General features: G+C 37.7%; 105 protein-coding genes, 1 pseudogene, 1 riboswitch and 1 other annotated feature (2 of these 108 cut by a window edge). Of the genes and pseudogenes, 82 read left to right on the forward strand and 24 right to left on the reverse strand.

What is annotated here, in order from left to right; genetic code table 11:
* A protein-coding gene (rpsD, locus tag C7Y47_RS10635) for a 30S ribosomal protein S4 (RefSeq protein ID WP_142508770.1) crosses the window boundary here: on the reverse strand, positions 1-377 show its 5' portion. It extends 226 nt beyond the left edge of the window; only the first 377 of its 603 coding nucleotides appear in the window; it begins with the start codon at positions 375-377; its stop codon lies off the left edge, out of view.
* Positions 378-839: 462 nt separating this feature from the next.
* On the opposite strand from rpsD, the gene C7Y47_RS10640 reads away from it, so the two are divergent.
* Positions 840-2,720 carry a sensor domain-containing diguanylate cyclase gene (locus C7Y47_RS10640; RefSeq protein WP_142508771.1) on the forward strand — a complete coding sequence of 627 codons (1,881 nt, stop codon included), beginning with the start codon at positions 840-842 and terminating at the stop codon, positions 2,718-2,720.
* Positions 2,721-2,786: 66 nt separating this feature from the next.
* Here C7Y47_RS10640 and C7Y47_RS10645 read toward each other — a convergent pair whose 3' ends face one another.
* Both C7Y47_RS10645 and hisJ read right to left on the reverse strand, forming a co-directional pair.
* Positions 2,787-3,266, reverse strand: coding sequence for a GAF domain-containing protein (locus C7Y47_RS10645; protein WP_142508772.1), 480 nt, complete (start codon positions 3,264-3,266; stop codon positions 2,787-2,789).
* A 20-nt stretch (positions 3,267-3,286) separates the two neighbouring features.
* Positions 3,287-4,084 (reverse strand): histidinol-phosphatase HisJ, encoded by a 798-nt coding sequence (gene hisJ, locus C7Y47_RS10650; RefSeq protein ID WP_142508773.1) that lies wholly within the window; start codon positions 4,082-4,084, stop codon positions 3,287-3,289.
* Positions 4,085-4,274: 190 nt separating this feature from the next.
* On the opposite strand from hisJ, the gene ezrA reads away from it, so the two are divergent.
* The 5 genes from ezrA to C7Y47_RS10675 all read left to right on the forward strand — a co-directional run bounded on the left by ezrA (position 4,275) and on the right by C7Y47_RS10675 (position 9,862).
* A complete protein-coding gene (ezrA, locus tag C7Y47_RS10655; RefSeq protein ID WP_142508774.1) occupies positions 4,275-5,975 on the forward strand; it encodes a septation ring formation regulator EzrA in 1,701 nt (566 codons plus the stop codon).
* Positions 5,976-6,191: 216 nt separating this feature from the next.
* On the forward strand, positions 6,192-6,656 hold the full coding sequence (locus tag C7Y47_RS10660) for a GNAT family N-acetyltransferase (protein ID WP_142508775.1): 465 nt from the start codon (positions 6,192-6,194) through the stop codon (positions 6,654-6,656).
* A gap of 472 nt (positions 6,657-7,128) precedes the next feature.
* Positions 7,129-8,283, forward strand: coding sequence for a cysteine desulfurase family protein (locus tag C7Y47_RS10665; protein ID WP_142508776.1), 1,155 nt, complete (start codon positions 7,129-7,131; stop codon positions 8,281-8,283).
* Between the two features lie 2 nt (positions 8,284-8,285).
* Positions 8,286-9,494, forward strand: coding sequence for a tRNA uracil 4-sulfurtransferase ThiI (thiI, locus tag C7Y47_RS10670; protein WP_142508777.1), 1,209 nt, complete (start codon positions 8,286-8,288; stop codon positions 9,492-9,494).
* 152 nt (positions 9,495-9,646) lie between these two features.
* Entirely contained in the window at positions 9,647-9,862 is a 216-nt protein-coding gene (locus tag C7Y47_RS10675; RefSeq protein ID WP_142508778.1) for an alpha/beta-type small acid-soluble spore protein, read from the forward strand.
* 211 nt (positions 9,863-10,073) lie between these two features.
* Here the strand turns inward: C7Y47_RS10675 and thiE are convergent, their stop codons facing one another.
* The 3 genes from thiE to thiM are packed head-to-tail and all read right to left on the reverse strand — an operon-like array spanning position 10,074 to position 12,275.
* Positions 10,074-10,706, reverse strand: coding sequence for a thiamine phosphate synthase (gene thiE / locus C7Y47_RS10680; protein ID WP_142508779.1), 633 nt, complete (start codon positions 10,704-10,706; stop codon positions 10,074-10,076).
* On the reverse strand, positions 10,696-11,520 hold the full coding sequence (thiD, locus tag C7Y47_RS10685; protein WP_142508906.1) for a bifunctional hydroxymethylpyrimidine kinase/phosphomethylpyrimidine kinase: 825 nt from the start codon (positions 11,518-11,520) through the stop codon (positions 10,696-10,698). Before thiD ends, thiE begins: the two co-directional genes overlap by 11 nt.
* On the reverse strand, positions 11,520-12,275 hold the full coding sequence (gene thiM, locus C7Y47_RS10690; RefSeq protein ID WP_142508780.1) for a hydroxyethylthiazole kinase: 756 nt from the start codon (positions 12,273-12,275) through the stop codon (positions 11,520-11,522). Before thiM ends, thiD begins: the two co-directional genes overlap by 1 nt.
* A gap of 89 nt (positions 12,276-12,364) precedes the next feature.
* Positions 12,365-12,463: riboswitch (TPP riboswitch) on the reverse strand.
* Between the two features lie 226 nt (positions 12,464-12,689).
* On the opposite strand from thiM, the gene mbcS reads away from it, so the two are divergent.
* From mbcS to C7Y47_RS10715, 5 genes are all read left to right on the forward strand, one after another.
* Entirely contained in the window at positions 12,690-14,279 is a 1,590-nt protein-coding gene (mbcS, locus tag C7Y47_RS10695; protein ID WP_142508781.1) for an acyl-CoA synthetase MbcS, read from the forward strand.
* Between the two features lie 290 nt (positions 14,280-14,569).
* Complete coding sequence (gene sppA, locus C7Y47_RS10700; protein WP_132357210.1) at positions 14,570-15,583, forward strand: signal peptide peptidase SppA; 1,014 nt, start codon at positions 14,570-14,572, stop codon at positions 15,581-15,583.
* A 12-nt stretch (positions 15,584-15,595) separates the two neighbouring features.
* Positions 15,596-16,213: an RDD family protein gene (locus C7Y47_RS10705; protein WP_142508782.1), complete on the forward strand. Its 618-nt coding sequence runs from the start codon at positions 15,596-15,598 to the stop codon at positions 16,211-16,213.
* A gap of 497 nt (positions 16,214-16,710) precedes the next feature.
* Positions 16,711-17,214, forward strand: coding sequence for a thiol peroxidase (gene tpx / locus C7Y47_RS10710; protein ID WP_142508783.1), 504 nt, complete (start codon positions 16,711-16,713; stop codon positions 17,212-17,214).
* 89 nt (positions 17,215-17,303) lie between these two features.
* Complete coding sequence (locus C7Y47_RS10715) at positions 17,304-18,233, forward strand: class I SAM-dependent methyltransferase (protein WP_142508784.1); 930 nt, start codon at positions 17,304-17,306, stop codon at positions 18,231-18,233.
* Positions 18,234-18,680: 447 nt separating this feature from the next.
* Here C7Y47_RS10715 and C7Y47_RS10720 read toward each other — a convergent pair whose 3' ends face one another.
* Positions 18,681-19,130, reverse strand: a complete 450-nt coding sequence (locus C7Y47_RS10720; RefSeq protein ID WP_049667487.1) for a universal stress protein — start codon at positions 19,128-19,130, stop codon at positions 18,681-18,683.
* 379 nt (positions 19,131-19,509) lie between these two features.
* Here C7Y47_RS10720 and ald point away from each other — a divergent pair, with 379 nt between their 5' ends.
* Positions 19,510-20,625 (forward strand): alanine dehydrogenase, encoded by a 1,116-nt coding sequence (gene ald, locus C7Y47_RS10725; RefSeq protein ID WP_142508785.1) that lies wholly within the window; start codon positions 19,510-19,512, stop codon positions 20,623-20,625.
* Between the two features lie 87 nt (positions 20,626-20,712).
* Here ald and C7Y47_RS10730 read toward each other — a convergent pair whose 3' ends face one another.
* Positions 20,713-21,801, reverse strand: a complete 1,089-nt coding sequence (locus C7Y47_RS10730) for a M24 family metallopeptidase (protein ID WP_142508786.1) — start codon at positions 21,799-21,801, stop codon at positions 20,713-20,715.
* Positions 21,802-22,029: 228 nt separating this feature from the next.
* Here C7Y47_RS10730 and C7Y47_RS10735 point away from each other — a divergent pair, with 228 nt between their 5' ends.
* Positions 22,030-22,713: a metal-dependent hydrolase gene (locus tag C7Y47_RS10735; protein ID WP_142508787.1), complete on the forward strand. Its 684-nt coding sequence runs from the start codon at positions 22,030-22,032 to the stop codon at positions 22,711-22,713.
* Between the two features lie 152 nt (positions 22,714-22,865).
* Positions 22,866-24,173 (forward strand): DRTGG domain-containing protein, encoded by a 1,308-nt coding sequence (locus C7Y47_RS10740; protein ID WP_142508788.1) that lies wholly within the window; start codon positions 22,866-22,868, stop codon positions 24,171-24,173.
* A 400-nt stretch (positions 24,174-24,573) separates the two neighbouring features.
* On the opposite strand, the gene C7Y47_RS10745 is transcribed toward C7Y47_RS10740, so the two are convergent.
* On the reverse strand, positions 24,574-24,879 hold the full coding sequence (locus C7Y47_RS10745; protein ID WP_142508789.1) for a YtpI family protein: 306 nt from the start codon (positions 24,877-24,879) through the stop codon (positions 24,574-24,576).
* Between the two features lie 90 nt (positions 24,880-24,969).
* Here C7Y47_RS10745 and C7Y47_RS10750 point away from each other — a divergent pair, with 90 nt between their 5' ends.
* From C7Y47_RS10750 to C7Y47_RS10785, 8 genes are all read left to right on the forward strand, one after another.
* On the forward strand, positions 24,970-25,914 hold the full coding sequence (locus tag C7Y47_RS10750) for a DHH family phosphoesterase (RefSeq protein ID WP_142508790.1): 945 nt from the start codon (positions 24,970-24,972) through the stop codon (positions 25,912-25,914).
* Between the two features lie 44 nt (positions 25,915-25,958).
* On the forward strand, positions 25,959-29,042 hold the full coding sequence (dnaE, locus tag C7Y47_RS10755) for a DNA polymerase III subunit alpha (RefSeq protein WP_142508791.1): 3,084 nt from the start codon (positions 25,959-25,961) through the stop codon (positions 29,040-29,042).
* Positions 29,043-29,334: 292 nt separating this feature from the next.
* The gene (locus C7Y47_RS10760; protein ID WP_142508792.1) at positions 29,335-29,976 is read left to right on the forward strand and encodes a FadR/GntR family transcriptional regulator; all 642 of its coding nucleotides are present in this window, start codon (positions 29,335-29,337) and stop codon (positions 29,974-29,976) included.
* Between the two features lie 21 nt (positions 29,977-29,997).
* On the forward strand, positions 29,998-30,846 hold the full coding sequence (accD, locus tag C7Y47_RS10765) for an acetyl-CoA carboxylase, carboxyltransferase subunit beta (protein ID WP_142508793.1): 849 nt from the start codon (positions 29,998-30,000) through the stop codon (positions 30,844-30,846).
* Positions 30,839-31,795, forward strand: coding sequence for an acetyl-CoA carboxylase carboxyltransferase subunit alpha (locus tag C7Y47_RS10770; protein ID WP_142508794.1), 957 nt, complete (start codon positions 30,839-30,841; stop codon positions 31,793-31,795). Before accD ends, C7Y47_RS10770 begins: the two co-directional genes overlap by 8 nt.
* Positions 31,796-32,073: 278 nt before the next feature.
* Positions 32,074-33,033, forward strand: a complete 960-nt coding sequence (gene pfkA, locus C7Y47_RS10775; protein ID WP_142508795.1) for a 6-phosphofructokinase — start codon at positions 32,074-32,076, stop codon at positions 33,031-33,033.
* 28 nt (positions 33,034-33,061) lie between these two features.
* Positions 33,062-34,822 (forward strand): pyruvate kinase, encoded by a 1,761-nt coding sequence (gene pyk / locus C7Y47_RS10780; protein ID WP_142508796.1) that lies wholly within the window; start codon positions 33,062-33,064, stop codon positions 34,820-34,822.
* A 490-nt stretch (positions 34,823-35,312) separates the two neighbouring features.
* Positions 35,313-35,702, forward strand: a complete 390-nt coding sequence (locus C7Y47_RS10785) for an FxsA family protein (protein ID WP_142508797.1) — start codon at positions 35,313-35,315, stop codon at positions 35,700-35,702.
* Here the strand turns inward: C7Y47_RS10785 and C7Y47_RS10790 are convergent.
* Complete coding sequence (locus tag C7Y47_RS10790; protein ID WP_142508798.1) at positions 35,686-36,651, reverse strand: AI-2E family transporter; 966 nt, start codon at positions 36,649-36,651, stop codon at positions 35,686-35,688. The genes C7Y47_RS10785 and C7Y47_RS10790 overlap by 17 nt on opposite strands.
* Before the next feature lie 252 nt (positions 36,652-36,903).
* On the opposite strand from C7Y47_RS10790, the gene citZ reads away from it, so the two are divergent.
* The 23 genes from citZ to C7Y47_RS10905 all read left to right on the forward strand — a co-directional run bounded on the left by citZ (position 36,904) and on the right by C7Y47_RS10905 (position 62,797).
* Positions 36,904-38,019 (forward strand): citrate synthase, encoded by a 1,116-nt coding sequence (gene citZ / locus C7Y47_RS10795; protein WP_142508799.1) that lies wholly within the window; start codon positions 36,904-36,906, stop codon positions 38,017-38,019.
* An 80-nt stretch (positions 38,020-38,099) separates the two neighbouring features.
* A complete protein-coding gene (gene icd / locus C7Y47_RS10800) occupies positions 38,100-39,362 on the forward strand; it encodes an NADP-dependent isocitrate dehydrogenase (protein WP_142508800.1) in 1,263 nt (420 codons plus the stop codon).
* 373 nt (positions 39,363-39,735) lie between these two features.
* Positions 39,736-40,674 (forward strand): malate dehydrogenase, encoded by a 939-nt coding sequence (gene mdh / locus C7Y47_RS10805; RefSeq protein WP_142508801.1) that lies wholly within the window; start codon positions 39,736-39,738, stop codon positions 40,672-40,674.
* 1,012 nt (positions 40,675-41,686) lie between these two features.
* Complete coding sequence (locus tag C7Y47_RS10810; RefSeq protein ID WP_142508802.1) at positions 41,687-42,127, forward strand: MaoC/PaaZ C-terminal domain-containing protein; 441 nt, start codon at positions 41,687-41,689, stop codon at positions 42,125-42,127.
* A gap of 52 nt (positions 42,128-42,179) precedes the next feature.
* Positions 42,180-42,896, forward strand: a complete 717-nt coding sequence (locus tag C7Y47_RS10815) for a response regulator transcription factor (RefSeq protein WP_142508803.1) — start codon at positions 42,180-42,182, stop codon at positions 42,894-42,896.
* Positions 42,893-44,428, forward strand: a complete 1,536-nt coding sequence (pnpS, locus tag C7Y47_RS10820) for a two-component system histidine kinase PnpS (protein ID WP_142508804.1) — start codon at positions 42,893-42,895, stop codon at positions 44,426-44,428. Before C7Y47_RS10815 ends, pnpS begins: the two co-directional genes overlap by 4 nt.
* Before the next feature lie 347 nt (positions 44,429-44,775).
* Complete coding sequence (locus tag C7Y47_RS10825) at positions 44,776-45,144, forward strand: CidA/LrgA family holin-like protein (RefSeq protein ID WP_079561583.1); 369 nt, start codon at positions 44,776-44,778, stop codon at positions 45,142-45,144.
* Complete coding sequence (locus C7Y47_RS10830) at positions 45,141-45,854, forward strand: LrgB family protein (protein WP_142508805.1); 714 nt, start codon at positions 45,141-45,143, stop codon at positions 45,852-45,854. Before C7Y47_RS10825 ends, C7Y47_RS10830 begins: the two co-directional genes overlap by 4 nt.
* A gap of 157 nt (positions 45,855-46,011) precedes the next feature.
* Positions 46,012-47,001, forward strand: a complete 990-nt coding sequence (gene hflK / locus C7Y47_RS10835) for an FtsH protease activity modulator HflK (protein ID WP_142508806.1) — start codon at positions 46,012-46,014, stop codon at positions 46,999-47,001.
* Positions 47,001-48,011 (forward strand): protease modulator HflC, encoded by a 1,011-nt coding sequence (hflC, locus tag C7Y47_RS10840; protein ID WP_142508807.1) that lies wholly within the window; start codon positions 47,001-47,003, stop codon positions 48,009-48,011. The genes hflK and hflC overlap by 1 nt, the downstream gene beginning before the upstream one ends.
* A 658-nt stretch (positions 48,012-48,669) precedes the next feature.
* Positions 48,670-49,101: a DNA polymerase I gene (locus tag C7Y47_RS10845; protein ID WP_142508808.1), complete on the forward strand. Its 432-nt coding sequence runs from the start codon at positions 48,670-48,672 to the stop codon at positions 49,099-49,101.
* Positions 49,102-49,301: 200 nt separating this feature from the next.
* Complete coding sequence (polA, locus tag C7Y47_RS10850) at positions 49,302-51,929, forward strand: DNA polymerase I (protein ID WP_142508809.1); 2,628 nt, start codon at positions 49,302-49,304, stop codon at positions 51,927-51,929.
* Between the two features lie 12 nt (positions 51,930-51,941).
* Positions 51,942-52,814, forward strand: coding sequence for a bifunctional DNA-formamidopyrimidine glycosylase/DNA-(apurinic or apyrimidinic site) lyase (gene mutM, locus C7Y47_RS10855; protein ID WP_142508810.1), 873 nt, complete (start codon positions 51,942-51,944; stop codon positions 52,812-52,814).
* A 13-nt stretch (positions 52,815-52,827) separates the two neighbouring features.
* Positions 52,828-53,436, forward strand: a complete 609-nt coding sequence (gene coaE / locus C7Y47_RS10860; protein ID WP_142508811.1) for a dephospho-CoA kinase — start codon at positions 52,828-52,830, stop codon at positions 53,434-53,436.
* A gap of 515 nt (positions 53,437-53,951) precedes the next feature.
* Entirely contained in the window at positions 53,952-54,974 is a 1,023-nt protein-coding gene (locus C7Y47_RS10865; protein ID WP_142508812.1) for a glyceraldehyde-3-phosphate dehydrogenase, read from the forward strand.
* 223 nt (positions 54,975-55,197) lie between these two features.
* Complete coding sequence (nrdR, locus tag C7Y47_RS10870) at positions 55,198-55,668, forward strand: transcriptional regulator NrdR (RefSeq protein WP_049667519.1); 471 nt, start codon at positions 55,198-55,200, stop codon at positions 55,666-55,668.
* A 24-nt stretch (positions 55,669-55,692) separates the two neighbouring features.
* On the forward strand, positions 55,693-57,072 hold the full coding sequence (locus C7Y47_RS10875; RefSeq protein ID WP_142508813.1) for a replication initiation and membrane attachment family protein: 1,380 nt from the start codon (positions 55,693-55,695) through the stop codon (positions 57,070-57,072).
* Positions 57,073-57,074: 2 nt separating this feature from the next.
* Positions 57,075-58,013 (forward strand): primosomal protein DnaI, encoded by a 939-nt coding sequence (gene dnaI, locus C7Y47_RS10880; protein ID WP_255505136.1) that lies wholly within the window; start codon positions 57,075-57,077, stop codon positions 58,011-58,013.
* Between the two features lie 634 nt (positions 58,014-58,647).
* Positions 58,648-60,579 (forward strand): threonine--tRNA ligase, encoded by a 1,932-nt coding sequence (thrS, locus tag C7Y47_RS10885; RefSeq protein WP_142508815.1) that lies wholly within the window; start codon positions 58,648-58,650, stop codon positions 60,577-60,579.
* A gap of 659 nt (positions 60,580-61,238) precedes the next feature.
* Positions 61,239-61,742 carry a translation initiation factor IF-3 gene (infC, locus tag C7Y47_RS10890; protein WP_012295602.1) on the forward strand — a complete coding sequence of 168 codons (504 nt, stop codon included), beginning with the start codon at positions 61,239-61,241 and terminating at the stop codon, positions 61,740-61,742.
* 31 nt (positions 61,743-61,773) lie between these two features.
* Entirely contained in the window at positions 61,774-61,974 is a 201-nt protein-coding gene (gene rpmI / locus C7Y47_RS10895) for a 50S ribosomal protein L35 (RefSeq protein ID WP_004226312.1), read from the forward strand.
* Positions 61,975-62,035: 61 nt separating this feature from the next.
* On the forward strand, positions 62,036-62,395 hold the full coding sequence (rplT, locus tag C7Y47_RS10900) for a 50S ribosomal protein L20 (protein ID WP_053592414.1): 360 nt from the start codon (positions 62,036-62,038) through the stop codon (positions 62,393-62,395).
* 138 nt (positions 62,396-62,533) lie between these two features.
* Positions 62,534-62,797 carry a DUF1294 domain-containing protein gene (locus C7Y47_RS10905; protein ID WP_142508816.1) on the forward strand — a complete coding sequence of 88 codons (264 nt, stop codon included), beginning with the start codon at positions 62,534-62,536 and terminating at the stop codon, positions 62,795-62,797.
* Between the two features lie 43 nt (positions 62,798-62,840).
* Here C7Y47_RS10905 and C7Y47_RS10910 read toward each other — a convergent pair whose 3' ends face one another.
* Positions 62,841-63,233, reverse strand: coding sequence for a sigma-w pathway protein ysdB (locus C7Y47_RS10910; protein WP_142508817.1), 393 nt, complete (start codon positions 63,231-63,233; stop codon positions 62,841-62,843).
* Positions 63,234-63,336: 103 nt separating this feature from the next.
* Here C7Y47_RS10910 and C7Y47_RS10915 point away from each other — a divergent pair, with 103 nt between their 5' ends.
* The gene (locus C7Y47_RS10915) at positions 63,337-63,822 is read left to right on the forward strand and encodes a dUTP diphosphatase (protein ID WP_142508818.1); all 486 of its coding nucleotides are present in this window, start codon (positions 63,337-63,339) and stop codon (positions 63,820-63,822) included.
* A gap of 96 nt (positions 63,823-63,918) precedes the next feature.
* Positions 63,919-65,007 carry a M42 family metallopeptidase gene (locus tag C7Y47_RS10920; RefSeq protein ID WP_142508819.1) on the forward strand — a complete coding sequence of 363 codons (1,089 nt, stop codon included), beginning with the start codon at positions 63,919-63,921 and terminating at the stop codon, positions 65,005-65,007.
* 575 nt (positions 65,008-65,582) lie between these two features.
* On the opposite strand, the gene C7Y47_RS10925 is transcribed toward C7Y47_RS10920, so the two are convergent.
* Positions 65,583-65,957, reverse strand: coding sequence for a peptidylprolyl isomerase (locus tag C7Y47_RS10925; protein ID WP_142508820.1), 375 nt, complete (start codon positions 65,955-65,957; stop codon positions 65,583-65,585).
* Positions 65,958-66,154: 197 nt separating this feature from the next.
* On the opposite strand from C7Y47_RS10925, the gene C7Y47_RS26255 reads away from it, so the two are divergent.
* Positions 66,155-66,238: a hypothetical protein gene (locus C7Y47_RS26255; protein ID WP_436970107.1), complete on the forward strand. Its 84-nt coding sequence runs from the start codon at positions 66,155-66,157 to the stop codon at positions 66,236-66,238.
* Between the two features lie 96 nt (positions 66,239-66,334).
* Here C7Y47_RS26255 and C7Y47_RS10935 read toward each other — a convergent pair whose 3' ends face one another.
* The 3 genes from C7Y47_RS10935 to C7Y47_RS10945 form a co-directional block, all read right to left on the reverse strand.
* Complete coding sequence (locus C7Y47_RS10935; RefSeq protein ID WP_436970108.1) at positions 66,335-67,039, reverse strand: 4'-phosphopantetheinyl transferase family protein; 705 nt, start codon at positions 67,037-67,039, stop codon at positions 66,335-66,337.
* A gap of 192 nt (positions 67,040-67,231) precedes the next feature.
* Positions 67,232-68,224 carry a serine hydrolase domain-containing protein gene (locus tag C7Y47_RS10940; RefSeq protein ID WP_142508822.1) on the reverse strand — a complete coding sequence of 331 codons (993 nt, stop codon included), beginning with the start codon at positions 68,222-68,224 and terminating at the stop codon, positions 67,232-67,234.
* Between the two features lie 13 nt (positions 68,225-68,237).
* Positions 68,238-68,696: a MarR family winged helix-turn-helix transcriptional regulator gene (locus C7Y47_RS10945; RefSeq protein ID WP_142508823.1), complete on the reverse strand. Its 459-nt coding sequence runs from the start codon at positions 68,694-68,696 to the stop codon at positions 68,238-68,240.
* A 237-nt stretch (positions 68,697-68,933) separates the two neighbouring features.
* On the opposite strand from C7Y47_RS10945, the gene argF reads away from it, so the two are divergent.
* The 9 genes from argF to C7Y47_RS10990 all read left to right on the forward strand — a co-directional run bounded on the left by argF (position 68,934) and on the right by C7Y47_RS10990 (position 76,848).
* Positions 68,934-69,899, forward strand: a complete 966-nt coding sequence (gene argF, locus C7Y47_RS10950) for an ornithine carbamoyltransferase (protein WP_142508824.1) — start codon at positions 68,934-68,936, stop codon at positions 69,897-69,899.
* Between the two features lie 354 nt (positions 69,900-70,253).
* Positions 70,254-71,153, forward strand: a complete 900-nt coding sequence (locus C7Y47_RS10955) for a LysR family transcriptional regulator (RefSeq protein ID WP_142508825.1) — start codon at positions 70,254-70,256, stop codon at positions 71,151-71,153.
* Between the two features lie 186 nt (positions 71,154-71,339).
* Complete coding sequence (locus C7Y47_RS10960) at positions 71,340-72,668, forward strand: LLM class flavin-dependent oxidoreductase (protein ID WP_142508826.1); 1,329 nt, start codon at positions 71,340-71,342, stop codon at positions 72,666-72,668.
* Between the two features lie 46 nt (positions 72,669-72,714).
* Complete coding sequence (locus C7Y47_RS10965; protein WP_142508827.1) at positions 72,715-73,725, forward strand: LLM class flavin-dependent oxidoreductase; 1,011 nt, start codon at positions 72,715-72,717, stop codon at positions 73,723-73,725.
* Positions 73,726-73,738: 13 nt separating this feature from the next.
* On the forward strand, positions 73,739-74,011 hold the full coding sequence (locus C7Y47_RS10970) for a glutaredoxin family protein (RefSeq protein ID WP_142508828.1): 273 nt from the start codon (positions 73,739-73,741) through the stop codon (positions 74,009-74,011).
* 15 nt (positions 74,012-74,026) lie between these two features.
* Entirely contained in the window at positions 74,027-74,851 is an 825-nt protein-coding gene (locus tag C7Y47_RS10975; RefSeq protein WP_142508829.1) for a transporter substrate-binding domain-containing protein, read from the forward strand.
* A gap of 26 nt (positions 74,852-74,877) precedes the next feature.
* Positions 74,878-75,582 (forward strand): amino acid ABC transporter permease, encoded by a 705-nt coding sequence (locus tag C7Y47_RS10980; protein ID WP_142508830.1) that lies wholly within the window; start codon positions 74,878-74,880, stop codon positions 75,580-75,582.
* A gap of 11 nt (positions 75,583-75,593) precedes the next feature.
* The gene (locus C7Y47_RS10985) at positions 75,594-76,301 is read left to right on the forward strand and encodes an amino acid ABC transporter permease (protein ID WP_142508831.1); all 708 of its coding nucleotides are present in this window, start codon (positions 75,594-75,596) and stop codon (positions 76,299-76,301) included.
* A gap of 34 nt (positions 76,302-76,335) precedes the next feature.
* Positions 76,336-76,848 carry a GNAT family N-acetyltransferase gene (locus C7Y47_RS10990; RefSeq protein ID WP_142508832.1) on the forward strand — a complete coding sequence of 171 codons (513 nt, stop codon included), beginning with the start codon at positions 76,336-76,338 and terminating at the stop codon, positions 76,846-76,848.
* 83 nt (positions 76,849-76,931) lie between these two features.
* Here C7Y47_RS10990 and C7Y47_RS10995 read toward each other — a convergent pair whose 3' ends face one another.
* Both C7Y47_RS10995 and C7Y47_RS11000 read right to left on the reverse strand, forming a co-directional pair.
* Entirely contained in the window at positions 76,932-77,543 is a 612-nt protein-coding gene (locus tag C7Y47_RS10995; protein ID WP_142508833.1) for a hypothetical protein, read from the reverse strand.
* Positions 77,540-78,175, reverse strand: a complete 636-nt coding sequence (locus C7Y47_RS11000) for a hypothetical protein (RefSeq protein ID WP_142508834.1) — start codon at positions 78,173-78,175, stop codon at positions 77,540-77,542. Before C7Y47_RS11000 ends, C7Y47_RS10995 begins: the two co-directional genes overlap by 4 nt.
* A gap of 225 nt (positions 78,176-78,400) precedes the next feature.
* Between C7Y47_RS11000 and C7Y47_RS11005 the strand changes: the two genes are divergently transcribed.
* From C7Y47_RS11005 to C7Y47_RS11025, 5 genes are read left to right on the forward strand one after another with little or no spacing between them, the layout of a single operon-like run.
* A complete protein-coding gene (locus C7Y47_RS11005) occupies positions 78,401-79,033 on the forward strand; it encodes a hypothetical protein (protein WP_142508835.1) in 633 nt (210 codons plus the stop codon).
* Positions 79,030-79,632 carry a hypothetical protein gene (locus C7Y47_RS11010; RefSeq protein ID WP_142508836.1) on the forward strand — a complete coding sequence of 201 codons (603 nt, stop codon included), beginning with the start codon at positions 79,030-79,032 and terminating at the stop codon, positions 79,630-79,632. The genes C7Y47_RS11005 and C7Y47_RS11010 overlap by 4 nt, the downstream gene beginning before the upstream one ends.
* Complete coding sequence (locus tag C7Y47_RS11015; RefSeq protein ID WP_142508837.1) at positions 79,629-80,771, forward strand: ABC transporter substrate-binding protein; 1,143 nt, start codon at positions 79,629-79,631, stop codon at positions 80,769-80,771. Before C7Y47_RS11010 ends, C7Y47_RS11015 begins: the two co-directional genes overlap by 4 nt.
* Positions 80,772-80,785: 14 nt before the next feature.
* Positions 80,786-81,787 carry a FecCD family ABC transporter permease gene (locus tag C7Y47_RS11020; RefSeq protein WP_142508838.1) on the forward strand — a complete coding sequence of 334 codons (1,002 nt, stop codon included), beginning with the start codon at positions 80,786-80,788 and terminating at the stop codon, positions 81,785-81,787.
* Positions 81,784-82,605 (forward strand): ABC transporter ATP-binding protein, encoded by an 822-nt coding sequence (locus C7Y47_RS11025; protein WP_142508839.1) that lies wholly within the window; start codon positions 81,784-81,786, stop codon positions 82,603-82,605. Before C7Y47_RS11020 ends, C7Y47_RS11025 begins: the two co-directional genes overlap by 4 nt.
* Positions 82,606-82,660: 55 nt before the next feature.
* Here the strand turns inward: C7Y47_RS11025 and C7Y47_RS11030 are convergent, their stop codons facing one another.
* Both C7Y47_RS11030 and sspI read right to left on the reverse strand, forming a co-directional pair.
* Positions 82,661-84,040 carry an FAD-binding oxidoreductase gene (locus tag C7Y47_RS11030; protein WP_142508840.1) on the reverse strand — a complete coding sequence of 460 codons (1,380 nt, stop codon included), beginning with the start codon at positions 84,038-84,040 and terminating at the stop codon, positions 82,661-82,663.
* A gap of 78 nt (positions 84,041-84,118) precedes the next feature.
* A complete protein-coding gene (sspI, locus tag C7Y47_RS11035) occupies positions 84,119-84,328 on the reverse strand; it encodes a small acid-soluble spore protein SspI (protein WP_132357157.1) in 210 nt (69 codons plus the stop codon).
* Between the two features lie 614 nt (positions 84,329-84,942).
* Between sspI and C7Y47_RS11040 the strand changes: the two genes are divergently transcribed.
* Together C7Y47_RS11040 and C7Y47_RS11045 are read left to right on the forward strand one after the other, a co-directional pair.
* A complete protein-coding gene (locus C7Y47_RS11040) occupies positions 84,943-85,452 on the forward strand; it encodes a sigma-70 family RNA polymerase sigma factor (RefSeq protein WP_142508841.1) in 510 nt (169 codons plus the stop codon).
* Between the two features lie 194 nt (positions 85,453-85,646).
* Complete coding sequence (locus C7Y47_RS11045) at positions 85,647-87,809, forward strand: bifunctional diguanylate cyclase/phosphodiesterase (RefSeq protein WP_255505131.1); 2,163 nt, start codon at positions 85,647-85,649, stop codon at positions 87,807-87,809.
* A 546-nt stretch (positions 87,810-88,355) separates the two neighbouring features.
* Here C7Y47_RS11045 and C7Y47_RS11050 read toward each other — a convergent pair.
* The 3 genes from C7Y47_RS11050 to C7Y47_RS11060 form a co-directional block, all read right to left on the reverse strand.
* The gene (locus C7Y47_RS11050) at positions 88,356-88,547 is read right to left on the reverse strand and encodes an H-type small acid-soluble spore protein (protein WP_142508842.1); all 192 of its coding nucleotides are present in this window, start codon (positions 88,545-88,547) and stop codon (positions 88,356-88,358) included.
* Positions 88,548-88,559: 12 nt separating this feature from the next.
* Positions 88,560-88,721, reverse strand: coding sequence for a YfhD family protein (locus tag C7Y47_RS11055; protein ID WP_142508843.1), 162 nt, complete (start codon positions 88,719-88,721; stop codon positions 88,560-88,562).
* A gap of 267 nt (positions 88,722-88,988) precedes the next feature.
* Positions 88,989-90,404, reverse strand: a complete 1,416-nt coding sequence (locus tag C7Y47_RS11060; RefSeq protein WP_142508844.1) for a LysM peptidoglycan-binding domain-containing protein — start codon at positions 90,402-90,404, stop codon at positions 88,989-88,991.
* 168 nt (positions 90,405-90,572) lie between these two features.
* Between C7Y47_RS11060 and C7Y47_RS11065 the strand changes: the two are divergent.
* Positions 90,573-91,923, forward strand: a pseudogene (locus C7Y47_RS11065) (FAD-binding oxidoreductase).
* A gap of 98 nt (positions 91,924-92,021) precedes the next feature.
* On the opposite strand, the gene C7Y47_RS11070 reads toward C7Y47_RS11065, so the two are convergent.
* Positions 92,022-92,417: a (deoxy)nucleoside triphosphate pyrophosphohydrolase gene (locus C7Y47_RS11070; protein ID WP_142508845.1), complete on the reverse strand. Its 396-nt coding sequence runs from the start codon at positions 92,415-92,417 to the stop codon at positions 92,022-92,024.
* Positions 92,418-92,690: 273 nt separating this feature from the next.
* Between C7Y47_RS11070 and C7Y47_RS11075 the strand changes: the two genes are divergently transcribed.
* The 4 genes from C7Y47_RS11075 (at position 92,691) to C7Y47_RS11090 (ending at position 99,930) form a co-directional block, all read left to right on the forward strand.
* Positions 92,691-93,455: a TrmH family RNA methyltransferase gene (locus C7Y47_RS11075; RefSeq protein ID WP_142508846.1), complete on the forward strand. Its 765-nt coding sequence runs from the start codon at positions 92,691-92,693 to the stop codon at positions 93,453-93,455.
* A 712-nt stretch (positions 93,456-94,167) separates the two neighbouring features.
* A complete protein-coding gene (gene pheS, locus C7Y47_RS11080; protein ID WP_142508847.1) occupies positions 94,168-95,205 on the forward strand; it encodes a phenylalanine--tRNA ligase subunit alpha in 1,038 nt (345 codons plus the stop codon).
* Positions 95,206-95,217: 12 nt separating this feature from the next.
* Positions 95,218-97,635, forward strand: a complete 2,418-nt coding sequence (gene pheT, locus C7Y47_RS11085) for a phenylalanine--tRNA ligase subunit beta (protein ID WP_142508848.1) — start codon at positions 95,218-95,220, stop codon at positions 97,633-97,635.
* Positions 97,636-97,962: 327 nt separating this feature from the next.
* Entirely contained in the window at positions 97,963-99,930 is a 1,968-nt protein-coding gene (locus C7Y47_RS11090; protein ID WP_142508849.1) for a methyl-accepting chemotaxis protein, read from the forward strand.
* Between the two features lie 127 nt (positions 99,931-100,057).
* Here C7Y47_RS11090 and rnhC read toward each other — a convergent pair whose 3' ends face one another.
* Positions 100,058-100,984 carry a ribonuclease HIII gene (rnhC, locus tag C7Y47_RS11095; protein WP_142508850.1) on the reverse strand — a complete coding sequence of 309 codons (927 nt, stop codon included), beginning with the start codon at positions 100,982-100,984 and terminating at the stop codon, positions 100,058-100,060.
* A 134-nt stretch (positions 100,985-101,118) separates the two neighbouring features.
* Between rnhC and zapA the strand changes: the two genes are divergently transcribed.
* The 13 genes from zapA to uvrC all read left to right on the forward strand — a co-directional run.
* Positions 101,119-101,379, forward strand: coding sequence for a cell division protein ZapA (gene zapA, locus C7Y47_RS11100; RefSeq protein ID WP_132357145.1), 261 nt, complete (start codon positions 101,119-101,121; stop codon positions 101,377-101,379).
* Between the two features lie 5 nt (positions 101,380-101,384).
* Positions 101,385-101,924 carry a CvpA family protein gene (locus C7Y47_RS11105; protein WP_142508851.1) on the forward strand — a complete coding sequence of 180 codons (540 nt, stop codon included), beginning with the start codon at positions 101,385-101,387 and terminating at the stop codon, positions 101,922-101,924.
* Positions 101,925-101,983: 59 nt separating this feature from the next.
* Positions 101,984-103,693, forward strand: coding sequence for a DNA polymerase/3'-5' exonuclease PolX (polX, locus tag C7Y47_RS11110; RefSeq protein ID WP_142508852.1), 1,710 nt, complete (start codon positions 101,984-101,986; stop codon positions 103,691-103,693).
* 18 nt (positions 103,694-103,711) lie between these two features.
* Positions 103,712-106,078: an endonuclease MutS2 gene (locus C7Y47_RS11115; RefSeq protein ID WP_142508853.1), complete on the forward strand. Its 2,367-nt coding sequence runs from the start codon at positions 103,712-103,714 to the stop codon at positions 106,076-106,078.
* 22 nt (positions 106,079-106,100) lie between these two features.
* Entirely contained in the window at positions 106,101-106,514 is a 414-nt protein-coding gene (locus C7Y47_RS11120) for a DUF350 domain-containing protein (RefSeq protein WP_132357141.1), read from the forward strand.
* A 557-nt stretch (positions 106,515-107,071) separates the two neighbouring features.
* Positions 107,072-108,763, forward strand: coding sequence for an AMP-binding protein (locus C7Y47_RS11125; protein ID WP_142508854.1), 1,692 nt, complete (start codon positions 107,072-107,074; stop codon positions 108,761-108,763).
* A gap of 207 nt (positions 108,764-108,970) precedes the next feature.
* A complete protein-coding gene (locus C7Y47_RS11130) occupies positions 108,971-109,552 on the forward strand; it encodes a TetR/AcrR family transcriptional regulator (RefSeq protein WP_142508855.1) in 582 nt (193 codons plus the stop codon).
* A gap of 14 nt (positions 109,553-109,566) precedes the next feature.
* Positions 109,567-110,340, forward strand: coding sequence for an enoyl-CoA hydratase (locus C7Y47_RS11135; protein WP_142508856.1), 774 nt, complete (start codon positions 109,567-109,569; stop codon positions 110,338-110,340).
* A 117-nt stretch (positions 110,341-110,457) separates the two neighbouring features.
* A complete protein-coding gene (locus C7Y47_RS11140; protein ID WP_142508857.1) occupies positions 110,458-111,231 on the forward strand; it encodes an electron transfer flavoprotein subunit beta/FixA family protein in 774 nt (257 codons plus the stop codon).
* 51 nt (positions 111,232-111,282) lie between these two features.
* The gene (locus tag C7Y47_RS11145; RefSeq protein WP_142508858.1) at positions 111,283-112,260 is read left to right on the forward strand and encodes an electron transfer flavoprotein subunit alpha/FixB family protein; all 978 of its coding nucleotides are present in this window, start codon (positions 111,283-111,285) and stop codon (positions 112,258-112,260) included.
* Positions 112,261-112,482: 222 nt separating this feature from the next.
* Positions 112,483-112,716, forward strand: a binding site (T-box leader).
* A gap of 58 nt (positions 112,717-112,774) precedes the next feature.
* Positions 112,775-114,124, forward strand: a complete 1,350-nt coding sequence (locus C7Y47_RS11150) for an amino acid permease (RefSeq protein ID WP_142508859.1) — start codon at positions 112,775-112,777, stop codon at positions 114,122-114,124.
* 133 nt (positions 114,125-114,257) lie between these two features.
* A complete protein-coding gene (gene trxA / locus C7Y47_RS11155; RefSeq protein ID WP_142508860.1) occupies positions 114,258-114,569 on the forward strand; it encodes a thioredoxin in 312 nt (103 codons plus the stop codon).
* 282 nt (positions 114,570-114,851) lie between these two features.
* On the forward strand, positions 114,852-115,343 hold the beginning of the coding sequence (gene uvrC, locus C7Y47_RS11160; protein WP_142508861.1) for an excinuclease ABC subunit UvrC. Its footprint extends 1,299 nt past the window's final position; 492 of the gene's 1,791 nt are visible here — the first part of the coding sequence; the start codon lies at positions 114,852-114,854; the stop codon falls past the right edge of the window.

The raw sequence follows: 115,343 nt of genomic DNA on the forward strand, positions 1-115,343 counted from the left end.
ACGCGTTTGCCATCTACTAAGATGTGGCCGTGGTTTACTAATTGACGAGATCCACGACGAGTACGAGATAAACCTAAACGGTAAACTAGGTTGTCAAGGCGAGTTTCAAGAAGGATCATGAAGTTTTCACCGTGTACACCTTTCATTTTACCAGCGCGGTCAAATAGAGTACGGAATTGACGTTCGTTCATGCCGTACATGTGACGAAGTTTTTGTTTTTCTTGAAGTTGTAAACCGTATTCTGATAATTTTTTACGTTGGTTTGGACCGTGTTGACCTGGTGCGTAAGGGCGTTTTTCGATTTCTTTACCTGTACCGCTTAGTGAGATACCAAGACGACGTGATAATTTCCAAGATGGACCTGTATAACGAGACATAATGTTGTCTCCTCCTTTAAATTTGGTTTTTTTGTTGTAAAACAAAAACCAGTAGTACCCATTCTTATACGCATTTTATTTTCATGTATTTTCGCCTATGCAGCCGTTAGGTTACGCAATACACCATCTATTTGTTTAGAATCTGTTTAGTTATACTAAATAGAATAGAGGAATAAAATACAGTAATAAGCTCATACCACTGCTGCGTTTATTTTACACAAACTCCATTGTAACGGCTTAATACATAGACGTCAATTATTAGACTAACTATTTTCGAAAAAGGGTAATAGTATAAATTTCCTCTTTGTACATATTTCGATACACAAGAGTAGTTAATGGTACAGTGTAAAATGTAAAATGTAAAAGTAAAATAGAATAACATAGTCAAAATGACACAAATTATGTATACTATACTATAAGTTAATAGTATTGATTTGGACGTTATATAGAAAAGGTGATTTCATGACAGACCATTTACAAACGCTAAAATATATAAAATCAGATGTTTTGAGCATTTGGGTGAGTTCTAAGGAACAAGCCGGTTTTAATGAGTATTTTTGCTCATTGGAACAGTGTCTAAAGAAGCGCTTTGGAATTGTAAAAACGGCATTTCTTGGTTTCGAAGGTAATTCTTTAATACCTGTTGAAGAAATGGCTACTTTAACAATTGAAACAAAACTAAATGCTGTGTCATGGTTAATGATTGAAGCTAGCTTTTATCAACAGAAGTTGGTAAAAGTCCCTTATATATTAAAAGAAAAAGAAGCATATATGATGATGACCGATATGGTACTTTTCCAAACAGATGGCAAAACTCCAATTGGTGTGCTACTCGTTGAGGCAACCGATGCCTGGACAGACTTTATGGCTTCGGATTATGGGGAAGAGTTTGTTGCAACGCTCACGAAGTTCTTTCAGATAATTAGAGAAAATCTTCAAGTAAAAGTGAATGAAGATCAATATAGAAAATTGTACAATATGACAGATTTATTTCATTCCACTATGGATATTGATTTAATTTTAGAAAATGTCTTGAAAAATATTAAGGATAATTTTCCAGAGTTTAATGTAGAGCTTATACTATCGAATGATCAAGACCGCCATACGACGATCGATATTAAGCTATTTGATTACTTATCTGAAAGACCTGCGACAATTGAGGCTTTTGTCTCAGGAGAGCTGACGACGGAGCTAGCAAGCGATTTGAATTGTCGATTATTAAACGCCCCTATAAAAGGAAGACAAGCTATTTATGGTATTTTACAAGTAAGTGCACCTACAACATATCTTTTTTCAACGACTGAAAAAGATTTTGTACGAATGCTAGCACAAACATCTGGAAATGCGTTAGAAAATGCGAAATTATATCATCAATCACATCGCCTTGTAAGTGATTTACAACTCATCAATGAAACATCGCATCGTTTAAATATGAGGATTGACATAAATGAAATGTTACTTTTCCTTCAAAAACAGTTAATGAAATCTTTTCAACCAATGGAAGTTTGTTTCGCTTTTAAACATAATGATACCTTTAAAGTGACGGATGCTAGTACAGCCTTATTCAATGCAGAGAAGGGTCAAACATATATAAAACATGTTGAACATCATTTTGAACATACCAACGATCCACTATTTATTGCCGATTTCAGTCGATTAACCCCTAATCAAATTGAATATCATTCAATTATGGCAATCCCGATTTTAATGGAAGAAAAAATTAATGGCTTTAGTATTGTGTTGCACAAGGAGCCATATTTCTTTTCATTTGATAGCTTTAAATTAATGCAATCATTAATCCATCACTCTTCTTTAGCAATTGCAAACTCTATACTACGTAATCAACTTCAAGAAATGGTAGATTTGGACCATTTAACAAAACTATATGCAAGAAGTTATTTAGATCAGTATGTAGAAAAATCTCTTAAAAATGATCAATCAGGGATGTTTTTACTTATTGATATTGATAATTTCAAACGTATTAATGATACGTATGGTCACCAAATTGGTGATAAGATTCTTATGCAAATTGCGGTACAGTTAAAAGAAACGATTGGAGCTCGTGGCATCTGTGCACGCTGGGGTGGAGAAGAAATGTCTGTGTATATCCCAAATATTAATGAGAAAGAAGCAATCGAATTAGCAGCTACAATCGTTGCAAAAATTCCAAATACAACAGATCCTCAGGTGACTATTTCAGCAGGTCTCATAACATGGGACGAACAGTACCATCCAGCGTTTCAGTCTGTTTTCCTCCATGCAGATACGGCGCTATATGAAGCGAAAAACAGTGGCAAAAATCGATTTTGTGTTCATGATCGATCTTATCAAAACAATTTATGAAAATAAAACGTCAGCCTTATGCGCTGAAATGCCCCGAAATGACAATACATCATTTCAGGGTATTTTTTATAAATGGAGAAGTAAGGTATTAACGAATATCTCTAACCCCTCTTGATCTTCTTTTGAAAAGCGGTTTACGATTGGACTGTCGATATCAAGAACACCGATGACCTGTCCTTCATTTATTAAGGGAATAACAATTTCGGATTGGGATGCGGCATCACAGGCAATATGTCCAGGGAAGTCATGTACGTCTTTTACTACTATTGTTTCTGCTTTGCCTACAGCTGTTCCACAAACTCCGCGTCCAATTGGTATTCTGACGCAGGCAGGTAAGCCTTGGAATGGCCCTAATACAAGTTCATCCCCCTGTAATACATAAAAACCAACCCAGTTAATGTTTGGTAGGAATTGATTTAGTAAAGCAGAGGCGTTGCTTAAATTAGCAATGCGATCGCTTTCTCCCGTAAGTAAGGCATCTAACTGTTTTGCTAATGTATTATATTGCTCGGCAATGGGCCCTTCATAATTAATTTGTGTAAACATAATAGCACCTCGTTTGAAAGTTATTTATTTTGGAAATATACATTATAATGTTGATGTAAATCAGCAACACTATGAGCATCTGAACCAAAAACCATTGGTAGCCCAATCGATTTACTATAATCGATAAAGGTAAAAGGTGGATAAGGTTCCTGACAATATGGTTTACTTAAACCAGCACTATTTAAATCTAGCTCATAGCCTTCTTCCTTCATTAAATCTAAAACTTCTCGAATCCGCGTAGAATCATCAATTTTCATCTTATGTGCTAATTGAAATTTGTGAATAAGTGAAGGATGTCCAATGCGCTTAGGCTTGTATTGCCCTAAATCTGCTTTAATGGATTGTAGGACGGTATCATAATATAAATTATACACTTGTTCAATAGAGCCCACTTTTTTTGAAAAAGCCATAAAGCTTTCTGGAGAAAAGTCTATGCATTCAAAGATATTTTGCCATTGTAAAAAATGGACTGATAAAATAGAGTCATCTAAAAAGTGTCCATATGTATCAAGAAATTGACGAGTTTCTTGTTCAAAGCCTTGAATATAGTCAACCTCAAGACCGATATGAATGCGAATGTCTTGTGCGTACTCCTCTTGAAGGCGTTGTAAATCTTCAAAATAAGGCATTAAAAATTCTGGATTCATACCACTATCTTGCTGAGGTGTAGGGTCAGTAAAATTCAATGGTAATGGTGCATGTTCTGTAAAAGTGATATCAGTAAAGTTGTGAGAAATTGCTTTTTCAATGTATTGCTTAAATGAATCAGAAGTACCATGTGGACAATAAGGACTATGAACATGGCCGTCACATTTCATAAAATTACCACTCCTTTAGCTTTTGGATCAAACACTTTTATTTGCGCAAATTGTTCGAAATTTAAGTAGGTGTTATTCTTGAAAGGCGTAAATACATAAAAAACACTCAAATTTTAGTACAAAAGGCGATAACATAGTATATAATAAATACAACTAGCCAATTCGTTTATTGTAGAATAGGAGGCTTACGATGGAGTATATCATCATTCCGGTTATCCTACTATTAATTTTAGCAATAGTAGGATTTATGATGCGACGAAAACATACAACAATCATTACTAAACTTGAAAATGAAAAATCACAAATACAAAACAATCCCATAAATGAGGAAATTTCAAAAGTTAAATCTTTGAACATGAACGGTGAAACGGAAGAGATGTTTGAACGATGGCGTAATAGCTGGGATGAAGTCATCGATGTACATATGACAAAAATTGATTCACTTTTATTTGATGCAGAGGATCAAATCAATAGACTTCGTTTTAAGAAAGCAACGTTAATTGAACGCGAGATAGAAGATTACATTCAAAAATGTGAACAAGATAAAGATAAAATCTTAGAAGAACTAAATGAATTAATTGGCAGCGAAGAAAAAAATCGTATTGAAATTGAACAATTAAAAGAATACTATCGCTCTGCACGTAAAACATTGTTAGCTCACCAACATTCATTTGGTGTAGCATTACCGGCTCTGGAGAAAAAGCTGGAGATGTTTGTTCAAAAGTTTGAGGAATTCGATGTACTTACTAGCGAAGGGAATTATTTGCAGGCTCGAGAAATTGTTATTGGATTGAACCAAGAATCACAACAGACATTTGAATATATTAATGATGTCCCAACAATTTTGACTGAATTGCAAGTAAAGCTACCAGGAGCGGTACAAGAATTACGTAGTGGCCAGCGTGAAATGGAGGAGCAATCCTACTATTTACAGCATTTAGAGCTAACTAAGGGGCTCGATAAATTTGATGAAGAATTTGCAACATTAAAAAATGAATTAGCAGAGCTTAATTTAACCGTTGTTAAACCACGTGTAGCTGAAATAAATGAAGAGATTGATCACTTTTACGATCTACTTGAAAAAGAAGTTATTGCTAAAAATTATGTTGACCAAAATTGTGATCGTTTATTAAGCTCAATTACTAATGTTATAAGTTCAACAAGATTAGTAAGTGATGAAGCAACTTTTGTGCAGCAAAGCTATCGTTTAAATGAAAAAGATGCAGAAATTCCAAAAGCTGGATTAAAGCAATTAGAGGCTTTACAACGTCGCTATGATTTATTAGCGATGCGTGTTAGGGAGGAAAAATCTGCATACTCAAGTTTGCAGGAAGAATTGATTGAAATTAACGAGGAACTTGAACGTATTCATGAGGAGCAAGGTCACTTATCAAATACGATGAAGAAGCTCCGAATTGATGAAAACAAGGCCCGTGCACAAGTAGAAAATTTAAAGAAAACATTACAAGAAACAGATCGTCTATTGAATAAGGCGAATATTCCAGGTATCCCTGAAGAGATGGACGCTCGTCTAGATGAGGCAGCAGAGCATATTTATGTAGTTATGCAAAGCCTTCAAGAGGTACCACTCAATATGGGAACAGTTCATAACAATTTAAATGCTGCAACACTTTGTGTAGAGGATGTAAAAGCGAAGGCGCATGAATTGATTGAAAATGTAATGCTGATTGAACGTATTATTCAGTATGGTAATCGTCATCGTGCCACAAATTCAAAATTGCATACTTGTTTAAGAGAAGCAGAAAAATCCTTTAATCAATTCCGCTATTCCAAGGCATTAGAAGAGGCTGGAACGGCAGTTGAAGAAATGGAGCCAGGTGCTTTAAAGCGAATTCAAGAACTTGTAGCAGAAGAAACAGTATCAAAATAGTCAAGTTTAATAAAGAATTACATCAGCTGTCTAAAAGGTATAATTAATACTTTTTAGACAGTTTTGTTATAAAGGTGCAAAATTCAATAAACATATGATTTTACGTCTTGGGACGGTTGAGGAAGCTACGCATTCATTTTTAATGAGAAATGGAACGGGAAGCTTGACATGCTGTCTCACAACGATATTGATTAAAAACTATTAGAGGTGTGTCAAATGCAATTATATATTCGGGAAATGAATGAAATTTTTGCAACTGATATTTTAGGTTGGAAATATGAGGAACCGTATGATTTTTATAACAATGATCTATGCGATGAAGCTCTAAAAGAAATTCTTGAAAGTCCATATTATTCAATTGTCAATGATAAAGAAGAGCTAGTTGGTTTTTTCTGTACAGGAACATCAGCACAAGTACCTATAGGACGTGATTATAGTGCGTATTTAGACGAGTGCATTGATGTGGGGATAGGGATGAAGCCTGAGCTAACAGGAAAAGGTTATGGTTCAGAATTTTTTTCATTTATTTTAAATCAGCTACAACAAGAAAATCATAGTCCCCTTCGTTTAACAGTAGCTACATTTAATACAAGGGCTATTCACCTGTATGAAAAATTAGGCTTTACAAAAGTCATGGAATTTACAGCTTCAACTGAATTTATAACAATGAAGAAAGATTGAAAATAAGCGTGTTGACTAGGATTTATAGTGGTGAAATTCGCCTTCAATACGGTGTTGAAATATAGTTTAAATATGGTCGCTGAAAGTTGAGGATGGCATTTATTTAAAGCATATGTCATGTATATAAGTTGATTGGAGTGGAGGTTGGGCGACTCCTTGGGGCTAAGCGTCACAGATGAGACCCTGGAGCAAGCATTGCGTGAAGCGGCTCATCGGACGCCGCGCCCAGCCGGAACGGAAATCAAACTCATGTTATAGTAATAAGCCTAACAATGCAAAACCCAAATTTTTATATTCAGGAAACGCTCATAGTAAAGTTTAATATGCCATTCTATAATGGGTGGTTTTGCACATTAAAAGCAAACGAATGAGTGATTAAATTAGGATAATTGTTAAAGTTAGTAGTCAATCGCTGAAGATTGCGTTATGATAAATACCGTTAAATCAACGTTTTGAAAGTGTGTGAATATTAATGGAAGTTAATACAATCTATTTAGACAACAGTGCAACAACAAAACCTTTAAAAGAGGTTATGCAAGCATTTATGGCAGTGAATGAGCAGTATTATGCCAATCCTGCTTCCATTCATGCAATGGGTGTTGAATCCAACGAATTGTTAATGCGTGCACGTGAGCAAGTAGCAGATATTTTGCAGACAGAAGCAAAAAATGTGCTATTTACATCAGGTGGTACTGAATCCAATAACACGGCTATATTTGGTTTAGCACGTAGCAATACACATAAAGGAAATCATATTTTAACAACCGAAGTTGAACATCCATCTGTTCTTGAATCTGTTAAGCAACTTGAGCAAGAAGGTTTTGATGTTGAATACTTACAAGCCGATAAAAATGGCGTTATTTCTTTAGAGGAGCTTCGCACAAAAGTGCGCAAGGATACCATTTTAGTAAGTATGATGCATGTAAATAATGAAATGGGTGCTATCCAACCAATTTTTGAAGCTGCAAAAATTATTCATGAATCAAGTCGCGCAGCTTTTCACGTGGATGCTGTACAAAGCTTTGGAAAGTTACCGATATCTTTTAACGATGAAGATGGACCAGACTGTATTTCAATTTCTGGCCATAAAATTCATGGCTTTAAAGGTTCAGGTGTACTAGCGTTCCGTAAAAAAATGAAATGGCAACCATATGCACTTGGCGGAGGGCAGGAGTTTGGTTTACGTAGTGGAACAGTAGCTGTACCGCAAGCAGTAGCTTTATCCAAAGCAGCCCGAATGGCAGTCGAGACGATGAGTAATCGTGCAAAAAAATATCGACAATGGAATGATGAAATATGTACGCAATTACGTGGTTATGGAGATGTAGTGCATATTTTATCAACCCCACAAGGTGCGGCACATATTTTATCTTTTAGTATTCGCGACTTAAAAGGTGAAGTCATTATCAATGCATTGCAAAAACGCAATGTAATTGTGTCGACATCGAGTGCTTGCTCATCGAAACAGACAAAAACAAGCCATGTTGTTGAAGCTTTAAATATTGATGAGCACTTTAAAAAGGGTGTTATTCGTATAAGTTTTGGAGCGCATGTAACAAATGAAGATATAGTAAAGTTTAAACAAGTATTAGATGAAGTATTGATGGAACTTAAAGGAGAATATTAAAAATGATTTGGAAAGAAATTTTAATTCGATATGGAGAGCTTTCTACAAAAGGTCGCAACAAGATGGATTTTATTCGTCGTTTACGCGAGAACATTCGTCATGCGTTTGCGGATTTAGGACATTTACACATTCGCACAGAGCGCGACCGTATGTTTATCGCCATTCAAAATGAAACACAAATGGACGTTCTATTAAAAGGATTACCTAAAATTTTTGGTATCCAATCTTTTAGTCCAGTGGCAGCATGTGAAAAAGACATGGAGGCCATGAAAAAACTTGCCATAACAATTATGGATACATTTAAAAATGAGCAGCTTACTTTTAAAGTAGAAGTAAAGCGTACAGATAAAACATTTCCGTTAGAATCACATGCTATTCAACGTGAAATTGGTGGTTATGTATTACCACAATATCAAAATTTATCAGTAAAGGTGAAACAGCCTGATATCGAGCTTCGTGTAGAGGTGCGTCATGATGCAACATATATGATGGCACAAGTTATTCCGGGTGCAGGTGGAATGCCTGTAGGTTCGAATGGTAAATCTTTATTAATGCTTTCTGGTGGAATAGATAGTCCTGTTGCAGGTTATTTAATGATGAAACGTGGAGTGCGCTTAGAAGCGATACACTTCTTTAGTCCACCTTATACAAGCCAAAATTCATTAGAAAAAGTAAAGGTGCTGGCTAATGAATTAACGAAATTTGGCGCTAATATACGTTTACATGTTATTCCTTTCACTGAAATCCAAGTTCTTATTAAAGAAAAAGTACCTTCTAATGTATCGATGACAACAACTCGTCGTATGATGCTAAAAGTTGCTGACAAAGTACGAGAAGAAATTGGTGCATTAGCAATTGTTACAGGTGAAAGTCTTGGACAGGTAGCAAGTCAAACTCTTGAAAGTCTAACAGCTATTAATGCCGTAACTAACACACCGATTTTACGTCCATTAATCTCATCAGATAAATTAGAAATTATCGATATTGCAGAGAAAATAGGCACATACGAAACGTCTATCCAGCCATTTGAAGACTGCTGTACAATTTTTACTCCAGCAAGTCCAAAAACAAAGCCAAAGCTTGAAAAGGTTGAGCATTACGAAAGCTTCTCGGATTTTGATGAGCTAATCGAACGAGCAGTGAAAAACCGTGAAGTCTATATATTCCCGAAAAAAGAGCAAGAAGCCGATAAATTTGCAGATCTTCTATAGAAGAAACTTGCGATTTCCTAAGCTAACGAGCCGACTCAGAAGTCTTGAGTCGGCTTTTTTGTTCATTTCCTTCGCAGGCACAATTTACCTATAAAATTTTCGTATTAAAAATCTAATATCGCACATTCTATATTCACAAGGAGGTGAGAGACATGACTTCAACAAATCGCAGTTCAAACAAACTTGCTGTACCTGGTGTAGAGTACGCTCTAGATCAAATGAAATACGAAATTGCACAAGAATTTGGTGTTCAATTAGGAGCTGACGCTTCAGCTCGTGCTAACGGTTCCGTTGGCGGTGAAATCACTAAACGTCTTGTACAAATGGCAGAATCACAATTAAAAGGTATGCCAAACAACAACCTATAATTGCATAATCAGCAATTATTAACATTAAAACCAGTGACCGTAAAAGGCACTGGTTTTAGTTTGTTTAAATTTTTTATTTTTATCCCGTATTAACGGACTGTATCAAAAGAGAAGCGAGTTGTTCCTATTTCAATTCAATGAGAGCAAAGAAATAGGTGAGGCTAACTGCCCGTAAAAAAGCGATTGGTGAAAGCTAATTAAAGTTTCACCTTTATCCTACAAATGATTTAAATGTAGAGACTGTATTTGCAATATCCTCACTTTGGCAAATTGCAGAAATAACTGCTATTCCATCAGCACCTGCTTTAAATACCATAGGAGCATTTGAACAGTTTATGCCTCCAATTGCAACGATAGGGAGATCCGGATATTGCATCCGAGCTTGTTGTAAAAAATTAGTTCCCCTAGGTGGATTGGCGTCACTTTTAGAAGTGGTTGAAAAAATCGGACCAATTCCTACATAATCAGCATCATATTGTAGAGCAGTTTGTAATTCAGCTTGTGAATGAACAGAAACACCTAACATCATGTTGCCAATTTTATTACGCACCATCGGCACAGGAAAATCCTCTTGCCCAATATGAACACCGTCTGCTCTAAGCTTTATAGCCAGCTCGACATCATCGTTGACGATAAACGGAACATGATATTGTTGACAGAGCTTTTGACATTTACGAGCAAAATCTTCATAGGCTTGCCCAGTTAGTGTATTTGGTCCTTTTTCACGATATTGAAACATCGTAATTCCAGATTGCAGAGCTTTCTCTAAAACGTTTAATGGCTCGTGTTTGAAAACATTACTTGTACCCATTATAAAATATAGCTGTAGATCGTCACGTTTCATGAATGATCACCTCGCAGGAATTCTTCAAGTTTTGATAAGCAAAATGATTTGTAGGACCATGTCCATTACCGATTGATAAATCATGAGTTATAGCTAATTGAATAAATTTTTTAGCTTCTACAATCGCATCTTCTATAGATAGTCCACGACCAAGAAAAGCAGTTAATGCTGCGGAAAACGTACAGCCTGTACCATGCGTATTTTTGGTTGCAATACGAGTGGACTGCATGGAAAATGATCGATCATCTTGGAAAAATACATAATCAGTTGCATAACATTTATCCTCTAAATGACCGCCTTTAATAATGACGCATTGTACGCCAATTTGTAATAAGACCTTAGCTGCTTCTTTAATATCTGCTAAAGAATTGATTTTCCTTCCAGAAAGGGTTTCGGCTTCAGGAATGTTCGGTGTGACGATTGTTGCTAAGGGTAGCAAGTAACTGCGTAATGCCTCAATTGCTTCTTGCTGTAATAAGCTTTCGCCACCTTTTGCAATCATGACAGGATCTACTATAAGCGGACTATTTATTGCATTTAAAATCCGTGCGATTGATTGAATAATTTCCGAGGAAAACAGCATTCCGGTTTTAATAGCACTTATTGAAAAATCCTCGACAAGCGCTTGGAGTTGTTTTTCGACAAAACTAACTTCAATTGGTAAGACATCCGATACCCCGAGTGTATTCTGGGCGGTTAAAGCTGTAATAACAGACGTTCCAAACACCTTTAATTCCTGGAATGTTTTTAAATCAGCCTGTATCCCTGCGCCGCCACCACTATCAGAACCAGCAATTGTCGTGACAATATGCATCATTGTTCACCACCCTTGGAGAGGCGGTGTAGTTCGTTCAATACTGCAATTTGAAAATCGCCAATATATGGGGTAGAAGAAGCAGCTTGCTCTGCCACTTTTTTATAAAGCGATAATGTTTCTATTAATTGGTCAAATGGCTTATTTCCTACAAGGTAGGAAGCACAACAAATGGCACTCAATAAGCAACCTGTTCCAGTGGCTTCTGTCATTTGTGAATTTCCACCTGTAATCCATTGCTGATGTTCGCCATCAGTAATAAAATCCTTTTCACCGGTCACAATAACAATACAATTGTAAAGCTGAGCTACTTTTTGTGCCTCAACTTCTAAAGAAATTGAACCACTACCACTATCTACGCCTTTTTGTTGCCATTCTATATCGGCTATTGCTGCAAGCTCTCCGACATTACAACGAATAGCAGCAAAATTTATTTCCTTGAGTAATTGTTGTACCGTTTGTTTCCGGTAAGTTGTTGCACCTGCAGCAACAGGATCTAAAACAACGGGAATGCCAAGAGCATTTGCTGTTTTTCCTGCAAGTAACATTGATTCTTTCATTCGCTCATTAAGGGTACCGATATTTAGTAATAAGCCTGAGGCAATTGCGACCATTTCTTCAACTTCATGACTGTCATCTGCCATAACTGGTGAAGCGCCTATAGCTAATAAGCCATTTGCTTGGAAATTAGCTACAACATAATTAGTAATGCAATGAATGAGTGGATTTTGTTTACGGATAGTATGAAATAACATTTTTAGTCCTCCTTGTTGGATGGACGTAAGCGTGCAAAAAAGGCTCTTTTTCGTGTAGAAAAAAACACGTAAAAGAGCCTTTCATCAGTAAATAGATGTGAATTGCTCCCTACGTCAGTATTAACTAACAGGTTCAAAGGGTCAGGTTTTACCTTCTCAACTCTAAATGAGTCCCCCTGCAATCATGCTTTTAGTTGACCAAAATGTACCATATTATTCATTCGTGTTCAATAGGTTTTTTTCTTCATTGCGAAAACAGCACTAATGCTAAGTCGAAATGGATAGTACCAATACGTGACTGATGCCATATTGTAGAGCATGATAGTTGTCACGACTTTAATGAATTGGAGTGAATTCCATTGAAAATGATAAAAATTGAGTTTTATAATGAGCGTACAAAAGGGGGCATTTGCCATGAAAAGAGAAGATTTAATCGCACCAGAATGGTATAACATTTCAGATGAAATTGAAAAATATGCACAGGATTCTACTAAAAATGCATTATTAGTTTATAACGAAGATGAGGAAATTCAATACTTAACATATCGAGCTTTACTTGAAAAGGCAAACCAGGCAGCACATGTATTTACATCTCAAGGTTTAAAAAAAGGTGATGTTATGTTGGTCATGGTGCCAAGATCAGTTGAAGCGTATATCGTTTATATTGCTGCCTTAAAGGCAGGCTTAACCATTATACCTAGCTCAGAAATGCTAAGAACGAAGGATATTGAATATCGAATCAATCATGCCGATGCAAAAGGCGTTGTTGCATTTGAACCTTATATTGAACAATTCGATAATGTGGGAAATTTACAAGAAATACAGCAGTTTGTCATTGGTCATGCACATGAACCTTGGCAGCCATTGCTTGAAAAAATGCAACATCAACCGACGACTTACATAAGTTCTACACCGACTAAGAGTACAGACATTGCATTTTTAGCTTATACGAGTGGTACAACAGGCAATCCAAAGGCAGCGGTTCATACACATAGCTGGGGTTATGCGCATTTGCGAACTACTGCACCAAATTGGTTAGGTGTACAAGAAGGTGACATTGTTTGGGCTACCGCAGCACCAGGTTGGCAAAAATGGATATGGAGTCCGTTCCTTGCTACTTTAGGAAGTGGAGCGACAGCATTTGTTTACAAAGGTCACTTCGATGCGGCAACCTACCTTTCATTGCTTGAGAAATTCAATATTAATATTCTGTGTTGCACACCGACCGAATACAGATTTATGGCAGGACTTGAAAATTTGCAAGACTTCAATTTAAGTACGATACGTCAGGCTGTGTCAGCCGGTGAACCTTTAAATAGTGAAGTGATAAAAGTATTTTCCGACGTCTTTAATGTACAAGTACGTGATGGTTATGGACAAACAGAGAATACATTACTTGTTGGAACAATGGTAGGGATGGAGGCTAGAATGGGCTCAATGGGCAGACCTACCCCAGGTAATACGGTTGAAATTATTAATGATTTTGGAAATCCTACTGTAATTGGAGAAGTAGGAGATATTGCTGTGCATTGTGAATCACCCGCGTTATTTAAGAAATATTTAAACGATCCAGAACGTACAAATTTACAATTCAGGGGCGAATGGTATATTACAGGAGATCGTGCATATAAAGATGAAGATGGCTATTTTTGGTTTGAAGGACGTGGAGATGATGTCATTATTTCGTCTGGTTATACGATAGGTCCATTTGAGGTAGAAGATGCGTTATTGAAGCATCCAGCAGTAAAAGAAACAGCCGTAGTTGCGAGTCCCGATGAAATTCGTGGAAATCTCGTGAAGGCATTTGTAGTGCTGACTGATGGAGTAGTGGGTGATGAAACGCTTATAAAAAAACTACAAAGCCATGTAAAAACTTTAACAGCTCCTTATAAATATCCTCGTGCTATTGAGTTTGTTACTGAGCTACCAAAGACTACATCAGGCAAAATTCGCCGTGTCGAATTACGTGAGCAAGAAAAAATCCAATATAGTAATCATCGTTAATTTCCTAGGAAATAATGTCGAAAATCAAAGTTCCTGCTTTTTTTATGAACTTTGATTTTTTTTTAATAGAAGATAATGTAGTATAGGTTGAATAAGCTGGATTGGTTAAATTTATTGCATAGTATTGGTTGGTTACTAAAAAATGGTATTTGTAAAATGTGTAATTAGTTTATAAGTGGATTGGAATGGTTAAAAGTATACCCCATGTTATGGTGCTAAGCATATTATTGCAATAAGAATGAAACAAATTTGGATATCAATCGTATAACGTTATGAGGAGGCGGAAAGATATGAATGGTAAAAGGTGGACCGCTTTAATAATTGCAGGTGTATTATTATTGTTTTCATTAGGGATCAACACAATTTTTGCAATTTTTAAATCGAATTTCTTTAGTAATTTTGATAGCTTGGTGGCGGGAAACGATTTAACTTTGATGGAAGAAGTTAAAGAAAGCGGCGAAATGGATAAACGTATTGCATACTTAAAGGTTGACGGTACGATTCAAGATGTTGGCTCAAGTACGTTTTGGGAACCAGTTTCTTATGATCATCAATTTTTCTTAGATCAATTAGAAAATATTTTAAATGATAAGACTGTGGAAGGTATCGTCTTAAGTGTTAATACACCAGGTGGCGGAGTAAAGGAATCAGCTGAAATCTATAAAAAACTCATGGAAATTAAAGAAGAGAGACAAATTCCAATCTATGTAACTATGGATTCGATGGCAGCTTCAGGTGGTTATTATATTTCAGCGCCTGCAGATAAAATATTTGCGCAACGTGATACAATTACAGGTTCGATTGGTGTCATTATGCAATCTATTAATTATCAGGCGTTAGCAGAAAAAGTTGGGATTAAATATGAAACGTTTAAATCTGGTGAACATAAAGATATGCTTAGCCCAATGCGTGAAGTAACACCGGAAGAGCGTGCTATGATGCAAGACATGATTAATGAAACTTATCAGGAATTCGTTCATATTGTGGCAAAAGGTCGTAATATGTCTGAAGCTAATGTGAAAAAAGTTGCCGATGGTCGAATTCTTAGTGGTAAGAAGGCTCTTGAGGCGGGCTTAGTAGATGAGATTGGCGATGAGGAAGCAGCAATTACTGCAATGCGTAAAGACTTTAGTTTAGAGGACGCAGAATTATTTGAGTATTCATATGAGACGGGTGGTTGGCCATCATATGTTGGGATGAAGATTGGATCAATGTTTGGCCCTTCAGCAGAGGAAAAAATGTTGATGAAAATTATGGCAGATTATAAAGCACCAAAAATGATGTACTTATATGGCGAAAACTAAGGAGGGAGTACAATGACAAACAATGATATTGTTATGCAAGGTTCACCCTCTATGGAGAATACGTTCCTAATAGATAAGCCAATTACGAATAAAAATTATGCGTTAAAAACGGCAGGCTTTTGGATACGTTTTTGGGCATTTTTATTAGATGGATTCGTTATTACAGCTATAGGTGGGATTCTCGTTAACCCAATTTTTTATTTAATGGATTGGTCATTATCTGAGTCTGTATGGTATGCACCGATTTCGATTATATCCGCTATTCTTTATTACAGTTATTTCGTATTAATGACGAAGTTTTTTGGGCAAACCTTAGGGAAAATGATATTTGGATTACGTGTTATGTCATTAAAGCATGATAAGCTTACTTGGTCAGATGTGTTATTCCGTGATTGGATAGGACGTATCATCAACAGCATTTTCATGCCACTTTATATTCTTGTAGGCATTTTACCAAACAATCAAGGTCTACATGATTTTTTCGCGGATACAACAGTCGTTCATGAAAAAGTTTATATTGAAAAAGATATTGTACAATCCTCTTTGCCAATCAAAGAGCAGAATACTGAATCTGTACCTCTAGAGGAAAAACCAGAACCTGAAAAGCTGGAAAAACATAACGAAGAATAATGGCTTGAGCTGTCTCATTACGGTGAGACAGCTTTTTATTTTTGTGAGGATAGAGGTGATTAATGGTTAGTTCATTGGAGAAAAGTCCCGAAAGTTGGGATGACATTTTATTTAATGTATACAATGAATAAAATTGATCTTCGTTCCGGCTGGGTGACTCCTTGGGGATTAGGTAATAGCGGAACGAAGACTAAATGTATCACGGTCTGTGATAACGCCTTCGTTATCAACATCCTGCTGCTGTCGCTTCGCTTTCGCGCAAAAAACATATGCTGCTCCAAGCTGCTCATCGCACACTATAAGGAAAGTGCTTAGTCAGAACGAAGATCAACCCTATTTTATGGTGATGAGCTTGGAAAATGGTGCAATCATAAGTAAGTATGGTAGAACAGGTTCGAAAAAAATCTTTCAAAACTATTTTGATGAGCTGTCTTAGTTGCAATTAATTCCCTCCATTTAGTAATATTATGTACATATGAAGATTAGGAGGCGTTTATATGGCACAAGTAACATTTAAAAATGGCCCAGTAACACTTGTAGGTAACGAAGTAAAAGTTGGAGACAAAGCACCAGACTTTACTGTATTAGCGAATGATCTATCACCTGTTACATTAAAAGATTCAGAGGGGAAAATTCGTTTATTTAGCGTTATACCATCATTAGATACTGGTGTTTGTGATGCACAAACACGTCGTTTTAATGAAGAAGCAGCAAATTTAGGTGACAATGTAGTTATTTATACGGTATCTGTTGACCTTCCATTTGCTCAAAAACGTTGGTGTGGTGCAGCGGGCATTGATGCTGTTCAAACAGTTTCGGATCATCGTGATCTTTCATTTGGTGAAGCATACGGTGTCTACATCCAAGAATTACGCCTTCTAACGCGTGCGGTGTTTGTTGTGGATGCAAATGACAAAGTGACATATGTGGAATATGTTCCTGAAGCAACAAACCATCCAAACTATGAAGCGGCAATTGCAGCTGTCAAAGCACTAGCATAATTTATTGATATTAGGCTAAGATATTACTAGACAAAGGGGCTGTGACAAGTTTTTGTCACGGCTCTTTTCTGCTTGAAAGGAAGTTGTGTATGGAAAATATCGAAAAGTTATTTGGTATGCTAAATGAACATGCTGAAAAGATAGAAAAAGAACATAATGTTACATTGCTAGAGGGGATTTTAGATGGTTTAGAGGCATGGTTAGATGGGGAAGTTAATTTTTCACAAGACGGTGCTACAAAGGAAGATGTGCGCAAAGCAATTCAAATTGCTGTTTTAAAGGGAATGCGAAAAGGTTCTCAGCCGAATCACCAAATGACACCTGATACTCTTGGATTATTAGTTGGTTATTTTGTGGAGCAACTATTTGCAGAGCGTCTAGAAACAGAAAAAATATCTATTTTAGATCCAGCAGTAGGTACAGGGAATTTACTATTAACAGTTATGAATTTATTAGACGGAAAAACAGAAGCTACAGGTGTAGAAGTTGATGAGCTACTTATTCGTATAGCTGCTGCTACAGCTGATTTGACAGAGCAACCCGTTTCCCTATTCCGTCAAGATGCTTTACAAGATTTATTAGTAAATCCTGCAGATGCTGTTGTTTGTGATTTACCGGTCGGGTATTATCCGAATGAAGAAGTCGCATTAGATTATGAACTATGTGCTTCAGAAGGAATGAGTTATGCACATCACTTATTTATTGAGCAGTCCATTAATTACACAAAGGATGGGGGCTACTTATTTTTCTTAGCACCAACCCATCTCTTCGAGTCTGAGCAGTCGAAACAACTGCATAAATACATTCAAAAGCATGCTTGGATTCAAGCGATTATTCAATTACCAGATACAATGTTCGCCAATAAAGCACTTGAAAAGAGCATTGTCATTTTGCAAAAGCAAGGTAAGGAATTCAATGCTCCAAAAGAAGTACTATTAGCAAAAGTACCAAACATGCAAAATAAACAAGCTCTTGCTATGTTCTTCGAAAAAGTGAAGATGTGGCAAGAAGGGAAATAAGTATAAAAGGTATCCAAAATAGGATACCTTTTAGTTTGCCGCTAAAATAAAATAGCTTTTACTTCGAGTCGTCGCAAAAACGAGAGGGGTGATTTTCGTTCCTCTATCGCTGATCCCCAAGGAGTCGCCCAGTCTTTACTCCAATCAACCAATGCACTGTGTACCTTCTAGCGTGTTACTTGATGATATAACGAAGCTTCAGCGAAGTGTAGAAAAACCCCGCTTAGCACTTTGGAAGGAGCGTCATAACTTTCCCGTTTTTCTCTATGGTGAGTCTTACCTAATAAATAATCAAATCTTTTAATATTATAGCTTCCGATGTCAATTCACTGCATGGTGTAGAACAATTGCCTTATTTAATAGGACACATTAATCTTAAAGTCATAAAGGTTTTTCAACAATAAGAAAAAGGTATCCAAAATTGGATACCTTTTATGTAAGACAAAATTAATTTTCAGGTGTACGGATTACAAGTACGTCACATTTAGCTGAGCGTACAATTGCTTCAGATACTGAACCGATTAGGAAGCGTTCTACTGCGTTTAGACCAGTTGCACCACAGATGATTAAGTCTGCGTCTACAATTTTAGAAAGCTCTTTTGTAATGATATTTTTTGGAGAGCCGTATTCAATTACAAGGTTAACATTTGTTAAGCCTTCTTCTTCAGCTTGTTTTTTGTAACCATTTAATAGCTCTTCAGAGAATGCTTGAGCACGCTCAGCAATTGAACGATCATATGCTTCGATTGCAGCGAATGAACGTGTGTCAATAACATTTACTAAATTTAATACAGCACCTTCGTTACGTTTTGCTACATCAATCGATTTACGGAAAGCGTATTCAGCTTCCTTAGAACCGTCTACTGCAACTACAATGCTTTTATATTTATTAGCCATTTGAATTACCTCCCTGATTTGTATATGTTGATTATACCAAATGATTTTCTAAAGGAAATACTTTCCGGAAGAAAAAATGTGAAGAAGTGAAGGCATTTACATGCACAAAAAAATAAAAATTACTATCAAAAAGCAATTTTTTTGTTACTTACGAGGCATTCTCCAGAAAATCTCTTATCGACGAGAATAACTAATTACCAATATATTAATTGGAATGTTTACTGTTGTTAGAATATTAGGAATTTTATCTATTATTATTTTAATTAAAGCATTTTTTGTTTATGTTTGGTAATATGGAAGTGCAAGGGGTGCATCAATACATCGAAGAGTATGTAACAAAATGTGCTTATTTTTTAGGTAATGGAAGGGGACAGGGAAGATGAAGATTGGTATTCCAAAAGAGATTAAAAACAATGAAAACCGTGTAGCTATGACACCAGCAGGGGTTGTTACATTAACGAATGCAGGCCATGAAGTGTACATTGAATCTGGAGCAGGTTTAGGCTCAAGCTTTACAGATACAGACTACGTTGCTGCAGGAGCTCATATTGTTGAGACAGCAAAAGAAGCATGGGCACAAGAAATGATTATGAAAGTAAAGGAACCCGTAGCATCAGAATACGATTACTTCTATGAAGGTCAAATCTTATTTACTTATTTACATTTAGCGCCAGAGCTTGAATTAACGCAGGCACTTTTAAATAAAAAAGTTGTAGGCATTGCTTATGAAACAGTGCAATTAGCAAATGGTTCCTTACCACTTTTAACACCAATGAGTGAAGTTGCTGGTAAAATGGCAACGCAAATTGGTGCACAATTCTTAGAGAAAAATCATGAAGGTAAAGGTATTTTACTAGGCGGCGTATCGGGTGTACCACGCGGTAAAGTTACAGTAATCGGTGGCGGTATAGCTGGAACAAATGCGGCGAAAATAGCTGTAGGAATGGGTGCTGATGTAACGGTTATTGATTTAAGCCCAGAGCGTTTACGTCAATTAGAAGATTTATTTGGCCGTGATGTTCAAACATTAATGTCGAATCCTTATAATATTGCAGAATCAGTGAAAAACTCAGATTTAGTAGTTGGGGCAGTTTTAATTCCTGGAGCTAAAGCACCAAAGCTTGTTTCTGAGGAAATGATTCAGTCAATGCAACCGGGTTCAGTAGTAGTCGATATTGCTATTGACCAAGGCGGAATTTTTGAGTCATCTGATCGAGTGACGACACATGATGATCCAACGTATGTAAAACACGGAGTTGTGCATTATGCAGTAGCAAATATGCCAGGAGCTGTACCACGTACATCAACAATTGCTTTAACAAATAATACAATTCCTTATGCGCTACAAATTGCGAATAAAGGTTACAGACAAGCATGTGTTGAAAATGCTGCACTGAAACTAGGTGTTAATACTGTAGATGGACATCTTGTTTACAAGGCTGTTGCAGATTCTCAAGGTTTGCCATATGTAAATGTTGATGAATTAATTCAATAAGTAACATAACAAAAGGAAGCACCATGTTTAATTATGAGTGCTTCCTTTTGTGTTGCATGTTGGTTGCTTCCTTTTCCTTAAATAAACTTACAGTACAATCAAATCTTTCGGGAATTTTGTAAGTATTTCTACGCCATTTTTTGTTACTACCACATCATCTTCAATGCGGACACCAGTCACATCGGATTTATAGATACCTGGTTCAATTGTGAAGACCATGCCTTCTTCCATAGTCATTTCATTAGCGCCTGTAACAGAAGGGAATTCATGTACAGAAATGCCGAGTCCATGGCCAAGTCGATGTGTGAAATATTCGCCATAGCCTGCGTCAGTAATAGTATCACGAGCGATTTTATCTAAATCCATTGCGCGAACACCTGGTTTTACAGTTGCGATTGCATTTGTGTTAGCAGCTAGTACTGTGTTGTAGATTTCCTTTTGTGCCTCACTAGGTTCACCAAAGGCAACCGTACGTGTAATGTCAGAACAATAACCGTCGTAAATTACGCCAAGGTCGAATAATATCATATCGCCTTTTTCTATTTTTCGAGCACCTGGTTTACCGTGTGGAGAGGCTGTTTTTGGACCGCTCAATACCATTGTTTCAAAGGACATCTTGCAGCCTTTATCCTGAATAGCGCTTTCTATCGCAGTTAAGATTTCCATTTCTGTTTTGCCTTCAGCAATTTCTTTACAGCCGATTTCAATAGCATAGTCAGCTAGTTCTGCAGCTTTACGTAATTTTTTTAATTCAGTTTCATCTTTAATTACTCGCATAGCATTGATTTTTTCGTCGAGACGAACAAAACTAGCCTGCGGGAATGATTGTTGTAGGGCTTCTAAACGCTCTACGATGAGCTGAGCTTTTTCAATAGCAAATGTTTGTGGGTTAACATTACGAGCTTTAATAGCTTGGGCAAGAACTTCCATTGAATTTTCAGTATCTTGATGACCGATGACCTCATAAGGCCAACCTGCATCCTTCGCATCTGGGATTTCCATTTTGGGGCAAATCAAAAAAGGTTCTGCCTCTTTAAAAATCATCACGCCAAGTAATCTCTCATGCGGATTACTTTTAAAGCCTGAAACGTAAAAAACATTATCAGGTGTCGTTACGAAAGCGGCATCAATTTGGTTTTGTTGTAAATAGTTTTGAATTTCTTCAACCTTTAACATACACAGTTCCTCCTCTTATTGCATTGAAAAAAACTTCAAGTGCTTAGCTAAATTTATAGCCTCCCCGGCATGGGGCTTCAACGAAATGAATAATTGTTTCCTACAAGGTATACCTGTTAGGAAAGTATCTATTATTCTCTGTACTAGCATATCAAAAAAAGGGAAAAATCGCATGGATAGCGAATAAAAATGATGTGGCACAATATGTACTGCTGGGAGGAAACTTATATGGAAATTAGTTATCATGGACATTCAGTTGTTAAAATTCAATCAAATGGGAAAACAATATTAATAGATCCATTCATTAACGGGAATGGGCTAACAGATTTAAAGGTTGCTGATGAGGCTCCGGATATTATTTTACTTACACATGGCCATAATGATCATGTCGGTGATACAGTGGAGCTTGCGAAGAAAAAAGATGCGCTTGTCATTGCACCGAATGAGCTAGCCAATTGGATTTCTTGGCAAGGAGTTAAAACGCATCCAATGCATATAGGGGGAGCTAAGGAATTTGATTTTGGTAAAGTGAAGTTTACTCAAGCGTTCCACGGTTCGTCATTTGTAACAGAAAATAATGAAATTATATATATGGGGATGCCTGCTGGAATTTTATTATTTATCGAAGACTTAACGATTTATCATGCAGGGGATACAGCTTTGTTTAGTGATATGAAATTAATTGGAGAACGCCATCCTATTGATATTGCATTTTTACCGATTGGTGACAATTTTACAATGGGCCCAGAGGATGCGGCTTGTGCAGTTTCATTTTTGAAGCCGAAAATTGTTGTACCAATTCATTACAATACATTCCCTCCAATCGAGCAGGATCCACAAATTTTTGCAGATTTAGTGCAAAATGCAGAGGTTCAAATTTTAAAAGTAGGTGAAAAAGTTAACTGTTTCTAATTAGTGACACTGCTGTACTATATGAGTTGGCACCACGTGCATAGTTGAAACGATGGGAAAAGTAAAACAAATTATCACTTTATATTAAATATTTTAATAAAAAATATGGTACACTAAGAGCAGAATTTGATGCTTGAGAAATAGGTGATATTTTGTCTACAAAACATGAGAGAATTTTACAATACATCGAATCATTACCCGTGGGTGATAAAATTTCAGTACGTCAAATTGCAAAGGAAATGCAGGTGAGTGAAGGAACGGCATACCGCGCCATTAAAGAAGCGGAAAATCGCCGTTTAGTAAGCTCTATTGAACGTGTTGGAACAATTCGTATTGAGAAGAAAAAGAAAGAAAATATTGAGCGATTAACCTTCGCTGAAATAGTTAACATTATAGACGGCCAAGTTTTAGGTGGAAAAACAGGTCTACATAAAACGTTAACGAAATTTGTTATTGGTGCCATGCAATTAGAAGATATGATGCGTTATACAGATGCTGGAAGCTTGCTCATCGTTGGTAACCGTATAAAAGCACATGAAAATGCGCTGCGAGCTGGTGCTGCTGTTTTAATTACAGGGGGCTTTGATACAACTGAGGAAAACAAGTTACTTGCAGATTCCTTGGACTTACCGATTATTTCAACAAGCTATGATACCTTTACCGTAGCAACAATGATTAACCGCGCAATTTATGACCAGCTAATCAAAAAAGATATTTTATTTATTGAAGATATTTTTGTGCCGATGACAGATACTTCTGTTCTTCGAAATGATGAAACAATTCATCATTTCCAAAAGCTAAATGAACGAACAACTCATGGTGCATTTCCCGTTGTTACAGCAAACAATAAGCTTGTTGGGATGATTACCGTAAAAGACGTTATTGGTCGAGAAGAAAACGAGCTAATTGATAAGGTTATGACAAAAAATCCGATTGCTGGATCGATGAAAATGAGCGTTGCCTCTGCAGGACATCGTATGATTTGGGAAGGGATTGACCTATTACCAATTGTTGATGATGACAATATTTTGCAAGGTGTGATTAGTCGACAAGATGTACTAAAAGCGCTTCAGCTTGCTCAAAGACAACCGCAGCATGGTGAAACGATTGATGATTTAGTGAAAAACGAGATGAAAGTACTTGGCGATGAAGAATTAATCGTAGATTTTAAAGTAACACCACAAATGACAAACCAATACGGTGCAATTTCTTATGGAGCATTCACAACTTTGTTAGCGGAAGTTGGCTCATTCGCATTAAAGCGCCGTAAACGTGGGGATGCAGTTGCCGAAAACATGACGATTTATTTCATCAAGCCTGTGCAAATGGAAAGTACACTTACTGTAAAGCCTCGAATATTAGATATGAGTCGTAAGTTTGTGAAAATGGACTTCGAAGTGTTTAATCAACAAATGCTTGTTGGGAAGGCTATGATGATGTTCCAACTACTGGAACGTTAAGTAAACACAAAAAGGGATGGTCTAGGGTAAATGCTAGACCATCCCTTTCACTTCTTTCAGCGGGTGTCACGGAATCGGAGGGGAGTTATTAGCCTATAACAGCTAACTGACCTGCATCGGTGCCGCTGCCTGCTGCGTTAGCACTACGCTTCGCACAAAAAACATCTGTAGCTGCCGCTACGCTTTCGCACAAAAAACATCTGTAGCTGCCGCTACGCTTTCGCACAAAAAACATCTGTAGCTGCCGCTACGCTTTCGCACAAAAAACATCTGTTGCTGCCGCTACGCTTTCGCACAAAAAACATCTGTTGCTGCCGCTACGCTTTCGCACAAAAAAATATATGCTGGCCTAAGCACAAAGCCGATTTCATACGCAATTATGCCGGTGCATAATGATTATTTATTGGTTAATTCGGTACTCCTCGTCAACAAATTGACCGTAATGACGAACCCTTTTAATATTTTCTATAACAACAAAGATGCCTAAAACGATAAGAATTGCTACAATAATAAATGTATATAACCCAGGGAATAAATAGGCTTGGTTTAAACCAAATAAAAGGATAAATGTACCGAAACTTACATTAGCTTTACTTTTGTACCAATTTTTAGCGATTGGTAATGAAGAACGAAACTGTTTTGTTTTAAAATAAAAATAAAAAACAAATGATATGATTATTGCAAATACAAATATTAAATTGAGCATAGTAAACCTCCTAGCATAACTAGTCATTATTGTAACGATAATTAGAGAAAAATGCTAACGGTTATTACTATCATTTTGGGGGAAATTAATTTGAAAAGACAAATCATCGACACAATTGCTTCATATGAAACAATCATTATTCATCGCCATGTGCGTCCAGATCCAGACGCATATGGATCTCAGCAAGGGTTAAAAGAGCTTATTTTAGCAAATTATCCGGAAAAGAAGGTTTTTGCTGTAGGTGAGCATGATGAATCTTTATCATTTTTAGCATATCCAGATTACATTTCGGATGATATATACGACGCTGCTTTAGTTATAGTGACAGATACGGCTAATACTGAACGTGTTGACGATCAACGCTATACAAAAGGAAAAATGATCATAAAAATAGATCACCATCCAAATGATGATCCGTATGGTGATTTACTTTGGGTGGATACGAATGCGAGCTCTTGTAGTGAAATGATTTATGAGCTTTTTGAGGAAGGGAAACAACAAGCAAACTGGATTTTACCTGATGCCTCCGCTAGATTATTATTTGCCGGTATTGTAGGTGATACAGGACGTTTCCAATTCCCTAGCACGACCGTAAAAACGTTTAAAATTGCAGGAGAGCTTATTACATATAATTTTGATCGAAATCAAATTTTCGATGGAATGTATGAAATGGATCAAAAGCTATTAAATTTACAGGGCTATATTTATCAAAATTTCAAAATGGATGAGTATGGAGCAGCGCATATCAAGCTGACAAAAGAATTGCTGGCAGAATTCAATGTTGTACCGTCAGAGGCGTCACTGTTAGTTGGCTGTCTTGGAAGTGTGAAAAGTATTTGTGCATGGGTGGTCTTCATTGAAGAGACCGATCAAATTCGAGTGCGTTTACGTTCAAAAGGCCCTATCATTAACACTTTGGCGAAGGAATTTAACGGTGGAGGGCATCCTCTTGCATCTGGGGCTACAGCTTACTCATGGGAAGAAGCAGAGCGTGTAATAGCACGATTACAGGAAATTTGTAAGGCGTATCAATAAACCGGTTGCTTTATTGATGTAAACTTAGAAAGGAAGGGATTCATTTGACACATGTATACACGAAAATGCATACGAGTGCGGATTTATTGAAAAGTACGATTCGGCTTGAACAATTGATCCCTTTTTTACAAGAGCAAAATACTCAGGCCTGTGCAATCGTCAATTCAAAATTGTACGGGCTTTTGCCTTTTTGTAAAGCATTGCAGCAAGCGAATATTCATGCTGTAATAGGGCTCACGATAAATGTACAGTGGCAAGAAAGAAAGATTCCACTTGTGCTCTATGCTCAGACGCAAGAAGGCTACCAGCATCTTTTAAAGATTAGTAGTGCAGTTTCAATTCGAGAGGATGATGCACTTCCTTGGAAATGGCTTGAAGGATATGCAGCGGGCTGTGTGGCATTACTTTCTTCGGATAACTTAATAGAAATTGAGGATTGGACTGAAGTAGCAAGTGCTCTAAATAAGGTATTTGGTAACCGTTTATTTATGGGTATAGCAAGACCTGCAGGGAAGATAGCAGAAAAAGAAGAAGCGTATGTAGCATGGTGTGAAACTTTGAACATAACACTAGTTGCCTCTCAGAGCTGCTATTTTTTACGTCCAGAAGATCATTTTGCCTTTGAGGTTGCAAGAGCGATAGATTCAGGTGACAAGATTACCGGTACAATGTTATCAGCTTATTTACAAGATTATTTCGCTCCAACGAAAGAGGAATGGCAAAGTTGGTTTGCTGATCATCCAGAATGGCTTGAGTCTAGTGCAATGATGCTCGCTAGCTGTACGGCGGAAATTCCTGAAATGCACGTACAAATGCCTAAATTTCCTGTCCCAACAGGAGAAACAGCCGAAAGCCTACTTGTCAAAGAGGTTTTTGCAGGATTGGCAGAACGTTTAAAGCAAACTGAAATTCCTCAAATTTATCGGGAGCGACTTCAATATGAGCTTGAAATTATTTGTGCAATGGGCTTTGCAGATTATTTTTTAATTGTTGCAGATTTCATGCATTTTGCTAAAGAAAATCGTATTTTAACAGGTCCTGGTCGTGGTTCATCGGCGAGTTCACTCGTGGCTTATAGCTTATCTATTACGCAAGTAGATCCGTTAGTTTACGGCTTATTATTTGAACGATTTTTAAACCCTGAACGTGTTACACTGCCCGATATAGATATCGATTTTGTCGACAGTAAAAGACAAAAAGTTATTCATTATGTCACTCAGAAATATGGGAAGGCAAATGTAGCGCAAATTATTACGTTTGGTACTTTATCCGCTAAGGCAGTTGCTAGAGATGTTGCCCGTGTTTTTGGTTTTGACGCTGAAACATTGGAGAAAATTTCAAAAATGATTCCGAATAAACCTGGGATAACATTGCAAAAAGCACTGGCCGAATCACAAGGTTTACAAGGCTGGCTAGCTGAGGATGAAAAACATCGGCGCTGGTTTGAAGTGGCGTTAAAACTAGAAGGGTTGCCAAGAAATTCTTCTACTCATGCGGCAGGGATTGTGCTGTCGCCTTCACCATTAGTCAATACGATACCGATTGAAGAAGGACATGATGGCGTTTATTGTACGCAATGGCCGATGGGAGATGTAGAAGCTAGTGGGCTTGTCAAAATGGATTTTCTAGGATTGCGCAACCTGACAATTTTAGAGCAGATACGTTGGTCGATTTATAAAGCTGGCGGTCCTTGGATCGAGTTTGAGCTTATTCCCATGCAAGATGAAAAGACATTTCAACTTCTTCAAATGGGCGATACATTAGGAATTTTTCAATTAGAATCGGAAGGTATGAAGCAAGCTTTACGTGATATTCATCCAAATCATTTTTTAGATATAGTGGCAGTCAACGCGTTATATCGCCCTGGTCCAATGGATTTTATTCCTGTATATGCAAAGCGAAAAGCAGGAAGGGAATCGGTTACTATGCTACATCCAGCTTTAGAACCCATATTACGCGATACGTTTGGTGTCATAATTTATCAAGAACAAATTATGCAAATTGCTTCGGTGATGGCTGGTTTTACGATGGGACAAGCGGACTTACTGCGTCGGGCGGTAAGTAAGAAAAATCGTCAAGTATTAGAGGAGCAACGTGCCGCATTTGTAAAGGGAGCAATGAAGCAAGGCTTTGACGTTCATGTGGCAGAAGAAGTGTATGCATTAATTGTGCGCTTTGCAGACTATGGTTTCCCTAAAAGCCATGCTGTCGCATACAGCGTAATTTCTTACCAAATGGCTTATTTAAAAGCACATTTCCCACAAAGCTTTTATACAGCACTTTTATCAAATGCAACAGGAAATGTGGAGAAAATTCTACAGGTTGTGAGTGAGGCGAAAGAGAAGGGGATTCCATTTTATCCACCGTCATTAAAACAGAGCACAAAATTTTTTACTGTTGAAAAGGATGGAATTCGCTATAGTTTATCAGGAATAAAGGGAGTGCCTCATACATTTATAGAGAAGGTGAATGCCTTACGCCAAACGAATGCAGAAGCATTTGATAATTTATTTGACTTGGCAGTTGCTTTAAGTGCACAGCATTTTAAACCAAAAGTAATGGAATCTTTAATTTTTGCTGGAGCTCTTGATTATATAGGTAAAGATCGTGCTGTACTAATAGCTACTTTGGAGGCAACCTTAAAGCATGCTGAACTGCTGAGACCAACTGAAGATATTGATATAGAATCTGCCACTGCCTTTAGTTTTGGTAAGCCGAAGTATATGGAAGCGGAAGCGATGCCACAAAAGGAAAAATTACTTCATGAAAAGGAAAGTCTTGGTTTTTATATTTCTGCACATCCGGTCTCAGAGGAAAGAGCTTTTTGGAATGAAGTAAATAGTACGTGCCGAGAGTTGAAGCATGCTCGTGAGGGAACGTATGTAAAAATGATTGGCATAATAGAAGAAGTAAAAAAAATACGCACAAAAAAAGGTGAGCAAATGGCTTTTGTTCAGCTTCAGGATGAGTTTGGAACGGTATCTGTAACATTATTCCCGCAAGTTTTCCATCTTGTTCAAGAGCTGTTACTAGTAGACGAAATGCTTTACATTGAGGGAACTCTTGAAAGGCGCTTTGGTAAACCTCAAGTGAAAGTAAAACATGCGCAAACGACGAAAAGAATATGAAATTAAAGAAAAATTTAGAAACTGCATAATCTTTTATGCAGTTTTTTCTTTACTTTTTAATAATTATTTTGTAAGCTAGAGTCAATGTTGAAAAGTGGTCAGACCACTTTTTTCTTCGTTCAGTAGGAGATTCCATCTTTTGAAGGTGGTGGATTTCGTTTCCTTAACAATAGGTATCCAAACACTTGCTGAATGAAGATAAAGCCTTTGGATGTATTGTTTATCTGTGCGAAAGCGAAGCGACAGCTACAAATAATCTAAGGTAAAATTGATAGAACGGGGAGTTGATCGTATGGATAAAAAAACCGAACAAAAGAAAGTTTTTTTAGATATCGTCCAACAATTACGACAACTTATTAAATTAGAAAAAATACAGGCTGGTGAAAAGCTACCTTCCGAACGAGTCCTTTCAGAACGTCTAGGTGTCGGGCGATCCTCCGTGAGAGAGGCATTGCGAAGCTTAGAGTTGTTGGGTCTTATTGAAACGAAACATGGGGGAGGTACTTTCCTAGCTTCCACACATAAACATCAGCTAGTGGAAATACTGTCGATGTTTATATTAGAAGATGAAAAATCCAAAAAGGATGTCGAATTAACGCGAGAAATTCATGAAAAGGAAGCCGTTCGCGTAATAAGTTGTACAGAGACTCTACGAACACTACCTGTGTGGGACAGTTTTTTTGTAAAGCTAGAGATAGAAAGCGCGATTAATTGTCGGGACGTTTTACGGGAAATAATAATAACGTCAGGAAATCGTCTTTCACTAAAAGTATGGTTTCAGTTAGCAGTTTATGATGGTGACCGATTAAATCGAAACTCAACAGAAGAAGAAAAAATAATCATTCAAACAATGTTGAAATCGATGCAGCTAGGATATGAAAAAGAAGCATTAAAAGCTTACGAGCAATGGATGAAGACTGTACGAAGTAATTAGACAACAAAGGGGGAGTCAAACATGGCAATTCGCAGCTTATTTACTAAAAAGAAAGAGGATGGACAAGAAAAGGGATTTCCAGAAGGACTTATGACAAAATGTCCAGAATGCCGTCACATTCAATTAACGAAGGAATTAGAAAAAAATGATAAAGTATGTTCGAAATGTGACCATCATTTCAAAATGACAGCACAGGAGCGCGTTGCATGTTTTTTAGATGAAGGATCATTTGTTTCAATGGACGATCATTTACAAACAAGTAATCCGCTTAATTTCCCTGCTTATGTTGAAAAAATTTCAGCGGATCAACAAAAAACGGGATTAAATGAAGCTGTACTGACAGGAAGAGGCGCCCTTGATGGAGAAGAAATTGTAGTTGCAATTATGGATTCTCATTTCCGTATGGGTTCAATGGGCTCAGTTGTTGGAGAAAAAATTACACGTGCCATTGAAAAAGCTACTGAATTACGTGTACCGTTTATTATCTTTACTGCAAGTGGCGGAGCGCGCATGCAAGAAGGCGTACTATCATTAATGCAAATGGCAAAAACGAGTGTTGCATTAAAACGTCATAGTGATGAGGGTCTGTTGTTTATTTCAATACTCACGCATCCTACAACAGGTGGCGTTTCTGCGAGTTTTGCCTCTGTTGGAGATATTAATATTGCGGAGCCACAAGCATTAATTGGCTTTGCTGGTCGTCGTGTAATTGAAGAAACAGTAAGAGAAAAACTACCAAGTGATTTCCAAACGGCAGAATTTTTACTAGCGCATGGTCAGCTTGATGCCATTTTCCATCGAAAAGATTTACGAAACCAAGTAGCGGTGCTTGTAAAAATGCATACGAAAGGCGGCGTGCAACATGTCTAAAAATTTAGCTTTTGAAGAACCAGTAGTACAATTACGTGAAAAAATTGATGAATTAAAAACGATTGCTACCGAAGCAGATGTAGATATGACAGGCGAAATCGAAAAGCTTGAAACACGTCTAATACAGCTTGAACAATCTATTTATGCCAATATGAAGCCATGGGATCGCGTACAGGTTGCTAGACATCCAGAACGACCAACAACTTTACAATATATAGAGGCTATTTGTGAAAACTTTATTGAGTTACATGGTGATCGTACATTTGGTGATGATGCAGCTATTCTTGGAGGAATTGCTTTTTTTGAGGGACAGCCGATAACAATTATTGGACACCAACGCGGAAAATCTACAAAGGAAAACATCCGTCGAAATTTCGGTATGCCACACCCTGAAGGATATCGTAAGGCATTACGCTTAATGAAACAGGCTGAGAAGTTTAAGCGTCCAATTATTTGTTTTATTGATACGAAAGGTGCCTATCCGGGTAAAGCAGCTGAAGAACGCGGTCAAAGTGAAGCGATTGCTAGAAATCTCGTCGAAATGGCGGGCTTAACAGTGCCGGTTATTTCTATCGTTATTGGGGAAGGCGGAAGCGGCGGTGCACTTGCATTAGGTGTAGCAAATCGTGTCTTTATGTTAGAGAACTCAACTTATTCGGTTATCTCGCCAGAAGGGGCTGCGTCGATTTTATGGCGTGATGGTAGCCTAGCGAAGCAAGCAGCAGAAGCAATGCGTATAACAGCACCTGACTTAAAAGAGCTTGGTGTTATTGATGGAATTATCCCTGAAATTACAGGCGGAGCACATCGCAATGTAGCGAAACAAGCACTTAATATAAAAGAATGTATAAGTGATACACTTAAAGCATTGAATTCTTTAAATGGCCAACAATTAATTGAAGACCGTTATGAGAAATTTAAAAAGATTGGACAATATACAGAAGCTTAAATTACAATTTTAAGTTTTTGGATATGTAAATTTGCTCGAAAATAGTTAGAAATTATGATTCGTATTAATAAAAAAATTAGAGTGAATAGCATGAAAAAATAAGGGAAATATATTGAATGAATGTTAAATTTCGGATATTTTTGAATAGAAAGAGTGTGTGAAAGCGCATTCTTTTTATTTTTTATGTAAAAGTTATGTTTTTCTAGCCTCAGAACCCTTACATAGTTTGTTTTTTCATGTTAATGTGAATAATAATAGTATCTGCAGGAGGTTCGACAATGAAAAAAATTGCCGTATTAACAAGTGGTGGAGATGCGCCAGGAATGAATGCAGCCATTCGTGCAGTCGTTCGTAAAGCAGCATATCATGGAATTGATGTTGTCGGAATTAAGCATGGCTATGATGGCTTAATAAATGGTAATATGGAAAATCTCGATTTAGGTTCAGTAGGTGGCATCATTCAACGTGGTGGTACACATTTAAATTCAGCAAGATGCCCTGAATTTAAAGAAGACGCTGTTCAGCAGCGGGGCATTGATAATATGCGTGAAGCTGGCATTGAAGGACTAGTCGTTATTGGTGGTGATGGTTCTTACCGTGGAGCTATGGATTTAGTGAAAAAAGGCTTTCCTGTTGTAGGCGTACCAGGAACAATTGATAACGACGTACCTGGAACCGAGTATACTATAGGATTCGATACTGCACTAAATACAGTCGTGGAATCGATTGATAAAATCCGCGATACAGCAACTTCCCATGAAAATTCCTTTATAGTTGAGGTAATGGGGCGAGATGCAGGGGACATTGCTTTATGGGCAGGTCTTGCAGCTGGTGCTGAAACAGTTTTAATTCCAGAAGAAGATTATAATTTGGATGACATTGTGGCACGCTTAGACCGTGGTGCAGCTCGCGGGAAAAAGCATAGCATTATTATCGTCGCTGAAGGTGTCATGTCTGGTAGCGAATTGGCGAAGCTTTTATATGAAAAAACAGGAAAAGAAACGCGTGTTTCTGTTCTTGGACATATCCAACGTGGCGGTTCACCTACTGCGCGTGATCGTGTTTTAGCGAGTCAATTTGGTGCTCATGCAGTTGAATTGCTGATGGAAGGAAAATCTGGCAGGGCGGTAGGTATCCGCAATCATCAAGTTATTGACTACGATATGCCTGAGGCTTTCGAAAAAAATCATGAGGCAGAAGTAAGTTTATATACTTTAATGAAAGAACTATCAATATAATTTGTCATAAAAACGGAGTGGGCAGAAAATGAGAAAAACAAAAATCGTATGTACAATTGGTCCAGCAAGTGAGTCACCAGAAGTTTTAGAGAAACTAATTGAAGCAGGTATGAATGTAGCCCGCTTAAACTTTTCGCATGGTTCTCATGAGGAGCACGAAGTACGTATTAATTTAATTCGCGAAGTAGCACAAAAACTTGGGAAACCAGTTGGAATTTTACTCGACACAAAAGGTCCAGAAATTCGTACGCATAATATGAAAAACGGAGAATTGCATTTAGCAGCAGGGCAAGTAATTGATATTTCAATGACTGAAGTTGAAGGAACTGAGTCAAGCTTCTCTGTAACGTATGATCGTTTAATCGAGGACGTTGAGCAAAACTCTATTATTTTATTAGATGATGGACTTATTCAATTACGTGTATTAGCAAAAGATATGGAAAAAGGACTTATTCATACGATTGTTGAAAATGCAGGTATCTTAAAAAATAAAAAGGGTGTTAACGTGCCGGGCGTTTCTGTACAGCTTCCTGGAATTACAGAAAAAGATGCACAGGACATTCTATTCGGTATTAAACAAGGTGTTGATTTTATTGCAGCCTCGTTCGTTCGTCGAGCAAAGGATGTACTCGAAATTCGAGAATTACTTGAACAAAATGGTGGTAACCACATTCAAATTATCCCGAAAATCGAAAACCAAGAGGGTGTCGATAATATCGATGAAATCATCTTAGTTTCAGATGGATTAATGGTAGCGCGTGGTGACCTAGGTGTAGAAATTCCGGCAGAAGAAGTACCACTTGTACAAAAGAAATTAATTTTAAAATGTAATCAAGTAGGTAAACCAGTTATTACAGCTACACAAATGTTAGATTCGATGCAGCGTAATCCACGTCCAACTCGAGCAGAGGCTAGTGACGTAGCAAACGCAATTATCGATGGTACAGATGCAATTATGCTGTCTGGTGAAACGGCAGCAGGGCTTTATCCAGTAGAGTCCGTACAAACAATGAATAAAATCGCACAGCGTACAGAAAATTCATTAGACTATAAGGCAATCGTCTCTACTCGTAGTCGTGAAAAAGAGGCGAACATGACTGAGGCGATTTCTCAGGCAGTAGCATACACTTCGATTAACTTAGGTGTGAAGGCAGTATTAGCACCAACAGAAAGTGGTAACACAGCTAGAATGATTGCAAAATATCGTCCTGGTGTACCGATTGTCGCTGTAACAGGTTCTTCTAATACAGCTCACGCATTAACATTAGTTTGGGGTGTGAACCCAGTTGTATGTCAACGAGTTACGACAACTGATGAAATTTTAGAACTAGCTGTTGATGAAAGCTTGAAGCATGGTTTCGTAACGCACGGTGATGCAGTTGTCATTACGGCAGGTGTACCAGTTGGTGAAGCAGGTACTACTAACTTAATGAAGGTACACATCATCGGAGATTTATTAGCTCGTGGTCAAGGAATTGGTAAAACTTCGGTAGTAGGTAAAACAGTTGTTGCAAAAAATGCTGCAGAGGCACTAGCATATGATACAGACGGATGCATTTTAGTAACGGTTGGCTCAGATCGTGATATGATGCCAGCACTTGAAAATTGTATTGGTTTGATTACAGAGGAGGGCGGGCTAACAAGTCATGCAGCGGTTGTAGGACTAAGCCTTGGTATCCCTGTTATCGTCGGAGTAAAAGAAGCGACTACATTGATTCGCCATGGTCAAGAAATTACAATGGATGCTGAAACAGGCGTTATTTACAAAGGGCATGCAAGTGTTCTTTAACTTCTTTAGCAAATGTTATTATCTATAACAAAAAGCTCTAGTACAAATAATTGTACTAGAGCTTTTCTTATAAAGATGAAGTAAATAGCATTTTGCGGTTTATCACTGAAATCAAGAGATGACAATTTGTTAAAAAGTATGTCGTGTGTATAAGTTGATTGGAGTGGAGGCTGGGTGACTCCTTAGGGATTAGCGATATAGAGGAACGAAGGCTAAAAGCATCACGTCCTGTGATAACGCCTTCGTGACCAACATCCTGTTGGCCCGAGACCCTGGAGTGAGCAACGCGAGTGAAGCGGCTCATCGGACGCCCCCAGGAAAGCACCCAGCCGGAACGGAAATCAACCACGTGTTATGGTGATGAGAATTTACTATAAAAAGAATAACGTCGTTTTCTCTTTAATAGGGCCCATAATTTTTTTAAATGAAACTTAATGGGCTATAATAACGTATAAAAGGTATAGCATTTTCAACTAGAAAGGAGAAAAATATGAGAAAAGTACTTCTTGGTTTCATTGTCTATGCATTAGCCGAGTTGGCGTTATTAATAGTAATTGGTCAAAATATTGGTGTTCTAAATACATTATTGCTTATAGTCGCAACGAGTATTATAGGTATTTATATAGTGAAAAATAAAGGTATGAATTCTGTACAAAAGGTAAAAAATACGATAGCACGCGGAGAAGCTCCGGGGCCAGCATTAGTTAATACAGTATTAAATTTCAGTGGTGGTGTACTTCTAGCATTACCAGGATTTATAACAGATCTTGTTGGTTTATTGTTACTCATGCCTTTTTCTCGTAAAATGTTCCAGCCAATCTTTTATTATTGGATGCGGAAAAAAATGAAAAAAGGTCAATTTATTATCGTTCAAAAATAGCATTATCCTTTAGTTTAACCGCCAAAAATAAAAATATAGGGCTCAGTAAAATGCCGTAAAAACCAAATAATAAAATAGAGGCAGCACTGATGAAAAAAGTATGGAATGTACGTAATTGTAATGTGTTTGACCAAAGCATGGATTCAGCTAGCTGCCTTGTTAATTGAACGAAGAGATACAAAAGTAAAATAGCTCCACATAAAAAGGTATTGCCTTTTAAGTAAAAATAAACGCTCATGGGTACAAGGAATACGCCAATCCCAAAGAACGGAAGTACATCTGCAAATGCAACTATAAAAGCTTTAATGATGGCTTGTTCAAATTGGAGAATCATAAATCCAGCACAAAGAATGAGCAGTGTAATCGTGAATAGCTGAAACTCCACGTACAAAAAGTAATGAAATAGCTGCATTATTTTAGAAAAATGCTTCTGCCATTCATTGCGGAATTTTTTTGGCACATATTGAAAAAACCAATATCGGGATTTGCGCGTTTCCAATAGGGCGAAATAGTAAGCAACAAGGAATATAAATACTTCAATTACATGCTTCATGAATAGCTGGAAAATATTAGCTATGTATAAAAAGATTGAATCGAAAATAGAAAGCGATTTTTCCTTTAAAACTTGGATGAACATTGATTCATATTCAGTAAAAAGCGGGAAATTTTGTAATGTATTTCTGATTTCAGGGAAGACAAGAATAATACTGTTTATCGATATGATAACGAGAAGAAAAACGCAAGCTAGTATAAGTGCTTCCACAATAATTGCTGCAAGCCAATAGGTAATTCTACAATAAGAATGAAGAAATTTTATAATAGGATAAGTGGAAAAAGACAAAAAAATCGCAAGGGATACAGGTAATACGAACCACAATATTACCAAATAGAATATAAAAAACAAAATACTTGTAGTCTTTTCGTATGAAAAATATTTAATATTCCTCATTTTTACAAATTCACCCCGTTTCAAATGATAATTTAAAATTGAAATGCACAAAAGAATCTCTTTTAAAACTTATTTATAATCGCTCGTGCACCTTTTTCTTTATTCGGAGGTTTTTCATTCACAAAGCTGTCAAAAATGATTATAATAGCAATGTAAGCGATTAACTTAATGGTTCATATGAGCAAAAAACGTAAATGCGAGCTAATAACTGCATTTACCACTAAAAAATATATTATGAGGGAGCGATAATTTATGTCAGCAACTAAAGGTTTAGAAGGTATCGTAGCAGCGGAATCTAAAATCAGTTCAATTATCGATGACACACTTACATATGTTGGTTACAACATTGATGATTTAGCAGAGAATGCGTCATTCGAAGAGGTAATTTATTTATTATGGCATACTCGTTTACCAAAAGCGGACGAGCTAGCTGAATTAAAACAACAATTGGCAGACAACATGTCTATTCCACAAGCAATTGTAGAGCAATTCAAAACATACCCACTTTCAACTGTACATCCAATGGCTGCACTACGTACTGCAGTATCTTTACTTGGTGTATTCGATGAAGAAGCGGATGTTATGGATACAGAAGCTAACTACCGTAAAGCAATCCGTTTACAAGCTAAAATTGCTACAGTAGTTACTGCATTTGCGCGTGTTCGTAAAGGTTTAGAGCCAATTGCGCCAAAACCAGAATTAGGATATGCGGCAAACTTCTTATACATGCTTAAAGGTGAAGAGCCAGCAGCAATCGAAGTGGAAGCATTCGACAAAGCATTAGTATTACATGCTGATCACGAATTAAATGCATCTACATTCACAGCACGTGTATGTGTAGCTACATTGTCAGATGTTTATTCTGGTGTAACTGCAGCTATCGGTGCATTAAAAGGACCACTTCATGGTGGTGCAAATGAGCAAGTTATGAAAATGTTAACTGAAATCGGCTCACTAGAAAACGTTGAATCTTATATTCAAAATAAATTAGATAACAAAGAAAAAATCATGGGCTTCGGTCACCGTGTATACCGCAAAGGCGACCCACGTGCACCACACTTACGTGTAATGTCACAAAAATTAACTGAGCTAACTGGTAAACCAGAGCTTTATGAAATGTCAGTTAAAATCCATGACATGATCGTAGAACAAAAGAAATTACCTGCAAACGTAGACTTCTTCTCTGCGTCAGTGTATGATTCTTTAGGTATTGATCATGACCTATTCACACCAATTTTCGCAGTGTCACGTACTTCTGGTTGGGTAGCTCATATTTTAGAGCAATATGCTAACAACCGTCTAATCCGTCCACGTGCAGAGTATGTTGGACCAGGCATGCAAAAATATGTTCCAGTCAGCGAGCGCTAATTCGGAAAATATGCTAGAATATTTGGGACTGTGTTACTGAAAACACAGTCCTATGATTATGAATTTAGGAGGCAACATCAATGTCAAACAAAATTGTAGTTGAAAATGGCGTACTTAATGTACCAAACAATCCAGTGATTCCTTTCATCGAAGGTGACGGAATTGGTCCAGATATTTGGGCTGCAGCATCACGCGTAATCGACGCAGCTGTAGAAAAAGCTTACAACGGTGAAAAGAAAATCGAATGGTTAGAAGTTTTAGCTGGTGAAAAAGCATTCAACCAAACTGGTGAATGGTTACCACAAGAAACTTTAGACAAAATTAACGAATACCTAATCGCAATCAAAGGTCCTCTTACTACTCCAATCGGTGGTGGTATCCGCTCTCTAAACGTAGCATTACGTCAACAGCTTGACCTATATGTATGCTTACGTCCAGTACGTCACTTTGATGGAGTACCTTCTCCAGTTAAACGTCCAGAAGATGTTGAAATGGTTATCTTCCGCGAAAACACAGAAGACATCTACGCTGGTATTGAATTCGAATCTGGTTCTGAACAAGCACAAAAAATCATCAACTTCCTACAAACTGAATTTGGTGTTAATAAAATCCGCTTCCCAGAAACTTCTGGTATCGGTGTAAAACCTGTATCTAAAGAAGGTACTGAGCGTTTAGTACGTTCTGCTATCGAATATGCTATTAATCATAAACGCCCATCTGTTACTTTAGTACACAAAGGTAACATCATGAAATTCACTGAAGGTGGATTCAAAAAATGGGGTTATGAATTAGCTGAAAAAGAATTTGCTGATCAAACATTCACTTGGAACCAATATGATGCTATTAAAGCTGAACAAGGTGAAGAAGCAGCAAACAAAGCACAAGCTGACGCTTTAGCAGCTGGTAAAATCTTAGTTAAAGATTCTATCGCTGATATCTTCTTACAACAAATTTTAACTCGTCCAAATGAGTTCGACGTAGTTGCTACAATGAACTTAAACGGTGACTATATCTCTGACGCATTAGCTGCTCAAGTTGGTGGTATCGGTATCGCTCCAGGCGCAAACATTAACTATGTAACTGGACACGCGATCTTCGAAGCTACTCACGGTACAGCTCCAAAATATGCTGGTCAAGATAAAGTAAACCCATCTTCAGTATTACTTTCAGGCGTATTAATGCTTGAGCACTTAGGATGGCAAGAAGCAGCTGACATGGTTACTAAATCTGTAGAGAAAACAATTTCTTCTAAAGTTGTAACTTACGACTTCGCTCGTTTAATGGACGGCGCTACAGAAGTAAAATGTTCAGAATTCGCTAATGAATTAATCAAAAACCTATAATTTTCTATTTTAAATAGAAATTATAGTTAAAGCGGAAGTATGTTCTGCCGATATAATTAGGGTGAAATGTAAATTTCTATTGACCTTAGCTTAATAAAATATTTACGATGAACTTGTTTAATCGAGGGAGGAGAATTTATTCTCCTCCCTTTTTTAAATTCTTTCAGCGGGTGTTTAAACACCCGCTGAAAGAAGCCTCCGGCGGATGTCACGGAATCGGAAAGGAGTTCACATAGGATGTTAGCCTAAAAGCATCGCATCCATACGATAACGGCTAACTGACCTGCATCACGCAGGCCTAAAGCCGATTCCTGACACAATTATGCCGAGGCATAATTGATTATATAACCTAATTTTAAAGGAGCGTATTCGAATGTCTCTGAAACGAAAAAAAATCTCAGTAATCGGTAGCGGTTTTACTGGCGCTACTGCAGCATTTTTAGCAGCTCAAAAAGAACTTGGTGATGTAGTGTTAGTGGATATTCCTCAAGCTGAAAACCCAACAAAAGGTAAAGCTTTAGATATGTGGGAAGCTGCACCAGTGCAAGGCTATGATTCTTATGTTAAAGGTACTTCTAATTATGCAGATACTGCAGACTCTGATGTAGTAATCATCACTGCTGGCGTTGCACGTAAACCAGGTATGAGCCGTGACGATCTTGTTCAAATTAACCAAGATGTAATGAAAGCTGTTTCTAAGGAAATTGCTAAGTACTCACCAAATGCAACAATCCTCGTTCTTACAAACCCAGTTGATGCAATGACTTACACAGTATTCAAAGAAACTGGTTTCCCTAAAAATCGTGTAATAGGTCAATCAGGTGTACTTGATACAGCTCGTTTCTGTGCATTTGTAGCTGAAGAACTGAATATCTCAGTAAAAGACATCACAGGTTTTGTGTTAGGTGGTCATGGCGATACAATGGTGCCACTTACTCGCTACTCATTCGCTGGTGGTATTCCATTAGAATCATTAATGCCAGCAGATCGTCTTGAAGAGATTGTAGACCGTACACGTAAAGGTGGTGCAGAAATCGTTAACCTCCTTGGTAATGGTTCTGCATATTATGCTCCTTCAGCTGCGCTTATTGAAATGGCGGAAGCGATCATTAAAGACCAAAAACGTATACTTCCATCTATTGCATACTTAGAAGGCGAATATGGCTACAATGATTTATATCTAGGTGTTCCGACATTATTAGGTGCAAATGGTATAGAAAAAATCTTTGAACTTGATTTAACAGACAAAGAAAAAGCGGCTTTAGATAAATCGGCAGAGGCTGTCCGCGACGTTATGAAAGTTTTAGCTTAATAAAAGTTTATGAAATCGAGTGGGATTCATTCCTACTCGATTTTATGTTGTTGAAAAAACGATTAATGTCAATGAAATTAAAGTGTTATATTAATTAAAGTATGACTCTTTGGCAAAGTGAGTGGTTGATTTCCGTTCCGACTGTGCGCTTTCCTAGGGGCGTCAGATGAGCCACTTCGCTTCGCTGCAGGGTCTCATCTGAGACGCTAATCCCCAAGGAATCGCCCAGTCTCCACTCCAATCAACCACTTCATATAGCGTGTAACTTCGGGCATGTGACTTTAATGTATAGTAATAAAGCAAAACTTCAGCAACAAATGTTCTCAGTACGAAAGCGAAGCGTCAGCGGCATCAGCATCAGATTTACAAACTTATCACTGTTAGAAGTCTTTCCGTTCGATTATGGTGAGTAGCCATGGCAATTATAAATGTGCTTCTCAGTATGGTTTTGGCTAACGATTCAAGAGAGTAGAGGCTTCAATGTCAAGTTGTAAATATTCATACACATGAATGTTTAAGAGAAAGTGTAAATACTAAGACAAACAAAAATGTGCATCACGATGCGAACATTTATAGCCTTGAAATACATAAATTAATAAGAAATTCTACACTATCGCTGATTGTAGTGGAAGGTTACTCGACTCCCGTGGGAAAGCGAGACAGGCGAGACCCTGAGGCCAACACGACGTTGGTCACGAAGGCATTGTCACAGGACGTGACGCACTTAGCCTTCGTTCCTTTAGCGGAGGAAGCGGCTCGGCGCACGCCCACAGGAAGCTTTGCTCTGCGCGAAAGCGAAGCGTCAGCGACAAAGCGAGTAGCCTGGAACGGAAATCACCCCTACGTTATGATACTAAACTTTAATCAATTTCGCCTTGAAATAATGGTAGCTGTCGCACAGACGAACTCATTTTGCTGAATAAAGATAAAATGGTTATTCTGCTTTTCGTTGTACTTTTGGAATAAAATTGATACTATGAAGGTATATGATAGAAAAGGGGTTGGCGTATTTTTGCTTCAAAAAAACAGTAAACTTGGTCTCACTATTGATGAAATTACAGTTGGCGAGAAGATTCATATTACGGAGAAGATAGAAGATAAGGATTTACTGCTTTATTTAGGACTTACGAATGATAATAATCCGCTTTATATTCAACATGATTATGCAGCGATGACTCCTTTTCAAAAGCCAATCGTACCAACAATTATGTTAAATGGCATTATTACTTCAGCAGTATCAAAGTATATTCCTGGACCAGGTGCACGAATTATTGAGCAACATATAAAATATTTAGAGCCGCTCTATCATTATGAATTATTTGATACTCTTTTAGAGGTAACGGAAGTAAATAAATTACAAAATACAATTACTGTATCGGTACACTCTTATAATGAGCAGAAGCAACTTATGATTGAGGGTACTTTGCTGGTGACACCACCACTTGCTTTATAGACGTCTTGAGATTTGAAATGGGGGTTTCAAATCACTAACGGAGGCTTTATACATGACAAAAACGATTTTAGTTGTAGAAGATGAATTTTCGATTGCGACATTATTGAAATATAATTTAGAACAGGCTGGATATGTAGTAGAAACAGCTGCAGACGGTCAAGAGGGTCTAGGTAAGGCCATCGACTTACAACCCGATTTAATTTTATTAGATTTGATGCTTCCGAGGCTTGATGGTATGGAGGTTTGTAAACAGATCCGTCAACAACGTATGAATACACCTATTATTATGCTAACAGCAAAGGATGATGAGTTCGATAAAGTACTTGGTCTAGAGCTAGGAGCAGATGATTATATGACGAAGCCCTTTAGTCCGCGCGAAGTGTTAGCACGGGTAAAGGCGGTTTTAAGACGTTTTACACAAAATGTAGTGCCTGAAGAGAAGAGTGGGCCACAAGAGAAAATGTTTGAATTTGGACAATTGCGTGTCTTTCCAGAGCGTTTTGAAGTATTTTTACAGGATGAGGCACTGGAATTTACACCAAAGGAATTTGAGCTACTCATTTATTTACTTGAAAATAAAAACCGTGTTTTAACACGTGATCAGCTATTAAGTGCTGTATGGAAGTATGACTTTGCTGGTGATACTCGAATTGTAGATGTGCACATTAGCCACCTTCGCGATAAAATCGAAGAAAATAGCCGTAAGCCGATGTTCATCAAAACAATTCGTGGCCTTGGCTATAAATTCGAGGAGCCGAAGACGACATGAAATCAATGAGCAACCGCTTATTCTTGACATTCATGCTATTGCTTGGATCGATATTAGCTGTCCTAATGATTGTTATAGGTCAGCTTTTTCCTGTTTATATAGAACAGTACAATGAGCAAGCTAGTTTACAGGTGCAAGAATCCATTAACCAAGTATTAGATGAACGAAAGATTGAACTAACAAAAGAAGATAGAGAGGCACTGTATACTGCTCAAAACATTGAGGCAACAGATTCTATAATATCAAATGTTCATGCGCGACTTTATGTTGTGCTAGCGATTCTTTTTTTAATAGCGCTTATTTTAATGGCTATTGTAAGTCGCTATATGATTCGAAATTTCACTGCTCCTATTGATAACGTGACAGATACAGCACTTGAACTGGCGAAGGGAAATTACCGTGCTCGTGCCCATGAAAATGAGCATGAACGCATGATGCCACTTAGTCACTCCATTAATATTTTAGCGCGTAACTTACAGGATATTACGGCGATTCGCGAGGTAGAAGAGGAAAGGCTTAAAACGTTAATTGAAAATATGGGAAGCTCCCTCATGATGATTGGACGTGAGGGGAATATATCTATCGTGAACCGTGTATTTTTAGAGCGTTTCGGTATGCAAATTAACGATGTACAAGGAAAGGTTTTTCGTACAATTGGCTTACCTAAAACTCTGGAGCAATTTATCGACCATGTGTTTCTAACGGAAATGCCTTATCGACAACAAATTAAAATGGAGGTCCAACAGGAGCTATACAATAAGGAAGTCTATGGAGCACCTGTTATAGGGGATCATGGTAGATGGCTTGGTGTTGTTATCGTTATGCACGATATTACAGAGCTTGTTCGTTTAGAGCAGATTCGTAAGGATTTTGTAGCAAATGTATCCCATGAATTGCGTACACCCATTACATCTATTAAAGGCTTTTCTGAAACTTTACTGGATGGAGCATATAAGGATGAAAAAATGCTGCTATCTTTTTTAGAGATCATTTATAAGGAAAGTAACCGTCTGCAAATGCTTATTCAGGATTTACTAGAATTATCGAAAATTGAACAGCATGGTTTTACCGTTAATATTATGCCGATGGGCTTGCAAGATGTACTTATACGTGGAGCAGAGCTGACAGGACCTCGTCTGGATGAGAAAAATATGAGCTTTCGTGTTGATATAGAACGTGATGTTCAAGTAATGGGTGATGCGAATCGTATCATTCAAATTGTCACTAATTTAATTACTAATGCTATTACGTACTCTCCGGAAAATACAATCGTTACGATTCGATTAAAGGAAAATGAAACGTACGGTATTCTTGAAATAGAAGACCAAGGTATAGGTATTGAAAAGCATGAAATTGCCCGTGTCTTTGAACGGTTTTACCGTGTGGATCGTGCACGAAGTCGGAATTCTGGGGGTACAGGTTTAGGGCTTGCTATTGTGAAGCACTTAGTAGAGGCGCATCATGGCCGCATTCAGGTAGAAAGTGAAGTTGGAATTGGGACAAAAATGATTGTCATGATTCCGAAAAATTAACGAATTCTTTACATTAGCACAATTTTAGATTCACAATGGGGCCTTATACTTGTTAGTAGAAACCCCTATATAATTGTTAAGACTTTTTAATAGCGAAAAAAATCTTTATATATGAAGATTTTCTGATTGTGTTGCTTAGTTATCGCCGAAAGGAAGAATCTATTGCCAAATTTTTTGGTGATAGATTCTTTTTCTGTTTTACACGTAACGCAAATAGGTGTAAAGTATAGTAGCATAATATTTAACTAACTTATTAGTTGACAATCGGGCTTGCGGTCTGCACTTATCTAGAAGTGCTCTATATTCTGACCGTTTAAGCGGGATAAAAAATTGAGAGAAGGATGACCATGAAAATCGTCAAAAGTATCGTGCAAATCGGCTATCTATATGTAATTTTATTTGTTGGGAATAGTATTGCACGTCTACTTCACTTGCCGATTCCAGGGAGCATAATTGGACTAGTCTTATTGTTTTTACTTTTGCAGTTTCATATTATTAAGCTTGAATGGATTGAGCTAGGTGCAGGTTTATTACTTAGTGAATTATTACTATTTTTCATTCCATCTGCTATCGGAGTAATCGATTATACTGCATTATTCGGTGTGCAAGGTGTGAAAGCTGTGCTTGTTATTGTATTGAGTGCCATAGTTGTAATGTTTGCAACAGGTTTCACAGCACAATTGCTAGGGCAACGAAAGAAAGGTGATACTGCATGAGCTTTTTAATAGCTATACTAAGTTTACTAGGTACTATTGCAGTTTTTTATACTAGTAAAATGTTTTATAAAAAGTATCAGAAGGAATGGTTAACACCTATACTGATCACACCATTAGTGGCAATTATCATCCTGCTGCTAACGGGTACATCCTATAAATCTTATACTGCAGGGGCCGGTATTTTATCAAATTTACTAGGCCCAGCAACAGTTGCATTCGCGGTACCAATTTATAAAAATTTTAACCTATTAAAGAAACATGCTTTTGAAATTTTTCTAAGTATTGCAGTTGGCTCAGCTGTCGCGATTACATCATCATTTATCTTTGCTGTATTAGTTGGACTAAATAATGAGCTTGTGCATAGCATAGTTCCACGCTCAGTTACTACACCAATAGCGATGGACATTTCCAATATGATTGGTGGCTCTCCTACGCTTACTGCAGTTTTCGTTATGGTAACTGGTATTTTAGGGAGTCTGATAGCACCGTTAGTTATTAAAGCATGTCGTTTCCATCGACCATCCTCTAGAGGTCTACTGTTAGGAATGGGAGCACATGGTACGGGTACATCTAAAGCATTTGAATTTGGTGAGCTAGAAGGTACGTTTGCAAGTCTTGCGATGATTGTAGCTGCATTAATTAGCATTGTATTATCAACAACATTTTTCCCAGCATTTGAACATCTAGTTGTCAATCTCCTGTTGCCTTAAATGGTAGCAGGATTTTTTTGTTCTATTTTATTTGGTGAGCCTCACAATCCTCCTTATGTCAAACTGCCTAAAATAAAAATGGGTTTATTAAAATATTTTGAAACTTTTTAAGAAGTGCCACGTATACATTAGTACTAAGCTTAAGGGAGGATTAGACATGAGTGTGAAAAGGTCACTAATGATGGTGGGACTTGGCATTTTCGGCATTGTTGCACTTATTGCGGTATTTACATCATGGTACACGGTAGATGAATCAGAACAAGCCGTTGTCATAACGTTCGGTCGTGCCGATAATACAGTAACAGAACCAGGTTTACATTTTAAATTACCTTGGCCTGTACAATCGGTTGAGGTTTTATCGAAGGAAACATTTAGTTTACAGTTTGGCTATAAGCAAAATAAAGATGGGGAATTGGAAGCTTATGATGCTGAAACGAAAATGATTACAGGGGATGAGCATATTGTTTTAACAGACCTTGTAGTTCAATGGAAGATTACCGAACCGAAAAAGTATTTATTCAGCTCACAAGATCCAGAAAAAATATTACATAGCGCTACGTCGAGTGCGATCCGATCAATTATTGGTAGCTCAAAAATCGACGCTGCGTTAACAGAGGGAAAAGCGGACATAGAAGCAAAATCACGAGATTTACTCGTTTCTCTTATTGAAAAATACGATATTGGTATTAGTGTTTTAGGGGTAAAACTAAAAGATGTTGAGTTACCGAATGCAGATGTGCGAGCAGCGTTTACAGCTGTTACAGACGCACGTGAAATGAAAAATACAAAAATTAATCAAGCAGAAAAATATAAGAATCAGCGTACTAATGAAGCTGAAGGTGAAAAAGATGCTATTATCTCGAAGGCTCAAGGTGAAAAAACAGCCCGTATTGAGCAGGCCCAAGGGGATGTAGCTGTCTTTAATAAAATGTATGAGCAATATAAGGGTAATAAACAAATTACACGTGAGCGTTTAATTTTAGAAACGCTTGAAAATGTTTTACCTAAAGCACAAATTTATATTATGAATGATGATGGCAATACAATGAAATACTTGCCTCTTCAAGCATTACAACCTGCGAAAAAGGAGACACCTACTGCGCAGGAAACACCAAAAGAGGAGAAAAAAGAAGGGGGCGGTAACTAATGGACCAAAAAAATAAGGATCTTGAAAAATTCCTCAATTTTTTATCAGGTAAATCCAAAAATACTGCTCCAAAAGAAGAGGATACAGTGGATAATGTGGTCAAAATGTCGAAAAAAAGCCCGATGAATCCGAAAAAATATATTTCTCTTGCCGTAACATTAACAGCCGTTTTTGCTATTGCCATAATAGTATTTACTAATGTTTATATAGTTAAAGAATCCGAATACGCAGTTGTTAGACAGTTTGGAGAAGTAGTGAAATTTCAAAGTGAGCCTGGCTTGAAAATAAAGGTTCCATTTATTCAAAGTGTAACGAAGCTACCAAAAAACCAAATGACGTATGAAGTTTCTGAAGAAGAAATTAATACAAAGGATAAAAAACGAATTATTATTGATAATTATGCAGTTTGGCATATAACAGATCCAAAGCAATTAATTTCAAATGCAGGAACAATAGAAAAAGTTGAATCACGTATGGAAGAGTTTATTTATTCAGTTATTCGTTCAGAGCTTGGTCGAATAGAATATAAGGCGATTATTAATGATGAAGATTCTTCACGTGGAGGTATCAACGATCAGGTAACTGCACGAGTCAATGAGTTACTTTCAAATGATAAGTATGGAATAGAAGTAATAGATGTTCGTATTCGTCGTATTGATCTGCCATCTGTAAATGAGCAATCCGTTTTTACAAATATGATTTCGGACCGTGAATCAATGTCGCAAAAATATTTATCAGAAGGTGATGCTGAGAAACGCCGTATTGAAGCTCAAACAGATAAGGAAGTTCAAGAAATGCTCGCAACAGCGAAAAAGGATGCAGCAATGATTCAAGCGGAAGGTGAAGCAGAAGCGGCTAAGATTTACAATAAATCGTTCTCTCAAGACCCTGAATTCTATTCATTGTACCGTACATTAGAATCATATAAGAAAACTGTAGGTGAAGATACGGTCATTATTTTGCCATCCACTTCACCCTATGCAAAAATATTATCTGGCTATATAAAGTGAAACTTTAATCAGTGGGGGTTCTCTAACCCCACTGATTATTAGTCTTCACCAATCGGGCTTTTACGGGCAGTTAATCTCCCGCTTAACTTCTTTGCTTTCGTGAATTTTGAGGTGGGAGTCTTGTACCTGACGCTTCGCTTTTGATATAGATAAATTACTGCCCGTTAATGCGGGATAAAATAATACGATTATTCTTGCAGGGATAAGCATATGAAGTCGTCTCAAACTTTTTGAGACGGCATTTTTACATTTTAGTAAGTTTTTTGTATAGCGTTGGAAGGACTTTAATGGATGGCGATATTTATATATGCGTTTCGATTGGGCGACTCCTTGGGGATTAGCAATAGAGGAACGAAGGCTAAAAACATCACATCCTGTGATAACGTCTTCGTGACCAACATCGTGTTGGCCCGAGATCCTGCAGCGAAGCGGCTCATCGGACGCCTACAGGAAAGCGCCCAACGGAAATCAACTCCACGTTATGGTGAGGAGCCTTCGAAGTTTGATTAGGTGTTTTTAATCACTAACTCTATAAAAATCTATCATATGTTGATGTTTTGTTATGAAAATGATAGAAATTTATAATTTCATGTTCCGTTTATGACTAATATCTGATAGAATGATATTGTTCGAGAAATAAAAAATGGGGGTAATAGTTGTGAAGTTGCAAATTAGTAAGTGGCTCCAAAATTTAGGGATAGCCTGTAGTATTGCATCGTTATTTACACTTTTCTTCCGTCTATCAGATTTTGCATGGATCACAAAAAGTGTTTATCATATACCAGTATTTTTTGTCATTTTGTTTTTATTAGGTTTAGTCATTGCTGCGGATGTACGCAAAATATTTAAAAAAATATTTTTATACGAGAAACGCAAGGTTAAACGACCTATATGGCAAGTAGGGATTGGCTTTATTTTCTTCTTAGCGCAAATCGGCACTGTAATGGTGTTTAATACAGAGCTTACACATCCACAGCTTGGTGGTATGCCATTATTTTTAGTATTTGCCTTTATGAACGCCTTTATTTTGACAGTCATATATGAAGAGATTTTTTATCGTAAAGAAAAAACGAATAAAGCCAGTGAATAACATAGATGAAGTCAATTACAATGAGTGATTGGCTTTTTTTGTGCAGTCAATCCTAAGCTATTGATGTAGAAAATTTGGCGATTTTCAACGTTATGATTGGTAAAATACGCGTTTTCTCGATAAAGTAAAAGGAAGAGGCATTTTCAAACATATGTTTTCGTTTTACAATTAAGAAGACGACAACGCAGGAGGATAAAATCATGACAAAGGAAAAATTGCTATTATTGGACGGCAATAGTTTAGCATATCGCGCGTTTTTTGCGTTGCCATTATTGACGAATGATAGTGGGATTCATACGAATGCAGTATACGGCTTTACAACAATGCTACAAAGAATATTAGAGGAAGAGCAACCAACGAAAATTTTGGTTGCCTTTGATGCGGGTAAGACAACCTTCCGTCATGAGACATTTACGGAATATAAAGGTGGTCGACAAAAGACTCCACCAGAATTATCGGAGCAGTTTCCTTATATACGGAAGCTTATTGATGCTTATGGTATTAAGCGATATGAGCTTGAATTGTACGAAGCGGACGATATTATAGGGACACTCGCCAAAGAAGCTTCATCACAAGATATGGACGTCATTGTCGTATCAGGAGATCGGGACTTAACACAGCTCACGACTGAGCAAGTAACAGTATATATTACTAAAAAAGGCATTACTGAAATTGAAAAAAATACACCAGCCTTTATTGCAGAAAAATATGGCTTAACGCCCGGGCAAATTATTGATATGAAAGGTTTAATGGGGGATTCTTCAGATAATATCCCTGGTGTACCAGGTGTCGGTGAAAAAACAGCAGTTAAATTGCTAAAAGAGCATGGGTCAGTAGAGGCGCTTTATGCGGCAATGGATACGGTGAAGGCTTCTAAAATGAAAGAAAAATTAGTTGCCAATGAAGAACAGGCACTAATGAGTAAAAAGCTGGCTACCATTTTTACAGAGGCACCGATTGAAATAACGCTTTCGGATCTTATCTATAATGGTCCGAATGAAGAAGAATTAATTAGCGTGTGGCGAGAGCTTGGCTTTAAATCATTACTAGAGAAAAGCGATTTTACTGTCCAAGAAGAGGAACAAGCTCCTTTTGACTATGACATTGTGCAAGAAGTAAAACAAGAGCATTTAAAAGATGTAATGGCAGTGCATTTGGAGCTAGAGGACGAGCATTATCATACATGCCAGCAACTAGGCATTGCACTCACAGATGGAGCGAAAACAATGTATGTGCCGTTTGATATTGCAGCTCAATCAGATGTCCTTCGTCTTTGGTTAGAAGATGCTACTAAAATAAAGTATATGTCTGATTCAAAAGCATCTCAGGCTGCGTTAAGACGTGCGGGAATTCATTTAGCTGGTGTGGAATTTGACTTATTACTTGCTTCTTATATTAATAATCCTGCGCTAAGTGGAGATGATGTGGCAACACTTGCGAAAGAACTAGGCTATCGTAATGTGCAGGCAAATGAGACTGTTTATGGTAAAGGGGCGAAACGAGCTATACCTGCCATTGATGCACTTGCTGAACATGCCAGTCGCAAAGCCTTTGCTGTATGGTCTTTACAGCCTAAGCTTGAAGAATTGCTAAAGGAAAACGAACAGTTTGAACTCTATAAAAATTTAGAGCTACCGCTTGCTTCTATTTTAGGGGAAATGGAGAGTGAAGGAATCACGGTCAATCGTGCCACATTAGAGAAAATGGGGCAGGAACTAAATGACAAACTAATTGTAATTGAACAGGAGATTTATACGGAGGCAGGAGAAGCCTTCAATATTAATTCACCAAAGCAATTAGGGGTCATCCTCTTTGATAAACTTGGTCTGCCTGTTATTAAAAAGACAAAGACAGGCTATTCCACTGCAGCAGATGTTTTGGAAAAATTAAAACCAGAGCATGCCGTTATTGAGCATATTCTTTTATATCGTCAGCTTGGGAAATTACAGTCAACTTATATCGAAGGTCTGCTAAAGGAAATCCATGAAGAGGATGGAAAGGTGCATACTCGATTCCAACAAGCATTAACAGCTACAGGGCGTTTAAGCTCAACGGATCCGAATTTGCAAAACATCCCGATTCGTTTAGAAGAAGGGCGAAAAATTCGTCAAGCATTTGTGCCATCGAACGAAGATTGGATATTATTTTCTGCTGATTATTCGCAAATCGAATTGCGTGTATTGGCCCATATGTCAAAGGATGAAAACTTAGTTGACGCTTTCCGTGAAGGTATGGATGTTCATACACGTACTGCTATGGATGTATTCCATGTCTCAGAAGATGAGGTCGACAGTAATATGCGCCGTGCTGCAAAAGCAGTAAACTTTGGCATTGTTTATGGTATTAGTGATTACGGCTTATCGCAAAACTTGGATATTACCCGTAAGGAAGCTGCTACATTTATCGAGAAATATTTTGCGAGTTTCCCAGGTGTAAAACAATATATGGATGATATCGTCCAAGATGCGAAGTTTAATGGTTATGTGACAACACTTTTAAATAGACGTCGATATTTACCGGATATTACGAGCTCAAATTTCAATTTACGAAGCTTTGCAGAGCGTACTGCGATGAATACACCAATTCAGGGAAGTGCAGCTGATATTATTAAAAAAGCAATGATTGATATGGATGCTCGCTTGAAAAAAGAAAATATGCAGGCAAAACTTTTATTACAAGTGCATGATGAATTAATTTTTGAAGCACCTAAAGAGGAGATTGCATTGCTTGAAAAAATAGTACCAGAGGTTATGGAGAACGCAATCGCACTTTCAGTACCATTAAAAGTAGATTTTAATTACGGTGCGACTTGGTACGAAGCAAAATAAGGAGGGGTTTAAATGCCTGAATTACCAGAGGTTGAAGGTGTCGTCCAGGCATTAAAACCTAAAATTGAAGGGCGTACAATTCAACAGGTTCAACTATCTGAAATTATTCGTTTTTCCTTTGGAGAGGGAAAACAATGTATCGTGAAGCAAGCTGAGCCTGATGCATTTGAAATATCCTTGTCTCAAATGATGATTACAAAAGTTGAACGACGTGCGAAATACATCTTTTTTCATTTGCTGAAAGCGGATGTCCCATATGTGCTTGTTAGTCATTTAGGGATGACAGGTGCATGGTTTGTAGTGAATTCGCCTGAGGAAATCCATGAGGCGAAATTTAAAAAGCATATTCATGCTACATTTCAAATGGCAGATGGTGGCTATTTAATTTATTCGGATATACGCCGCTTTGGTGAACTACGTTTTTTAACAAAAATTGAAGATCATGCACCATTAACAAAAATGGCGCCAGAGCCATTCGATGAAATAGCATGTGATTATTTTATTGCGAAATCAAAGTTACCGAAATATGAGAAAAAGGCCGTTAAGGATGTCATTATGGATGGGCAGGTTATTTCGGGCTGTGGCAATATTTATGCTACCGAAGCATTATTTGCTCAAAAAATTCATCCGGCCCGCACAATGAACCGCATCAGTGAAAAGAGTAAGTGTGCATTATTCGAGGCAATTGTCGCCATTTTACGCCAAAGCATTGAAGCGGGGGGGTCAACAATTTCAGATTATCGTAATATTAATGGTGAGGCTGGAAGTATGCAGAAACGACTGCAAATGTATGGAAAGAAGATGTGTCCAACGTGTGGTACTGCAACGAGCCAAATGACGATTGGTGGGCGCACATCAGTCTTTTGCCCAAATTGTCAACATTAAAGGGGATTTAACTATGATTATCGGACTAACGGGAAGTATTGCAAGCGGAAAAAGTACAGTAGCAAAAATGATGACAGCACTTGGTTTACCTATTGTCGATGCAGATATTGTTGCACGTGATGTTGTAGAACCAGGAACGGAAACTTTAAGGTTAATAGCTGGAAATTTTGGACAACATATATTGCTAGAAGACGGTAGTTTAAATCGTACCAAGCTTGGCGATATTATTTTTCACGAGCCTGCTAAACGTAAAATGTTAAATGATATTATGCATCCTGCTATTCGTCAGGAAATGTTACGCCAGCGTGATGCTTATTTAGAAGCTGGAGAAAAGCATGTTGTGATGGATATTCCGCTTTTATTTGAAAGTAAGCTGGAGCATTTTGTCGAGCGTATTATTGTAGTATCGGTTAGTGAAGAGGTGCAGCTTCGTCGATTAATGGAACGTAACAACTTATCGAAGGAAGATGCACTAGCTCGAATGCGTTCTCAGTTACCTTTGTCAGTCAAAGAAAAAGGCGCCCATGCTGTTATTTATAATAATGAAAATCTAGAACAAACAGAGCACCAATTAAAAAAAATCCTGACTTATTGGGATGTAATTTTAACTAAGAATCTGTAAAATCATTCGATGCGTAGCAATGACATATTGCTACGCATTTCATATTTTTGAAAAACTATTGTGTTGCAAGGAAATCTCTTAATGGTGTGGCTCATTAAAGTGTGATTTCCGTTCCAGGCTACTCGCTTTCCTGTGGGCGAGCGCCGAGCCGCTTCCTCCGCTACGCCCCCAGGAAGCTTTGCTCTGTGCGAAAGCGAAGCGTCAGCTACAAAGCGCCCAGCCGGAACGGAAATCAACCCCACATTTTGCCGAAGAGCCATAGTAATTTAATGTGTCATCTTAATTTCATTGACGCAATAGTTAAAAAACATGAACGCGTAGCAAAAACACTTTGCTATGCATTTTTTTGTGAGTTTATACCATAATAAGGACTAATTTAGGCGATTTTATTTTTCAGAAAATAAGAACTTTAATATTATAAGTTTATAATGTTCATCTTTTTTAAAATTGTGTTATACTAATCAGCATAAAGTATATAATTAATCTGAGTATGTACTCACAGGAGGATTTTATAAATGACAGTATCAGTTGCTATTAATGGTTTCGGACGTATCGGACGTATGGTTTTCCGCCAAGCGATCGTGCAGGAAGATTTAAATATTGTTGCAATTAACGCTAGCTACCCAGCTGAAACGTTAGCACATTTGATTAAGTATGACACAAATCATGGAACATTCGAAGGTTCAGTTGAGCCAGCAGGCGATGCTTTAATTGTAAACGGTAAACGTGTTCAAATTATTAGCGAACGTGACCCCTTAAAATTACCATGGGCAACAATGGGTGTAGATATCGTTATTGAAGCAACTGGTAAATTTAATGATCGTGAAAAAGCAGCAATGCACTTAGAAGCGGGAGCAAAGAAAGTTATCTTAACAGCACCTGGTAAAAACGAGGACGTAACAATTGTTTTAGGTGTAAATGATGAGAAACTTGATATTGCAAAACATGATGTTATTTCTAATGCTTCTTGTACAACAAACTGCTTAGCACCAGTTGCCAAAGTATTAAATGACACATTTGGAATTGAAAGCGGATTAATGACAACGGTTCACGCTTATACAAATGATCAAAAGAATTTAGATAATCCACATAAAGATTTACGTCGTGCACGTGGTTGCGCACAATCAATCATTCCAACATCTACAGGTGCTGCAAAAGCATTAAAATTAGTGTTACCAGAATTAGAAGGTAAAATTCATGGTATGGCACTTCGTGTTCCAACACCAAACGTATCATTAGTTGACCTAGTAGTTGATTTAAATACAGACGTAACAGTAGATTCTATCAATGCTGCATTTGTGAAGGCTGCTACTGAAGGTCCGATGAAAGGTATTTTAAACTTCTCAGTTGAGCCTCTAGTATCTTCTGATTACAATACAACAACTTACTCTTCTACAGTAGATGGACTTTCTACAATGGTAATGGGTAACCGCAAAGTGAAAGTACTTGCTTGGTACGACAATGAGTGGGGTTATTCTGCACGCGTTGTAGATCTTGTGAAAAAAGTGGCAAAAGCTTTAGAAACAGTTAATGCATAATTCAGTGACATCCGCTAAAAGAAGTTAAACTGAGCACATTGAAATCCAAGTGATTTCAATGTGTTTTTTATTTAGACAGTTGGTTTAAATGTAGAATCTATGCTTGTACTTTAGCCTGTCAAGGCTTATCATGAGCACACTTGCGTTAATGCACTTTTCTTACACATAGGAAATTTGTTATAATAGAGATATTAAATTGTTGTGAAATCAGGAGAGTAATTATATGAGATGTCCATCTTGCCAGTTTAACGGAACGCGTGTTGTGGATTCGAGGCCAGTTGATGATAATAAAGAAATTCGTAGACGTCGTGAATGTGAGTCATGTGGCTTCCGCTTTACAACGTTTGAAAAAATTGAAGAGACACCTTTAGTTGTCGTGAAAAAAGAAGGTTCGCGAGAAGAATTTAGCCGTGAAAAGGTACTTCGTGGACTTATTCGTGCTTGCGAAAAACGTCCTGTTTCCCTTGAAGTACTTGAGGGACTAGTAATGTCTATTGAAAAAGATCTTCGCCGCATTGGAAATTCCGAAGTCCGATCTGAGGATGTAGGAGAAATGGTAATGGATCGCTTAGCGAAAATCGATGAGGTTGCTTATGTGCGCTTTGCATCGGTTTATCGTCAATTTAAGGATATCAATGTCTTTATTGAAGAAATTAAAGAAATTATCCAACGTCAGACAGAACAGAAATTATAAGGTAAACAGAGAGGGTGAATGACGTTGAACCATTTGTATAAGGAATTGCAGCCAGTTGATTCTTTTGACATTCGTCTACCTCATGCACTTTCTACGCAGGAACGTCAATTAGTAACGCTTTTTTATCAGCCTTTAATTGGAGCGGAGCCAATCAGCCTTTATTTAACACTATGGGCAGAAGCTGAACAAATGTCTAAGCAGCAAATGACGCATTATTATTTAATGAATGTACTAGGGCTTCCTATTGGTAAAGTATTTGAGGCGCGTATTGCGCTTGAAGCAATTGGTCTGTTACGCACATGGAAAAAAGAAGATGCTGGCCAGCGAAGCTTTTTATATGAGCTAATACGTCCACTTGATGCAGATAGCTTTATGAAAGACCCACTGCTCTCGATGTTTTTATTTAGTAAAATAGGGGAGCAAGCTTATCGGAAGTTACGTCAGCGTTTTATGCCATCTACAAGAGATGTAGAGTTTAAAGATGTATCTCGTGCCTTCATAGATGTTTTTAAGCCTGTAAGTACTAAAATTCCAGATGATTTACAAGCTGATACTAGTCATAAGGATAAACAGCAAAAGATATATCCGTTTTATTTTGATCAGTTTGATTTTGAACTACTGCAAGGGGGCTTATCGGAGCAACTAGTGCCGGCAAGCCTTCTAACATTTGAGGTACGTGAATCAATAGCAAAATTAGCATTTTTATATCATTTAACGGCACTTGATATGCAAAAAGTAGTGATTCTTGCATTAGATGATGACTTAGGGATTTCATTGGAACGTTTACGTAAGGCCGCTGCGGATTTTTATAAGCTAACGGTATCAAAAGAACCACCAAAGCTTGCTAGAGTGAGTAAACAGCCGTCATCCATAGAAGAATCGAGCCAAAAAACAAAAGATCAGGAGCTTCAGCAATATTTAGAAACGACTCCTCCAGTGCAAGTACTGCGAGATATCAATAATGGCAAAGAACCTTTACAGACCTCCGTACAGCTTGCTGAGAGTTTAATTGTTCAGCATGGAATGCCAGTAGGTGTTGTTAATGCACTTTTGGAATATGTCATGCTAACAACTGATATGAAGCTACCTAAAAAATATGTGGAAACGATTGCGGATCATTGGGTACGTAAAAATATTCAAACTGCAAAAGAAGCAATGGAATTAGCACGCCAAGAGCATGATAAGTACACTACGTGGAAAAATAAACCCCAGTCTTCGGCAAAAAAGAACTCTTACACAAAAAATCGCCGAGAGGAAAAAGTACCAGATTGGTTTTATAAGCGTAATGAAAAATCAGAGGAAGTAGTAAAAGCTACAACAAATACTGGCACTACTGATTTTGAAAAGGAAAGACAAAAGATACTAGAGAAATTAGGTAATATTCAAAATAAGGTAGGTGAATGACAATCGAACCGATTAATGGACCATTAAAAAGAGCAATTAAGGTACCATCATTTCAAGAACGATATGAAGCGATGCGTAAAGAAATATTAGAAAACCCTCGTGTGCAACAGTTTTTAGCTGAGCATATGGATGAGTTAAGCTATGATGCGGTTGAACGTAATTTACCGAAGCTCCATGAATTTATTAGTCAATCTACAGTCTGCTGTGGCTGTGACAGTACAGAAAATTGTACAAATTACTTAAAAGGTTTTTTACCTACCTTACGTGTAGTAAGGGGTACTGTTGAAATTGATTATGTACGATGCGAGCAAAAGATACGCGAAGATGAGCGCCGAGATGTTGCTAATATGATTGCAAGTATGCATATGCCAAAGGATGTGCTACAAGCTACTATAAGTGATTTATTTATTGATGATCATACACGTGTTGACATTGCAAATCGTGCGACTGATTTTGTTCAAAATGTACTAGATACAGGGAATTTACCTGCTAAAGGCTTTTATTTATATGGTCAATTTGGAGTGGGGAAATCTTTTGTGCTAGGCGCATTAGCTAATGAACTTGCGAAGGCTAAAGTAAAGTCAGTTGTAGTTTTCGTGCCTGAATTTTTACGAGAAATGAAAAATGCAATTGGCGATAACACGTTGAATGAAAAAATAGATTATGTGAAAAAGGCACCAGTGCTAATGCTCGATGATTTAGGAGCCGAAACAATGACTGCTTGGACGCGAGATGAAATTTTGGGGACTATTTTCCATTACCGCATGGCAGAGCAATTGCCAACATTCATTACATCTAATTTTAATTACGATGAATTGGAGCACCATTTAGCACAGTCACAAAAAGGTGACATAGAAGTTGTGAAGGCTGGACGTGTTATGGAACGTATTAAAGCTTTGACAGAGCCGATAAAAATGGGCGGGCAAAATAGACGTCTGTAAGATTGGTAGTTGCATTTTATGACAATCGAGCGTATACTGTCACATATAATAATTAACTTCTTTCAACAGGTGTCCAAACACCTACTGAAAAAGTTAAAGCCTCCGGCGGATGTCTCAGAATTGGAAAGGTGTTAATAAAGGATGTTAGCCTAAAATCATCGCATCCATGCGATAACGGCTAACTGATCTGCATCGTGCAGGCCTAAGCACAAAGTCGATTCTGGACGCAATTATGCCGAGGTTAATTGATCAAATGCATTGATGAGGACATGAATTTTGTGTAACGGCTTTTAGAGAGGGGAGTCATTGGCTGTAAGCTTCCTAGTTCGAGCACACTATTTACTACCTGCTGAGCAGCGAAAGGGATAATCTTTCGCCGGTCCCTAGCCCGTTAGCTAGCCTTAAGCTTCGTCTGACTTTAAAAAGTCGGAAGGAAGAAGGGTGGAACCACGAGCATACGCTTCGTCCCTTTCGTAGGGACGGAGCTTTTTTTATTTTCGTCCGATGGAAAATAGTGGTGAGCTGAATGCGGATGTAATTGTGGGTGTCACAACATCTATTGATTACGGATAACTTCCGGGATTCTTGGACTTCAATCATGCATCACAACAAAACAATAAGGAGTGCAAACAAAATGTCAGATATGATTAAATTAACTTTCCCAGATGGCGCTGTAAAGGAATTTGCAAAAGGTACATCTACTGATGATGTAGCATTATCAATTAGCCCAGGACTTCGTAAAAAAGCATATGCGGGTAAAGTAAATGGTGCCTTAGTCGATTTAAAAACACCAATAGAAGAGGATGCTACAATCTCGATTATTACACAGGATGATGAAGAAGCACTAGAAATTTTACGTCACTCTACTGCACATTTAACTGCACAAGCGATTAAACGTTTATTCCCTGATGTTAAACTTGGTATTGGTCCAGTTATTGAAGGTGGCTTCTACTATGATGTTGATGCACCAACTCCAATTACTGCTGAAGACCTACCAGCAATCGAAAAAGAAATGAAAAAAATTATCGCTGAAAACTTAGAAATCGAGCGCAAAAATGTTAGTCGTGCAGAAGCGCAAGCAATCTATGAAAAAATTGGCGATGAATACAAATTAGAATTACTTGAAGCGATTCCAGCAGATGACCAAGTTTCTATTTACCATCAAGGTGAATTCTTCGACCTTTGCCGAGGTATCCACGCACCATCAACTGGTAAGCTTCGTGAGTTCAAACTTCTTTCATTAGCAGGTGCTTACTGGAGAGGTAACTCAGATAACAAAATGCTACAACGTGTTTATGGAACAGCTTTCTTTAAAAAAGAAGATTTAAAACATCATCTTCAAATGCTTGAAGAAGCAAAAGAACGTGATCATCGTAAAATTGGTAAGGAATTAGAATTGTTCACTTTATCTCAAACAGTTGGTCAAGGTTTACCACTATGGTTACCAAATGGTGCAACAATCCGTCGCATTATTGAGCGTTATATTGTAGATAAAGAAGTTCGTCTTGGCTACAAACATGTTTATACACCAGTTTTAGGTTCGAAAAAATTATATGAAACATCAGGCCACTGGGGACATTACCAAGATGACATGTTCCCACCAATGGAAATGGACAACGAAACATTAGTATTGCGACCAATGAACTGTCCACATCATATGATGGTTTATAAATCATCAATGCATTCTTATCGTCAGCTTCCTATTCGTATTGCTGAGTTAGGGACACAACATCGATATGAAAGTTCAGGTGGATTATCTGGTTTACAACGCGTACGCGGTATGACTTTAAATGATGCACATATTTTTGTACGTCCTGACCAAATTAAAGATGAATTTAAGCGTGTTGTGAATTTGATTCTTGATGTGTATAAAGATTTTAATTTAAATGATTACAAATTCCGTTTATCTTATCGTGACCCTGCAGACACTGAAAAATATTACGATGATGATCAAATGTGGGAAAAAGCACAAGGTATGTTAAAAGAAGCAATGGATGATCTTGGCTTAGATTATTACGAAGCTGAAGGCGAAGCAGCGTTCTATGGTCCAAAATTAGACGTACAAGTAAAAACAGCTATTGGTAAAGATGAAACATTATCGACTGTTCAGCTTGACTTTTTACAACCAGAACGCTTTGACCTAACATACGTTGGAGAAGATGGTAAACCACATCGTCCAGTTGTTATTCACCGTGGTGTCGTATCAACAATGGAACGCTTCGTTGCCTTCTTAATCGAAGAGTATAAAGGGGCATTCCCAACATGGTTAGCACCAGTACAAGTTGAAGTCATTCCAGTTTCAAACGAAGCACACTTTGATTATGCAAAACAAATTGAAGAGCAATTAACTGCAGCGGGCTTACGTGTTGAAATGGATGATCGTGAAGAAAAACTAGGCTATAAAATCCGTGAAGCACAAATGAAAAAAATCCCGTATATGCTTGTTATCGGAGACAAAGAAGTAGAGGCTGGTGGCGTAAACGTACGTCGCTACGGCTCAAAAGATTCAGAAACAATTAGCTTCCAAGATTTCTTAGCCAACATTAAAGCAGAAATTACAAAATGATTTTGCCGGCGAATTTGATCCGATTGAAGAAGGATTAGAATTCGCCTGGCAAGTAAAAGTTTTAGATGACATTTGTTAAAACGTATGCCATTTGGTAAGTTGATTGGAGTGGAGGCTGGGCGACTCCTTGGGGATTAGCGATAAAAGCATCACATCCTGTGATAACGCCTTCGTGACCAACATCGTGTTGGCCCGAGACCCTGCAGCGCAACGGATGTTTTCTGTAGCGAAAGCGAAGCGTCAGCTACAAAGCGCCCAGCCGGAACGAAAATTAACCACCTCACGTTATGATGAAAACCATTATAATAGTATAGATTGAAAACTTTTAGGCTACTTTATTAATAAATAAACTAAAAAACATTTGACAGCTTATAAAGCACATGCTATCATAATTAAGGTTAATGAATACAAAGTTTGTGGTTGAAGTAGAGGCTGCCCGCTTCTCACCTGATACAACGCTCTTAGGCTGTGAACAGGTATGACACGTTGAATTGTTTTGCGCAGACTTGCGCATGCACATATAGCGGGCGGACATCTTCAAAGTGTCCGTCCTTTTTTTATGGACATGACAAGAGGATGTACCGTTCAACCGGGCAAGGCTTTGCCCAAACCATGTATTCGCGACAACTACTTGGAGGTGGATTACTATTAGCAAAGACATGTATGTAAACGAAGGCATTCGCGCACGTGAACTTCGATTAATCGATCACAATGGTGACCAGCTTGGTGTAAAGACACGTAATGAAGCGCTAGAAATCGCCGCTCGTGTAAACTTGGATCTTGTCCTTGTGGCCCCTCAAGCCAAGCCGCCAGTCGCTCGTATCATGGACTATGGTAAATTTAAGTTTGAACAGCAAAAGAAAGACCGTGAAATTCGTAAAAATCAAAAGGTCATCGTAATGAAAGAGGTTCGTCTGAGCCCAACAATCGATGAGCATGATTTCCAAACGAAGCTACGTAATGCGATTAAATTCCTTGAAAAAGGCGATAAAGTAAAATGTAGCCTACGTTTCAAAGGTCGTGCGATTACACACAAAGACATTGGTCAACGTGTGTTAGATCGTTTTGCTGAAGCTTGTGCTGAAGTATCGACGGTTGAACAAAAACCGAAGATGGAAGGCCGAAGCATGTTCTTAGTTCTTCAACCAAAGAACGAGAAATAATATTAGACGAACAGTTTAGGAGGAATTCGACATGCCAAAAATGAAAACTCACCGTGGAGCTGCGAAACGTTTCAAAAAAACGGGTTCAGGTAAATTAAAATATGACCGTGCTTATGGAAGCCACTTATTCGCAAACAAATCTACAAAACAAAAACGTCACCTACGTAAAGCAAACATCGTTTCATCTGGTGACTTCAAACGCATCAAATCATTACTTGTTTACATGAAATAATTTGACTACACAAATAAAATACTAACATTCATTTTTAAATGAAAAGCAGGAGGTAATTCGTATGCCACGCGTAAAAGGCGGAACAGTGACGCGCAAACGTCGTAAAAAGGTTTTAAAATTAGCTAAAGGTTACTATGGTTCAAAACATACATTATACAAAGTTGCAAACCAAGCAGTAATGAAGTCAGGTCAATATGCATACCGTGACCGTCGTCAGAAAAAACGTGATTTCCGTAAATTATGGATCACTCGTATCAACGCAGCTGCTCGCATGAACGGTCTTTCATACAGCCGTTTAATGCACGGTTTAAAAGTTGCTGGTATCGAAGTTAACCGTAAAATGTTAGCTGACCTAGCTGTAACTGATGCAGCAGCATTCACTCAATTAGCAGACACTGCTAAAAAAGCTGTAGCTAAATAATTTTTGACGAAGTTAAAAATTATTTCTGCACCGAAAGCGAAGCGACAGGTGCAGAATTTTTCAAAAGGCTGATGGATTTATCCGTCAGTCTTTTTTGTGTTAGAGTAGTAGAAAATAGAAAATAAAAAGGAGTACTCAATGGGGCAAGCACTATTAGCGTATATGGCGATTGTTTCTATAGTCCTGCTCGTAATGATGGGCATGGATAAGTCAAAAGCAAAAAAACATGAATGGCGTATTGCAGAACGCACATTATTTACATTAGCAATCGGTGGAGGTGCAGTAGGGGGCGTGTTGGGAATGTATTTATTCCGTCATAAAACACGCCATAACAGCTTTGCATTTGGCTTCCCGCTGCTAGCAGCTATTCAAATTTTTATCCTAGTACAATTATGGGGATAAATCTCGAACACAGGAATGTTTCGATAAATAAAAAACATCCTCATTATGAGGATGTGTTACGCATAAGCTTTTCAATGGGTTGCTTCCAATTTATTTTTGCGCTCGGATAGTTCAATAGGATTTCTTGCTGAAGGTATTCAAAATCTTTTTTCGCAAAACCTTGCAGTTTAGCGGCGTCACGGGCACCAACAAAAATAGTCACAACCTCGAAGGCATCTTCAGTAGTGCCGAGGTATTTTTCACCTTCAAAAAGAGCACCCTTATAAGAGATAAAGAAATTTTTTCGGACATTTTTGACGTCATCATAGAAATAATATTGGCCTTTTTCATAGGCTTCATCCAGTTTTCGCTTAGGATCGGTTATATAACGAATCGCTTTATAAAATACATAGATAATAAGCGCAATAACAGCAACACGAATAAGTAACGGCAACATTTTTAATTTCCCCCTTGAAGAAAGGTTATTCCTTCCTATACGATTGTGAAGGACAATTAGTTTCACTTTTTATAAATATTTTTAAGAAATTTAGGAGAAAAAAATGAATTTACAACAATTGTTTAAAATGCAAAAAGGACTTGATGATTTCATCGAGAAAACACAAAATATAGAACGTGATGTATTTAAAGAAAAAGGTTTAGCCTTAATGGTAGAACTAGCCGAACTAGCAAATGAGACACGTTGCTTTAAGTTTTGGAGCACAAAGGGAGCCTCAGAACGTGATGTAATTTTAGAGGAATATGTGGATTCGATTCATTTTATATTATCACTTGGCTTATTAAAAGGTTATACAGCGATCGAAAAGTGGCCGGTGATTGAAGAGAAGAGAGATTTAACAGAGACATTTTTAATGACACAAGACTATATTTTAAGTTTTATTAGTCAACCAACAGAGGATAGATACTTAGCGATCTGGCAATGCTATGGATTGCTTGCATTTAATCTGGGCTTTTCATTTGAAGATGTTGTTGCGGCATATATAGAGAAAAACGAAGAAAATTATAATCGTCAGCGCTCAGGATATTAAAGTGTAAGAAATACACCAATTTTCTGACGATTAAGCTAGGAATATTTCGGTAAACGAAGTATAATAGAGAAGATTCAAGAGTCAGGAGGCAAAAGGATGACACAGCTAGATTCAACATTACAAATGTTTAAAGATTTAACAGATGCGAATGGTATTGCAGGTAATGAACGTGCACCACGCGAGGTCATGAAAAAATACATTGGACCATATGCAGACTTAGTTGAAACAGATAATTTAGGTAGCGTCATTGCTAAAAAAGTTGGGGATGAAAATGGCCCAAAAATCATGGTTGCAGGTCACTTAGATGAAGTAGGCTTCATGGTTACTCAAATTGATGACAAAGGATTCATCAAATTTCAAACAGTAGGTGGCTGGTGGAGCCAGGTTATGCTTGCACAGCGTGTAACAATTACAACACGTAAAGGCGATGAAATTATTGGGGTTATTGGTTCAAAGCCACCACATATTTTACCAGCAGATGTGCGTAACAAAGTGGTAGACATTAAAGATATGTTTATCGATGTTGGTGCTGCTTCAAAAGATGAAGTACTTGAATGGGGTGTACGCCCTGGCGATATGGTAACACCATATTTCGAATTTAATGTGATGAAAAATGAAAAATACTTATTAGCAAAAGCATGGGATAACCGCATTGGTTGTGCAATTGCAATTGATGTTATGAAAGCATTGCAAAATGAAAAGCATCCTAACATCCTTTATTCTGTAGGAAATGTTCAAGAGGAAGTAGGGCTTCGTGGTGCAAAAACTGCTACGCATAAAATCCAACCAGATATCGGCTTTGCTGTCGATGTAGGTGTAGCAGGAGACACACCAGGGGTAACTGCAAAAGAATCAACTAGTAAAATGGGCGCCGGTCCACAAATTGTTGTTTACGATGCATCAATGGTGTCACACCGTGGCTTACGTGAATTCGTATTAGATGTGGCTGATGAGCACAATATTCCATATCAATTCGAAGCAATGGCTGGAGGCGGTACAGACGCTGGCTCTATCCACGTAACGGCAAATGGTATACCTGCACTATCCATCGGTATTGCAACACGCTACATTCACTCACATGCAGGTATTTTACATCGTGATGATTATGATAATGCTGTAAAATTAATGGTGGAAGTTATTAAAAAATTAGACCGTGATGCAGTCAATAGAATTATTTTTGACTAATACTGCGGAAAGAACTAATTGAAATACCGTAGTTTTGCCTTCTAACAGAAAAGTTAGGAGGCTTTTTGCGTTGGTTTAGACCAAAGAATATATCATAATTAGCAATTCACATAGGAGCGATTGAGAAAGCATAACAAAAGGGACTTGTATGTAGTTCAACGTACAAGTTCAAATTGATATGTGATAGGTTAATATTTCGATTGTAAAAAAGTGGATCATTGCTACTTATATGGTTCATCACCAAAAGTTGTGGATGACTTTTGTTAAAAATAGTTGATTGGAGTGGAGACTGGGCGACTCCTCGGACGCCCCCAGGAAGCTCTGCTCTGCGCGTCAGCGGCAAATGTTTTCTGTAGCGAAAGCGAAGCGTCAGCAACAAATGCTTTTTCTGTGCGAAAGCGAAGCGTCAGCAACAAATGTTTTCTGTAGCGAAAGCGAAGCGTCAGCAACAAATGTTTTTTCTGTGCGAAAGCGAAGCGGCAGCAACAAATGTTTTTTCTGTGCGAAAGCGAAGCGGCAGCAACAAAGCGCCCAGTCGGAACGGAAATCAACCATACGTTTTGGTGATGATCCACTTATATACCTGTTACATTATCAATAGTTGTAGATTTTCCATTGATGTGAATATTAATCGTATCAAGATTTGAGTCGAACGTTAATTTATAGACATGTTGTTTTATTTCATTATCTTGTTGATTCGTAACATCTAACTTTATTATTAATGTATCATCTTCTGTTTCGAGGCCTGTTGTAACTGTTCCTTTTGACTGAAAAACGATATAAGAAACATCCTTTTCTACTTCGTTGATTAATTGAAGTGTATTTTTTTCATCAATTACCTTTTGTACTTTTTCTGGAACACTTTCAATTTCACTAATACTTAGCGTTGATGAGTTACATGCTGTTAAAATAAATACTGTTAAAAACACTAAAAATAATAATTTTTTCAATGCCTTATCATCAGCCTTCCTTCGAATGATTGGAAATTCCTGTTATGGTAAATTGTAACATAGAAAATCATGAATTGGCGAAGGAATGGTAAATGTACAGCAAAATAGATTAATCCGTTACAAACAAGCGTTAAGAGCATGTCTAAAATGGCTCTATCCACGTTACTGTAAATGGTTATATTGCTCTATCCATCGGTATTGCAACACGCTACAGCCACTCACGTGCAGGCATTTTACATCGTGATGCTTATGATAATACTGTAAAATTAATGAAAAATTAGACAGTGATTCAATGAATAAAATTATTTTTTGACTAAGATAAGTAAAACAACCCCCAAACGAATAAAGTTTGAGGGTTGTTTTATATGAAAAATAAATCATTCATCAAAGTGCTGAAAAAAAGATGCAATAGTATGTAAAGAAATTTGTTCGATAGCATTCGCTTCAATTTGCTCATTGGAACAGCAAGCTATAGAATACTGTTGTTCAATACTAGTGGTTAAAAAATATAGAGAATCCAATTGGTTTGTAGCATTTAAATGAATGCCACCACCATGAATTTTAAAAAAGAAGGATTGAAGTGGCAAAGACAAGCCTACACCACAACATTTAATATAGGCTTCCTTCAATGTCCATAGTTTATAAAAATAATTTAATTGATTTCTGTCAGACAAAGCTATTAAATCTTCATATTCCTCGGGAGCAAAAATATGTTGAGCGAGATTGAGATCCAGTATTTTTTGCTTTTCAATATCGACGCCGATTTCCATATTACTAATACCACAAAGAACATAATTTCCTGAATGTGAAATATTAAAAAAGGCGTAAGGTAGATTTTTCACATATGGTTTACCATATGTATTATTGTCAAATTCAATAGCTGATGGGGCAATATTAAAATTTGTTGAAATTAAATATCTTGCTAATATGTCGGCTAATAAGCCTCGCTTATAGTCATCTTTGAAATGGAATCGCTGAAGTTTGTTCTGTTTGTCTTTTGAAATGAAAGCTGTGAGTTTTGAATGGTATTTATCGAAATGCGAATCTGTAATGGAAAGTAGAGCAAGTTTTATGATGATCAGTCACCCCCCTTTTATGTTTAACCTCTAAATATTTGCTGCCTATATTCCTTTGATGCTAACTCGGCATAGCGTTTTAAATAGCTCTGAAAATCTACCTGCACTTTGATAGCCTACTGTTCGAGCAATTTCGTTAATAGGGAGCTCTGTATGAGAATTAGAGATACCCCGTTTTGTATTCATATAAAATATCTATTAAACCTGTAAAAGCTTCAATATATCTTTCCCAATCTGCCCAGGGTTTGTCGCCAATATAGGAGAGCGATAATTTGATAACACAACGACGCCTGTTTGTTGTGCTTTATCAAAACCTAGATAACTAGAGAAAGCTTTCGTCGAACCGTTATGCCAAATGATATTGTCCTCAAGAAGCCATCCTAGACCAATACCCATATGTTCCGAAAAGGTTTCAGTAGCTTGATGTGATAATGAATAACCTAAATTCTCATCACTTAAATGTACTTTCATAAATTTTAAAAGATCATTGACAGTTGAACGGACTGCCCCTGCCGCCATAAAGTCATTCATTTGGAGCGGAGGCTTCTTATGTCCAAGAATCGTGTAGCCTTGCAATACTGCCTCTGCTTGATCAGAAGGGATAGAAATAAATGTATTTGGCATATTTAAAGGATCTGTTAATCTTTGTTTAATAGCTGTTTCATAATCAGTGTGAAGTGTATTGGCTAAAATATATCCTAAAAGCCCCATTCCTACATTAGAATATCTAAATTTAACTTTAGGCTCTTCTGTGTGCGTTTTAAAATAATTTATAGTCTCTTCCAGTGAATATTGGCAAAAGGGATCACGAGGTGTTTGTGCGTCAAAAAGATTGTAAATGTTCTTCAGCACACCTATTCCTGGTAGTCCAGAAGTATGGTTTGCTAAATGTTTGAGTGTGACAGGGTGATTATCGGGAATATCAGAAAAGTATTTGCCAATAGAGTCTTCTACATGGATTTTTCCTTCCTGAATCATTTCCCCTAATATGGATGTAGTAAAAACTTTAGAAATCGACCCAACTTCATATATATAAGGCTTTTCTTCCAGCATAAATTTCGAACCACCGAAAGTAAAAGTAGCTTCTTGGTCTTGAGAAATGATACCGATAGATAAAGCAACATTTGGACGGGTTTTTATATAGGGATAAGCAATTTTAAATATGTCCTTTTTTAAATCGTGTAAATCCACAATAATACCTCCATTAAGAACGTTTATTTTTTTCCTGCTCTTCTGAAATAATAAAACGTAATTTCAAAAGTATGTCTTTTAATTGTAACAAGTCCTCTCTATTGAGCTTTGTATAATATTTATAAATAATAGCAAGCTCAATTTCCTCCTGCTTTTGAAAATAAAGATGTCCCCGTTCATCTAGTTCTATAATAACCTCTCTACGATCCTTTTTACTCATTGTTCTTTTTATATAATCTTCTTGCTCCAGCCTATTTACTAGTTGGCTAACAGCACTTGGGGATGTACCCATTAACTTGGCTAATTCATAAGTTTGAAGGGGACCTTTCGTCTGAAGAAGAGTTAAAAATACTGCTTGTTTTGTAGTTAATGTTTCATCGAACAATGAGGAAAATTCTTCAGTTAACATTAAAGTGGTTTCATATTCAACTTGATTGATTTCTTTAACAAGATGCACCAAATCCTTATCCATGTATTTTACCACCTAAATAATTAATATATATAAATTATAAATATGTATTAACAGTAATGCAATTTTCTTACTATGCGATCGAAGATGGAATATGCATAAATATTCGATTATTCGGATTTTAGACACAACTGAAGATAAAATTCTAACTTTTTAAAATAAACATAAAAATTCAGTTGATTTTATATTTATGCATTTGCTATACTAAGCCCAACAGCAATTAAACAAGGAGCGAAGGTTATGAAATTACTCGAGGAAGTACAGTTAAAGTTAGTATCTAGTTTAAAAGGTAAGGACTTATTAACCTTTCTAGACTATACAAGTGAAGAGGTTCAGCAGTTAGTTGAATTAGCGACACAGCTGAAAATGATTACTAAAGAAGGGAAATGTCCGAAGCTGCTAGAAGGTAAGACACTCGGCATGATTTTTGAAAAACATTCAACTCGTACTCGTATTTCATTTGAAGTTGGTATGAACCAATTAGGTGGAAAAGGTATGTTTATGCATGCGCGTGATTTACAGATTGGTCGTGGTGAATCGATTTATGATACAGCACATGTGTTATCAGGTTATTTAGATGGTATTATGATTCGTGCGAACGCTCATGCAATGGTAAAGGAGCTTGCAGAGCATGCATCTATACCGGTCATCAATGGACTAACGGATATTTATCACCCATGCCAAGCTTTAGCTGATTTAGAAACAATTATTGAAAATAAAGGTCACCTAAAAGGATTAAAAATTGCCTATGTTGGAGATGGCAACAACGTGGCACACTCTTTAGTAGTCGCTTCTGCTCATGTAGGAATGAACGTGGCAGTAGCAACGCCAGTTGGCTATGAATGTGATGCAGAGGTGATCGCAAAAGCACAGGCTATCGCAGCAGCAAATGGTAGCACAATTATAATTACAAATGATCCTGTAGAAGCGGTGTTAAACGCGGACGTAGTATACGCGGATGTATGGACATCAATGGGGCATGAAGAGGAGACTGCAAAACGTCTACAAGACTTTGCAGGTTATCAAATAAATGATGAGCTAGTAGCATTCGCAAAACCGAATTATATGTTCCTACACTGTTTACCAGCTCATCGTGAAGAAGAAGTAGCGTCATCTGTTATAGATAGCCCAAATTCCTATATTTTTGAGCAAGCGGAAAATAGACTCCATGCACAAAAAGCAGTGCTAGCATCAATTCTAGCTTAACTTCTTTCAGCAAGTGTTTTTTTGCAGCGAAAGCGAAGCGTATTCTACAATTGTTTTGAAGTATTATACTTCTTAGTGGAGATACTATATAAAGAGAGTTCGTATTGGCAACAGGGGGTGTCAATATGAATAACATAAAGTGGTTGCAGACAGAGGGATGTAAGCCACGCGTGATGTATGTTATCAAGATGGATGACCACATCGCTACATAATAAAGTAACCTGGGAGACGCTAGGTTACTTTTTTCTTGTTAACTGCCCATTTACTTCAATACCTAGTTTTCCAATATTTTATAGAGAATTAAAACGATTATCTATATAATAGGATAAATAAGTTATTTGAGGAGGGCTTCAGATGAATATTGACCATATCGAAGCGTTTTTATATGTAGTGCATTATAAAAGTATTCATAAGGCCGCAAATGCATTGTTTTTATCTCAACCGACTGTGACGGCACGTATTAAATCATTGGAGCGAGAGTTAAATGTAGAGTTATTTCATCGCGATGGGCGAAGTGTAATATTATCGGATAAAGGCAAGGATTTTCTACCTTTTGCGACACAGATTGTGCAAACCTTCGAACAGGGAAAGAAACAATTAGAGGAAACGAAGGAGTCTGACGAAGTGTGCATTGGTACAAATGGTGTCACCGCACAATATTTTTTAGCTTACGCAATGCCAAAATGGAAGAAAGACTTTCCACATTTACGCTTTCAGATTATCACAGGTTCAACAGCGGTGATTTTAGAAAAATTACAAAGTCATCAAATCCATCTTGGTCTAATTCAATACGTGCATAGGGAAGGGATTTGTAATGAGCTATTGCTAAGTAATGCAGTCAAACTTGTGATGCATCGCGAGCATCCCTTTATACAACAAAATCTAATAAAAGCAAAGGAACTGGCACAACAGAAAATGGTGTTTTTTGAATGTGGGGCTTTTGATTGGAATTATGTGCATAAAATGTTTGAGGTAGAGGGCGTATCAGCAAATATTGAAGTGCGAACGGATCATTTAGAAGTAGCGAAAGAATTTATCCGTACAAGGGAGTATATGAGTTTTTTACCATATCTTTGTGTAAAAAAAGAACTTGAAAGCGGTGAGTTTGTAGAGATTGATATCAAACATTTACTTGATATGGATCAACACATTTTTCTAACGTATAAAAATAAACAGACGCTGGCACCAGCCTTTTGGAAAACAATAGTAGAAACAGCTGAGCAATTTGAAATCATTCAAGAAAATCTGAATTGATAAAATTTTTTATAAGTCAGTAAATTTTTTTCTATTAAGTAGCCTATTGCAAACTGTATAAATGAACTGTATTATCTTCCTCAACCCTATTTTATTTATGAGTACCCATAAATAAAATATTTTTTTAAATATAAAACATACTTAACCACTATGTTTAGTAAAAATAAAATTTAAGGAGGAACAAATATGGTGAGACAGGACAAAATTCGATTCGGGGCTATTATTCATGGTGTGGGTGGTAATATTTCAGGTTGGCGTCATCCTAAGGTGGCTAGCAATCAAAGTGTAAGCTTGCCGTTTTATATTCAGCAAGCACAAAAGGCTGAGCAGGGGAAATTTGATGTTGCTTTTATTGCAGATGGTTTGTTCATTAATGAAAAATCTATTCCCCATTTTTTAAATCGTTTCGAGCCAATAACAATTCTTTCGGCGCTAGCAGTAGCAACGAAAAACATCGGGTTAGTTGGTACTGTATCAACTTCCTATAGCGAACCATTTACAGTTGCACGCCAATTTGCCTCTTTGGATCATATTAGTGGGGGCCGTGCAGGGTGGAATGTTGTTACGACACCATTAGAAAGTACTGCTTTAAACTATAATAAATCAATTGAACAGCATCCTAGCCATACAGAACGCTATCAAATTGCTGAGGAATATTTAGAAGTGGTAAAGGGCTTGTGGGATTCATGGGAAGATGATGCTTTCATAGCAGATGTAGAACATGATGTATTTTTCGATCCTGAAAAGCTGCACACACTAAATCATAAGGGCAACTATTTTTCAGTACAAGGTCCGCTGAATATAGCACGCTCTAAGCAGGGGCAGCCTGTTATTTTCCAAGCAGGTTCTTCAGATGCAGGAATTCGATTAGCCGCAAAGGATGCAGACGCAATCTTTACACATGGATCGTCATTAGAAGAATCACAGAAATTTTATAAAAGAGTAAAGACTGAGGTTGTGGCATTTGAACGCAATCCAGATGAAGTTAAAATTTTCCCAGGAATCTCTCCGATTATTGGCGATACGCTTGAGGAAGCGGAAGCGAAGTATCAGGAAATTGTTGAGCTTGTTTCGATAGAGCGCGCACTTGCTTATCTTGGTCGGTATTTCGATCATCATGATTTTTCACAATATGATGTAGATGCTCCGTTCCCAGAGCTTGGTGATATTGGAGCAAACAGCTTTAGAAGTACGACTGATTATATTAAAAAATATGCCAAACAAGAAGGGCTAACATTGCGACAAGTAGCGTTACGTGAGGCAACCCCCAAAACAGCATTCTTTGGTACAGCAGAGCATGTTGCTGACCTCGTGCAGGAATGGTTTGAGCAAGAGGCGGCTGATGGCTTTATTATAGGCGTTACTGTACCTGGAGCACTGGATGATTTTGTAGACAAGGTTGTGCCGATTTTACAAGCAAGAGGGCTATACCGTGAAGAATATGAAGCTGACACATTACGTGGTAACTTAGGTTTACCATTTAAAGAAAGCCGTTATGTCAAACAGTCTGTCTAAAAACCAAGTATAAATATAAGAATAAATGTATTTAAGGAGGCAATGTATGAGCTATTCATTAGGTATATTAGATCAAAGCCCTATTATTGAGGATGCTACAAACGAGAAGACCTTACAAAAAACAGTGGCTCTAGCACAAAAGGCAGAGCAATTGGGCTACTCACGTTTTTGGGTGTCAGAGCACCACAATACAGATACATTAGCAGGATCATCGCCGGAGGTATTAGTATCTTATCTCCTTGCGAAAACAAAGTCTATCAATATTGGATCGGGTGGAGTAATGCTACAGCACTACAGTCCTTACAAGGTAGCAGAAAACTTCCATGTTCTCGCATCGTTGGAGCCAGGCCGTGTTGATTTAGGCATAGGGAAAGCACCGGGCGGTTTACCTCTCTCTACGAAGGCATTGCAATATGGCACCCTCAATAAAGGCGAAAATGATTTTGAGGAAAGATTAACATTTTTACAGCAATTAATTGAGCAAACAGTACTAGCAGAGCACGAGTTATATGGGATACAGGCAACACCGATTCCAAAGATAAAGCCAGCATTATTTTTACTTGGGGCAAGTCCACAGAGCGCCGCACTTGCAGGTACACTAGGCATTGCGTTTGTCTTTGCGCGATTTATTAATAGTGATAATGATGTATTAGCACAAGCAGCTACAGCTTATCGCACGCATCATCCAAACGGTCATTTTGCCGTCTCCATCGCAGCACTTGCAGCCCCTACAAAAGAAGAGGCGATAGCGTTAGTTGGTGATCAAAAAATTACGAAGGTGCATTTAGCGAGTGGCAAAAGTCTAACATTACAATCAGTAGAACTTGCAGAGAAATTTGGTCAGGAATCTGGGGAGTCATTTACGGTGAAGCAATATGATGCAGATATTTTATGTGGGACTCCGGATGATATTAAAACGATATTAGATGACTACCATGTGCGCTATCAAATTGATGAGTATATTTTGCATACGCCTGTGTTGAAGGAATTTGAACGGGAACGATCATTTGAGCTATTGAGTCCAGTCAATTTACAGCAAAAGGAAGCGGTAAGCTAAGGAAGAAATGATTATGACGAAAAATATAGATGTAATAGTTTGGTCAAAGCAAGGTTGTAGTTATTGTGATGAAGTGAAAACACATTTGAAACAACAAGGTATTTCTTATAAAACCGTAGATGTAACACATAATGACGCATTCCGTGACATCTTAGAAGCAAAATATGGTGTCCGTTATGTTCCGGTTGTCGAAATTGGAGCAAATGGCGTCTTTAAAGCAGTAACAGAAATTGGGTTGGAGCATTTAAAAGCAGCGCTTGCTGTTGATTTACCGTCGCATGCATAAGAAGAGAGGGATTCTATGAAAAAATTATCATTTTATTTACTATTGTTGCTAGTTTTACTTTTAACCGCTTGTACAAGTTCTGAAAAGTTCGAAGGGGATACTAGTGAGAATAAAGCTGCGCAAGGTGGAAAGGACGTTCGAAAAATTATTGTCGGTACCGGTACTCAATTTCCAAATATCTGCTTTATTGATGATAAGGGGAATTTAACAGGTTATGATGTGGAGCTTGTTCGCGCTATTGATGAGAAGCTACCAGAATATGAGTTTGAATTTAAAACAATGGAATTTTCAAATTTATTACTAAGTTTAGAGACAAGAAAGATTGACTTTGTTGCCCATCAAATGGAAGTCAATAGTGAACGAGAGGAGAAATTCCTCTTTAATAAAGAGCCTTATAATGTATTCCCATTAAAAGTAACAGTCAATGCAAAAAACAATTCTATTCAATCCATTGATGATTTGAAAGGGAAAAACGTTAGTGTTTCGCCAACTAGTAACTCTGCTGTCTATATAGAAAAATACAATAAGGAACATAATTTAGGTGCTAATATTGTCTATTCGTCAGGCTCGGTTGATGTTCATAATCAACTTGCAACAGGTCGAATCGATGCAATCATTACAACACCATTTGCAGTAAAGTACTATAACGAAAGCAATAAGGCACAGGAGAAGGTAGTAGGAGATGCTTTATTAAATTCAAAAGTTTACTTCTTATTAAATAAAGACGAGGTCGTCTTACAGGAGCGACTTGATGATGCTATCCGAGAATTAAAGGCAGAAGGCGTCATTAGTAAGTTAAGTAAGAAATGGCTAGGTGACGATTATTCAGTAGACTTCTAAACGAGATAGGAGAGGGAGAAGGAAGTATGGCTAATGACTTTGACTTCACACTAATTGCACAAGTACTTCCAATATTACTTCAGTATTTACCAGTAACACTCGAAATTTTAGTGTTCGCCACTTTTTTTGGCATGCTACTTGGTATAGTAATCGCTATACCAAAGTTGCTACACATACCAGTTTTGAAGCACATCATAACGATTTATATTTCGTTTATTCGAGGTACGCCGGTTTTAGTGCAATTGTTTTTAGTGTTTTATGGTATACCAGCGTTATTAAAGCTTGTGCATATTGATGTAACAAGAATGGATGCTATGTATTTTGTAATTATTACTTATACGTTGAGCAATGCTGCATCGTTTGCTGAGATTTTTAGAGCGGCTATTTTAACGGTTGATCGTGGACAAATGGAGGCAGCTTATTCAGTTGGATTAAGTGGAAAACAGGCCTTTCTACGTATAGTGCTCCCTCAGGCGATTCGTGTTGCCTTTCCAAATATGGCAAATACGATGATTAGTTCTTTAAAGGATACTTCTTTAGCATTTTCAATTGGTGTCATGGATATGGTGGGACGTGGAGAAACACTTATTGCTTCAACAACAAGGGCGCTAGAAATATATTTGGCGCTGTCCATTGTTTATTATGTCATTGTTATGCTACTAGAAAAGGGTTTGAAATTAAATGAACGATATCTTAATCGATATATGCCAAAGGAAGCTGCATCTAGCTAGGGGGAAATGCTATGACTATAGATATTGTTTTTATTTTTGAAGCTTTAATAGAAATTAGTAAAGTATTGCCGTTAACTTTGTTCATGGCAGTTACACCTGTCTTATTAGGCATTTTTATCGGCATAATAGTTGCTTTTGTTCGGATACAACAAACAAAAATTCTCGCACCTTTGTTGAATTTTTACGTTTCTTTTTTTAGAGGTACACCAATCATTATGCACATTATGCTTGTTTATTTTGGCATACCAATTGTTGTTGATGTCATTTCAAAAGCTTTCAAGCTTGAGTTTCAATCAAGCTCTATCCCTATTTTACTTTTTGTTATTTTGGCTTTGACGCTAAGTGCAGGAGCTTACGCCTCCGAAATAATTCGGTCCGGTATTTTAAGTGTACCTAAGGGACAGCTAGAGGCAGCATATGCAGTCGGTTTGACTTTTTCACAGGCGATGCGACGCTATATATTACCTCAAGCATTTGGTAAATCCATTCCTAACTTCACAAATGTCTTTATCGGTTTCTTACATGCCACGTCACTAGCTTTTTTCCTTTCAATTAAAGAGTTAACAGGAGTTGCAAATATCATTGCTTCTATTAATTTAAAGTTTTTGGAGGCATTTATCGCCGTTGGGCTAATTTATTGGAGTGTTTCAGCTATCGTTGAATGGCTTGCACATCGTATTGAAAAAAGAGTAACAGCCTATAGTAAGGGCGGCATTTAAATAGAGTTGTTTATATAGAAAGGGGATAAGAACGATGACAGTAGCTGAAATAGTGATTGAGCATTTAAAAGAGGAAGACTATGCAAAGTATTTAGAGGTTTTAGTAGAGAGTTATGCACAATATGAAAAAGAATATGAAAACCCAGAGGACTGGGCTTCTTACTTAAGTGATATTCGGGCATCTGTCGGTAACCCTAATGCAGAGACAATTTTAGTGGCAAAGCGGGGTGATGAAATTTTAGGGGGACTGCAATTATTTACAGATTCTGAAAAAGCATATGGTTTGCCAGAGCTTAACATAAAGTCTACCATTGTGCGCTTACTTGGCGTGCATCCTAAAGGAAGAGGGCTAGGTGTTGCTAAAAAGTTATTGGACGAAAGCTTCGCCTTTGCACGCAATCGTCAGGATCAAGCATTATATTTACACTCGGGTGATATTATGCAAGCTGCTATTAATCTTTATTTATCCTTGGGTTTTGTAAGAGATGAATCTAAAGAGTTTAATAAGGGAGATAAGCTTGTAAAAAGTTTCCGCTATGATTTATAAATAAACTATGAGTACGTTAAAAAATGCCATAGCGAAAGGATTTGTTCGTCCTTTTTCTATGGCATTTGCACTTAACTCAGCGCTTACGAAATTTTCCCATAGGCTAAGTATGGGAAAAAGCCTTCAAGGAATCGTTCAGTTGCCGGCATAAAGTAAGAGCCGAAATGGAAATCAGGATCTAATGTTGTTATGACCCAAGTTCCGCCCGTAGAGGTAGTATCAATATATAAAACTGCACCACCATCTTCTGTCGATACTAAAATATTTGCATTTTCAGGAGGCCAGAAAACGCCATGTTGGTGCCATGTGCAGTCGTCAGGTGTTAAATAACCGTTAAACAGAGGATGTTTTGGTTTTTGTAAAACTAGACCACTTGAAGTATCTTTTTTAAGCCACCACCAAAAATTTGTTGGTCGCTCTTCCCATTGTTGTGCTGGTAACCAACTCCATGGCTGTGGTCCAAATGCAACTACAATTCCACCTTTATCAGCAAATGAATGTATTTTTACTACGCTAGCAAGTAACAGCTTGTGATTTAATTGAGAGGGAACAATCAGTACATCTAAGTCGTCGATGTCCGTTTCTAGGAAACCAGGATGATAAATTAATTTTTTTATATATTGATTGAATTTTGGTTCATGGAATGTCCGATAATGTGATTCATTACCACTATATATAACACCGATTCTTCTCATTGTACTGTGCTCTCCTTTAATGATTGTACTTCTGCTTCAAGCCATGATAAAAATTGAGGCCGAATAAGGTCTGTTGATTTGTTTTCATTAGCGTAGCCTAGTAAATCACGTCCTGCATGGACTAAAATAGTACCATTTGTTGTAGTACGATCTACATATGTAACCGTTTTACCATTTGAAAAAGTAAGTAATATTTCTGCATCATCTGGTGCGTGATGATAACCACGTGCAAAAAAGCCAGCAACTCCTTTTTTAAATGTCATATCTTCAGTAGTTACTCCTTGAAAAATGGATGAATCTGCGGTCGGAAAAACCTCATAATCTTTATAATTACGAATTAGCTGTGGCATGAATGGACCGCAACCTGGTAGCCATTCGCGAAATAGATGGCCACAATACACTACGATTTTTTTCTCTTCTAAAAAGGCAGCAATCTTCTCACGTTGACTGTACAAAAATTCTTGATCAACAAAGTTTGGGATTAGGATAACATCCACTTTTTCTAAATCTGCGTATGCGAAATCATATTGATCAATTATTATTGCTTCATTACCTGTATCTTTTTGCATACGACCATTCACACCGAAAGCATGTCCGGGGTCTAGTTTTAGTATCGAAATTGGGTCACTCATATTTATTCCTCCAAAAAAAATTAAGTAATAAATTATATTGAAAAAATATTTTACGCTCTTTGAACAATTGTTATCGGAAAAATTTACCTACAAATGTCTTGGAAACAAAAGGAAGTGCGCAAAACCTATTTGACAATGATAATCGTTATCACTATACTGTAATGTGTATTTAGATGCAAATGATAATCATTATCAATAATGATGGAATAGAAAGAAGGGTTCTCTTTGAAACCAATTGCTTATGTTGGTATTGATATACAGTTTTCGAGACTGACAGATGAGGATCGAAGGCGAGGATTAACGTTTTTATATGTATACGATTTACCGTATACCGATTTACGTGCCTATGCAGGCTTAATTATTACTAATTTAGTGGATGAGCAATTTTTATTAGAGCATAGAAATGTTTTGGATCAATATTTGACTCAAGGTGGCGTTATTTTTTCACTTACAGAGACATCATTACCTTGGTTAACAGGAGTTCCTAATTGGAAACGGTCTCCGATTCTATTAAAGGATCGTGAAATAATTATAAAAGAGCCAATACATCCATTATTCGCAAGTATTGATGCTTATGATATTAACTACCGTAAAGGGGTTAGAGGATTTTTTTCTCGTGGTTATTTTGAAAAGATTCCATTACATGCAGAGGTTCTTGTGACCGATCAAAGTGGTGCGACTATCATTTATGTGGATCGTGATTCAACAAATGGCACAATTTTTGCTGGCGCAGGGACGGACATCTATCGAGTGTTTATCAATGAAAATAATTCCTCGCGTTATTTAAGTTTGCAAATGCTTACATGCATCCGAGAAGAGTATGACCGCAATCAATTGAAGGGAGTGGGGGCACAATGATCGGTATCGTAACAAATGGATTACCCTTTCAAAAGCGATTTTTTGAAGAGCAGGAATTTCATTATTTATATGATGATATTTTACATATTCAAGAATTACATCGATATAATTTAGCAGATTATGACACATTGATTTTATCATGCCGTCTAGATATTCCCCATTTGAAGCGTTATCAATCACAGCTTCTCACATTTATTGAATCAGGTAAGCGACTCATTATTTTTGGTGAGATTTTAGATAATTGGTTTCCTACAATTGATTGGGAGGATTCGGAAGTTAATTTTAGTTGGTGGGTGCGCGACGGCGGCGATTTACCAATGAGTGAGCAAAATACAACACATCCATTATTCAAATTTATAACGCTTCGTGATATGAAGTGGCATTATCATGGCTCGTTTTTACCACCAGTTGGTGCTCAATCTTTACTCGATATCCCAGGTGGTCGCTCACTATTTTATATCGACAGCGTAAGTTTTAAAGGCGAATTAGTTGTCACTACACTAGATCCAATGTTCCATATCGGGCTTGGTTTTATCGATCAGTCAAAACCCTTTTTACATGGAATTGCAAAATGGTTAAGAGAGGAAGAAAATCAATGAAAAAATATGGTTATTTGGCAGCACTAACATTAACAGCAATGCTTGCAGCCTGTGGCAATCAAGAGGGACAATCAAAGTCTAATCAATCCGCAGAATCTTCAAAGTCGGAGGTTCAGACAACAGCGGAGGAGAAAGTTGTGACGGATCAGCTTGGACGTGAAGTAATAGTACCAGGCAAAATTGAACGTGTCGTGACAGGTGGGATTTTACCTTATTTCTCCACATGGTATGTCGCTACAAACTCAACGAAAGAAATTGTTGGTATGCACCCAAATTCGTATAATGCCGCGAAAAATTCAATTTTAGCAAAAATCTCACCAGATGTTTTAAAAGCAGAAACATCGTTTATTCAAAATGGTGAAGTGAATGTGGAAGAATTAATGAAAGTGAACCCTCAACTATATGTAGAGATTTCAACAAATGAGGATTCCATTAATAAAATTACAGAGGCAGGAATCCCTGTTGTTGCAGTAAAAGCGATTGATGCCGCAGCTGCTGAGCCTCTAGCAACATTCAATAGTTGGTTGACGTTAACGAGTCAAATGACAGGAACTACTGACCGTGCTGACCGTTTTTTAGATGAAGGTAAAAAAGTGCAGTCCGAACTTGATGCTAAATTAAAAGATGTTGCCACTCAGGACAAGCCTCGTGCGATGATACTGCATATGCATAATGATAAATCCATCACGGTTGGTGGTAAAAACTTTTTCGGTAATCAATGGCTTAACGCAACTGGAGCTGTAGACGTTGCTGAAAATGATGTACAAGGCAAGAAAGAAGTAAATATGGAGCAAATTTATGCTTGGAATCCAGATATAATTTATATCACTAACTTTACTGAAACGCAGCCAGAAGACTTACTTGAAAACAAGGTGAGTGGACAGGATTGGAGTCAGGTGAAAGCTGTTCAAGAGGGAAAAGTTTATAAAATTCCATTAGGTATTTATCGCTGGTTCCCACCAAGTGGCGATGCGCCATTAATGCTAAAATGGATGGCACAAAAAAATCACCCAACATTACTTAACTATAAAATAGAAGATGAGATTAAAGCTTACTATAAGGATTTCTATGAATTTGATGTTTCAGATAAGGAAATCCACACTATTTTAAATCCTTCTTCCGATGCAGCGAAATATTAAGGACTGATTGTGAAATGAAGAAATGGAAAATTATACTTTTATGGTTGCTACCGATTTTGGTAGCAATCGTTTCTCTTGGTGTTGGACGATTTGGGGTAAGCATGGAGCATATTATTAAAATCCTAGCTTCTCAAGTATTTCCTATTGAACAAACATGGACAAGTATGGAAGAAACTGTAGTTATGAATATTCGTTTACCTCGAATCTTACTTGCTCTATTAATTGGTGGTGGTTTATCTATTGCTGGTGCAGGTTTTCAAGGTATGTTTGGAAATCCACTAGTATCACCTGATATATTGGGCGTTTCTGCGGGTGCAGGGTTTGGAGCATCGCTTGGGATATTATTATTTGGACAAAACTTTGTAGCTCAAATGATGGCACTTATCTTTGGATTAGGTGCAATTGGCTTTACGTATTTAATTGCAGGGGCAAAGAAAAATGCACCTATTTTTATGTTTGTCTTAGCTGGTGTTGTTACGTCAGCACTTTTTAATGCATTAATTTCCTTAACAAAATTTGTGGCCGATCCAGAGGAAAAACTTCCTGCCATCACTTATTGGTTAATGGGGAGTCTTGGTACAGCAACCTATAAGGATTTGTATATTGGTGGTCCACTCATATTAATTGGAATTTTACTATTGTACTTACTACGTTGGCGATTGAATATTTTAACATTGCCGGAGGACGAGGCAGAATCAATGGGAATTCCCGTTACTCGTTTAAAGTGGTTCGTCATATTCGGAGCAACTTTAATTACAGCTGCATCCGTAGCTGTTGCTGGAATTGTTGGTTGGGTTGGTTTAATTATTCCGCATGTTGCACGAATGCTAGTCGGTAATAATAATCAATTTGTATTACCAGTATCTGTGGCTATAGGTAGTATTTATTTATTAGTAATTGATGATTTAGCTCGTTCATTAACAGCAACGGAGATACCTTTATCTATTTTAACAGCAATTATTGGAGCGCCGTTCTTTGCTTATTTATTACGCCGTTCAGGAGGAGGCTGGGCATGAAAATTGAAGTGATAAACGGAAATTATCATTATGAAAAAAGACAAAAAAAATTACCTGATTTATATGCAAAAGACATCAATTTCTCATTGGAGCCTGGTGAAATAATGGCGATTCTAGGTCCGAACGGAGCAGGGAAAACGACGATGTTAAAATGTATAACGGGGTTACTTGAATGGAAAAAAGGCGAGACTTTAATAGATAGCAAACCACTTGCAGCATTAAATCGGAAAGAACTATGGAAACGCGTTGGTTATGTGCCCCAAGCGCATAAAATGGTATTTGGATTTTCTGTAGAAGAGCTTGTCGTTATGGGGAGAGCCCCGTATATTAGCACCTTAGCGCAGCCATCTGCGAAGGATTTGGGAGCGGCTCATCAAGCACTGAAGACGGTTGACATTTTACATCTTGCTAAAAAATCATGCAATGAAATTAGTGGTGGTGAGTTGCAGTTAGCTTTAATTGCAAGAACTCTTGTTTCTGAACCAGAAGTTTTGATTTTAGATGAACCAGAGTCGCATTTGGATATTCAAAAACAAATAGTTATTTTACAAACGATTAAGCGTTTATCGAAGGAACGTGGTATTTCATGCATAATCAATACCCATTACCCAAATCATGCGTTTTATCTAGCAGATCGAATCTTGATGACTGCAAAAGAAAAAGGCGTCATCTACGGTAAAGTACAGGAGGTAATGACTGAAGCAAGGATGAAGGAATTTTTCGGTATTGAGTTAAAAAAAATAATATTTGAAGAAGGAGATTACCTTGTTGAAACGATGATACCAAGCGCATTAGGGACGAAGCGTAACAGTCGATAATCTCAAATGAAAAACACGGTCTCACCTTTCGTGGCGAGATCGTGTTTTATCTACATTACATGTTGAAAATTTTCCCTGGATTCAAAATATTATGTGGATCAAGTGTTGCCTTGATGCTTTTCATCACTAATAGAGATGTTCCGTGCTCTGTAGATTGATATTTCATTTTTCCAATACCAACCCCATGTTCACCAGTACATGTGCCACCACGTAGTAAAGCAAATTGGACAATATGCTCATTGAAGCGGTCTGCTTTTGCCTGCTCCTCAGCATCGTTTGGATCTAACATTAACAAGGCATGGAAGTTACCGTCTCCAACATGACCTACAATTCCACCTGCAAGACCAACTTCCTCAAGCTGTTCACGAGCATATAAAACGGATTCAGCAAGCATAGATATTGGCACACAAACATCAGTCGACATAAGCTTTTTCCCTGGATATGCATGGATATATGCATAGGCCAATGAATGGCGCGCCTCCCAGAGCTTATTCCGAGCTGAATTGTCTTGTTCAAATTCAACAGAAAGACAGCCAAAGTCCTCAAAAATTTCACTAGCAAAATCTATATCGGCATGCATACCTTCTTTATTTCCGTGAAATTCTAGAAATAGTGTCGGTTTTTCTTCATAGGATGTTTCATTATAAATATTTGCTTGTTTGATAGAGGCTTCATCGACCAGCTCAACACGGCCAATTGAAATGCCCGCTTGCAACAATGCGGTTACTGCACTGACAGCATCGCCAACTGTCGTAAAAACTGCACGTCCCGCCGTTACAAATTCGGGTATTCCATAGACTTGTAAAGTTAATTCTGTAAAGCAACCTAGCGTACCTTCAGAGCCAATGAAAAGGCCATTCAAGTGATAACCAGAAGAGGATTTTGCTGCTAAGCTACCGGTATGAATGACTGAACCGTCTGCGAGTACAACCTCTAAATCTCGTACTTGATCGCGCATAACACCATACCGCACTGCTGTTGTCCCGCTGGCATTTGTTGCTGCCATTCCACCAAGTGTAGCGTCAGCACCAGGGTCAACTGTGAATTGAAGTCCATGTTTTTTTAATTCTTTATTCAATTGAGCACGTGTTACACCCGGTTGTACTTTCACAAGCAGGTCATCTGGTCGAATTTCTAAAATAGCATTCATTTCAGAGAAATCGATAGAAATGCCATTTGCAATGGGAATTGCATTACCTTCCAAGCTTGAGCCAACACCAAAAGGTACGACTGGTACACGTTCCGCATGCGCAATTTTTAAGATGGCACTGACATCGGCCGTGGAACGAGGAAAGACAACGATATCTGGTAAGCTCATTGTATGATGAGATTCGTCCCTTCCATGTAGCTGTCGCACCGTTTCGTTTGTTGACACCTGTTCTTCAGATAAAATCTTTTTTAGTTGATTTACTATTAATTCTACAGCAACAGTCATTCCAATCCCTCCTAATTTTCTGATAAGTTAAACTTTATCATGCATTTATTGGAAAAGGAATGAACTGTCTATAAAAAGTTAGTGAGCAAAGGCTTTTTCAAGTTTTTGAACAAAAGCATCCTGCTCAGTTGGACTAGATTGCTGCCACCATTTTTCAAAAAACACACCAAGCCCTGGAAGTAAATGCTCTTCACCACGGCTAATTGCATCTTCGACAATATCCTTAAATTCGGCCGCTGATTGACCATGTACATTTGTCGTAATCGCATCTCTTATTTGAAAATTCATCTATTTCGCCTCCTTAGTAGTAATTTTGTCCAACCTTTTAAGAAATATGTATAGCGTGACAAATCAATTATGCCTCGGCATAATTCCGCTGTCGCTTAGATAAACAATGCGTCCGGAATCAGCTTTGTGCTTGCACGAAAGATTTCCTTTCCGATTCTGTGACATCCGCCGGAGCTTTAGGCCAACAGATGTTTTTTTCTGCGAAAGCGTAATGCTAACGCATGATGTTGATCACTCAGTCGTTGTTGTTGCTGTCGCTTCGCTTTCGCACAGACAAAACCGTGTTGCTGTCGCTACGCTTTCGCACAGATAAATTGCCGCAGGATGTGGTGCTCTTAGACTGAGTTCCTCTATCGGATGTCAGGACACCTGTTGAAAAGGAACTTAAACCAGCATTCATTTCACCACTTAAAGAGGTAGGAGATGAATGCTGAAAGAAGTTAAAACATATGATTTTTGAAATATTATACTGTTGTTATGTATAAATATTAAAAAGGACTTATAAAAACTTTCTGATCATAATGACAAATGAGCGGTTAGACACCTCCTTGTATTGTAACTAAGATGAAGGTACCTAGGAATAATGGACTGTGCACAGTCGACAGGACAATAGGATGACAACACAGCATAATAAGCAAAAGTTATCACCTGAACAATCATTTGAGGAAGTATTAGAATTAGTCCAACCAATGATAACGTCGATTTTGTTAAGGTGCCGTATTTATAAAGATTTTGAGTATTATCGTCATATAGCATCCATAGCCGTGTGGGAGGCTTGGCGTAAAGCGGATCAATCAAAAGGGCTGTTTTCTGCTTATATTTATACAACCGTAAAAGGAGAAATTTTAAAAGAGCTTTCAAAGGAAAAGAGTTTTGAAAATATTCATACACCTATGGAAAATGACACGATAAATTATATTCGAGATCATGAAATGAATGAAAGCAGTCCAGTTTTTATAGAACGCATTATGTCTCATTTGAAATTTGAAGAAAGAAAAATAATACTACTTTTATATGTAGAAGGTTTTAGTTACTTTGAAATAGCAAAAGAACTAGGTATATCTGTGGACGCAGTTAAAAAAAGACGTACAAGAATAATGATTAAGCTTCGCGAGTTATTATAAATAGTACGATAAGCATCAAAGGTATGCTAATATCATAACTGAATATTGGCATACTTTTTATATTTGCATACAAATTCTAATAAAAATGCTATGATTTGTAAGAAGTCAAAGAAAAATACAATTTTTAATTTTATTTTTCCTTTGGGCAGTTCATATTACCTATCTAATTTGATTATTGGTATGGAGGGTTTCTGTTGGAGAATTGGTTGAAACAATTAGAGATAGAAAAGAAAGAGATTTGGTATATAGTATTGCCACTATTGCTAGTGTTGCCAATATTAGGTTTAAGTAATCAGGTATTTGGTCCTTTTGAGGAAGAAAGTTATATTTGTTTGAATTTGATTATACAAATACTAATTATTGTTTTTACAATGGCAATCGCTATTCAATCTTGGCTCGTTTTTTCACACTTATTATCGAGTCAAACATTATACATAGGTAATTTATTTTTTATCATCGCCTTGTTTGAATTAGTGAGCGTGGTAATCGCTCAATATCCAATGGCTGATACACTATATTTGGAAATATGGTTGGATTTAATCATGCGTTTATGCTTATCAATCGGTTTTGTTTTTATTATTTTAAAGCCAAAAAAACGCTTAACGATGAATGATCGTAATTATACATATTGCAGTTCCTTATTATTTGTACTACTGAGCCTTTTTCTAGTGTATCTCTCTTCAAAATATTTTTTACTTGAAGAACAATTGTTGCTGAAAGCAAGCGCTATTGCTCATTTAACGTCTGCTGTCTTACAAAGTGTAACGATAGTGATTTTGAGTAAATATATAAAAAAGTTGCCAAAACGAGTTATGTGGCTTATTAGCGCAGCAACTTATTTAATTATTAGTGATATTTTCTTTGCGTTCATCAAAGATTTGACATCAATTTGGGGCTTTCCTGCATTAATTTATCAATTTTTTGCATTCTTCTTTTTCCTAAAAGCTATTTATTATACAACTGTTGAAAAACCATATACGCAACTTTTAAAAATAAAGCGGGATCTTGAGCATTCGCAGCAGGAGCTTCATTTTCAAGCTTATCATGATGATATTACTAAGCTTCCAAATGAACATTTGTTATTGAAAACCTTAAAAGAGGAATTACATGACAATAGTCGTCAAAAAGCAATCATTGCAATCGAAATTGATCGCCTTGCTGCTATTCGTTCATCTATAGGTATTAGCTATTCTAATACAATGATGAAGCTCGTAGCTGAGAGAATTCAAGCTATATTACCCCCTCATTATTTTGCTACAAAGCTTCATGAGGGACAGTTTATTATTTATATTAATCATGTGAAGACAAGAGAAGAGTTGCTACAATTTTGCTTGAACTTGAAGAGTACGATGAAAAAACCATTACAAGTACAACTTTTTCCACTTAACGGAAATCTTAATATTGGCATTGCCCTGCATGAAGAAGATTGCTCAGGTGAAGAGCTTTTAATGCACGCTCAGTTAGCGATGAGAGAAGCGGGTCAAATACCTCAAAGAGTTCTTTTTTATAAGCCGTATATGTCAAATGGCATTGCTGATCGTATATTGATTGAGCAAGAGCTTCATAAAGCATTAGCTAATGAAGAATTTTACTTGGATTTTCAGCCTCAAGTAAATTTAAAAACGGGTAAAATCGAATCGGTGGAAGCGCTAGTACGTTGGCGTCATCCAACCCGTGGATTTGTTTCACCTGAGTTGTTTATCCCAATTGCAGAAGAATCTGGTCTAATTATTCCTTTAGGAAAATGGATTTTAGAAATGGCGTGCACTCAAGCAAAGACATGGAAGGAGCAAGGTTTGCCACCAATGAAGGTTGCTGTGAATGTATCCATTGGACAGTTATTCCAGCAAGATTTAGTGCATATGGTGCAAGAAATCTTACAACGTACAAATTTAGAACCGCAATATTTACAATTGGAAATTACAGAAAGTATGACGATGAACATTGATCAAATAACCCAGCTACTTCATGAGTTAAAGGCAATTGGTATACAAATTGCTGTTGATGACTTTGGGACAGGGTATTCGTCGCTTTCGTATTTAAAAGACTTTCCAATCGATTGTTTAAAAATTGATCGGGCGTTCGTTCGAAATATACAGCATAATTCAAATGATAAAGCGCTCGTTTCTATGATTTTATCAATGGCCAAGCATTTGAGATTAAAGGTTGTTGCTGAAGGAATTGAAGAAGTGGAGCAACTTGCTTTCCTGATTGACGGTGATTGCGATTATATTCAGGGTTATTTGTTTAGTAAGCCGATTTCAGCAGAACAGATTTCCAATAACTTTAACGAGATACACAGTCGAGCAAGAGATATTTTAACAGAGTTAAAATATGAAGAGGATTTCGTCATTTAAAGTTGAGATTTTCAGTGGTGAAAAATAGAGCGATGGATAGAACCGGCAAAGCGATGGATAGAGAAGCCAAAGTCGTGGATAGAACCGTCAAAGCGACGGAAAGAGCAGTCAGCGACGGATAGAACCGTCAAAGCGACGGAAAGAAAAGCTGAAGCGATGGATAGAACAGTCAGCGAAGGAAAGAAGAGTCGAAGCGACGGAAAGAGCAGTCAAAGCGAAGGAAAGAAGAGTCGAAGCGACGGATGGAACCGTTAAAATGGTGGATAGAGAAGCCAAAGTCGTGGATAGAACCGTCAAGGCGACGGATAGAAGTTAGAATGATGAAGTGGTTGATTGGAATCAAGGCTGGTCGATTCCTTGCGGCTCATCGGACGCCCCCAGAAATCGCCTAGTCGGAACGGAAATCAAACACTCGTTTTGCCTAATTGCAATACTTTATCTAAATAGGATACCTACCTTAATTTATTGACTTAATAGTTTTTCAACAAAATGAAAACTGCTTACTTCATCACAGGAAGTAAGCAGTTTTTTATTTGATGGTAAAGTTTAATGTACGAGGTACTCTTCTTTTAATTCTCCTATGTCCACTTCGGATCGTTCCTCTAAAGACCGACGTAAATGGACAGTTGCAGTTTTACCATCATCATGAAGTTTGTCAATCCAAATAGATACACCATTATAGCTTACTTCATATTCTTTTGGTGAGGCGACAATTTCTTGTGCACGTGTAAATTCCACTTGAAGGCCCCCTTATTTTTTTGTCTTGCCTTCTTTAGTGACTGAATTTATCATGTTCATAAACTCTTGAGAAAACTCTTCACTAACTTTGTCAGGCGCTATTTTTTGGTTTTTTGGCGTTTGAGGCAATGACCCTTTATTGGCGCTTTTACCTTGCTTATTGTCTCTTCCCATGTTCAGTTTCTCCTTTCGTTTTGATATTTCTTAATATGGCTTTGAATTGATTTTTTTATCATGGGAAAAACTAGGGAAAGGTAAGCATTTATTGTATATACGTTTAGTGCTTTTTGTGTAAATAGATAAATGAGCATACTAAGCGTAAAAAGGTGCTAAACTCCAAGACCTATTTAACGACCTCATGATCAACATCCTTTTGGACAAAGAGGTGTATTGAAAATCTTTAGAACCGAAATCACCCTCACCATCACGATGAGTCTTTATTTATAATGAAATCTTTTTGATAGAAAAACCATTATTTAATAACGCCCAGTTTTGCGGGAAAGGGAAGCCTAACGCCCAATAGCTAATACCTCGAAGATTATATTCTTTCGTCATGTCAAACTTAGCTTGTGCACTTCTAGCATCTTCAAACCATACCTCATGATTTCTACCTTGTTTATCAACATAACGGAAATACGGTGACTGAGCAGTTCTATCATATTGAATGGTTGCGCCATGTTTTATAGCTCTGTTAAGGGCTTCTTGAGAGCTGAATGTTTCTGCCTCTTGGCCTTTAACATGAGGTAGAAGCCAATCGCGAGCATAAATTTGAAAGCCTAAAAATATTTTGTTAGCAGGCATAACGGATAAAGCATATTCCACAACTTTTCTCATCTCGTTAATGGGTGAAATGGCTTGTGGTGGACCAAGTCGGTATCCCCACTCATATGTCATCAAAATGACAAAGTCTGCAATTCTTCCGTGTGCTTCATAATCATGTGCCTCATATAAAGTTCCTGCCTGCGTTGCGCTCGTTTTTGGCGCAAGTGCCGTTGATACTAGGAATCCTTTTGGATGAAGACGATCAACAGCTAATTGGAGGAAAGTGTTGTAATTCTCTCGATCTGCTGGAAGAACGTTTTCAAAATCAACGTTTAGAACTTTATAGCCCTTTTCCTGCATCACTTGCAAAGTATTGTTGATAACCTTTTCCCGTAAATCTGCACTAGATAAAATAACATGTGATAAGTTGGAACCGGCTTCTGTGGAAGAGAAATTCGTAAGGGTCAACATAGGTGTAATGTTCTTAGCAATAGCTGCATCGATCATTTCTTTATCCTTTATAGGCTGTAATGTCCCATCCTCCTTCACCATATAAGCAAAGGGACTAAAATAAGTTAGTAGATGACCGATTGCGTTAATCGACTGTACGGCTTCTTTAGGCTCTTGATACGTATAAGCATTTACTTCAATGGTAGGCTTTGCTCTCGGAATAATCAAATGCGCACCAGCATAAATCATGTTTGGATTGGAAATTCCATTTTCTAAAACAATTGCTTGAACAGTCGTTCCAAATTGTGTAGCAATTTGCGATAGAGTTTCTCCTGGCAGCACAATATGTGTAGTGGGTGGAATAATTAGTCTAGTTCCAGGTGTTAAAACATCTGGATTTGTTAAATGATTTTCTGTGATAACCGATTGCATAGTCACCCCGTAATGTTGGGAGATCGACCATAAGGTGTCACCCTTTTTTACAATATGGGTTGTGTAAGGGGAAGGGATAACGAGTGATTGCCCGATTACTAATTGATCTGGATTAGATAAAGCGTTTAATTGGATAATGGAATTGATAGGTACAGAATAGCTGTTTGCAATTTGCCAAAGTGTTTCACCAGCGCTCACAACATGAATAATCATAAGGACACCTCCTTAGTAGTTTCAATATAGCATCATATGTATGAATAAAGAGAATGAGCATTTATCTTTCATTTTTAAGCGATAAAAATTCCGATTTTCATATTCTTTCCAAGTGATAAGCATAGGATAAAACATATGTATTGCATCATTTGAGAGAGGAGCTGTATGTTGAAGAAAGTAAAGCTCACAGGAAGAATTGTTATCCCTAAAGATCCGGACTATGAGCAAGCAAGAACAAATAATAACTTAAATGATTCCAAATTTCCCGGTATCATTGTATTTTGTCGACATACGAAAGATGTTATCAATGCATTAAGATGGGCAAGAGAAAATAATGAATTATTTCGAATCAGAAGTGGAAGACATAACTATGAAAATTATTCATTATTAAATGAAGGTCTTGTAATAGATGTTAGTGATATGAATGACATAACCATTAACCGGCAAGATAGGACAGCAAGAATTGAAGCGGGCGCTAATTTAGGAAAAGTGTATCGGATATTATGGGAAAATGGTTTTACAATCCCGGCAGGAACTGAAGGTAGTGTAGGGGTTGTTGGTTTGACACTTGGTGGCGGAATTGGCATGCTATCACGTCCGTTTGGGCTAACATGTGACAATTTACTTGAACTTGAAATGGTTGTTGCAAATGGTCATGAAGGGGCCGAAGTAATCCAAGCTGACAAGGAGAAAAATAGTGATTTATTTTGGGCAAGTTGTGGCGGGGGGGGGGGGGAATTTCGGCATCGTTACAGCGCTTACATTTAAACTGCATCCTATTTCTAACGTATCGATTTTCTCCATTACATGGGGATGGGAAGATTTTGAACGAGCCTTTGACGCATGGCAAAAATGGGCGCCATATACAGATGAACGCTTGACCTCACAGATTGAGCTTAAATCTAAGGAAGTGGGCGAAATTGTTGCTCAAGGTGAGTTTATAGGTACGGCATCTGAGTTAAAGAAACTACTACGTCCATTAAGGAAAACAGGTTCACCAACGAATATATGGATAAAGGAAGTACCGTATATTAAAGCTGTAGAATTTTTTGACTTACCGAGCGGCAACAAACCAGCCTTCCGTAAAAGGTCAGGATCCTTTATTGAAAGGCCATTCCCTCATGCTGCTATTGTAAAAATGAAAGATTTTTTAACGAACGCTCCAAATAGAGACACGACCATTTGGCAGCAATCTCTTAGAGGTACGATCAGTCAAACTGCGTCAAACCGAACAGCTTATTATTATAGGAATGCTTTGATTGCTCAGGAGTATAATACTTCATGGAAAAAAGCTAAAGAAGAAGAAAAAAATATTCAGTGGGTGGAGAATTTAAGAAGGGCTTTGTCACCTTACACTGCTGGTGATTATGTGAATTTCCCAGATCGTTTTATAAAAGATTGGCCAACTGCTTATTATGGTCGTAATCTTAGAATGCTTAGAGAGGTAAAGGGAAAATACGATCCGTTTAATGTATTTCATTTTCCTCAAAGTATTCCGCCAAATAAAAAATGGCTTTAAATGAGGAAGATGAACTGCCCATAAAAGCCTGATTGTGAAGACTAATAATCAGTGGGGAGGAAAGAACCCCCACTGATTAAAGTTTCACTTTATCTCTACTATTTTTCTGCAAGTATTTTATTGATCGCTGGAATATCAGCGGGAGCAAAATTAAGATTTAGCAGCTCATTTCGAGGAACCCATCTAATTTCAGTATGTTCTAGCAGGACCGGCTCTCCTTTTGTAATTGACGCTTTAAATGTTTCTAAGCGTACGATAAATTTTTCATATTCATAAATGGTATCCTCAACCTTTTCACCAACTTGTATAGAGCAATTAAATTCCTCTAATATTTCACGAATTAAAGCTTGATCAGGCGATTCTCCCTCTTCGATTTTACCACCAGGGAATTCCCAATAATTTGCTAGTACCATATTAGGATTTCTTAACGCACAAAAAATTTCGTGCTTATCATTTTCAATAATTGCACCGACTACATGTACATTTTTTTTCATTTATTTCACCCTCAAATTTATATCTCTATTAGCAAAGCCATCACCCAAAATGGGAATTGTTTTGTATTTCCAAAAATATTGAAAATTATAACATACATTTCTGTAATTTTATATTTATTGGGGGTGTTAATTACAATTCGTTTTCTTAAAAGAACGTTGATTTTAAAAAAATGAGCTTTAACAATTAAACTGTTTTTTTCATGACTATGTAATTTATCGTTTTCTACTGTATAATAATGAACAATATATAGGAAAAAGGCGGTACGAGGTACGATGAAAAGAATTGAATCTACGCAAAATGCGTTAGTGAAATATTGGAAGAAGCTTGCGACAACACGTAAAGAGCGTGAAAGATCTGGAGAATTCCTAGTAGAGGGATTCCACTTGGTGGAAGAAGCATTAAAAAATACGGAGCAGGTGATGCAACTAATTGTACGTGAAGGTGTAGAATTACCAATGCTTTGGCCGATTGATAATGTAGCCATCGTTGAGGTAACGGCGGCTGTAGCCAAGGAGTTTGCTGAAACGGAGACATCTCAAGGTGTATTTGCGGTATGTAAGCAGCCTTTGTTAGACGAAGATGTAATGGCAACGTGGCGCAAGGTGCTACTAATTGATGCCGTGCAAGATCCAGGAAATATTGGGACGATGATTCGTACTGCAGATGCAGCTGGTTTGGATGCAGTCATACTCGGTAAGGGCTGTGCGGATTTATATAATCCTAAAACGCTTCGTTCTGCACAAGGCTCACATTTCCATATCCCGGTCATTCGTGGTGATTTAGAGGAATGGATTGAGCAGCTACAAAATAATGGTGTACCAGTATTTGGGACTGCTTTAGATGAGGATGCAGTTGTCTATAGTGATATTGAACATACTGGTGCATTCGCGATCATGATGGGGAATGAAGGTAGTGGTATTCATCCACAACTACTTTCGATGACAGATCAAAATATTATTATTCCAATTTTGGGGCAAGCAGAGTCTCTAAATGTAGCAGTGGCAACAGGAATCGTTTTATATGGATTTGTTAAGTAGGTGATAGAAGTGTTGCAACTGTACTAATCATCACAGTTGTGGGTGACATTTTTTAATATAGGCACTGATATTAGTTGATTGTAGTGGAGGCTGGGCGACTCCTTGGGGATTAGCGATAGAGGAACGAAGGCTAAAAGCATCACATCCTGTGATAACGCCTTCGTGACCAACATCGTGTTGGCCCGAGATCCTGCAGCGAAGCGAAGCGGCTCGTCGGACGCCCCCAGGAAGCTTTGCTATGTAGCGAAAGCAAAGCGTCAGCTCCAAAGCGCCTAGTCGGAACGGAAATCAACCACACGTGATAAACTAAAATTGCCGATAAAGCCATTATATTGCTGTTAATAGGCACATGGCTCTTGATTTGAATTGGTATAGTATTGTATAATCACTGTTAAAATGTAAACGAAAATGCTTTGACCGGGAAGTAGTAAAGATTGTGAATGGACGACAGGGAGCGCAGGCCGAAGATTGAGAGCCAGTGCCGTACAATGCAATTTTGAATTCATCCCGCGAGCAGCTACCGGGACCAGCGAAACGCTGTAAAGGTATGCCGGCTTTAATCTAGTCGTTATGTCAATGAAGTGATTGTTAGGAATTTTCCTTGCAATAACTAGGGTGGTACCGCGAATATGTCCTCGTCCCTTTTTTAGGGGCGAGTTTTTTTATGCCATCAACAAAATTGGCATGGATTTGAACAAGGAGGGTTTATTACATGGAAGAGCAATTAAAGCAATTAGAGCAAGAAGCACTTGCTAAAATTGAAGCGGCAGCAAATTTAAAGGAATTAAATGATGTGCGAGTAGCATATCTAGGGAAAAAAGGACCTATCACTGATTTATTAAAGGGTATGGGGAAATTATCAGCTGAGGAACGCCCAAAAATGGGTGCTTTAGTCAATTCAGTTCGTGAAAATGTAACTGCTGTATTAGAGGAAAAGGTAACTGTGCTAGAGGAAGCAGCAATTGCTGAAAAATTAGCAAGTGAGTCGATTGATGTCACTTTGCCTGGCCGTGAAATTAAAGTTGGCAATCGCCATCCATTAACACGTGTTATTGAAGAAATTGAAGATTTATTTATCGGTATGGGCTATGAAATTGCTGAAGGACCGGAAGTGGAAAAGGATTATTATAACTTCGAGGCACTAAACTTACCGAAGGGACATCCTGCTCGTGATATGCAAGATTCGTTCTATATTTCCGAGGAAATATTATTACGTACGCATACTTCTCCTGTGCAAGCTCGCACGATGGAAGAGAAGAAGGGTGAATCAATTCGCATTATTTGTCCAGGGAAAGTATTCCGTCGTGACAACGATGATGCTACACACTCTCACCAATTCATGCAAATTGAAGGGTTAGTGATCGGTGAAAATATTCGCATGAGTGACCTTAAAGGTACACTTGATACATTAGCGAAAAAAATGTTTGGTGCGGAGCGCGAAATTCGACTTCGACCAAGCTTCTTCCCATTCACAGAGCCATCTGTAGAAATGGATATTTCTTGCTTCAAATGTGGTGGTTCTGGCTGTAACGTATGTAAAGGTACAGGTTGGATTGAAATTTTAGGAGCTGGTATGGTGCATCCAAATGTACTTGAAATGGCAGGCTATGATCCGAAGAAAGTATCAGGCTTTGCATTCGGTATTGGTGCTGAACGTATCGCAATGTTGAAATATGGTGTCGACGATATTCGTCATTTCTATACAAGTGACACACGTTTCTTATCACAATTCGAGCGAACAGAGGCGTAAGGGGGATAACAAATGTTAGTATCATTAGATTGGTTAAAAGATTATGTAAGTACACAGGATTTAACACCTGAGGAGTTAGCTGAAAAAATTACGCGCTCTGGAATTGAAGTAGATGCAGTAATTGACCGTGCTAACGAAATGGATAAAGTTGTTGTCGGCTATGTCGTATCAAAGGAGAAACACCCTGAAGCAGATAAATTAAATATTTGCCAAGTGGATGTTGGTGAAGCTGAACCACAACAAATTATTTGTGGTGCTCCAAACGTTGATGCTGGTCAAAAAGTTATTGTCGCTCGTCCTGGTGCACATTTACCAGGCGGCATTAAAATAAAAAAAGCGAAACTTCGTGGACATGAATCAAACGGTATGATTTGTTCATTACAAGAGTTAGGAATCGAAGGGAAACTAGTTCCTAAAGCATATTCTGAAGGTATTTATGTGCTTCCTAAGGGTGCAGAGGTCGGTTCAGATGCCCTTGCTATTTTGGGTTTACGTGACACAGTATTAGAGCTTGGTTTAACACCAAACCGCTCAGATGCACTGTCAATGCTAGGTGTGGCGTATGAAGTTGGCGCAATTCTATCTGAAGAAGTGAAGTATCCAGAAATCGCCTACAGCACATCTTCTGAAAAAGCAGAAGACATGTTAAAGCTTCGAGTAGAAGATTTACAAGCGAACCCAATGTATGTAGCAAAAGTTGTGAAAAACGTAAAAATCGCGGAATCACCGATGTGGCTACAAAATCGCTTAATGGCAGCAGGTGTACGCCCTCATAATAATGTTGTCGATGTAACGAACTACATTTTAATGGAATACGGTCAACCGCTTCATGCCTTTGACTACGATAGTCTTGCAACAGGTGAAATCGTAGTGCGTAAAGCAACAGAAGGCGAAAAAATTACTACTTTAGATGACCAAGAGCGTACATTAAAAGCAACAGATTTAGTCATTACAAATGGCAAAGAGCCAGTAGCTATCGCAGGTGTAATGGGTGGTGCAAACTCTGAAGTAAATGATTCTACAACAACGGTTGTGATCGAATCTGCTTATTTCGATGGTTTAACTGTACGTCAAACATCACGTCATCTTGGACTTCGTTCAGATGCTTCTGCTCGCTTTGAAAAGGGTGTTGACCCTAACCGTGTATTACCAGCTGCAGAACGTGCTGCAGCACTACTAGCTGAACTAGCTGGTGGTGAAGTGTTAGAGGGAACATGCATCGTGGATGAACTAGATAAATCACCGGCACGTGTTGTCGTTTCTCCAGATTTTATTAATGAACGTTTAGGTATGAAAATTTCATTAGAAGAAATGTTGACTATTTTAGAGCGTCTTAAATTTGGCGTAGAAGCAGCAAATGGTTTACTAATCGTTGATGCACCAACACGTCGTCAAGATATTAAAATTGAAGAAGATATTGTAGAAGAAATTGCTCGTTTATATGGCTATGATGAAATCCCGATGACTTTACCAGAGGGAGCAAACCAAGTAGGTCGTCTAACACCATATCAAGCAAATCGTCGTGTAGTTCGTAACTATATGGAGGGGGCAGGCCTTTACCAAGCTGTCACTTACTCATTAACTTCAGATGCATTGTCACAACGCTTTGCATTGAAAGCTGAGCCAGTAACACGTTTACTAATGCCGATGAGTGAGGACCGTTCAACACTACGTCAAAGTCTTATCCCACATTTAATTGAAGCGGCTGCATATAATGTTGCACGTAAAGCTGACAATGTGGCATTGTATGAAATCGGTTCAGTATTCCTTGGTCAATCAGAAGAGGGGCTACCATACGAGGAAGAGCATGTGGCGGCAGTAGTAACAGGAAAATGGCTTGACCATGCTTGGCAAGGGGAGAAAAAAGCAGTAGATTTCTTCGTCTTAAAAGGCATTGTAGAAGGTGTTATCGGTAAGCTCGGTTTAGAGGACCGTATTTCATTTGTGAAAGCTGAAGTAGATGGATTACATCCGGGACGTACTGCTAGCATTCTTTTAGACGGTGAACAAGTGGGTATTATTGGTGGATTACATCCAGCAGAGCAAAAAGCATGGGGTGTCAAAGACACATATATAATGGAAATGAATCTAGTAACATTATTAAATGCTAATGCAAAAGAAGCACCTCTTGGTTATACACCAGTGCCTCGCTTCCCAGCAATGTCTCGTGATATTGCACTTATCATGGACCGTACAACAACAGCTGGAGAGGTTATTGCTGCGATTCGCTCAGCAAGCGTGAAATTATTGAAAGACGTTCGTGTATTCGACGTATATGAAGGTGAAAAAATGGAGGCTGGTAAAAAATCAGTTGCATTCTCCCTAACATACTTCGATCCAGAACGTACTTTAACAGATGAAGAGGTTGTTGCAGCGCATAACAAAGTGTTAAAAGCTATTGCAACAATTGAAGGTACAGAAGTACGCTAATTTTTAACTTCTTTCAGCATATATGTTTTGTAACGAACGCGTAGCGACAAGTACAGATGTACCTCTAAAGCGCTGAAAGAAGTTAAAGCGTCCGGACGCTATTATGCCGAGGTATTATTGATTATGTTTTTATGAGCTGTCTCTTAATGAGGCAGCTTTTTGTTTTATTCACATGGAGAAAATAAAGCGCTGAAGAGAAGACTTTAAGTTAATTTACATGTTTAAGTATTTCGCAATATTTAGAAATAACAAAAAATAAATTTTTGATTTATATTTGTGTATAGTATAATTTGGATAGAAAATTTTACTATTGGGGTGGTAGTTATTATGAAAAATCATCGAAAAAGAAGAGGCTTTTCCATGCGAGCCCGATTAATATGGGCGTTTACCTTGACACTTTTAATCCCCAGTATTGCTATTGGTACGTTTTCATATTTGAAGGCTTCTGATCAATATGACAAGGAATTAAGTAATAGCTCGCGGGAAAATGTTGATTTATTAAATACACTAATTTCAAATGAGATATCACCTATTCAAAGTGATGTGGAGTATTTAGCTGCTTCTTTTAATAAAAATGTGCAAGATGTAGACGCTTTAAAGGAATTAGAAAAATATAACGCTTTACATAGTAATGTCTCTGTTGTCAATTTAGCAATTGAGGGGCACAAATTTATGCGTGAACCATATGCTAAATCCTCAGCCGATTATGATCCATTTACGCGACCATGGTACTTAAAGGCTATTGAATCACCAGGCAAAAACGTTATGGTTGATCCATATAAATCAACGATTACAGGTGAATTAATATTAGCAGTATCAGCTGGTTTACAGGATCGTTCAGGGGCTATTTCTATTGGTCTAAATTTAGACGGAATTTCCGAACTAGTGAAATCAGTGGAGATTGGTAATAATGGCTATGCTACATTAGTAAATGCCAATAATCTTATTATTGCTGATCCACAATTAGAGGTAGGATCGGAGCTCAAAAAGTCATATATAGAAAAGATACAAGGAAAAGAAGAAGGTAGTTTTACCATTGAAGAAGATGGGAAAAAGCATCGAGTGTTTTTTACTACCAATAAACTAACGGGATGGAAAATTATTGGTACTATGGATTTGGCAGACGTAGCAGCTATCACAAAACCAATATTAATAAACACGATGACCGTTATTGTCATTGCTCTAATCGTATTTGGAATCATTGGTGCTTTCATTATAAGAACAATCACGCAGCCATTAAATAAGTTGTCAACAGTAGCTGAGCAGGTAGGAGATGGTGATTTACGTAATTTAATTGACATTAAAAGACATGATGAGATAGGTAAACTGGCGGATATATTCAATAAAATGATTCTATCTTTACGTGGTGTAGTTGGTAACATTGGTGAGGAATCCAATCAGTTAGCTACATCATCGGAGGAACTTACAGCAAGTACAGCAGAAAATAAACGAGCTACATCGCAAATTGTTGATTCCATTCAAACATTTGCTGAAACGGTTGATTTGCAAGCCGAAACAATTAATGATAGCACTAACGCTGTACTTGAAATGTCTTCATCCATTCAACAAATTGCCGTTAAGTCTGATACCGTTAATGAGATGTCGAATAAAGCAATGGAGGCTGTTGTGATAGGAGACCAAACTATTCAAACAGCAATTGGCCAAATGAAAATGATTCAAAGTACTGTCCAAGCACTTGAAAACACCGTACAAACACTAAGTGAACGTTCAAATGAAATCGGACGTATTGTAGAGGCTATTACGCAAATTGCTGATCAAACGAATCTTTTAGCTCTAAATGCTGCAATTGAAGCTGCTCGTGCAGGTGAGCATGGAAAAGGTTTTGCAGTTGTTGCTGATGAGGTGCGAAAGCTTGCTGAGCAATCCGCACAATCAACAATGCAAATAAAAGATATCATTGATTATATTCAAGCCGATACAAAACTAGCGGTTGAATCAATGGCTGCTGGTTCAGCTGAGGTATTAAAGGGAATTGATGTAACAAATATGGCAGGAAAGTCATTCAAAGAAATTAGTGATAATGTACAAAGCGTAACCTATGAAATAGGACAAATTTCAGAGACAGCAAAAGTTATTTCTGAACACTCCAATCAAGTGGCAATAGGAATTGAAAGTGTGCTTCAGCGAACAAATGAAAATACAGCAAGTGCACAAAATATTTCCGCCGCAACAGAGGAACAGCTTGCTTCTATGGAAGAAATCGCTGCATCGGCAGAAGCCCTTGCTAAAATGTCTGAAAATCTACAACAAACCATTAGACAGTTTAAATATTAGGCTAAACAAAAATCTGATCATAATAAGTTTTTGATATAAAGAATTTCGCTAACTACAATAGAGAACAAGTTGTGTATAACTTGTACTGCTGGAGTATAGCGAAATTTTTTTGTCTAATAGGCCAATATTATTTCATCTTTTTAGCTTTCTCAGTATTCGCAAAATGCCATTTCGTTATGGAACGTAAAAATTCCTCACCTTGTTTCCGCCAAATGCGTGCTGCTAATGCATCTACTTTCGCTGAAGCTCCCTTCAACAACTCTATCCCAGCAATCTCGCTTAGACGGTCCATTTCTTTTAAAAATGCAGCACGAGCTAATATCGATGCAGTTGCTACGGAAAGATGTAGTTGCTCGGCCTTCGTAGAAAATAGCACATTCTCCCGAACAATATCTCGTTCATTTTTTAAGTAATTGTAATAAACGCCGCGTTCCGCAAACTGATCTATCAAAATATGTTCTGGTTTTTCGGGCGCCATTTTCGCCAATGTATTTTTAAGTGCTCGATTGTGCATCATAGCTTTCATTTTACCTTGAGAGTAGCCTCGTGATTGTAATTCGTTATATTTTTCATTGCGTAGTACAAGTACACTATGGACACAAGCTGCACGTAAATCAGGGGCGATTTTACGCATGTAATCATCCGTTAGCATTTTTGAGTCCTTGACACCAAGTTCGTTTATAAGCGCAATTTTTGATGATGGGACATATACGGCTGCAACTGTTATTGGACCGAAATAATCACCAGTACCAGTTTCGTCTGAGCCTAGCACCGACATCGTAGTAAAACCTTCTGGAAGAACGTCGCCCTTTACTCCTAACGACGATGATTTTTGTGTATTTTTTACTTCTATGTTTCCCCAGCGCGCAGCTTCTCGCTCAGCTCCTCCCCCTTGGAACATTAATTTACCTGATTTGTACATCGTAATTGCTGTATCTGGGAGCTTTGCGGCAAAGATAACACCTGGAGCTTTACGCTCTATAAAATGGTTTGCATAGTATGACATCACCTCTTTTTGTATATTTGTTGATATGGAAAGTACAATATTTGACATTTGCTCGTTCCTTTCTGTCCTCATTGTTCACAATTTTATACCTTTCATGGTATGATAATAAATAGCTTTTTTGTGTAAGCGGCTCACAATAAAAAAATTCGTGAGCACAAAAATTTTTAAAGGAGGGTGCGACTATGGAAAATCAAGAAAAGAATAAAATTTCTGTGGAAATCTACGGTCATACATATAAAATGGTCGGCTCTGAATCCATGGGACATATGCGACTTGTCGCTTCAATTGTTGATGACCGTATGCGCGAAATGAATGTACATAATCCCTCTCTTGATAGCACAAAGCTCGCCGTTCTTACAGCAGTAAATACCGTTCATGATTATTTACTATTAAAAGAACAAATGGAAAAACTAGAAGAAGAATTGAAAAAATTAAAGGGTTGAAGTGAATGTTAGATTTAATCATATTAGTGGTGCTATTAGCCGGGCTCATCATTGGTGCAAAACGTGGTTTCATTGTTCAGATGATGCATATCGTTAGCTTTATAGTTGCCCTAATAGTTGCGTATATCTATTATAAACCATTAGCACAAAAATTTGTGTTTTGGGTTCCGTATCCAGGTGTAACGGATTCAGGTAGTCTTGGAGTAGTTATTGATAGCCTGGATTTAGACCGCACTTTTTACCGTGTCATTGCATTTGCAGTTATTTTCTTTGCGGTGAAAATTACAATGCAAATTGTGGCATCGATTTTTGATTTTATAGCGTATTTACCTGTGTTAGGTACAGTGAATCGCTGGCTTGGAGCATTGTTTGGCATGATTGAAAACTATTTAATTATGTTTATTTTGCTGTACATTCTTGCTTTATTGCCAGTTGCTTCTATCCAAAGTTTAATGTCGAAGTCGTTGTTAAGTGGTCTCATTTTGGAACACACCCCAATTATTACAAGTATGTTTCAAAATTGGTGGTATATTTATATGCAATAGCAAACTGTGCACTTCTCTCGGTTTTGAGGGAAGTGTTTTTACGATAGGAGGAATTCCCAATGAACAAAAAAACAATTATTCGCACATTTGAAAAAATTGCATTGTATATGGAATTACAAGGGGAAAATCCATTCAAAGTGTCTGCCTTTCGAAAAGCTGCTGCCGCGCTTGAGGGGGACGAGCGCTCGTTAAGTGAGATGGAAGATGTAACAAAGCTTAAGGGTATAGGTAAAGGTACAGCTGCGGTTATTGAGGATTTAATGACAAATGGTGAATCAAGCTTATTAAAAGAGTTAGAAGAAATTGTACCAAAAGGATTGCTCCCGCTATTAAAACTTCCAGGCTTAGGTGGTAAAAAAATTGCTAAGCTTCATCAAGAGTTAGGGGTTGATTCTGCGGAAAGTTTAAAGGCTGTTTGTGAGGAAGGTAAAGTTCGTGAGCTAGCTGGCTTTGCGGCTAAGACCGAAGAAAAAATTTTAAAGGAACTTGCAAATTTAGCAAATCGATCAGAACGTTTACCGATTTGGCAGCTGGAGCCAGTTGTTTTACAAATTGAAGCTCTTCTAGGTAGTATGGAAGAAGTAGAACGTTTTTCTGTTGCAGGAAGCTTCCGTCGTGCAGCTGAAACAAGTAAAGATATTGATTTTATTGTTGTAACTGAAGCAGTTGGAACTGTACGTGAAAAGCTACTGAATGAGCTTTCTGTACAAGAAGTCGTAGCAGCTGGTGATACAAAAATTTCAGTTATTTTAGATCTAGATGAGCCTGTAAGTGTAGATTTCCGATTAGTAAGAGATGTAGAATATGCAACAGCTTTGCATCATTTCACAGGCTCGAAAGATCACAATGTACGCATGCGTCAAATTGCTAAAGCCCGTGGTGAAAAAATTAGTGAATATGGTGTAGAACAGGCTAATGGCACCGTATTAACGTTTAAGGATGAAGAAGAATTTTTTGCGCATTTTGATTTACCATTTATTCCACCGAGTTTGCGTACAGGAACATCGGAATTTGACAAAACGGATGACATTAAAAGTCTAGTGAAAATAGAAGATATTAAAGCAGATTTGCATATGCATACGACTTGGTCTGATGGTGCATACTCTATAGCTGAAATGGGCGAAGCATTGATTGCGCGTGGCTATCAGTATAGTGTTATTACTGACCATTCACAATTTTTAAAAGTAGCGAATGGTCTAACGCCAGAGCGCTTAACAAAGCAACGTGCTGAAATTGAGGCGTTTAATGAAGCACATTCTGATTTCCATTTATACGCGGGGACAGAAATGGATATTTTGCCGGATGGTTCCCTAGATTTTGAGGATGATGTGCTAAAAGAATTAGATTTCGTCATTGCCTCTATTCACTCTAGCTTTACACAATCGCAGGACAAAATTATGGCACGTTTACTTACGGCGATGCAAAATCCGTACGTTCATATGATTGCACATCCAACTGGTCGCATTATTGAGGATCGTAATGGCTATAATCCTGATATGGGACAATTAATTTCGTGGGCAAAGGAATATGGTAAAATTTTAGAGTTAAATGCGAATCCATATCGTCTTGATTTATGTGTTGAGCATTTAGAAATGGCAATGGCCGCTGGTGTGCCCGTAGCAATCAATACGGATGCCCATGATATTGCTCATTTACGCTTTATGGATATTGGGGTGCGCTATGCAAACAGAGCATGGTTAAAAAAGGATATGATTGTGAATACATGGACGCGAGAACAATTTGAAGCGTTTATTCGACGAAATAAATAGATTGAGGAGGTGTTCTCAGTGATCGCAGAACGCGCATTGAAAACACTAGAATATGATAAAGTACGTCAGCAAGTGGCTACATACTGTACTTCTTCAATCGGTAAATCAGCGGTTGATGAGCTTGTACCACAGACAGACTATGAAAAAGTTGTACAATTATTAGAAGAAATGGATGAAGGACTATCCATTTTACGTGTTAAAGGCAATGTGCCGATGGGTGGGATTTTTGATGTGCGACCAGCTGCAAGGCGTGCACAAATCGGTGGCATGCTTTCAGCGATGGAACTAATGGAAGTTTCAAGTACAATTCGAGCTAGTAGAATTCTTCGCAATTTTATCGAAGATATAGAATCAGAAGAAGTGATTGAGATTCCTCATTTCATCGCCAAAAAGGAGTCAATGCCTGTTTTGACAGGCTTACAGCATGAAATTAATAACTGTATTGATGACAACGGCTCAGTGCTAGATTCTGCAAGTCAAACTTTGCGATCCATTCGCCAAACTTTCCGCGCTGAGGAAGCTAAAGTACGCTCTAAGCTGGAAAGCCTTATACGTGGGAGCAATGCTTCAAAAATGCTGTCAGATACACTTGTAACGATTCGTAATGATCGCTTTGTTATTCCCGTTAAGCAAGAGTATCGTCACCATTATGGTGGAATTGTGCATGACCAATCATCTTCTGGCCAAACATTATTTATCGAGCCAGATTCGATTGTACAAGCGAATAATGAGATTCATCGATTAAAAATGAAAGAGCAAGCTGAAATTGAACGTATCTTACTTGCCTTAAGTGCAATGGTAGAGGAAGTAGCTCCAGATTTATTTAATTTAGTAAAAGTACTAGGTGAGATTGACGTTATTTTAGCTAAAGGCAAATATGGTCAAGCGAACAAATGTACAATGCCTAAAATGAATAACGACGGCTATATTCGACTTGTGCGTGCACGTCATCCGCTTTTACCAATTGAAACAGCGGTTCCTAACGATATTGAATTTGGGAAAGATATCACGGCAATTGTGATTACAGGGCCAAACACGGGCGGTAAAACCGTCACTTTAAAAACAGTTGGACTATGTACATTAATGGCACAGGCTGGGTTACCAGTGCCTGCACTTGATGGTTCAGAGCTTGCTGTTTTCAAGCAGCTTTTTGCAGATATTGGAGATGAACAGTCGATTGAACAATCACTGTCAACATTCTCCTCTCATATGGTCAACATAGTAGATATCTTACAAAAGTTTGATTTCGAATCACTCGTTCTATTTGATGAATTAGGTGCCGGGACAGATCCTCAGGAAGGGGCAGCTCTGGCCATCTCCATTTTAGATGAAGTACATGGTCGTGGCGCCCGCGTTATGGCAACAACGCACTATCCTGAGCTAAAAGCATATGGCTATAATCGTCCAGGGGTTGCCAATGCAAGTGTAGAGTTTGATATTGAGACATTGAGTCCAACATATCGTCTACTTATTGGTGTACCAGGCCGCTCCAATGCATTTGAAATTTCAAGTCGTCTGGGCTTACCAGAATCGATTATTGACCGTGCGAAAAGCTTTACAGGTACAGATCGCCATGAGGTAGAGTCAATGATTGCTTCACTAGAAGAGACTCGTCGCCAATCCGAAGATGATGCAGAACGCTCTCATGAGTTACTAATGGAGTCTGAAGAACTTCGTAAAGAGCTACAAGGAAAACTACAAGCTTACGAGGAACGCAAAGAAGCACTCGATAAAAAAGCAAAAGAAAAGGCTCGTAAAATTGTTGATGAAGCAAAAAGAGAAGCAGAATCAATTATTGCTGAGCTTCGAGAAATGCGCAAAAATGCAGACCAAGTTGTCAAGGAACATGAACTCATCGAAGCACGTAAACGATTGGAAGAAGCTACACCGCTTGAAAACAATAAAGTGTTGAAAAAAGCGGCACAAGTAAAGGCTCGTGCACAAAACTTAGTTGTCGGAGACGAGGTAAAGGTGTTAAGCTATGGACAACGGGGTACATTGCTTGAAAAAGTATCGGATACCGAATGGGTTGTCCAAATGGGTATTCTGAAAATGAAAATCTCGGATAGTGATCTAGAGTACATTAAACCCGAAAAAGAACCTGTTCAACGTATGGCTGGTGTAAAAAATCGCAATAGTCATGTAAAATTAGAATTAGATTTACGCGGCGAACGGTATGAAGATGCCATCATGCGTACGGAAAAATATATTGATGATGCCTTGCTTGCTAACTATGGGCGTGTATCAATTATTCATGGTGTCGGTACAGGTGCATTACGTCAGGGAATTCAAAGTTATTTGAAAAAGCATAAGCGTGTAAAATCCTTCCGTTTTGGTGAAGCGGGTGAGGGAGGATTAGGTGTCACGGTTGTGGAATTGAAATAAGCAGTAAAGGGGACGGAGAAAAATGCTAAATTCTAGCTTTTGGCGATATCCAATTATCGAAACGGCAGGATATTTTAGTGTTGTTGTATTATGTTTAGTCGTCTCGATGGCATTGTTCGAAGTCGTTACGAAATATAAAAACTGGGAAGAAATTAAAAATGGTAATATCGCTGTGGCCCTCGCAACAGGCGGGAAAATACTGGGAATTTGTAATATTTTTCGCTTTTCCATTGCGCGCCATAGCACTTTAAGTGAAATGATTGGCTGGGGCCTTTTTGGTTTTACATTACTAATTGTGGCGTATTTCTTATTTGAATTTATGACACCACGTTTTAATGTTGATCAAGAAATCGCTAACGATAATCGCTCAGTCGGTTTCATTTCCTTTACCATTTCACTCGGTCTATCGTTTGTTATTGGGGCAAGTATTGCATAGGAGTGTAATGACATGGAAAAATTAGCAAAAGTACTAATCGTTGTCTGCATCGCATTTTTGGCAGTCGGTGTCTATTATATGATGACCCTTTAAGCAAAAAACGCATCCTTTTATGAGGATGCGTTTTTATATATTGATAGGTAAAGGGAAGGAATGCTAAGGGAGCTAGCGACGGAAAGGAAAGACAAAGTGAAATAAAAAAACTAAAATACCCTCGAAAAAAATCGAAAGCTACATCATCCTCGTTTCAAACCATCATAAAAAACTACTAACATCTATTAATATTCCTTTAACTACCTAAAAAGCTATCATAAAAAATTATTTTTGAAATATAGAAATATTAACGCAGTCTTGTGCATAAAAAAAGATAGAATGAATGAGTATTCATACGCACTATCGATCCAAAACCATAAGGAATACAGTTATATAAATGTTGTTAAATGCATAATAATTAATCGAAAATGCATTTATTTTCTATTTTGTGTTTGAAAGAGTATTTCGTTTTCATTATAATTAAAATAAGAGTTTACAAATTGGGGGCAAAGGGGAGAGGACGTATGACAACAAAACCATGGCTAAAAAATTATCCTGAAGAAGTACCATCGTCTTTAACGTTTGAGGAAATTCCTGTGCAAGAGTTTTTGACACGTGCCTATAAAAAGAATCCATCTAAAGTTGCGATTCATTTTATGGGAAAGGATTTGACGTACACTGAGCTATATGAGTCAGCGCTAAGGTTCGCAAATTATTTACAAGCCCTTGGAGTAGAGAAGGGAGATCGAGTAGCTATTATGCTGCCAAACTCACCGCAAAGTGTAATCGCTTACTATGGGGCAATGTATGCTGGGGCGATTGTCGTACAAACAAATCCACTTTATACTGAGCGTGAACTGCAATATCAAATGGTTGATTCAGGTGCGAAAGTTATTTTATTGATGGATATTTTGTATCCACGTGTTATGAAAATCATAAAAGAAACTGCACTTGAAAATGTAATTGTCACGGCTATTAAAGATTATTTACCATTTCCTAAAAATTTGGTTTATCCCTATATTCAAAAAAAGCAGTACGGTTTTAGTGTAAAGGTTGAACATAGTGGTCAAAATCATTTATTTACAGAAATTATGCGCTCAGCGCCCATCGAAATGATTGATATTCCAGTTGATTTTGAAGAGGACGTAGCACTGCTTCAATATACAGGTGGAACGACTGGCTTCCCTAAAGGCGTAATGTTGACCCATAAAAACTTAATTGCAAATACAACAATGTGTGATGCGTGGATGTATAAATGTGTACATGGTGAGGAAACCATTATGGGCATTCTGCCATTCTTCCATGTTTATGGTATGACGGCAGTTATTTTATTATCCGTATTTACGCAAAATAAGATGGTGTTATTACCAAAGTTTGATGCAGAGACAGCGTTGAAAACAATTGATAAGCAAAAGCCAACACTATTCCCAGGTGCACCGACTTTATATATTGGTTTATTAAATCACCCGGATATTGCCAAGTACGACTTATCGTCCATCAAAGCATGCTTAAGTGGATCCGCTTCATTGCCGGTAGAAGTGCAAGAGAAATTTGAAGCGGTAACAGGGGGGAAACTTGTTGAGGGATTTGGATTAACAGAAACTTCTCCTGTTACACATGCTACACCTATTTGGGGTAAGCGTGTCATGGGCTCGATTGGTTTACCTTGGCCAAATACGGATTCAATAATTTTACGTACAGGGGATACAGAGGCGCTTCCAGTCGGTGAGGTTGGTGAGATAGCTGTAAAGGGACCACAGGTTATGAAAGGCTATTGGAATCGCCCTGAAGATACAGCAGCGGCGTTCGTAGATGGCTGGTTTTTAACAGGCGATCTTGGCTATATGGACGAAGAAGGTTATTTCTATGTAGTTGATCGTAAAAAAGATATAATTATTGCAGGTGGTTTTAATATTTATCCTCGTGAGGTAGAGGAAGTACTATATGAACGTGAGGAAATCCAAGAATGCATAGTTGCGGGCATTCCTGACCCGTATCGTGGAGAAACCGTAAAAGCTTATATTGTTTTAAAAGAAGGATATTCGATTACGGAAGACGAATTAAATAAATATTGCCGTCAAAACTTAGCTGCTTTCAAAGTTCCCCGCTATTATGAGTTTAGAGATGAGCTACCGAAAACAGCAGTTGGAAAAATCTTGCGTCGTTCATTAGTTGACGAAGAAAAAACAAAATTGGTGAATAAAGAAGCAAAATAAATACGTGGTAAAGTATTGACAAGCAAAGATGTAAATTATAATATGAAAATATGAATGAATGACCATTCATATTTTCATATTTTTTTAGGTGACCACGTCATATCCTTAACAATATATCAGTTTGAGATGGCTGATATTGAAGGATGACATCGTGTATTGAGCATGAATTAAGACGTGTGCAAGTTTTTTTTAGGTGGTGATATAAAAGTGAAACGTGATAAGCCAAAATATAAGCAAATTATTGATGCAGCTGTCATCGTTATTGCAGAAAATGGGTATCACCAAGCACAGGTATCGAAGATTGCTAAACAGGCAGGGGTGGCCGACGGAACAATCTATTTATATTTTAAAAATAAAGAAGATATATTAATTTCTGTCTTTAATGAAAAAATGGCTGTTTTTGTAGAGTCATTACAAGATATAATAGAAAATGGAAGTACGTCTAAGGGCAAACTTTCACGAATGATTGAAAATCATTTTAATGTTCTAGCGACAGATCGATACCTAGCAACCGTCACACAATTGGAACTACGACAATCGAATAAAGATTTACGACTAAAGATTAATTCGGTGTTAAGAGAGTATTTACAATTACTTGATCAAATTTTAATCGAAGGTATGCTATCAGGTGAGTTCAGTCAAACGATGGATGTACGCTTGGCACGCCAAATGGTATTTGGAACAATTGATGAAACTATTACGTCGTGGGTTATGAATGAATATCGATATGATTTGATAGAACAGGTTCCAAAAGTTCAGGCATTAATCTTGAACGGCATTAAAGCTTAAAAGGATGTGGAGAAATGGAATTTCTAAGTTGGAAAGTAGAGGATGGAGTGGCGATTATTACAATTGCACGCCCACCAGCCAATGCATTATCCCGCGGAATCATTACCGAAGTAAATGCTGTGCTAGATGAAGTAGAAAATGATGACACCGTACGTGTCCTTGTACTTCATGGCGAAGGTCGTTTCTTCTCAGCTGGTGCAGATATTAAAGAATTTACAGAGGTTGGATCTGGTGATGAATTTTCAAAGCTAGCGAACAATGGTCAACAAGTTTTTGAACGAGTTGAATCGTTCTCTAAACCTATTATTGCTGCAATTCATGGTGCCGCACTAGGTGGGGGCCTTGAATTAGCGATGAGTTGTCATCTGCGCTTTGTGACAGAATCTGCAAAATTAGGACTACCTGAATTACAATTAGGTCTTATTCCAGGTTTTGGGGGTACACAACGTCTACCTCGATATGTAGGGGTTGCAAAAGCTGCGGAAATGATGTTTACGAGTGAGCCGATTTCTGGAACAGAAGCTGTACAATGGGGTTTAGCGAATCGTGCATTTACAGATGAAGCATTATTGGAAGAAACGCTAAAGGTAGCCAAGAAAATTGCGAAGAAGAGCCCGGTTGCTTTAAAAGCAGCTATTCAAACATTGCAATATGCAAAACATGCTTCGTTTTATGAAGGTATTGAGGCAGAAGCAAAATCCTTTGGCACAGTATTCGTTTCGGAAGATGCAAAAGAGGGAATTCAAGCATTTATTGAAAAACGCGAGCCTGTGTTTACTGGTAAATAATATTCCATCAGTGTCGATAGCGACTTGAAAGAGTGTTATCGACGTTATCGACACTGAAAATATATAATATTTATAAGTTTACTTAGAAATAAAAAACGTTGCAGGAGGTATGGATATATGAATATTTTTGCATTAATTAAACGTACGTTTGATACAGAAGAAAAAATTGTTGTGTCGGGTGGTAAAATCCAAGAGGATGGCGCAGAGTTCATCATCAATCCTTACGATGAATATGCCATTGAAGAGGCAATCCAAGTACGTGACGCTGCTGGTGGCAAAGTAACAGTTGTGTCAATTGGTGGCGAAGATACAGAGAAGCAATTGCGTACAGCTCTTGCGATGGGAGCAGATGAAGCAGTTCTTATTAATACAGAAGACGATCTAGATGAACTGGATCAAAATGCAGCAGCATATATTTTAGCTGAATATTTAAAAGATAAAGATGCTGATTTAATTTTAACAGGAAACGTTGCAATTGACGGAGGCTCTGGTCAAGTAGGGCCTCGTGTTGCAGATTTACTAGGTATCAACTGTGTAACAACAATTACAAAGCTTGAGATTGACGGAACATCTGCGAAAATTGTACGCGATATTGAAGGTGACTCAGAAGTTATTGAGACATCTTTACCACTTTTAATAACAGCTCAGCAAGGTTTAAATGAGCCACGTTACCCATCTTTACCAGGGATCATGAAAGCAAAGAAGAAACCGCTTGCAGAACTTGAGTTAGACGATTTAGAGATCGATGAAGATGATGTAGAGGTTAAAGTAGAAACAGTTGATATTTTCTTACCAGCTCAAAAGGCAGCAGGCCGTATTCTAGAAGGCGAACTTTCTGCACAAGTAAAAGAGCTTGTAAACCTACTTCATACAGAGGCGAAAGTAGTTTAAGTCATCTGATGACACAAATCGAATCTTAAAGGGTAACGGAGGGAATATACTATGACAAAAAAAGTATTAGTATTAGGTGAAGTTCGTGAAGGAAGCTTACGTAATGTTTCTTTCGAAGCAATTGCAGCTGCAAAGCAAATCGCAGATGGTGGTGAGGTTGTTGGTGTTCTTTTAGGGGATGCCGTAGCAAACTTAACAGGTCCATTATTTGAATATGGGGCAGATCGTGTTGTAACAGTGGAGCATCCACATTTAAAACAATATACATCTGATGGCTATGGTCAAGCTTTATTAGCGGTAATTGAGGAAGAAAAGCCAACTGGTATCGTATTTGGTCATACTGCAAACGGTAAAGATTTATCACCAAAAATTGCAAGTAAATTACAAGCAGGTCTTGTATCCGATGTAACGTCAATTGAGGGTGCTGGCGATGATGTTGTATTCATCCGTCCAATTTACTCTGGTAAAGCTTTTGAAAAAGTTAAAGTAAAAGACGGTATAGTTTTAGCTTCAGTTCGTCCAAATAATATTGCACCATTAGAAAAAGTAGCCGGTAAATCAGGTGACATCACTTCTATTACTGTAGATATTACAAATCTTCGTACAATCATTAAAGAGGTAGTACGTAAATCTTCAGAGGGTGTTGATCTTTCTGAGGCAAAAGTAGTTGTAGCAGGTGGTCGCGGCGTAAAATCTGAAGAAGGCTTTGAACCATTACAAGCTCTAGCAGATTTACTTGGTGGTGCAGTTGGTGCTTCACGTGGTGCATGCGATGCTGAATATTGCGACTATTCACTTCAAATCGGTCAAACAGGTAAGGTAGTAACACCAGACCTTTACATTGCAGCGGGTATTTCAGGAGCGATTCAACACTTAGCTGGTATGTCAAACTCAAAAGTAATCGTTGCGATTAATAAAGATCCAGAAGCAAATATTTTCAAAGTTGCGGACTACGGTATCGTAGGTGATTTATTTGAGGTAGTGCCTCTTCTAATCGAAGAATTTAAAGCGTTAAAAGTGAATGCCTAATAAATGCGCGGGGAAGATGTGTCTTCCCCGCTTTTTTGTGTTAATTTTTTGACTTTTTGAAGTTATTGCAAAATAAAATGTTGACATAATTAATTTTAGAACGTATAGTGATGAATATTAATTTAACTTTTTTCAGTGGATCAACCATCTGTACCTGTCGCTACGCTTTCGGTACAAAAGAAATCCGCTGAAATAGAGGAACTCAGTCAATGATTTTTATAAAAAAACGCAAAGATTAGGAGTAGTAAAAGCTCATTATTTGGTGAAGAGAGCTGCGGGTTGGTGCAACGCAGTCCAATAAGACTTTGAACTTGCCTAGGAGCGGTAAGATAGATGGAATTTACGAAATATTCTATTTGTTGAACGGTTAACCTTCGTTACTAGGTTTTTAAGCAGGGTTCTTAAAGAACCAATTAGAGTGGTACCGCGGTTTGCTTATGGCATATCGTCTCTTCTTTCATTTGATAATGAAGGAACTGACGATATGCCTTTTTTGATTTTAGGAGGTAAGGAAATGGAAAATGACAATCAGAGATTAAAAAGAACGATGACCTCACGGCATATTACGATGATGGCTTTAGGTGGTGCCATTGGTGCAGGGTTATTTAAAGGAAGTAGTGCAGCTATTGATATGGCAGGGCCATCAGTACTTATTGCGTACTTAATTGGCGGAATTATCTTGCTATTTGTTATGCAAGGTTTAGCAGAAATGGCAGTCCGTAATAGCGAAGCCAGAACATTTAGAGATTTAGTGCAAGCCGTTTTAGGAAAGTATCCAGCTTATTTCCTGGATTGGATCTATTGGAAAATGTGGGTGTTAAATATTGCTGCAGAATCTATAGTTGCGGCCATTTTTATTCAATATTGGTTGCCAGATTACTCGATCTGGATACTTGCATTATCTGTTTCGGTGTTAGTTACAGCTATTAATTTATTATCTGTGAAAGTTTTTGCTGAAACTGAATATTGGCTGGCGTTAATTAAAATTACTGTAATTGTGGTATTCATCATAGCCGGTTTAATTTTATTGCTTGTTACTTTTGGTAATCATACAGCTGTTGGTTTTTCTAATTTAACGGAGCATGGTGGTTTCTTCCCGAACGGATCAAAGGGATTGATTGCTGCAATGCTTGTAGTTATTTACTCTTATGGTGGTACTGAAATTATTGGTATTACATTAGCTGAAACGAAAAATCCTGAGAAAGTAGTGCCAAAAGCTGTTCGCAGTACATTAGTACGTATTGTGACTTTTTATTTAGTTCCTTTCTTTATTATCGTTAGCTTGATTCCTTGGAATGAAGTAAACGGGGTGCCAGAAAGCCCGTTTGTAATGGTCTTTAAAATGATTGGGATTCCTGGTGCTGACCATATTATGAATGCTGTTGTTTTACTAGCAATTATTTCATCAATGAACTCCGGGCTTTATGGTTCATCACGAGTTCTGTATACACAAGCTGTAGACGGACGAGTTCCCAAAATCTTTGCACATTTATCAAAAACGAAAGTTCCGGTATATGCCATATTAATGTGTACTTTAGCTTTATATATAGCTGTAATCTTTTCTTTATTTGCTGGAAGTAAAACATTTGATTTCCTAATGGGTTCGCTTGGATATACCGTGTTATTTATTTGGTTAATTATTGCGATTGCGCATCTGAAATCGCGTAAAATACAGCCGGAAAAAACAAGTTCCTATGCAGTGAAATGGTTCCCTTACACAACTTGGATCGCTATTATTGCGTTAAGTGCAATTCTAATTGGAATTATTTTCACAACATCGATTATCGTAACAGGTATCACATTATTTATTTATCTTTTTATTACGTTAACGTATGTCTATAAAGGTCGTTTTCATGAAAATTAAGCTGAATAGCAAAACAAATTAATGCCTTTTTCGACCTTAATTTTCATAAATTTCACATACTAGGCAGATTGTTCGCTCAAGAGAATTTATCCATGCTATACTACAAGCATAGTAAGTTTAAGGAGGATTTCAAATGGCAATTGTACATGCAACAGATGCAACTTTCCAAGATGATATTAAAGAAGGGTTAGTACTAGTAGACTTTTGGGCTGCTTGGTGCGGACCTTGTAAAATGATTGGACCAGTTCTTGAAGAAATGGATGCTGCAGGTAGTGCGGCTAAAATTGTAAAAGTAGATGTAGATAACAACCAAGGTACTGCAGCGCAATACCAAATTATGTCTATCCCATCATTACTATTATTCAAAGACGGTGAAATAGTAGATAAAACAGTTGGTTTCCAACCAAAAGAAGCATTAGAAGCGTTTATCGCAAAACATGCTTAACTTCTTTCAGCAAATGTCTCCAAACACCCGCTGGAAGAAGTTAAAGCCTCCGGCGGATGTCACGGAATCGGAAAGGAGTTCTTTGTGCAAGCACAAAGCCGATTCCGGATGCAATTATGCCGAGGCATAATTGATTCTATAAGAAAAAAAGAGTCAAGCCATCAATAAGATGTGCTTGGCTTTTTTTCGTTATATAATATAGTGAAAAAGCGGAAGTTATCCTTAGAAATAGGAGAAAATAAAGGGACAAACGCTACTTTAAGAAAAAGGGGCAGGTAGGCGATGAATGATTTAATTAAACGAAAGCTTGAAATTTTACCAGATCAGCCTGGCTGCTATTTGATGAAAGATCGACAAGGAACCATTATTTATGTCGGGAAAGCTAAAGTGCTGAAAAATCGAGTACGCTCTTATTTTACTGGTTCGCATGAAGGGAAAACACAGAGGCTTGTAGGTGAAATAGAAGATTTTGAGTACATTGTGACATCCTCCAATATTGAAGCTTTAATTTTAGAGCTTAATCTTATAAAACTACATGACCCGAAGTACAATGTTATGCTGACGGATGATAAAACGTATCCGTATTTAAAAATTACAAATGAAAAACACCCGCGCCTTATTACTACGCGAAAGGTGAAAAAGGATAAGGCAAAATATTTTGGTCCATATCCGAATGCGTATGCAGCAAGTGAGACGAAAAAGCTGTTAGATCGTTTATATCCTCTTCGAAAATGTGTACAACTCCCTACCAAGGTTTGTTTGTATTATCATATG

Origin of the sequence: Lysinibacillus sphaericus (assembly GCF_006864135.1) — a bacterium.
Classification (GTDB): Bacteria; Bacillota; Bacilli; order Bacillales_A; family Planococcaceae; genus Lysinibacillus.

Bases quoted from the DNA above. Each gene is read 5' to 3' on its own strand.
- C7Y47_RS10640 (WP_142508771.1), top strand. From the start codon at position 840: ATGACAGACCATTTACAAACGCTAAAATATATAAAATCAGATGTTTTG.
- C7Y47_RS10645 (WP_142508772.1), bottom strand. From the start codon at position 3,266: ATGTTTACACAAATTAATTATGAAGGGCCCATTGCCGAGCAATATAAT.
- hisJ (WP_142508773.1), bottom strand. From the start codon at position 4,084: ATGAAATGTGACGGCCATGTTCATAGTCCTTATTGTCCACATGGTACT.
- ezrA (WP_142508774.1), top strand. From the start codon at position 4,275: ATGGAGTATATCATCATTCCGGTTATCCTACTATTAATTTTAGCAATA.
- C7Y47_RS10660 (WP_142508775.1), top strand. From the start codon at position 6,192: ATGCAATTATATATTCGGGAAATGAATGAAATTTTTGCAACTGATATT.
- C7Y47_RS10665 (WP_142508776.1), top strand. From the start codon at position 7,129: ATGGAAGTTAATACAATCTATTTAGACAACAGTGCAACAACAAAACCT.
- thiI (WP_142508777.1), top strand. From the start codon at position 8,286: ATGATTTGGAAAGAAATTTTAATTCGATATGGAGAGCTTTCTACAAAA.
- C7Y47_RS10675 (WP_142508778.1), top strand. From the start codon at position 9,647: ATGACTTCAACAAATCGCAGTTCAAACAAACTTGCTGTACCTGGTGTA.
- thiE (WP_142508779.1), bottom strand. From the start codon at position 10,706: ATGAAACGTGACGATCTACAGCTATATTTTATAATGGGTACAAGTAAT.
- thiD (WP_142508906.1), bottom strand. From the start codon at position 11,520: ATGCATATTGTCACGACAATTGCTGGTTCTGATAGTGGTGGCGGCGCA.
- thiM (WP_142508780.1), bottom strand. From the start codon at position 12,275: ATGTTATTTCATACTATCCGTAAACAAAATCCACTCATTCATTGCATT.
- mbcS (WP_142508781.1), top strand. From the start codon at position 12,690: ATGAAAAGAGAAGATTTAATCGCACCAGAATGGTATAACATTTCAGAT.
- sppA (WP_132357210.1), top strand. From the start codon at position 14,570: ATGAATGGTAAAAGGTGGACCGCTTTAATAATTGCAGGTGTATTATTA.
- C7Y47_RS10705 (WP_142508782.1), top strand. From the start codon at position 15,596: ATGACAAACAATGATATTGTTATGCAAGGTTCACCCTCTATGGAGAAT.
- tpx (WP_142508783.1), top strand. From the start codon at position 16,711: ATGGCACAAGTAACATTTAAAAATGGCCCAGTAACACTTGTAGGTAAC.
- C7Y47_RS10715 (WP_142508784.1), top strand. From the start codon at position 17,304: ATGGAAAATATCGAAAAGTTATTTGGTATGCTAAATGAACATGCTGAA.
- C7Y47_RS10720 (WP_049667487.1), bottom strand. From the start codon at position 19,130: ATGGCTAATAAATATAAAAGCATTGTAGTTGCAGTAGACGGTTCTAAG.
- ald (WP_142508785.1), top strand. From the start codon at position 19,510: ATGAAGATTGGTATTCCAAAAGAGATTAAAAACAATGAAAACCGTGTA.
- C7Y47_RS10730 (WP_142508786.1), bottom strand. From the start codon at position 21,801: ATGTTAAAGGTTGAAGAAATTCAAAACTATTTACAACAAAACCAAATT.
- C7Y47_RS10735 (WP_142508787.1), top strand. From the start codon at position 22,030: ATGGAAATTAGTTATCATGGACATTCAGTTGTTAAAATTCAATCAAAT.
- C7Y47_RS10745 (WP_142508789.1), bottom strand. From the start codon at position 24,879: ATGCTCAATTTAATATTTGTATTTGCAATAATCATATCATTTGTTTTT.
- C7Y47_RS10760 (WP_142508792.1), top strand. From the start codon at position 29,335: ATGGATAAAAAAACCGAACAAAAGAAAGTTTTTTTAGATATCGTCCAA.
- accD (WP_142508793.1), top strand. From the start codon at position 29,998: ATGGCAATTCGCAGCTTATTTACTAAAAAGAAAGAGGATGGACAAGAA.
- C7Y47_RS10770 (WP_142508794.1), top strand. From the start codon at position 30,839: ATGTCTAAAAATTTAGCTTTTGAAGAACCAGTAGTACAATTACGTGAA.
- pfkA (WP_142508795.1), top strand. From the start codon at position 32,074: ATGAAAAAAATTGCCGTATTAACAAGTGGTGGAGATGCGCCAGGAATG.
- pyk (WP_142508796.1), top strand. From the start codon at position 33,062: ATGAGAAAAACAAAAATCGTATGTACAATTGGTCCAGCAAGTGAGTCA.
- C7Y47_RS10785 (WP_142508797.1), top strand. From the start codon at position 35,313: ATGAGAAAAGTACTTCTTGGTTTCATTGTCTATGCATTAGCCGAGTTG.
- C7Y47_RS10790 (WP_142508798.1), bottom strand. From the start codon at position 36,651: ATGAGGAATATTAAATATTTTTCATACGAAAAGACTACAAGTATTTTG.
- citZ (WP_142508799.1), top strand. From the start codon at position 36,904: ATGTCAGCAACTAAAGGTTTAGAAGGTATCGTAGCAGCGGAATCTAAA.
- icd (WP_142508800.1), top strand. From the start codon at position 38,100: ATGTCAAACAAAATTGTAGTTGAAAATGGCGTACTTAATGTACCAAAC.
- mdh (WP_142508801.1), top strand. From the start codon at position 39,736: ATGTCTCTGAAACGAAAAAAAATCTCAGTAATCGGTAGCGGTTTTACT.
- C7Y47_RS10815 (WP_142508803.1), top strand. From the start codon at position 42,180: ATGACAAAAACGATTTTAGTTGTAGAAGATGAATTTTCGATTGCGACA.
- pnpS (WP_142508804.1), top strand. From the start codon at position 42,893: ATGAAATCAATGAGCAACCGCTTATTCTTGACATTCATGCTATTGCTT.
- C7Y47_RS10825 (WP_079561583.1), top strand. From the start codon at position 44,776: ATGAAAATCGTCAAAAGTATCGTGCAAATCGGCTATCTATATGTAATT.
- C7Y47_RS10830 (WP_142508805.1), top strand. From the start codon at position 45,141: ATGAGCTTTTTAATAGCTATACTAAGTTTACTAGGTACTATTGCAGTT.
- hflK (WP_142508806.1), top strand. From the start codon at position 46,012: ATGAGTGTGAAAAGGTCACTAATGATGGTGGGACTTGGCATTTTCGGC.
- hflC (WP_142508807.1), top strand. From the start codon at position 47,001: ATGGACCAAAAAAATAAGGATCTTGAAAAATTCCTCAATTTTTTATCA.
- polA (WP_142508809.1), top strand. From the start codon at position 49,302: ATGACAAAGGAAAAATTGCTATTATTGGACGGCAATAGTTTAGCATAT.
- mutM (WP_142508810.1), top strand. From the start codon at position 51,942: ATGCCTGAATTACCAGAGGTTGAAGGTGTCGTCCAGGCATTAAAACCT.
- coaE (WP_142508811.1), top strand. From the start codon at position 52,828: ATGATTATCGGACTAACGGGAAGTATTGCAAGCGGAAAAAGTACAGTA.
- C7Y47_RS10865 (WP_142508812.1), top strand. From the start codon at position 53,952: ATGACAGTATCAGTTGCTATTAATGGTTTCGGACGTATCGGACGTATG.
- nrdR (WP_049667519.1), top strand. From the start codon at position 55,198: ATGAGATGTCCATCTTGCCAGTTTAACGGAACGCGTGTTGTGGATTCG.
- thrS (WP_142508815.1), top strand. From the start codon at position 58,648: ATGTCAGATATGATTAAATTAACTTTCCCAGATGGCGCTGTAAAGGAA.
- infC (WP_012295602.1), top strand. From the start codon at position 61,239: ATGTATGTAAACGAAGGCATTCGCGCACGTGAACTTCGATTAATCGAT.
- rpmI (WP_004226312.1), top strand. From the start codon at position 61,774: ATGCCAAAAATGAAAACTCACCGTGGAGCTGCGAAACGTTTCAAAAAA.
- rplT (WP_053592414.1), top strand. From the start codon at position 62,036: ATGCCACGCGTAAAAGGCGGAACAGTGACGCGCAAACGTCGTAAAAAG.
- C7Y47_RS10905 (WP_142508816.1), top strand. From the start codon at position 62,534: ATGGGGCAAGCACTATTAGCGTATATGGCGATTGTTTCTATAGTCCTG.
- C7Y47_RS10910 (WP_142508817.1), bottom strand. From the start codon at position 63,233: ATGTTGCCGTTACTTATTCGTGTTGCTGTTATTGCGCTTATTATCTAT.
- C7Y47_RS10915 (WP_142508818.1), top strand. From the start codon at position 63,337: ATGAATTTACAACAATTGTTTAAAATGCAAAAAGGACTTGATGATTTC.
- C7Y47_RS10920 (WP_142508819.1), top strand. From the start codon at position 63,919: ATGACACAGCTAGATTCAACATTACAAATGTTTAAAGATTTAACAGAT.
- C7Y47_RS10945 (WP_142508823.1), bottom strand. From the start codon at position 68,696: ATGGATAAGGATTTGGTGCATCTTGTTAAAGAAATCAATCAAGTTGAA.
- argF (WP_142508824.1), top strand. From the start codon at position 68,934: ATGAAATTACTCGAGGAAGTACAGTTAAAGTTAGTATCTAGTTTAAAA.
- C7Y47_RS10955 (WP_142508825.1), top strand. From the start codon at position 70,254: ATGAATATTGACCATATCGAAGCGTTTTTATATGTAGTGCATTATAAA.
- C7Y47_RS10960 (WP_142508826.1), top strand. From the start codon at position 71,340: ATGGTGAGACAGGACAAAATTCGATTCGGGGCTATTATTCATGGTGTG.
- C7Y47_RS10965 (WP_142508827.1), top strand. From the start codon at position 72,715: ATGAGCTATTCATTAGGTATATTAGATCAAAGCCCTATTATTGAGGAT.
- C7Y47_RS10970 (WP_142508828.1), top strand. From the start codon at position 73,739: ATGACGAAAAATATAGATGTAATAGTTTGGTCAAAGCAAGGTTGTAGT.
- C7Y47_RS10975 (WP_142508829.1), top strand. From the start codon at position 74,027: ATGAAAAAATTATCATTTTATTTACTATTGTTGCTAGTTTTACTTTTA.
- C7Y47_RS10980 (WP_142508830.1), top strand. From the start codon at position 74,878: ATGGCTAATGACTTTGACTTCACACTAATTGCACAAGTACTTCCAATA.
- C7Y47_RS10985 (WP_142508831.1), top strand. From the start codon at position 75,594: ATGACTATAGATATTGTTTTTATTTTTGAAGCTTTAATAGAAATTAGT.
- C7Y47_RS10990 (WP_142508832.1), top strand. From the start codon at position 76,336: ATGACAGTAGCTGAAATAGTGATTGAGCATTTAAAAGAGGAAGACTAT.
- C7Y47_RS10995 (WP_142508833.1), bottom strand. From the start codon at position 77,543: ATGAGAAGAATCGGTGTTATATATAGTGGTAATGAATCACATTATCGG.
- C7Y47_RS11000 (WP_142508834.1), bottom strand. From the start codon at position 78,175: ATGAGTGACCCAATTTCGATACTAAAACTAGACCCCGGACATGCTTTC.
- C7Y47_RS11010 (WP_142508836.1), top strand. From the start codon at position 79,030: ATGATCGGTATCGTAACAAATGGATTACCCTTTCAAAAGCGATTTTTT.
- C7Y47_RS11015 (WP_142508837.1), top strand. From the start codon at position 79,629: ATGAAAAAATATGGTTATTTGGCAGCACTAACATTAACAGCAATGCTT.
- C7Y47_RS11020 (WP_142508838.1), top strand. From the start codon at position 80,786: ATGAAGAAATGGAAAATTATACTTTTATGGTTGCTACCGATTTTGGTA.
- C7Y47_RS11025 (WP_142508839.1), top strand. From the start codon at position 81,784: ATGAAAATTGAAGTGATAAACGGAAATTATCATTATGAAAAAAGACAA.
- C7Y47_RS11030 (WP_142508840.1), bottom strand. From the start codon at position 84,040: ATGACTGTTGCTGTAGAATTAATAGTAAATCAACTAAAAAAGATTTTA.
- sspI (WP_132357157.1), bottom strand. From the start codon at position 84,328: ATGAATTTTCAAATAAGAGATGCGATTACGACAAATGTACATGGTCAA.
- C7Y47_RS11040 (WP_142508841.1), top strand. From the start codon at position 84,943: ATGACAACACAGCATAATAAGCAAAAGTTATCACCTGAACAATCATTT.
- C7Y47_RS11055 (WP_142508843.1), bottom strand. From the start codon at position 88,721: ATGGGAAGAGACAATAAGCAAGGTAAAAGCGCCAATAAAGGGTCATTG.
- C7Y47_RS11060 (WP_142508844.1), bottom strand. From the start codon at position 90,404: ATGATTATTCATGTTGTGAGCGCTGGTGAAACACTTTGGCAAATTGCA.
- C7Y47_RS11070 (WP_142508845.1), bottom strand. From the start codon at position 92,417: ATGAAAAAAAATGTACATGTAGTCGGTGCAATTATTGAAAATGATAAG.
- C7Y47_RS11075 (WP_142508846.1), top strand. From the start codon at position 92,691: ATGAAAAGAATTGAATCTACGCAAAATGCGTTAGTGAAATATTGGAAG.
- pheS (WP_142508847.1), top strand. From the start codon at position 94,168: ATGGAAGAGCAATTAAAGCAATTAGAGCAAGAAGCACTTGCTAAAATT.
- pheT (WP_142508848.1), top strand. From the start codon at position 95,218: ATGTTAGTATCATTAGATTGGTTAAAAGATTATGTAAGTACACAGGAT.
- C7Y47_RS11090 (WP_142508849.1), top strand. From the start codon at position 97,963: ATGAAAAATCATCGAAAAAGAAGAGGCTTTTCCATGCGAGCCCGATTA.
- rnhC (WP_142508850.1), bottom strand. From the start codon at position 100,984: ATGTCAAATATTGTACTTTCCATATCAACAAATATACAAAAAGAGGTG.
- zapA (WP_132357145.1), top strand. From the start codon at position 101,119: ATGGAAAATCAAGAAAAGAATAAAATTTCTGTGGAAATCTACGGTCAT.
- C7Y47_RS11105 (WP_142508851.1), top strand. From the start codon at position 101,385: ATGTTAGATTTAATCATATTAGTGGTGCTATTAGCCGGGCTCATCATT.
- polX (WP_142508852.1), top strand. From the start codon at position 101,984: ATGAACAAAAAAACAATTATTCGCACATTTGAAAAAATTGCATTGTAT.
- C7Y47_RS11120 (WP_132357141.1), top strand. From the start codon at position 106,101: ATGCTAAATTCTAGCTTTTGGCGATATCCAATTATCGAAACGGCAGGA.
- C7Y47_RS11125 (WP_142508854.1), top strand. From the start codon at position 107,072: ATGACAACAAAACCATGGCTAAAAAATTATCCTGAAGAAGTACCATCG.
- C7Y47_RS11135 (WP_142508856.1), top strand. From the start codon at position 109,567: ATGGAATTTCTAAGTTGGAAAGTAGAGGATGGAGTGGCGATTATTACA.
- C7Y47_RS11140 (WP_142508857.1), top strand. From the start codon at position 110,458: ATGAATATTTTTGCATTAATTAAACGTACGTTTGATACAGAAGAAAAA.
- C7Y47_RS11145 (WP_142508858.1), top strand. From the start codon at position 111,283: ATGACAAAAAAAGTATTAGTATTAGGTGAAGTTCGTGAAGGAAGCTTA.
- C7Y47_RS11150 (WP_142508859.1), top strand. From the start codon at position 112,775: ATGGAAAATGACAATCAGAGATTAAAAAGAACGATGACCTCACGGCAT.
- trxA (WP_142508860.1), top strand. From the start codon at position 114,258: ATGGCAATTGTACATGCAACAGATGCAACTTTCCAAGATGATATTAAA.